Raw genomic sequence first — 110,182 nt, forward strand, 5'->3', positions numbered from 1 at the left:
GTCACGCACTCCTGCTGCTTGTCGGAGTCGGCCGGGTAGGAGGCGAGGTCGCAGTCGGGTGTCGTCTGCTCGGACTTCTTCTCGGGGATCGTCGCGATGTCGAAGGCGGGCAGCAGGTGCACGTAGGACGTGCCGGCCTTCGCCAGCTCGCGCAGGTGCTGGGAGCCGTCGCTCATCTTGTCGGTGAAGGCGAGGTAGGTGCCCCGGTGGTCGGCGTCCGCCGTACGGTCCGCGACGGAGAAGTCGCGGATGTGCAGTTCCTGGATCTGGGCGTCCCGCAGCGGCACCGCCTCGGGCTTGTCATAGCTGTCCCAGCCGCGCGGGGCGAGGGACCGGTCGTCCAGGTCGACGACGAGGCTGCGCTCGGAGTCGGTGGTCAGGGCGAGCGAGTACGGGTCGGTGACCTTGTTGGTGACCACCTGACCCGCGGTGGGCGCCCACACCTTCACGGCGTACCGGTAGGGCTCGCCCTTCCAGGACTTCGGCCCGGTGACGGACCAGACGCCGGTGGCGTCGTCGCGGCGCATCCGGACGGTGTCGCCGCCGATCTCCAGCCGCACGGACTGCGCGGTCGGCGCCCACACGGAGAGGGTGGGGCGGCCGTGGCGGAAGACCGGACCGAGATCCGCCTGCGTCGCCCGGTCCGCGTACAGGTCGTCGAGGGCGCCGGCGATCTGCACCCCCGTCGCCGCGAGTACGGCCCCGGTGGCGGTGCGCTGGGAGGCGACGACCTGGCCGCGCAGGGCCTCGCGGACCCGGTCGCGGTCGCGCGGGTCGACCGACCAGGCGGTGTAGTCCTTCAGGTGCGGGAACTTCGCCTTCTGGGCGTCGGTGAGGGTGGTCTTCCCCAGCCGGAGCCACGTGGTCTCGTCGTCGGCGGTCAGCGTGCCGTCCGCCGTCTCGACCGAGCCGGTGCGGGAGGCGAGGAGCTGGGTGGAGGCGGCGCCCTGTGAGCCGTTCCAGGCGACGGTGTTCCGGTCGATCCAGACGGCCTTGGAGGTGGCGAGGTCGACGGCCGCCGCCGAGCCCGCGGGCTGCGGCAGCAGGTACTGCTCCTGCCCGCTCACCAGCCACACCTCGTGGCCGTTCGCCTTGAGGTCCAGGGCCTGGTCGGTGGGCAGGTCCTTCTCGTCGCCCTTGTGGAGGATGTAGCTGAGGCTGCTCGCGCCCTCGGTGAGGGGCACCTCGAAGACCGCGCCGTACGGGTCGGTCTTCACCGGCATCAGCGGCTTCGCCCAGTCGGTGGGGTTCGCGGCGTCGCCCCAGACGTGCAGGCCCCAGCCGTCGTAGTTGCCGTCGGCGCGCTGGTAGTGGAGCACGGCCTTGGTGGTGTCCTGGGCGGGGTACTCGGGCCGCTCCGTGGCGACCTGCTCCTTGCCCTGCTCGATCCACACCTCGCCGGTCTGTGTGACGTCGATGGTGCGGTCGGCGGCGACGTCCTTGTTGCCGTCCTTGTCGATGACGAGGAAGCCCACGTCGGAGGCGCCGGGCTTGAGCTTGACGTAGGCGAAGGCGCCGTAGGCGTCGCGGCCCACGAAGGGGTGGGTCTCGGGCCAGGTGGTCGCCTCGCCGTCGGCGAGGTCGCCCCAGGCGTACAGGCCCCAGTCCTGGTAGTTCCCGTCCTCGCGGTTGTAGTGGACGATCGCGTAGTCCCGGGAGGCGGCGGTGGGGACTTCCTCGACGGGCGGGGTGCCGGTCGTCGACGCGGCCGTGGTGCTCGCGGTGCGGCCCGCCGAGTCCACGACGACCGCCTTGTAGCGCAGGGCGGTGCCGGCGGGGGTGTCCTCGCCGATGGTGTGGGTGACCTTGTACGGGGCGTGGTCGGCGGTGCCGAGGGTGCGCCACTTGCCGTTGCCGGTCTGGGCGGCGAAGACGACGCGGTTGAGCTGTCCGCCGGCGACGTCGGCGGTCAGCTCGACGGTGCCGGTGGCGCCGGGCGCGGGGGCCGTCAGGGCGATCGTGGGCTTGGCGGCGGGCTGGGCGAGCCGGCCCGCGGCCTTGAGGACGACGGCCGACTGGGCAGGGACCGTGACGGTGACCTTCTTGTCGGCGCCCGACTTCACGTCGTCGTCGGTGCCGTAGAGGCCGCGGAAGGTCATGTTCGCCGAGCCGGTGGCGAAGATGGCCGTCTTCGCGGCCTCGGCATTGTTGAAGGCGACGACGTACTCGGTGCCGCTCCCGGCGTCGGTGCGGGAGACGGCGTAGACGCCGGCGCCGTCGGCCGCGTAGCGCTCGGTCTGGACGCCGTCGGCGAGGGCGGGGTGGGCCTTGCGGAGCCCCGCGAGGGCGCTGATCTGCCGGTAGAGCGGCGCTCGCGTGTCGTAGGCCGCCTCGGCATGGGTGCGGTCGGTGCCGAGCTGGTCGTCGTCCAGGTAGTCGGCGGTGCGGGAGGCGAACATCGGCTGGCGGGCGTCCTTGTCGCCGCCGGCACCGGTGAAGCCCTGCTCGTCGCCGTAGTAGATCACCGGGTTGCCGCGGCTGAGGAACATCAGCTCGTTGGCGAGCCGGTCCTTCTTCAGCAGCTCGGCGTCGGTGGCCTTCGGGTCGTCCTGCTTCAGGAAGGTGCCGATGCGGCCCATGTCGTGGTTGCCGAGGAAGGTGACCTGTTCGTAGGCGTTGGCCTTGTCCGTCGTGTACTTGTAGTCGTCGCCGAAGACGGAGGCGAGCTTCTGCGCGCTGCCGCCCTGGGAGGCGTACGCGCGGGCCGCGTCCTGGAAGGGGAAGTCCAGGGTGGAGTCCAGGCGGCCCTGGGTGACGTAGGGCGCGGTGACGGAGGTGTCGGCGGAGTAGACCTCACCGAACATGAAGAAGTCGTCGCGGCCCTTCTTCGCGGCGTAGGCGTCCAGTGCGGTCGCCCACCGGGTCCAGAACTCCATGTCGACGTGCTTCACGGTGTCGATCCGGAAGCCGTCGATGGCGAAGTCCTTCACCCACCGCTGGTAGATCTTCTCCATGCCGCGGACGACCTCGGGCCGTTCGGTCCACAGGTCGTCGAGGCCGTTGAAGTCGCCGTAGGTCGCCGACTCGCCGGCCCAGGTGGAGTCGCCCCGGTTGTGGTACATCGCCGGGTCGTTGAGCCAGGACGGCACCTTGAGGTTCTTCTTCGCGGCCGGGACCGTCGGGGTGCGCGGGAAGGAGCCGTTGTCCACCCGGGGGAACCCGCGGTCGCCGTCGGCGTAGTCGGCGTCGTCGAAGGGCTCACCGTCCTTGGTCAGGTACGGGAAGGCGCCCTTGGAGAGGTAGTCGTAGGACTTCTCCTCGTAGTCGACGACGTCGGCGGTGTGGTTGGTGATGACGTCGAAGAAGACCTTCATGCCCTTGGCGTGCGCCTTGGAGATGAGGTTCTTGAGGTCCTTGTTGGTGCCGAAGTGCGGGTCGACCTGCGTGAAGTCGGTGATCCAGTAGCCGTGGTAGCCGGCGGACGCGTCCTTGCCGGTGCCCTGGACGGGCTGGTTCTTGAAGATGGGCGCCATCCAGATGGACGTGGTGCCCAGGCCCTTGATGTAGTCGAGCCGGTCGGTGAGGCCCTTGAGGTCGCCGCCCTGGTAGAAGCCCTTGTCGGTGGGGTCGTAGCCGGTGCTGAGCCGAGAGCCGGTCAGACCGCCCTTGTCGTTGCGGGCATCGCCGTTGGCGAAACGGTCCGGCAGGACGAAGTAGAACTGCTCACGGGTGAGGTCGTGGCGTGCGGCGCTCTTCGCCAGCTTCGCGTCGGACGGAGGCGCGGGCGGGGTGCCGGCCCGCGCGACGGGGGCTGTCAGGAGTGTCGCCGCGAGGGCGGCGACGGTGACGGCCGCGACCCGTGGGACAGCGGCGGTTCGGCGCTTCACAGGCGCCGGCCATCTCGGTATCACCGGTGTGAACTCCTTGCGATTACGGCTCTGTCGGGTCCGACCCCGGCGAGACCGTAGCGCTGTCGCAAGACTTGCGGCAAGGGTCTTGCAAGGAGCAGAAAGAAGTTTCACGAGCCTTGCCCACCCCCCTTGCTTGGCGCGACCGTTCGGCAGCCGTGTCTGGTCCCGGCGGTAGGGTCGTGGCTGATCAGTCCTGCTGAGGAGGGGGTTGCGAGGTATGAGTGCAAGAGTGACGGCCGTCAGCAGCAACGGCGAGTACTCGTTCACCAAACCGAACCGGGACAGCATCACGCTGCTCGCCGGGCTGGGCGTGGAGGGCGACGTACACGCCGGTGTGACGGTCAAGCACCGCTCGCGCGTCGCACAGGACCCCACCCAGCCGAACCTCCGTCAGGTCCACCTCATCCACGCGGAGCTCTTCGCGGAAGTCGGCGACGCGGGGTTCCCGGTGGCACCCGGTGAGCTCGGTGAGAACATCACCACCCGCGGCATCGACCTGCTCGCCCTGCCCGTCGGCACCCTGCTGCGCATCGGCGACGAGGCGGTCCTCGAAGTGACCGGCCTGCGCAATCCCTGCCTGCAGATCGACCATTTCCAGGGCGGGCTCCTGAAACAGGTCGTCGGCCGTGACGAGGCCGGGAACGTCGTGCGCAAGGCCGGGATCATGAGCGTCGTGAAGGAAGGCGGCACGGTGCGTCCCGGGGACCCGGTCGAGGCGGAACTTCCCAGCGGGCCGCACCGGGCCCTGGACCGGGTCTGACCCTGCCCCGGGCTTCGGCCCCCGAGCCTGCGGCGGGCCGTGCAGGGCGAGGGCCCGCCGCCTCCGGTGAGGAGGTGGCGGGCCCTGCGAGGTGCCGAGCCGTCAGGCCCGGATCCACCACACCGTCGTGTCCGTCGGTACCTTCGCCTCGCCGGATGCCTCGGTGATCTCGCCGCTGGCCAGCAGCACCCGGCCGTAGGCGGGCATCGACACCGACTCGCCGGTGGTGTTGGCGACGCACACGAACCCCCCGCGCCGGAAGGCGACGACGCCCTCGGGGGCGCGCAGCCACTCGACGGCGTCGCCCGCGCCCAAGTCGGCGGTGGAGCGTCGGAGTGCCAGGGCCTCGCGGTACAGCTCCAGGGTCGAGCCGGGCTCGCCGGTCTGCGCCTCGACGCTCAGCTCGCCCCAGCCCGCCGGCTGCGGCAGCCAGCTGCCGCCGTCGCCGAAGCCGTACGAGGAACCCTCGCGGGTCCAGGGGATCGGGACGCGGCAGCCGTCGCGGAAGCCGTCCTGGCCCGCGCCCCGGAAGTAGGCCGGGTCCTGGCGCACCTCGTCGGGGAGGTCGACGACGTCCGGCAGGCCCAGCTCCTCGCCCTGGTAGACGTAGGCCGAGCCGGGCAGGGCCAGCATGAGGAGGGTGGCGGCGCGGGCCCTTCTGAGCCCGAGTTCGCGGTCGCCGGCCAGGCGGATCTGGGTGCCGAGGCCCGGCGGGTTGGCGAAGCGGGTGGCGTGGCGGGTGACGTCGTGGTTGGACAGGACCCAGGTGGCCGGGGCGCCGACGGGGCGCATGGCGTCCAGGGTGCGGTCGATGACGGTGCGCAGCTCGTCCGCGTCCCAGTGGGTGCCCAGGTACTGGAAGTTGAAAGCCTGGTGCAGTTCGTCGGGGCGGACGTAGTTCGCGGTGCGCTCGACGGTCGGGGTCCACGCCTCGGCGACGAAGATGCGCTCGCCGCTGTACTCGTCGAGGATGAGCCGCCACTGCCGGTAGATGTCGTGGACGCCGTCCTGGTCGAAGAACGGCATGACATCGTTGCCCAGCAGTTTCAGCTGCTCGTGGGATCCCAGGTCGGGCAGGCCCGCGGCCTTCACCATGCCGTGGGCGACGTCGATGCGGAAGCCGTCCACGCCCATGTCCAGCCAGAACCGCAGGATGGAGCGGAACTCGTCGCCGACGGCCGGGTGCTCCCAGTTGAAGTCGGGCTGTTCGGGGGCGAACAGGTGCAGGTACCACTCCCCCGGCGTGCCGTCGGGCTCGGTGACCCGGGTCCAGGCGGGCCCGCCGAAGATGGACTCCCAGTCGTTGGGCGGCAGTTCGCCGTTCTTCCCCTTGCCGGGGCGGAAGTGGTAGCGGTCCCGGGAGGGGGAGCCGGGGCCCTCCGCCAGGGCGCGCCTGAACCACTCGTACTGGTCGGAGGAGTGGTTGGGGACCAGGTCGACGATGACGCGCAGGTCCAGCGCGTGGGCGTCGCGGATCAGCGCGTCGGCGTCCAGGAGGGTGCCGAACATGGGGTCGACGGCCCGGTAGTCGGCGACGTCGTAACCGGCGTCGGCCTGCGGCGAGGCGTAGAAGGGGCTGAGCCACACGGCGTCCACGCCCAGGTCGCGCAGGTACGGCAGGCGGGTGCGGACACCCTCCAGGTCGCCCATGCCGTCGCCGTTGCTGTCGGCGAAGCTGCGCGGATAGACCTGGTAGATGACCGCGTCCCGCCACCAGTCACGGCGCCCCGGGACGGTGGCGACGGCGGAGGTGGGGGCCGGTGCGGCGGAGTGCTGCTGGCTCATGTCGTCCTTGGTACGTAACGGAGTGGGAGGCATGGTGGGGGCCGAGGCGGCCGGCCGCGGTGCAGCGGGGTCGGATGGCACCGCGGCCGGACGTTTTCCGGGGCGGGCACTCAGCCCTTCGTGCCGCCGGCGGTGAGGCCGGTCACCAGGTTCTTCTGTACGAGGTAGAAGAACGCGGAGACGGGTATCGCGACGAGCACGGCGGTGGCCGCCATCAGGTTGCGCTGCGCGTCGTGCTCGCTGACGAAGCTCTGGAGTCCGACGGCGAAGGTGTACTTCGTGTCGCTCAGCATGAACGTCGAGGCGAAGGCGACCTCGCCGAAGGCCGTGATGAAGCTGTAGAAGCCGGCGACCGCGAGGCCCGGCTTGGCCAGCGGGAGGATCAGCCGGAAGAACGTGCCGAAGGGGCTGAGCCCGTCCACCCGCCCGGCCTCGTCGATCTCGAACGGGATGGTGTCGAAGTAGCCCTTGAGCAGCCAGGCGCAGTACGGCACCGCGGTCGAGCAGTAGACGAGGATCAGGCCGAAGTAGTTGTCGATGAGCTGGAGCTCGGACAGGATCTGGTACATCGGCACGATCAGTACCGCGATGGGGAACATCTGGGTGACCAGCAGGACCCACATGAGCTTCTTGTAGCCGGGAAAGCGCATCCGCGAGACCGCGTAGCCGGTGGTGGCGGCGACCATGACGCCGATGACCGTGGTGCCAAGCGAGACGATCAGCGAACTCTTCAGCCAGTCGAAGAAGTTCGTGTCCTGGAGCACGAACGCGTAGTTGTCGAAGGTCATCTTCGACCAGATGCGCCCGGGGTGCAGGTAGTCGTCCTTGTCCGGGCCGAGGGACAGGAAGACCAGCCAGGCGATCGGGAAGAGCGCGACGAGGCTCGCGACGGTCAGGATGCCGTGGGAGGCGAGGGAGGCGGCGCGGCTCTGCTCGCCGCGGGACCGTGGCTTGTTACGCCGGGGGGCTGTCGGCTCAGCCGACGGAACCTCCGCCGAGGAAGACGACGACCGGTAGAGGGTGCTCATCGGGGCTCCTGCCTCAGTTCGCGAGCTGCTGCTCATTGCGGTTCAGCCAGCGGCGGTAGAAGGAGGTGAAGACGATCAGGATGGCCAGCAGCAGGATGCCGTAGGCCGCCGACTGCGCGAAGTCGCGCGGCTGCTGTCCGAAGCCCAGCTGGTAGGCCCAGGTGACGAGGATCTGGGCCTCCGGGGCGGTGTTGCCGAACAGCAGGAAGATCACGGCGAACTGGTTGAAGGTCCAGATGATGCCGAGCAGGACGACGGTGGAGCTGACCGACCTGAGCCCGGGCAGGGTGACGTGGCGGAAGCGCTGCCAGGCGTTCGCGCCGTCCATCTCGGAGGCCTCGTACAGGGTCGCGTCGATGGACTGGAGGCCGCCCAGGAGCGAGACCATCATGAACGGCACACCGCACCAGGTGTTGACCATGATCGCGGCGAACCGCTGCCAGAAGGTGTCCTCCAGCCACAGCGGCGTCGGCAGGTGCAGCCAGTCCAGGCCGGCGTTGATGATGCCGCTGTCGGCGAGCATGAAGCGCCAGCCGAAGACGGTGACGAAGGTGGGCACGGCCCACGGCAGGACCAGGATCAGCCGGTAGAAGGTGCGGCCGCGCAGCTTCTGGTTGAGCAGCAGGGCGAGGCCGAGCCCGATGAAGTAGTGCAGGCCGACGCAGACCGCCGTCCACACGATCGTCCAGATGAAGTGCGACCAGAAGCGGTCGTACGCCGTCGGGCCCCACAGGATGTCGGCGTAGTTGTCCAGGCCGACGAACTTGTAGGTGGCCTCGATCTCGTTGACGCCGATCGTGCGCCCCGTGTTGAGGCTGTTGGCGTCGGTGAGGGTGAGGTAGAGGCCGTACCCCAGCGGATACAGCACGAGGACGCCGAGCACGACGGCCACCGGCGCGATCATCGCGTAGGCGTACCAGTGCTTCTGGTATCCGTCCTTCAGACGCCGGCCGAGGCCGGGCCGCGGGGTGTGGTCACCGCGGCGCTTGCCGGTAGCGCGGTCGATGGCGACTGTCATGGTTCGACACCTTCGGGAGCATCGGGAAGATCAGGTGGTACGGGATCGAGGGGTGCGGCGCACGGCCGGTGACCGCCGGGTCCCCTCCCCCGGGGCGGGGGACCCGGCGGTCACGCGGGCTCACTTGGAGAAGTCCGGCACCAGCTTGGCGATCGCGGTCTCGGCGTCGCCCAGGCCCTCGTCCAGGGACTTCTTGCCGCCGGCGATCTGGGGCAGCTCGTCGTCGAGGGGGCCCCACAGGGAGCTGTACTCGGGCAGGGCGGGGCGCGGCTGGGCGGCGGGCAGCACCGTCTGGTAGCCGGCGATGCCCGGGTCGGCCTTGACCTCGGCGGTGTAGGCGTCGTCGCGGGTCGGCAGCGTGGAGTTCTTGAGGGCGACGGTCTCCTGGGACTTCGCCGAGGTCATGAACTTCACGAACTTGAGCGACGCCTCCTGGTGCGCCTTGTCCGAACCGGCGTAGACCGACAGGTTGTGGCCGCCGGTCGGGGCGCCCGCCTTGCCGGTGGTGCCGGCCGGGACGGTGGCGATGCCGAGGTTGTTCTTGTCCTTGAACGCCGAGCCCTTGTAGAAGTTGGTGATCTCCCACGGGCCCTGGATGGTCGAGGCCACCTTGCCGCCCACGAAGGCGTCCTGGATGTGGGCGTAGGCGTCCGCGGTGGTGTCGGCCTTGTGCAGGCCCTTGCCGTCGAACAGGCTCAGCCAGGTGCCGTAGGCCTTCTCGGCGGCGGGCGACTTGACGGTGACCTTCTTGGCGTCGGCGTCGACCGTGTCGGTGCCCTCGCCGTAGAGGAACGGCTGGGCGTAGTAGCCCGCGGTGGAGCCCCAGAAGCCGTCGACGCCGGTCTTGTCCTTGAGGGTGGCGGCGGCCTTCTTCAGGTCGTCCCAGGTCCCCGGGGCCTCGACGCCGGCCTTCTTGAACAGTTCCTTGTTGTAGACGAAGGCGAGGGTGTCGGTGACCAGCGGCACGCCGTAGGTCTTGTCCTCGTACTTGGCCTGCTCGATCAGGTTGGGCTGGAACTTGTCCTGCTCGGCGAGGGCCTCGGTGCCGTCCAGCGGCAGGAAGAAGCCCTTCTTGGCGAAGGCGGGGGTCCAGCCGACCTCGGCGCGCAGCACGTCCGGGGCGCCCTTCGAACCGGCGGCGGTGTCGAACTTGTTCTGCGCCTGGTCGAAGGGGACGTTGACGTAGTTGACCTTGACGTCCTTGTTGGCGGCCTCGAACTCCTTGACCAGGGCCTTGTAGGTCGGCGCCTCGTTGGTCGCGTTCGAGGTGTCCCAGTACGTGATGGTGACCGGTCCGCCCGACTCGCTGTCGCTGTCGCCGTCTCCGCCGCACGCCGTCGCCGCCAGGGCGAGGGACGCCACCAGCGCGGTGGCCGCTATGCCACGCCGCATGAGTTCTCCTTGAGGGTGAAAGCCCGTGTGGTGCAGGGTGCGGGCCCGTCCGCCGCTCCTGCCGCTGCCGACCGCGTCGTTGCTGCCGTCGGGCGACGTGAACGTAACAGCGTTGAAAGCCCGGCGAAAGGTCTTGCAGCAAAAATGTGCAAGAGATCTTCGAAGTTATCCGGGCGTGACCTCTCGGCGACCGTCATGAGACGCTTGTTTACGGGGCTCGAGCGGTATCGGGCCGGTTGTGCAAGACTCTGCAAGCTCTTGCCGCCACTTTCTTGAGGGAGCGCGATGACGCAGCAGCCCGCGCAGGGCCGTCCAACAGGCCGCCCACGGCGCCCGATCGGTGTGCAAGGCGGCGGCCGACAGGTACAGTCCACCCCTGTGACCACACGGCTTGCCGACATCGCCGCCCAGGCGGGGGTGAGCGAAGCGACCGTCAGCCGCGTCCTCAACGGGAAGCCGGGCGTCGCCGCCACCACCCGCCAGTCCGTACTCGCCGCGCTCGACGTGCTGGGCTACGAGCGGCCCGTGCGGCTGCGGCAGCGCAGCGAGGGCCTGGTGGGCCTGATCACGCCGGAGCTGGAGAACCCGATATTCCCGGCGCTGGCCCAGGTCATCGGCCAGGCGCTGACCCGCCAGGGCTACACACCGGTCCTCGCCACCCAGACCCCGGGCGGTTCCACGGAGGACGAGCTGACCGAGATGCTGGTCGACCGCGGGGTCGCCGGCATCATCTACGTCTCCGGTCTGCACGCGGACACCACCGCCGACATGCAGCGCTACGAGCGGCTGCGCGCGCAGGGCGTGCCGTTCGTCCTGGTCGACGGTTTCTCGTCGAAGGTGCAGGCGCCGTTCATCTCCCCCGACGACCGGGCCGCGATGAGCCTGGCGGTCACGCACCTCGTCTCGCTCGGACACACCCGCATCGGGCTGGCGCTCGGGCCGAAGCGGTTCGTGCCGGTGCAGCGCAAGATCGAGGGCTTCGTCCGCACCGTCCAGGACCAGCTGGAGCTGAGCGCCGAGACCGTGGAGAAGGAACTGGTCCAGCACTCGCTCTACACCCTGGAGGGCGGCCAGGCGGCGGCCACCGCGCTCATCGGGCGCGACTGCACGGCGGTGGTCTGCGCCAGCGACATGATGGCGCTGGGCGCGATACGCGCCGCCCGGCAGCTGGGTCTGGACGTGCCCAAGGACATCTCGGTCGTCGGCTTCGACGACTCGCCGCTGATCGCGTTCACCGACCCGCCGCTGACGACCGTCCGCAAGCCGGTCCCGGCGATGGGGCAGGCGGCGGTGCGCACGCTCCTCGAGGAGATCGGCGGGACCCCCGCGCCGCACAGCGAGTTCGTGTTCATGCCGGAGCTGGTGGTACGCGGCTCGACGGCGTCGGCACCGGGCGAACGCAAGCGCTCCTGACCTCCCCCTGCGGCCGGCGGATGCGGGCCGGAACAGACCGGAGGATCATCGGTACAAGAAGGCTTTTCTGGCAGACTTGATGCCTATGGGTGACGCGATCGTGAGGACTCGGGAACGCCTGGAGGACCGCGTTCCGCACCCCGTCCCCGAGCGGACGGGGCGGGGGCGTCTGCGTCGGCTCCGCACCCCGCGCCGGCCCCGTCTGTGGTTCGAGATCCTGCTGATCGGGCTCAGTTACTGGACGTACTCCCTGGTCCGCAACGCGGTACCGGAACAGCGGACGGCGGCGCTGCGCAACGCCGACTGGATCTGGCGCGTCGAGCAGCAACTCGGCATCGCCGTGGAGGAGTCGGTCAACCATGCCGTGAACTCGGTGACTTGGCTCGTCGTCGGCATGAACTACTACTACGCCACGCTGCACTTCGTGATGACGCTCGGTGTGCTGGTGTGGCTCTACCGCAGCCATCCCGGCCGCTACGCGGCGACCCGGCTGGTCCTCTTCGCGACCACGGGCGTCGCCCTGGCCGGCTACTACCTGTATCCGCTCGCCCCGCCCCGGCTGATGAACGGCGGCCACTTCGTCGACACCGTCATGGTGCACCAGACGTGGGGCTCGATGGCGTCCGGGGACCTGAAGAACATGTCCAACCAGTACGCGGCGATGCCGTCGATGCACATCGGGTGGTCGGTGTGGTGCGGGCTGACCATCTTCGCGCTGGCCTCGGTGCCGTGGGTGCGGGTGCTGGGTCTGGTGTACCCGGTGCTCACGCTGGTGGTGATCGTGGCGACCGCCAACCACTTCTGGCTGGACGCGGTGGGGGGCGTGATGTGTCTGGCGTTCGGTTACGGCGTGGCTCTGGTCTGGTACGGCAGCCTGCCCTACGCCTTGCCCCGGGTGGTGCCCGGCGCCGGGCGGCGGAGGGTGTGGTCGCCCACGCGGGCTTGAGGGTGCGCAGTTCCGCTAGGCGTAGAACAGGTCCTCCACCACCGCACGGGCCCGGCGGGCCGTGCGGCGGTATTCGTCGAGCATGTCGCCCGCGTGGCCGGGGCCGTGGCCCAGGTAGCGGCCCACGGCCGCCAGCTCGCGCGGGTCGCTGGGGAAGGTGTCGCCGGCCCGGCCGCGGACCAGCATCACGGCGTTGCGGACGCGCGTCGCCAGGACCCACGCCTCGTCGAGGGTGTCGGTGTGCTCCTCGGAGATGAGGCCGGCCTCGCGTGCGGCGGTCAGGGCCGCGCGCGTCCGGGTGGTCCGCAGCCCGGCCTCCCTGTGCCCGTGCCGCAGCTGGAGCAGCTGCACGGTCCACTCCACGTCGGAGAGGCCGCCGGGACCCAGTTTGGCGTGCAGCTTGGGGTCCGCGCCGCGCGGCAGCCGCTCGGACTCCATCCGGGCCTTGAGCCGCCGGATCTCCCGTACGGCGTCCTCGCCGAGCCCGTCCGCCGGGTACCGCAGCGGATCGACCAGCTCGATGAACCGCCGCCCCAGATCCTGGTCGCCGGCGACGAACTCGGCCCGCAGCAGCGCGTGCGACTCCCACCCCAGCGACCAACGCCGGTAGTAGGCCTCGTACGACTTCAGGGTGCGCACCAGCGGCCCGGACCTGCCCTCGGGGCGCAGGTCGGCGTCGATCAGCAGCGGCGGGTCGGCGCTGGACACCTGGAGCAGGCGCCGCATCTCGGAGACGACCTTGTTGGCGGCGTCCCCCGCCTCCCGCTCGCCCACGCCGTCGCGGGGCTCGTGCACGAACAGCACGTCGGCGTCCGAGCCGTAGCCCAGCTCGTGTCCGCCGAAGCGGCCCATGCCGATGATCGCGAACCGGGTCGGCAGGGTGTCGCCCCACCTTTCCCGCACGACCGCCCGCAGCGTCCCCGCCAGCGTCGCCGCCGTCAGGTCGGACACCGCGCCGCCGACCATGTCGACCAGGGCGCCCTGGTCGGCCTCGACGGGCTGCGCCTCGGTGCCGTAGGAGCCGACGATGTCCGCGGCGGCCGTACGGAACAGCTCACGGCGCCGTACGCCGCGCGCCGCGGTGACCGCCTGTTCGGCGCCGTCGGCGCGACGGACCGCGGCGAGTATCTCCTGCTCCAGCTGGACCCGTCCGCGGGGTGCCAGTCCCCCGGCGGCGCCGTCCCCGAGCAGGGCGACGGCCTCGGGGGCCCGCATCAGCAGGTCGGGGGCGAGCCGCCCGGCGGAGAGCACGCGGGCCAGGTTCTCGGCCGCCGCGCCCTCGTCGCGCAGCAGCCTGAGGTACCAGGGGGTCTTGCCGAGCGCGTCGGAGACCTTGCGAAAGCCCAGCAGCCCGGCGTCCGGGTCGGCGGAGTCGGCGAACCAGCCCAGCAGCACGGGCAGCAGGGTGCGCTGGATGGCCGCCTTGCGGGTGACGCCGGACGCCAGCGCCTCCAGGTGCCGCAGGGCGGCGGCCGGGTCGGCATAGCCGAGGGCGACCATCCGCTCCCGCGCCGCCTCGGGGCTCAGCCGGGCCTCGCCGGGCGCGAGCTGGGCGACGGCGTCGAGCAGCGGCCGGTAGAAGATCTTCTCGTGCAGTCTGCGGACGACGGCGGCGTGCCGCTTCCATGCGCGCAGCAGTCCGGTGACCGGGTCGGTGCGCATGCCCAGGGAGCGCCCCATGCGGCGCAGGTCGGCCTCCTCCTCGGGCACGAGGTGGGTGCGGCGCAGCCGGTGCAGCTGGATGCGGTGCTCCATGGAGCGCAGGAAGCGGTACGCGTCGTCGAGCTGGGCGGCGTCGGTCCGGCCGACGTAGCCGCCCGCGGCGAGGGCCTCCAGCGCGTCCAGCGTCGTGGCGCTGTGCAGGGAGGTGTCCGCCCGCCCGTGCACCAGCTGGAGCAGCTGCACGGCGAACTCGACGTCCCTGAGGCCGCCGGGGCCCAGCTTGAGCTGCCGGTCCACCTCGGTGACGGGGATGTTCTCCACCACCCGGCGGCGCATCTTCTGCACGTCCGGGACGAAGTTCTCCCGGTCGGCGGCCTGCCACACCAGGGGCTGGAGGGCGGCGACGTACTCGGCGCCGAGGCCGGGGTCGCCGGCCACCGGACGGGCCTTGAGCAGCGCCTGGAACTCCCAGGTCTTGGCCCAGCGCTGGTAGTAGGCGACGTGGCTGCTGAGGGTGCGCACCAGCGGGCCGTTGCGCCCCTCGGGGCGGAGGTTGGCGTCGACGGGCCAGATGGAGCCCTCGACGGTGGTCTCGGAGCAGATCCGCATCATGTGCGAGGCGAGCGAGGTCGCGGCCCGCAGCGCCTTCGTCTCGTCCCCGTCCGTGCCCTCCGCGGACTCGCCCACGAAGATGACGTCGACGTCGGAGACGTAGTTCAGCTCGTGTCCGCCGCACTTGCCCATCGCGATCACCGCCAGCCGGCACCGCGCCGCGTCCTCGGGCGCGGCGGCCTCGGCGAGGGCCAGCGCGGCGCGCAGGGTCGCGGTGGCGAGGTCGGCCAGCTCGGCGGCGGTCTCGGCGACGTCGATCGTGCCGCACACGTCGCGGGCGGCGATGGACAGCAGGCACCGCCGGTAGGCGACGCGCAGGGACACCGGGTCGGTGGCCTCGGCGAGCCCCCGCTCGAACTCCTCGACGCCGCGGTGCAGGTCCCGCGGCTCGTACGTCACCAGGGCCTGCCAGTCGCCGGAGTGCCGGGCGAGGTGGTCGGCGAGCGCCTCGGAGGCGCCGAGCACCCCGAGGAGGCGGTCGCGCAGCGGCTTGGCCGCTATCAGCGTGTCCAGCAGCTCCTGCCGGGCGGTCGGGTCGGGCTGCGCCTCCAGGAGCCGCACCAGTCCGAACAGGGCGAGGTCCGGGTCGGCGGTGGCGCCCAGCGCCTCCAGCAGGACGGGGTCGGCGCGCAGCTCCGCCAGCTCCGGGCCGTCCAGCAGCCGTTCGGCGGCCGAGGGAGCGGTGAAGCCGTGCCGCAGCAGCCGCGTGAAGGTACTGCTCCTGCGCCCCGGCGCCGTCATCTCGGCCTCCTGTCGGACTCGCGTGACATGCGGGATCAAGGTCTACGGCCTGAGCGTAGCCGGGGAGCCGCGCTCGGGCGCCGGGGCGTACCGGTCCCGGCCTCCGGTGGACCGCTCCGGACTCGTACGATATCTTGTACAAGCCGAGGAAGGGAGGCTCCGGTATGTCCATTACCGCCAGCGAAGCCCGTCAGAACCTGTTCCCCCTGATAGAGCAGGTCAACGAGGACCACGCCCCGGTGCACATCACCTCCCGCAAGGGGAACGCCGTGCTCATGTCCGAGGAGGACTTCACGGCGTGGACGGAGACGGTGCATCTCCTGCGCTCGCCCAAGAACGCCCGCCGTCTGCTCGACTCCATCGCGGAGGCCGAGGCCGGCGGGGCGCGGCGGCGCGAGCTGATCGACCCGGACGCGGAGCGGGCGTGAAGATCACTTTCACGTCCCACGGCTGGGAGGACTACGTCCACTGGGCCGAGAGCGACCGGAAGGTGACCAAGCGGATCAACAGACTGATCACCGACATCACCCGTGACCCGTTCAAGGGCATCGGCAAGCCGGAGCCGCTCAAGGGCGACCTGTCGGGCTACTGGTCACGGCGCATCGACGACACGCACCGTCTTGTGTACAAGCCCGCCGACGGCGTACTGGTCATCGTGCAGGCCCGCTATCACTACTGACAGCCCACATCGTGCTCGACAAGGACGTCGAAGGAGTCATGCCATGGACTTCACTCTCGAAGTGATCCCGCTGCCCGTCACCGACATCGACCGCGCCCGGGACTTCTACCGCGACAAGGTCGGTTTCCACGTCGACATCGACCAGGAGGTCATGCCGGGGATGCGGATCGTCCAGCTGACGCCTCCGGGCTCCGGCTGTTCGATCGCGCTCGGCGACGCCATCTGGGACATGGCGCAGGGCCAGACGCGCCCGGAATCCGGTTCGTACCAGGGCCTGCAGCTGTGCGTCGCCGACATCAAGGCCGCCCACGCGGAGCTGACCGCGCGCGGCCTCGACGTCTCGGAGCCGGTCCAGTACGCGCCGGACGACGGCGCCACCTTCATGTACTTCAAGGACCCGGACGGCAACGGCTGGTCGGTCCAGGAGTACCGGCGCCGCGAGGCGGAGCCGCTGCACAAGGCACTGGCGGACCTGAAGCGGCAGCGCTAGCCCCCGCTCCCGCGGGGCACCGGCCGCCGCCTCAGCCGGTCTCCCGCCAGCGGTTGGTGACCGGCAGGCGGCGGTCCTTGCCGAAGCCCTTGGCCGAGATCTTGGTGCCCGGCGGGTACTGCCGCCGCTTGTACTCCGCGGTGTCGACCATGCGCAGCGTCTTCGTCACCAGCTCCCGGTCGTACCCGGCGGCCACGATCTCGTCCGCGCCCCGGTCCCGGTCGACGTACAGGGCGAGGATCGCGTCCAGTACGGGATAGTCCGGCAGCGAGTCCGTGTCGACCTGTCCGGGCCGCAGTTCGGCGCTCGGCGGCTTGGTGATCGAGTTCTCGGGGATCGGCGGGGTACGGCCCCGGTCCCGGGCCGCGCGGTTGCGCCATTCGGCGAGGCGGAAGACGGAGGTCTTGTACACGTCCTTGATGGGCCCGTACGCGCCCACCGAGTCGCCGTACAGCGTCGAGTACCCGACCGCCAGCTCCGACTTGTTGCCGGGGGCCAGCACGAGGTGGCCCTCCTGGTTGGAGATCGCCATCAGCAGCGTCCCGCGCAGCCGCGACTGGAGGTTCTCCTCCGCCAGGCCGGTCAGGTCCAGCGCGCCCATGTACGCGTCGAACATCGGCTCGATGGCCACGGTGCGGTAGTTCAGGCCGGTGCGCCGGGCCATCTCGGCCGCGTCGCCCTTGGAGTGCTCGGAGGAGTACTTGGACGGCATGGAGACGCCGTACACGTTCTCCGCGCCGAGCGCGTCGCAGGCGATGGCCGCGACCAGCGCGGAGTCGATGCCGCCGGACAGCCCGATCAGCACCGAGCGGAAGCCGTTCTTCGCGACGTACGCGCGCAGGCCGACGACCAGGGCCGAGTAGACCTCCTCGTCGTCGTCCAGCGGCTCGGCGTGCCCGCCGGACAGCGGGGGGCCGTCCTCGGGCACCGGCTCCTCGGACAGCACCACCCGGTCGATGCGCAGTCCGTCGTCCACCACGCCGGTCGGCGCCCCGGCCCCGGCGGCGGGCAGGTCCAGGTCGAGCACCACGCAGCCCTCGGTGAACTGCGGCGCCCGCGCCACGACCTTCCCGTCCCGGTCGACCACGATCGAGTCGCCGTCGAAGACCAGCTCGTCCTGCCCGCCGGTCATCGCGAGGTAGGCGGTCGTGCACCCGGCCTCCTGGGCGCGCCTGCGCACCAGCTCCAGCCGGGTGTCGTCCTTGTCGCGCTCGTACGGGGAGGCGTTGACGGAGAGCAGCAGCCCGGCCCGGGCCGAGCGGGCGGCCGGCACCCGGCCGCCGTCCTGCCACAGGTCCTCGCAGACGGCCAGCGCCACGTCGACGCCGCGCACGCGCACGACGGGCATGGTGTCGCCGGGCACGAAGTAGCGGAACTCGTCGAAGACGCCGTAGTTCGGCAGGTGGTGCTTGGCGAAGCTCAGGGCCACCTCGCCGCCGTGGAGCACGGCCGCCGCGTTCTGCGGGGCGCCGGCCGGCTGGCCGTACCTCGGCTGGGCGGTCGCGGAGCGGTCGAGGTATCCGACGACCACCGGCAGGCCGCCCAGGCCCTCCTCGGCGAGCCGCGCGGCGAGGGCGCGCAGGGCGGCTCGGGAGGCCTCCACGAAGGACGACCTGAGGGCCAGGTCCTCGACGGGATACCCGGTCAGCATCATCTCCGGGAACGCCACCAGGTGCGCTCCCTGCCCGGCCGAGTGCCGGGTCCAGCGGAGGACCGACTCCGCGTTGTGGTCGATGTCGCCGACGGTGGAGTCGATCTGGTTCAGGGCGAGTCGTAGTCGAGGCACGCGCCCAGTGTAATCGTCAGAACGACGCAATGGGGTGACGTGGCGATTGCCGCCTCATGTCCGGCCGCTCACGCCCGGCGGCGGCCTGTGCGTGCGCGGCTCACGTGCGCGGCTTCGCGCCCCGCTCGTCCAGCAGGTCGGCCATCAGCCGGATCTCCGACTCCTGCGACTCGACCATGCCCCGGGCCAGCCGCTTCTCCACGCCGACCGAGCACTTCTCGGCGCACCCCTCGGCCATGTGGACGCCGCCCTTGTGGTGCTCGGTCATCAGCTGGAGGTAGTAGACCTCGGCCTGCTCGCCGTTCAGCGTCCCGAGCTTCTTCATCTCCGCGTCGGTGGCCATCCCCGGCATCAGCGAGCCCTCGCCCGCGGAGGGCGCGCCGCCCATGCCCATCCAGGTCATCGGCGGGTCGGACGACACCTTCGGCAGCGCCCACAGGTCGAGCCAGCCGATCATCATGCCGCGCTGGTTGGCCTGGGTCTGCGCGATGTCGTACGCGAGCCGCCGCACCTCCTCGTCGTCGGTGCGGTCGCGCACGATGTACGACATCTCCACGGCCTGCTGGTGGTGGACCGACATGTCGCGGGCGAACCCGGCGTCCGCCGAGTCGGCGGCCGGGGTCCTGCTTCCGCCGTCGTCCCCGGCGACCGCGTAGGTGATCGCGCCGGCCGCGACGAGCACGGCGGCCGCGCCCCCCGCGATCCAGCCGGCCCGCTTCGTGGTCACTGGGACAGCCCGTTGGTGCACGCGGCCCCCGGCTCGGGGGTCTGCTCGCCCTGGACGAACTTCTCGAAGAACTCGTCCACGTTCGGGTCGTCGGCGCCGGTCACCGTGCGCTGGTGCCCCCAGGCGGACAGCACGATCGGGTCCTTCTGCTTGTCGTCGGGGCTCATCAGCGAGTACGGCGTCTTCTTGACCTTGTCGGCCAGCTTCTCGACGTCGGCCTTCGGCGCCTTGTCGGTGTACGTCACCCAGACGGCGCCGTGCTCGAGCGAGTGCACGGCGTTCTCGTTGTTCAGCGGCTTGGTGTAGACGTCACCGTTGCAGTTCATCCAGACCTGGTTGTGGTCGCCGCCGACCGGGGGCTCGACCGGGTAGGTCACCTTCTTGGTGACGTGGTTGCGGCCCAGGTCTCCCTTCCAGGTCCGCACTCCGTCCGCGTCGGTGACGAACTTGCCGGAGGTCTTGCCGTCGGACGCCGTGTCGTCGGCGGAGTCGTCGGACTGCGACCGGACGAGGAGGACACCGCCGACGACGAGGCCGGCGACGACCACGGTGCTGACCGCGATCGTGAGGATCCGGTTCCGGCGCTCGCGGGCCTCCTCGGCACGCCGCATCTCGGCTATGCGGGCCTGTCGCGCGGCATTGGTGCTCTTCTTGGCGGAACCCATGGGGTGTTGCCCTTCTGGGAAAACGTCTGGGGAGACTGGTGAGCAAAGGGGCGGTGAGTGAGCTGATCGTAGTCGCGCGGGGCCGCTCCTTCGTAGGGAGGTCACAGGATCTGTCCCGGCCGGATCCCAGGAATGGCCCGATCGAACAGGTGGCCTCTACGCTGCGGTCACGGGGTGGGCCGGCCGACCGGGGTCCGCAACGCGTACGTAACGGCGCTGTGGTGTGATGCTGAGGTGCAGGGTCACCTCGCGCCTTACCGGAGACGGGCGGCCTGACCAGCAAGGATGGGGAAGCGGAAGATGGACAAGCAGCAGGAGTTCGTGATCCGGACGCTGGAGGAGCGCGACATCCGGTTCGTACGCCTGTGGTTCACGGACGTTCTGGGCTTCCTCAAGTCCGTCGCCGTGGCCCCGGCCGAGCTGGAGCAGGCCTTCGACGAGGGCATCGGCTTCGACGGCTCGGCGATCGAGGGCTTCGCCCGGGTCTACGAGTCCGACATGATCGCCAAGCCGGACCCGTCGACCTTCCAGGTCCTGCCCTGGCGCGCGGAGGCACCCGGCACGGCCCGCATGTTCTGCGACATCCTCATGCCGGACGGCTCGCCGTCCTTCGCCGACCCGCGCTACGTCCTCAAGCGCGCCCTGGCCCGCACCTCCGACCTGGGCTTCACCTTCTACACCCACCCGGAGATCGAGTTCTTCCTGCTGAAGGACAAGCCGGTCGACGGCACGGTGCCCACCCCCGCCGACAACTCCGGCTACTTCGACCACACCCCGCAGAACATCGGCATGGACTTCCGCCGCCAGGCGATCACCATGCTGGAGTCGATGGGCATCTCGGTGGAGTTCTCCCACCACGAGGGCGCCCCCGGCCAGCAGGAGATCGACCTGCGCTACGCGGACGCGCTCTCCACCGCCGACAACATCATGACCTTCCGCCTGGTCATGAAGCAGGTCGCGCTGGAGCAGGGCCTCCAGGCCACCTTCATGCCGAAGCCGTTCTCGGAGTACCCGGGCTCCGGCATGCACACCCACCTCTCCCTCTTCGAGGGCGACCGCAACGCGTTCTACGAGTCCGGCTCGGAGTACCAGCTCTCCAAGGTGGGCCGCTCCTTCATCGCGGGCCTGCTGCGGCACGCCGCCGAGATCTCCGCGGTCACCAACCAGTGGGTGAACTCCTACAAGCGCATCTGGGGCGGCACCGAGCGCACGGCCGGCGCCGGCGGCGAGGCCCCCTCCTACATCTGCTGGGGCCACAACAACCGCTCGGCCCTGGTCCGCGTCCCCATGTACAAGCCCGGCAAGACCGGCTCGGCCCGCGTGGAGGTCCGCTCCATCGACTCCGGCGCCAACCCGTACCTCACCTACGCCGTCCTGCTGGCCGCCGGCCTCAAGGGCATCGAGGAGGGCTACGAACTCCCGCCGGGCGCCGAGGACGACGTCTGGGCCCTCTCCGACGCGGAACGCCGCGCCCTGGGCATCGAGCCCCTCCCCCAGAACCTCGGCGAGGCCCTCGCCCTCATGGAACGCAGCGACCTGGTCGCCGAGACCCTCGGCGAACACGTCTTCGACTTCTTCCTGCGCAACAAGCGTCAGGAGTGGGAGGAGTACCGCTCCCAGGTGACGGCGTTCGAGCTGCGCAAGTCCCTGCCGGTGCTGTAGCGCGGGTCCCGGTCCCGGCCGCCGCTGAAAATCCCACGTATCCGCACACCGTTCATCTCATGGTCGCAAGGCACGGGCTCCGCGGGGGCGGGCGGGGACGAGTGGGCGCTTTTCGGCACCCGGGATTTCCCTTTCCGGCGGACGGCGTGAAGACGCGGGTCCTCACCGACGGCTCGCCGACGGTCGGCCGTCAAGCCCCGTGCTTTGATCGGTGCCTCATCGCTCCGATGTCGCTCGCACGAAGGGAATGACCCGCAATGAACCTCGTCCCCCAGGTCGAAACGGCTGAAATCTCCGACGCGGACCTGGACCAGGTGTCCGGCGGCCACGCCGGCGTCACCGCCAGCGCGGCCGTCATAGCGGCCGACGGTGCGCTCGGTGCCGGTCTCTACGTGGAGTCCGGCCCGTTCGCCGTCAGCGCGGGCGTCGGCGCCTCGGCAGGGCTCGGCACCACCGAGGCGCACACCACCTGCGTCTGACCCTCGGACCGAAGCGCACCCGGGCCCCGGATCACCGCGTCCGGGGCCCCACGAACGCCGTCCAGACATCCGGGGCCACGGCGAGGCGGGGGCCGTCGGGGCGCTTGGAGTCGCGGATGTGGATGGTGGCGGGGGTTATCGCCACCTCTACGCAGTCGTTGGGATTGCTGGTATCGCTGTAGCTGCTCTTGAACCAGGCCAGGTCGGCGAGGTGTCCGGACGTGTTCTTACGGCTCATGTCTCCCCCAGCAGTTGTTCGATGAAGGCCATTGACTCCCGGCCGGGCAGGGCCTCGGCCCGGATACTGCCATAGCGCAGTTCGAGGATGCGCAGCTGCCGAGGGTCCGTGACGGGCCTGCCACCGAATTCGTCGTCCGCCCGGCCGACCGCCGTGCCGTCGTCGAACTTGAGCACCTGAAGCCGCCCTCCTCCCGGATGGTCACCACGGGACGTCGGCATCACCTGGATCTCGACGTGCCGCAACTGCCCGACTTCCAGCAGGTGTTCGAGCTGGCGCCGGAGAACCATCATGCCTCCCACAGGACGCCTGAGGGTCGCCTCTTCCTGGACAAAGCAGAGTTCCGGTGCCGGGTCCCGTTCGAGCATCGCCTTGCGACCCATACGTGCGGCGACGGCGCTCTCCACCTCGTCGTCCGTGAGGGCTGGTCGCCTCCTGCCGAGCAGTGCGCGCGCGTACTCCTCGGTCTGGAGAAGCCCGTGCAGGCTGTAGCTGCCGTACGAAAGAGACTCGACGGCTCGCGACTCCAGCTTCGTCAAGTCCCGCACCTGCTTGGGATACCGGACCTTCTTCACGTCCTCCCACGTGGCCGCGAGCAGCCCGCCCGCGTCCAGCACCTGGTCCGCCTTCTCCAGGTACTCCCGGCGGGGAATCCGCTTGCCGCCCTCGACCTTGTAGACCAGGTCCTCCCCGTATCCGACGGCCACACCGAAGTCGGCCGCCCGCATCCCCACCGCCTCGCGGCGCAGCTTCAGCTGCCTCCCCACGGTGGCGATGACGGCCACACCCCACTCGTCGTCCGGGTCGACTTCCCAACCCGCCTCGTCCACCTCGCCGTTCACCGACATCCGCACCCCTCCCTCGTACGCGTCGTATCGCGATGGGCGTCACGCTAGAGGGAGAGGGAACGCCGGGTGACGGGATACGGTCGCGCTGTCACTCGGACGTGCGGCACAGCTCGGGAGGTCGCCGTCGGGAGGCCCGGGGGAAGGGGACCTCATGGTGCGGGAGTGCTGGTTCTGCCGGGAGGCCACACCGGCGTCGTGGCACGACCACGTCGCCTCCGAACCGTCCCCGTCGGCTGATCGGGGGCTCCCTCGAACTGGTCGCAGTGGCCTGCGCCCTCGCCATCCCCATCGCCTACTTCCAGGGCTACGACGAACTGGCCGGAGGTTTCATCGCGGCTACGGCAGGACTGTTGTTCGTGGCCTCGAAGATCAAGCCCGAGGACTGATCGCGTGGGACCAGGGTCAGGCGCACACGGCCATGGCCTGAGTCGCGCACGCCTGGCGCGAGCACGACTGCTGTGTCCGGGGCTCGCTCCTTGCCGGTGACCGCCCAGTCCACGAGGAGCACCACCGCCCGATGGCCGACCGCACCGCCCGCGTCCGCGAGCTCAACCTCTGCCGTCAGTATTTCGAGCTCGTCACCGCGGGCACCAAAGCGATCGAGGTACGGGTCAAGTACCCACACCTCGCCGACCTGGCCATCGAGATCCAGGCCGTGGTCTGACCGATTGCCAGCCGGTGCTCCCGACACTACGGACACAACCCCCGCTCCACCGCGTCCATCACCCGGCGCTCCGCCTCCTCCACCTGCGACCGGGTGAGGCCGCGCAGGGGGCCGGTGGTCAGGAGTACGGCCATGCCGTGGACGGTGGACCAGACGAAGTACTCGGCGTCCGGGCGGTGTTCGCAGGGCAGGACGCCCGAGGCGGCCAGGTCGTCCAAGACCTCGGTGAGGAGACGGTAGGCGGTCCGGCCCTCAGCCCCGGTCGCTTCCTCCGTGTCGGTGTCCGCCATGCCCGTCGTCGCGAACGCGGCGCGGAACAGGCCCGGTTCGACCAGGGCGAAGGCGAGGTAGCCGCGGGCCAGGGCGCGAAGGCGGGCGCGGGGCGGGGAACTCGTCGTCGACTCGCGTTCCATCGTGCGGGCCAGCTCCGCCAGGCCCGCCTGGGAGACCGCGGCCAGCAGGGCACGGCGGTCGGCGAAGTGGCGGTAGGCGGCGTTTGGGGCGACGCCCACCCGTCGGGTCGCCTCACGCAGGACCACCGCGTCCGGGCCGCCCTCGCGGGCCAGTTCGACGCCTGCCGCGATGAGCGCGTGGCGCAGGTTGCCGTGCCGGTAGGTGTCCCGTGGGGCCATCGGTGCTCCTCTGTCCGCTGTTCTCCCGCCCCCTCGATGTGGACGGCGTCCACATCGAGGGCTAGTCTACGACGCATCGAGGAAGTGGACGGTGTCCACATGTGCGCGAGGGGGACGGCATGAGGGACGACGCGGTGCGTCTGGAGGCGCTGACCAGGCGCTACGGCTCGGGGAGGACCGAGGTGACCGTGCTGGGACCGGTCGACCTGGGGTTCGAGCGGGGGTGTTTCACCGCCGTGATGGGGCCCTCGGGGTCCGGCAAGTCGACCCTGTTGCAGTGTGCCGCCGGGCTCGACGGGCCCAGTTCCGGACGCGTCCTGCTGGACGGGACGGACCTGACCTCCCTGAGCGAGACTCAACGGACCCGGTTCCGCCGGACCGCCACCGGGTTCGTCTTCCAGGCGTACAACCTGCTGCCCTCCCTCACCGCCGGGCAAAACGTGGCGCTGCCCCTGCGGCTCGCCGGCCGGCGCCCGGCGCGCGGGGAGGTGCGGCGGGCGCTGGAGCAGGTGGGGCTCGGCGACCGGGCCGGGAGCCGTCCGCATCACCTCTCCGGGGGCCAGCAGCAGCGAGTGGCCGTCGCCCGCGCGCTGGTGACCCGCCCGGCGGTCCTCTTCGCCGACGAGCCCACCGGGGCGCTCGACCTCACGACGGGGCACGAACTGCTGCGTGTCCTGCGGGACCTCGTGCACTCCCCCGGTGAGCGGGAGGCGGGGACCGTCGTGATGGTCACGCATGATCCGCAGGTCGCCGCGTTCGCCGACCGCGTGGTCTTCCTCGCCGACGGGCTCCTCGCGGGAGAGCTGCGCTCGCCCACTCCGGAAGCGGTCGCCGAGCGGATGACGGCGCTGGGCCGGCCCGCGGCGCAAGAGGCGGCGGGTGCCCCGTGCTGAGAGTCGCGCTGGGCACGCTTCGGCTCCGCTGGGTGTCGTTCCTCGGGACGGTCGTCGCGCTCGTCCTCGCGGTGGGACAACTGACCGCTCTGGGTGTCGTGCTGATGACGGCCGCCGAGCCGCCCGAGCGGCCCCCGCACCGGTTCGCCCGCGCGCCGGCCGTCGTCCTGCCCGCCGACCCGCGCTGGGACTCCGCACAGCACGATCTGGGCGTACGGTCGCCCGCCGCGGCCCGCGGACTGTCCCCACGCTTGATACGGGACGTGTCCGCGACCGGGACCACGGTCGTCGACCGGGCCTTCTACGCACAGCTCGCAGACGGCGGAACGAAGAAGCAGGTCGGGCACCCGTGGCCGGTGGCCGAGTTCGGCGGGTACGCGCTGCGGGACGGGCGGGCGCCGCGTGCGGGAGACGAGATCGTCGTCCCCTCCGGCCGAGCGCGCACCGGGGAGTCGGTGACCGTGCTGACGGCCGCCGACGGACCGGGGCGCTACACCGTCGTCGGCACCGTCGCGCCGGTCGGCTGGGAGGACGCCGTCTTCTTCAGCGCGCAGGAGGCGGAACAGCTGTCGCCCCGCGTCGACGCCCTGGTCGCGCTGGGGCCGGTGGAACGGGTGCGCGCCGCGGTCCCCGACACGGCCGAGGTGCTCACCGGGGCCGACCGGCACCGTGCCGACGCGGAGGCCGCGAACGACCGGGAGGCCCTGGACAACACCCTCACCCTGCTGCCGGTCATGGCCGCGGTCGCCGGTACCACGGCCGTGTTCGTGGTGGCCTCCACGTTCGCCTTCGCGGTGGTGCAGCGGCGCCGGGAGATCGCCCTCCTACGGACCGTCGGCGCGACCGGACGGCAGGTGCGCCGCATGGTCCGCGTCGAGGCTCTGCTGGTCGGCGCCCTCTCCTCGGCCGGGGGCGGGGTGCTCGGGCTCCTCGGCACCCGGTCGCTGACGGGTCTGCTGGTCGGGATGGACATCGCACCGCCCTGGTTCGCGGTGGAGATCTCCGCACGCCCAGGAGTGCTCGCGCCGCTCGGGGCCGCCGTCCTGACCGGGCTGCTCGTGGCCCTCTGCGGTGCGGTGGCCGCCGCGCGCCGGGCCTCGCGCGTAAGGCCGGTGGAGGCGCTGCGGGAGGGTACGGCCGAGGACACGGCGGTGACACCCGGCCGGGCCGCCCTCGGCGTCGTGGGGCTGGTCGGCGGGGCGGGGACGGCGTGCTGGATCGGGCTCGCCGCGCCCCGGACGGTCCTCTCCCCCACCGCGTACGTGGTCTCGCTGCTGGTGCCCGTCGTCGCGGTCGCCGCGCTGGCACCGCTGCTCGTGGGCCCCGTCGTTCGGGTGCTGATGTGGCCGCTGCGGCGGTTGCCGGGGGCGGCGGCCCTGGTGGTGCGGCAGAGCGCGCTCACCTCGCGCCGGCGTACGGCGGCCACCGCGGCACCGGTGCTGCTGACGGTCGGGCTGGCGCTGTCCCTGCTCACGGCCACCGACTCGCTGGGGGCCGCCCGGGACGCCGGGTTCCGGGCGGGGGTCGGGGCGCCGTACGCCGTCGTGCCGGACGGGACGCCCGGGTTCGGCCCGAGCGTGGCGGAGCGGGTGGCCCGGGTGGCGGGGGTACGCGTCGCGGCGCCCGTGCTGACCACCGTCTACTTCCCGGACGGGGACGGGCGGCTGGAGGAGAACGACGGGCTCGCGGTGGCACCCGACGCCCTGCGCCGGTCGACCCGTCTGGAGGTGGTGCACGGGTCGCTGGACGACCTGGACGAGCGGAGCATGGCGGTCGCCGCGCGGTGGGGGATGGAGGTCGGCGACCGGGTGCGTACGAGGCTCGCGGACGGCCGCGAGGTCACCCTGCGGGTGGCCGCCACCTATGCGGCGCTGCCCGGCGAGGACGTGGCCTATCTGCCGGAACGCTTCGCCGGGACCGGCCTGTTCGCCCGCGACGGACTGGTCCGCCGGGCCGCGCTCTCCCTGGCCCCGGGCACGGACCGTCCGGCCGCCCTGGCGCGCGTACGGGCGGTGCTCGCGGGCAGCGGGGCGCGGCTCACCACCCGGGACGGGCTGGTCGCCGCCGAGGCCGCGCAGGCGCGCCGGCTCACCGAGACCCGGCAGCGGTCCACCGCCGTGATCGTCGTGCTCTTCTGCTTCGTGGCGATCCTGAACACCCTGCTGATGGCGACCGCGGACCGGCGCCGCGACCTGGCCGTCCTCGGCCTGACCGGGGCCACGCCGCGCCAGGTCCTGCACTTCTTCGTCGCCGAGGCACTGCTGGTCACGGCGGTCGGGGTGACCCTGGCGCTGCTCGCCGCCGGGGTCAACATCCTCGGCCTCGGCGCCGCCCTCCACCAGCTCTTCGGCACGGCGCCGGTCGTCGTGCCGTGGGCCGCCGTCGGCGCGGTGACGGCGGCCTCGGCGTTCCTCGCCGTACTCGGCACGGTGGTGCCGGTGGCGTCGGCGCTGCGACGCCGCGCCGCCTGACCGTCCCGTCGGTCCGCACCCACGGGTCCCTCGGTACGGTCAGGTGGTGGCCACCAGCATCTCCTCGCCGCTCGACGTGCCGAGGCCGTCGGTCCGGTGGGCGAAGTACCGCTCGTCGAGCATCGCGGCCGTCACGTGCCGGGCGTCCTTGAAGCCGGCGTCGCGGGCCATGGTCAGCATCTCGGGTGGGGTGAAGAAGCTGAGGAAGGGGGTGCCGGCCGCTCCGGCGCCCTTGCGTGCGGCCCGGAGTTGGGCCTGGCGCTCCGGTTCGAGGCGCTCCGGGGGCAGTTGGAAGGTCATGGCCAGTGTGGAGCCCGGGGCCAGTGACGCGATCCCCCGCAGCGTGGCGGCGTTCGCCTCCTTGGTGAGGTACATGGCGACGCCGGTGGACGCGACCACCGTCGGCCGGCCCGCGTCGAAACCGGCGGCCGCGAGCCGGTCCCACCAGGACTCGCCCGCCTCGAAGTCGACCGGGACGAGGCTGAGCCGGTCCGGGACGCCGAAGCCCAGCTCGTTCAGGCGGCGGCGCTTGAAGGCCTGAGGGCCGGGCCGGTCGACCTCGAAGATGCGGAGCCGGGCGGCAATGTCCGGTCTGCGCTGGGCGAAGGTGTCCAGTCCCGCGCCCAGGACGACGTACTGGGCGGCTCCCCGTGCGGCCTGCTCGACGACCAGGTCCTCGACGAAGCGGGCCCGGGCCACGATCGCGGCCCTGAACCAGCTGGTCGTGGCCGGGTCCATGTCCGGGCGGCCGCGCCAGTCGTCGCCGGGGTCGGCCAGTCGCAGGCCGACCTCGTCCTCGATCACATGAGGCGGCGCGTCCACCTGGACGTGCAGGGCCCGCCACAGGGCCACCCGCACCGCGGTGTCGTCCGGTTCCGCTGTCCGCTCGTCGGGCATGGGGCGCTCCCTTCGCGTCGGGTGATCAGTTCCGTGCCGGGGCCTGGAGACTCCACAGGCGCCCGTCGGGGTCGCGGACGGTCATCTCCCGGGTCCCGAAGTGGGTGTCCTCGAACGGGGAGACCACCTCGACTCCGGGGGCGGGGCTGAAGGCGTCGGCGTCCGGCACCTTCAGCACGAGCCGGACCTCGGGCTCCTTGTGCTCGGGGACCTCGGCGACGAAGAGGTAGGGGCCGTCGCCGTTGCGCAGTAGGCCGGAGGCGTGGTCCGTCGCGAACTCCAGCTCGTAGCCGAGCCCCTGCCAGAACTTGGCCGCCCTGCCCCAGTTGTGGGTCTCCAGGAACACGGCCTCGATGCCTTCGGTCGTCATGTCAGCTCTCCTTGTCGGACGGTCGGTCGGACTCCGTGCGGGGGCCGTCGAGATAGGCGCGCAGCGCGTCGGCCACCAGCGCCGACAGTGACAGCTCCGACTCGATGGCGCGGTACTTGACCTGCTTGATCAACCCGATCGGCAGGTACACGTTGAACTGCTTCACACTCTCGTCGTCGGCCACATGGCAATGCTAGCAAACTAGCCAGCTAGCAACGCAGAGATGAGTATGCGCGGAGCGGAGGCGCCGAAACGCCCCCGCCCGCCGTCACCGCCGTGCCGGCTCGGCCGCCTCCGGCACGTGCCCCGCGACCACGCGCTCGCGCCCGCGCACCGGGGCGGCGACCGCGCGACGCCGGTCCACCGCGTACGCCGTGCCCGCGACCGCCAGGCCGAGGACGGCCAGGGCCGCGCCCGCCGTGGCCGGGGAGGTGGTGCCGAGGCCCGCCGCGAGGGCGAGGCCGCCGATCCAGGCGCCGCCCGCGTTGGCGAGGTTGAAGGCGGCCTGGTTGGCGGAGGAGGCCAGGGAAGGGGCCGCCGCGGCCTTCTCCATGACCATCAGCTGGAGCGGGGAGCCGGTGACGAAGGCCGCCATGCCGAGGAGGGCCACCGACACGGCCGCCGTGACCGGCGTACGCATCAGCAGGGGGAACAGGGCCAGCACCACGACCAGCGAGGCGAGGCCCCCGAAGAGGGTGCCGCGCAGGGAGTGGTCGGCCAGGCGGCCGCCCAGCAGGTTGCCCGCGGTGGCGCCGACGCCGAACAGGGCGAGCAGCAGCGTCACGCTGGTCTCGGCGAAGCCGGCGGCGTCGGTGAGCATCGGCGTGATGTAGCTGTACGCCGCGAAGAGCGCGCCGAAGCCGGCGACCGTCGTGCCGAGCGCCAGCCAGACGGGCAGGGAGCGCAGGGCGGCCAGTTCGCCGCGCAGGCCCGTGGTGGGGGCGGGGGCGTGGTCGCGCGGGATCAGGGCGGCCAGGGCCGCTATCGCCGCCACGCCGATCGCGCTCACGCCGAGGAAGGTGGCCCGCCAGCCGAGCTGCTGGCCCATGGCGGTGGCCGCGGGGACGCCCACGATGTTGGCGACGGTGAGGCCGAGGAACATCAGGGAGACGGAGCGGGCCTTGCGTTCCGGCGCGACCATGCCGGTGGCGACGACCGCGCCGACGCCGAAGAAGGCGCCGTGCGGCAGGCCGCTGACGAAGCGGGCGGCCAGCAGGGAGATCTCGCCGGGCGCGACGGCCGACAGGGCGTTGCCGACCACGAAGAGCGCCATCAGGGCGATGAGGACGGCGCGGCGGGACATCCGCGTGGTCGCCGCCGCGAGCAGCGGGGCGCCGATGACGACGCCGAGCGCGTAGGCGGAGACGAGGTGTCCCGCGGTGGGGATGGAGATGTTCAGGTCGTCCGCGACGTCGGGCAGCAGGCCCATCATCACGAACTCGGTGGTACCGATGCCGAAGGCGCCCACGGCAAGGGCGAGCAGGGCCAGGGGCATGAAGGGTCTCGCCTTTCGAGAGCGGAGTGCGTACGGGAGGGACGACTGTATGTTCCCGTACGGAACAAAGCCTCTCAGGGCAGGTATTCCGCAGACGAATTTCAGGAAGCCGTTGTGTCGACCTTCACACGCGCGGCGATCGGAAGGTGGTCGCTGCCGGTCGCCGGGAGGGTCCAGCTGGTCATCGGCTCGACGCCGTCGACCAGGATCTGGTCGATGCGGGCCATCGGGAAGGACGCGGGCCAGCTGAAGCCGAAGCCGCTGCCCACGGCGCCCTGCGGGGAGCGCAGCTGGGAGGTGATCGCGGTGAGCGCGCGGTCGTTCATGGTGCCGTTGAGGTCGCCGAGCAGGATCTTGCGGGGCAGTTTCTCGTCGGCGATGGCCTCGCCGAGGGCGTCGGCGCTCTTGTCCCGCTGCCGGGCGGTGAAACCGGCCTCCAGCTTCACCCGTACGGAGGGCAGGTGGGCGACGTACACCGCGACCGGTCCGGACGGGGTGGCGACGGTGGCGCGCATCGCGCGCTTCCAGCCCAGTTCGATGTCGACCGCCTTCACGCCGCTGACCGGGTACTTGCTCCACAGCCCGACGGTGCCGACGACCGCGTGGTGGGGGTACTTCGCCGCGAGCGCCTTCTCGTACGTCGGTACGGCGGACGACTTCAGTTCCTCCAGGGCCATCACGTCCGCGCCGGCGGCGGCCACGGCGCGGGCGGTGCCGGCGGGGTCGGCGTTGTCGGCGTTGACGTTGTGCGTGGCCACCGTGAGGTCGCCGCCGGGGCCGGTCTTGTCGAAGAGCAGCCCGCCGAAGAGGTTGAGCCACACGCTCACCGGCACCACCAGCGCGATCAGCGCCGTGGCCGACTTGCGGACGAGGGCGATCACCAGCAGGACCGGGATCAGCAGGCCGAACCACGGCAAGAAGGTGTCGGTGAGGCTGCCGAGGTTGCCGATGGCGTTCGGGATGCGCGAGTGGGCCGCCATGACGGCCGCCAGGAGCAGCGCGACCGCGGCGGTGACCAGGCCCCGGGTCCAGATCCGCCGGTCGCCGCGCCAGCCGGTGACCACCCGGTCGAACAGGCGCCGAATCCGGGTCTCCCGGCGCTCGGGATCCGAGCCTCCGTTGTCCGTCTCCGTCATGTACGCCTGCTGCGCCATACCGTTGCCTCACTGCCTGCCGTGCCCACCGTCGCCCCCCGTGCCTCAGCACCATAGGGGATGATCGGTTCCGATCCCGCCGTCCCTCGACGGCCGTACGGGCACGAGGACGTACGAGTCACCGTGCGGAGTTCCGCGCACCGCCGGGACGGGCCCCTCTGTGACACAACGGGCATATTTCACCCCATGAGTCGTACGACGACACGTGACGAGGAGCCTCTAGGGGGTGTCGTTTGGATCATGCCGGGGTCGCGGGGCTCGGGTCGGCAACAACGCAACGTTCGCTGGAGCCGACCTGATCCAAACGACACCCCCTAGCCGTCAGGAGGCGGAAGGTGCCACCATGGAAGGGATCCGGGGACGCCGTGAGGGTGCCTCGAGATGACATGAAGGAGCCGTTGCCATGACGCAGCTTTCGGCTGCCCAGACGCCGCAGCGCACGCCCTCCGACGGGAGCAGGGCGCTGTACGGGGGCAAGATCAACCGTCGTATCACCGCCCGGGACATCGCCGCCGCCAAGGAGCGCGGCGAGAAGTGGCCCATGCTCACCGCGTACGACGCGATGACCGCGTCCGTCTTCGACGAGTCCGGCATCCCGGTCATGCTCGTCGGCGACTCCGCGGGCAACTGCCACCTCGGCTACGAGACCACCGTGCCCGTCACGCTGGACGAGATGACGATGCTCTCGGCCGCCGTCGTACGGGGCACCAGCCGCGCCCTGATCGTGGGCGACCTGCCCTTCGGCTCCTACCAGGAGGGTCCGGTGCAGGCGCTGCGCTCGGCGACCCGGCTGGTGAAGGAGGCGGGGGTCGGGGCGGTCAAGCTGGAGGGCGGCGAGCGCTCGCACCGGCAGGTCGAGCTGCTGGTGGAGTCCGGCATCCCCGTGATGGCGCACATCGGCCTCACCCCGCAGTCCGTCAACGCCATGGGCTACCGGGTGCAGGGCCGGGGCGAGGAGGCGGCCCAGCAGCTGCTGCGCGACGCCAAGGCGGTGCAGGACGCGGGCGCCTTCGCGGTCGTCCTGGAGCTGGTGCCGGCCGAGCTGGCCGCCGAGGTGACCCGGACGCTGCACATCCCGACGGTCGGCATCGGGGCGGGTCCGGACACGGACGCTCAGGTGCTGGTGTGGACCGACATGCTCGGGCTGACCGGCGGGCGGATGCCGAAGTTCGTCAAGCAGTACGCCGACCTGCGCAAGGTGATGGGCGACGCGGCGAAGGCGTACGCCGAGGACGTCGTCGGCGGAACGTTCCCGCAGGAGGAGCACTCCGTCCACTGAGCCACCGCGGTACGATCCCCGGCCCCGCCGATCTTCCCCCGTCGGCGGGGCCGGCGGTTTTGCGTGCCCGGTCTTTCGCCGTTGTCGTCCTTGTTGCCCTTGTCGTCCTTGTCGTCCTTGTCGTCAGACCACGGGCCGATACGCACTGGACCTGAGTCGAACCGCCCCTTCGCCCTTGGTCCAGGACGTCTCCGGCCGCGGGGCCGACGTGCCCGACGCGCCGCGCGGACAGACTCGTTCACCAGGTCGACGGGGCGGCGGGCCGCCCCTTCATCAGAAGGAGCACGTGCATGCGAAAGTACGCCGTTGCCGCTCTCGCCACCGTCATGGTGGCGCTTCTCACCTGGCAGGGAGCCGCCGCGGAGACGGTGCCGCGCGCGTCGCCCGAGCGGGTGAGCTGGGGCGAGTGCCCGGACGGCACCTCACTGCCGGGACTGGAGTGCGGCACGCTCGAGGTGCCGCTGGACTACCGCGAGCCCGAAGGCGAGAAGATCGACATCGCGATCTCGCGGATGGCCGCCGCCGACCCGCACAAGCGCCGCGGCGTGCTGCTGACGAACGCCGGCGGGCCGGGCGAACCGGGCCTGAACTACCCGTTGGTGCTGAAGTACTACGGCGTGCCGCAGAGCGTCCTTGACACCTACGACGTGATCGGTTTCGATCCCCGCGGGGTCGGCCACAGCTCTCCGGTGACCTGCGGCCTGGAGGGTGAGGCGACGGCGACGGCGAACATCCCCGAGTACGCGCTGGACCCGGCCGACGTCGCCGAGCAGGCCGAGTACGCGGCCGGGGTCGCGAAGAAGTGCGGCTCGGCGGCGACGGCGCCGATGCTGCCGCACATCAGCACGGCGAACACCGCGCGTGACATGGACCGGATCCGCGCGGCGCTGGGCGAGCCGAGGATCTCCTACCTCGGCATCTCGTACGGCACCTATCTCGGCGCGGTCTACTCCACGCTGTTCCCGCGCCGCGGCGACCGGATCGTCCTCGACAGTGCGATGGGCCCGCAGGGCAGCGGCCCGTCGGCCTCGCGCGGCTTCGGCGAGGGTGTCGAGGACAGGTTCCCGGACTTCGCGAAGTACCTCTCCGAGCATCCCGAGTACGGCTTCGGCACCTCGGTGGAGAAGATCAGGCGCAAGTACTTCGAGATCGCCGCCCGGCTGGACGCGGAGCCGAGGCCGGACGGCTTCGACGGCAAGCGGTTCCGCAAGGCCACGTTCGAGAAGCTCTACCTGGACCAGTGGCTGCCCGAACTGGCCTCGATCTGGCGTGCCGTCGCGACCGGAGGGCCCCTCCCGCCGGCCTCCCCGCCGGCGCCGCCCCGGGAGCCGGCCGACAACGCCGTCGCCTCTCAGCTCGCCGTGCTCTGCAACGACCGCGACTGGCCTGAGTCGGTCGCCACGTACCAGCGCAACGTCGAGATCGACCGTGCCCGCCATCCGATGTTCGGCGCGGCCGCCGCGAACATCTGGCCCTGCGCGTTCTGGCCGACCGAGCCGCTCGAGCCCCCGGTGAGGATCACCGACCGAGGACCGTCGAACGTGCTGATCGTGCAGAACCTGCGCGACCCGTCGACGCCGCTGTCCGGCGCCCGTGCGCTGCGCCGCGCCTTCGGCGAGCGGGCCCGGATGATCACCGCGGATCAGGGCGGACACCTTGCCTACCTCTTCCTGAAGAACCGGTGCCTCAACGACGCCACGACGCACTCCCTGGTCACCGGGGAGCGTCCGCGCACCGACCTGGCCTGCGCGGCGGAGTCGCACCCGAGCTGATGTCGGCGGGATGTCGGCGGTTTGTCGGTGGGGGGTGACAACGTCTTGCCCATGAAGCGAATCGACGACAACCCCCCGGCCGCGGACAGCGCGGTCACCGTGCGGGGGCTGGTCAAGCACTACGGCGAGACCAAGGCACTGGACGGCGTCGACCTGGATGTGCGCGAGGGCACCGTGATGGGCGTGCTCGGGCCGAACGGCGCCGGCAAGACCACCCTCGTCCGCATCCTGTCCACCCTCATCACACCGGACTCCGGTCAGGCGCACGTCGCCGGCTACGACGTCGTACGGCAGCCGCGGCAGCTGCGGCGGGTGATCGGGCTCACCGGCCAGTACGCGTCCGTGGACGAGAAGCTCCCCGGCTGGGAGAACCTCTACATGATCGGCCGGCTGCTCGACCTGCCCCGCCGGGCCGCGCGGACCCGCGCCGACGAACTCCTGGAGCGGTTCTCGCTCACCGAGGCCGGCAAGCGGCCCACGTCCACCTACTCCGGCGGCATGCGGCGCCGTCTCGACCTGGCCGCCTCCATGATCGGGCATCCGGCCGTGCTGTATCTGGACGAGCCCACCACCGGCCTGGACCCGCGCACCCGCAACGAGGTGTGGGACGAGGTCAAGCGCATGGTCGGCGACGGCGTCACCGTGCTGCTCACCACCCAGTACATGGAGGAGGCCGAGCAGCTCGCCTCCGAGCTGACCGTCGTGGACCGCGGCAAGGTCATCGCGAACGGCGGCATCGAGGAGCTGAAGTCCAAGGTCGGCGGCCGCACCCTGCGGGTCCGCCCGGCCGACCCGCTCCAGCTGCGCCCGCTCGCCGCCTTCCTGGACGAGCTGGGCATCACCGGGCTCGCCAGCTCCACGGTGGACACGCAGCGCGACGCGGTGCTGGTGCCGATCCTCAGCGACGAGCAGCTGACCGCCGTGGTCGGCGCGGTCACCGCGCGCGGCATCACGATCGCCTCCATCACCACCGAACTGCCCAGCCTGGACGAGGTCTTCCTGTCGCTCACCGGCCACCGCGCCAGTGCCCCGCAGGACCCCGCGCCGGCCACCGACGACGCCCGCGAGGAGGTCGCCGTATGAGCGCCGCCACCACCGCCCCCGCCCCCTCCCCCGCCGTGACTCCCACACCCGACGCCCGGATCACGCCGCGCGCGCACGTGCGGCACACCGGCGCCCTGATCCGCCGCAACCTGCTGTGGATCCGGCAGGACCCGGAGTCGATGTTCGACGCGCTGCTGATGCCGGTCGTCTTCACCCTGCTGTTCGTGTACGTCTTCGGCGGGTCGATCGGCCAGGCCCTGGGCGGCGGGCAGGACGGCTATGTGCAGTACGTGATCCCCGGCATGATCGCGATGATGAGCATGACGCTGTCCCAGAGCGTCGGCACCGGGTTCAGCCAGGACTTCAACTCCGGTGTCATGGACCGCTTCCGGTCGCTGCCGATCGGGCGCGGCTCGGTGCTCTTCGCGAAGATCGCGGTCGAGATGGCACGGATGCTGTTCGCCACCACCGTGCTGATGATCGTCGCCGTACTGGTCGGCTTCGACATCAACCACTGGCCCGGGCTGTTCGCGGCGGTGGGTCTGTCCGCGGTGTTCGCCTCGTCGATCATGTGGGTGTTCCTCACCCTGGGTGTGATCCTGAAGAACGCGCAGACCGTGCAGGCGATGGGCTTCATGGTGCTGTTCCCGCTGCAGTTCGGCTCCTCGATCTTCGCGCCGACGCAGTCGATGCCCGGCTGGCTGCAGTCCTTCACCGACTACAACCCGCTGTCCACGCTCGCCGACGCCGCGCGCGGACTGATGGTGGGCGGCCCGGTCGCGCACGACCTGTGGATCACGCTCGGCTGGTCGGTGGCGATCACGGCGGTGATGGCGCCGGTGGCCATCCACAAGTTCCGTACGAAGACCTGACGGGGTCAGACGAGGGCGGCGGCCTCCTGGGAAGAGAGGCGGCCGCCCTCGGCGTACGCGGCGTCGTACGCCTCGGCGCCGAGCACCTCGCGGATCCGGTCGACGGCCCGCTGGAGCACGTCCCGTTCCATGCCCGTCGGCACGTGGCCCGGCGGCAGCATCGTTTCGGCGACGCCGAGGCACCGGGCGGCGTCCGCGGCCCGGCGCCCGCCGTCCACCCGGGCCAGCGCCATCGCGGCGATGGTCAGGTACGCGGAGCCCATGTGCGGGGCGATGGCCTTGGACAGCGGGTCCTCGGACCGCTCGATCGAGTTGCGGACTTTGGCCAGGCACTCCTCGTGCCGGCCCTCCAGCGTGGCGAGCCAGGCCTCCGAGGCGAGGATGAAGGCGTCGAAGACGACGAAGTGGGCGATGGAGAACTCCTCGCGCAGCAGCCGCAGTTGCTCGCTCGCCTCGACGGTGCGGCCGGTCATGCCGAGCCGGCCGGCGAGGAACAGCCGGGCGGCCGGCATCGCGCCGTTGTGGCCCGTGCCCGCGGTGCGCTCAATCACGTCGCGCAGCATGCGTTCGCCCTCCTCGGCGTCGCCGGCCTCCAGCAGCACGCTGCCGAGCCGGGCGTCGAGCACGTCCACCTGGGCGTGCGCGCCGATCCACGCGGCGTGCTCCGCGGCGGCCCGGTAGTCGGCGGCCGCGAGCCGGTACTCGCCCCTGCGTTCATGGGCCTCGGCGCGCCCGGAGAGGGCCTCGGCGGTGCCCCAGGCGTCACCGAGGCGGTGGTAGATCTCCAGCGACTCGTCGGCGTCCCGGATCGCGTCGCCCGCCCAGTCGGCGCGGTTGGCGAGCATGTTGGCGCGCATCTGAAGGGCTCCGGCCAGCTCCCACTCGTACCCCGGGGTGCGACGGCAGGTGCGCACGGTGGCTTCCATGATCTCGCGCATCCGCTCCATGTCGCCGGTGAGCATCACGGCGAAGAACCAGAGCAGGCCGGGGCTGGCGCAGGTCTGCGGCAGGCCGGGCTCGTAGGTCGCGGCGATGACCCGCAGTTTCTGCTGGGCCGCCGGTTTCTGCCAGGCGTCCAGCTCCGTGTCCATGCAGGCGAGGTGGGCCAGGTGCACGCCGCGCCGGGCCTCGGCGAGGACCTCGCCTGTCATGGGGGGCGGGGCGGCCGTGCACCGCTCCCACACGGGCCGGGCGGGGCGGACCGGTTCGGCGAAGGGGTCCGGGCCGAGCGCCATGACCTCGCTGAACCAGCCGCGGGCCTCCACCCGCAGGTCGCGCATCTGCCAGTACCAGACCAGCGACAGCGCCAGGCACAGCGCCTCCTGCTCGTCGCGCTCGAAGACGGCGTGGCGCAGGGCGGTGCGCAGGTTCTCGTACTCGCGCTCCAGTCGTTCGATGGCGACGAGCTGCCGTGGTCCGCGCAGCAACGGGTCGCTCGTGCGGGCGAGTTCGCGGTAGTACGTCAGATGCGCGCGCTCGGCGCCGGCCCGGCCGCCGGACGCGTCGAGGCGCTCCCCCGCGTACTCGGCGACGGTCTCCAGGAGCCGGTAGCGCATGGCCTCGCCGCCGTTCCCGTCCGGCACGGGGGCGGCCACGACGAGGGACTTGTCGACGAGGGAGCCGACGGCGTCCAGGGCCGCGGGCCCGCACACGGCCTCGGCGGCGGCGACGTCGCAGCCGCCCGCGAAGACGGACAGCCGCCCCAGCACGTCGCGTTCGTCCTCGTCGAGCAGGTCCCAGGACCAGTCGACGACGGCGCGCAGCGTCTGCTGGCGCGGCAGGACGGTGCGGCTGCCGGAGGTGAGCAGGCGGAAGCGGTCGTCGAGGCGGTCGGCGATCTGGCGCGGGGTGAGCATGCGCAGCCGGGCGGCGGCCAGTTCGATGGCCAGCGGCAGGCCGTCGAGGCGGCGGCAGATCTCGGCGCAGGCGGCGGCCGTCTCCTCGTCGGCGTCGACGCGGAAGCCGGGGCGGGCGGCGGCGCCCCGGTCGGCGAGCAGCCGGAGCGCGGCGGGCTCGGGCAGCGGCTCCACCGGGCGCAGCGACTCCCCCGGCACGCCGAGGGGTTCGCGGCTGGTGGCGAGGACGGTCAGATGGGGGCAGCGGGCGAGGAGTTCCTCGGTGAGGCGGGCGGCGGCGTCGACGACGTGTTCGCAGTTGTCGAGGACGATCAGCATGCGGCGCCGGCCGCAGTGCTCGACGAGCCGCTCGACGGCGGTGGCCTGCCGGTCGGCGCCGACGGCCCGCATCTCCTCGGCGCCGGCGCCGTACAGCACGGTCTCGCGGGCGCCGACAGCCGTCAGCACGGCCTCCGGGACGGCGCCGGGGTCGTCGACGGGGGCGAGTTCGGCCAGCCACACGCCGTCGTGTGCCGTGTCCCCGGCGCCCTCGGCGGCCTCCTGCGACAGCCGGGTCTTGCCCGCGCCGCCGGGTCCGAGCAGGGTGACGAGACGCGCGCTCGCCAGGTCGGCGCGCAGGGTCTCCAGGTCGGTGTCCCGGCCGACGAAGGAGGTGAGCCGGGCGCGGAGGTTGCCCCGGGGTCGCGACGCCGGGGCGGACGCGGGCACCGCGGCTGCGGCCGGTGCCGTGGCGGGCTCGGGTGCCGCGGCGGGCACTGGAGCCGTTGGCCCGAGCAACTGCCCGTGCAGCGCCCGCAGTTCGGGTCCCGGGTCGGCGCCGAGCCGGTCCGCGAGCAGCAGTCGTACGGCCTCGTAGGCGGCCAGTGCCTCGGCGGTGCGGCCGGTGTCGCGCAGGGCGCGCAGCCGCAGGGCCTGGAGGGGCTCGTCCAGGGGGTGGCCGTCGCACAGGGCGGTCAGCTCGGGCAGGGAGTGCTCGGCCTGCCCGAGGTCCAGGGCGGCGCTGTGGCGGGCGCGCAGGGCGTCCAGGTGCCGGGTCTCCCAGCGGGCCGCCTCGGCGGTGTGGTCGGGCAGGTCGGCGAGGGCGGGGCCGCGCCACAGGGTCAGGGCGTCGTCGAGCACGACGGCCGCCTTGGCGGGGTCGCCGTCGGCGAGGGCGCGGGCACCCTCGCCGGCCAGCCGGTCGAAGCGGTGCAGGTCGATGTCGTCCGGGGCGGCGGTGAGCCGGTAGCCGCCGTCGGCCGAGGCGACCGAGCCGGCGCCGAGCGTCCGGCGCAGCCGCCCGACCAGTGCCTGTAGAGCGCCCGTCGCGTCGGCGGGCGGATCGCCGCCCCACACCTCCTCCACCAGCAGCCCCGCGGGCACGGCGCGGCCGGCGCGGAGGGCGAGCACGGTCAGCAGCGCGCGCAGCCGCGCCCCGCCGAGCGGGACGGCCGTGCCGTCGGGACGGGATACCTGTGTGGTGCCGAGAATGCGATAGCGCACGGGGTCCATTGTCCCCGCTGCCGTCGGAGCCGGTCACGGGGTTTTGACGGAGCGGCGCCACAAACCGCGGGAGAGAGCCGTCACCACGAGGCCGACGTCTCCCCCTCGCCTCCCGGGGAACCGGTCACCGCCCCGAGACGTTCCCCCCGTGCGCCCGGTACGGTCGGGCAGTCCCGCAGGTGCCCGCGCGTGTCCGACAGCCAGGGAGTTCCATGACCACCGCCACCGCCCGCCCCAGTGACCGGCGGATCAGTCCCGTCTTCCTCGGGATCGTCGCCGTCGCCGCGGTCACGGGCTGGGCCACCTGGACCGGGTTCGCCGAGCAGCCGGGGCTCGCCCTGTTCCTGTTCGTGACGGCGGCGTGGGTCGTTTCGCTGTGCCTGCACGAGTACGCGCACGCCCGTACCGCGCTGCACAGCGGCGACATCTCGGTCGGCGCCAAGGGCTATCTCACGCTGAACCCGGTCAAGTACACCCACGCCCTGCTGAGCATCGTGCTGCCGGTGCTGTTCGTGATCATGGGCGGGATCGGTCTGCCCGGTGGTGCCGTCTTCATCGAGCGCGGCCGGATCCGGGGCCGCTGGCGGCACAGCCTGATCTCGGCGGCGGGCCCGCTGACGAACGTCCTGTTCGCCGTGGTGTGCACGGCGCCGTTCTGGCTGGACGCGCTGGACGGCGTGCCGCGCGACTTCCGGCTCGCGCTGGCCTTCCTCGCGCTGCTCCAGGTCACGGCGGCGATCCTGAACTTCCTGCCGGTGCCGGGCCTGGACGGCTACGGGGTGATAGAGCCCTGGCTGTCGTACAACGTGCGGCGGCAGGTGGAGCCGCTCGCGCCGTTCGGGCTGCTGATCGTGTTCGCGCTGCTGTGGATCCCGGCGCTCAACGGCGTGTTCTTCGACGTGATCGACGCGCTCCTGCGCGGGCTGGGGATCGGCGAGGTCGACACGTACTGCGGCTTCGAGCTGTACCGCTTCTGGCAGACCGACGAGCTGTGCACGGTCGGTGGCTGACGCCGTTCAGCCCGTGAGGGACGTGGAGCGGCGGGTGTCGCGGCCGCGCTTGACGTAGTACCAGCACATGTTGGACGACAGCCCCGACAGCAGCACCCACACGACGCCGATCAGCACGCTGCCCCGCACGAAGGAGACGACGGCGGCGGCCACGGCGAGTACGCAGACGGCCAGGGCGTAGAGGGCGAGGCGGGGCATGATGCGGGCTCCTGTCGGGGGACACGTGCGGGGGCCGCGAGTACTACGGGTGCGTACCGCGGGCACCCACCAGTGTCCCCCATCGCCTCATACGTCCGTGACGCGGAGCCCGGCGTGTGCCTTGTAGCGACGGTTGACGGAGATCAGGTTGGCGACCAGGGACTCGACCTGGTGGGCGTTGCGGAGCCGGCCGGAGAAGACGCCGCGCATGCCGGGGATGCGTCCGGCGAGGGCCTGCACGATCTCCACGTCGGCGCGTTCCTCGCCGAGCACCATCACGTCGGTGTCGATCTCGTCGATCTCCGGGTCCCGGAGGAGGACCGCGGAGAGGTGGTGGAAGGCGGCGGCGACCCGGCTGTCCGGCAGCAGTGCGGCGGCCTGCTCGGCGGCGCTGCCCTCCTCGGGCTTGAGCGCGTAGGCGCCCTTCTTGTCGAAGCCGAGCGGGTTGACGCAGTCGACGACGAGCTTGCCGGCCAGTTCCCCGCGCAGGGATTCGAGGGTCTTGCCGTGGCCCTCCCAGGGCACGGCGACGATCACGACGTCGCTGCGGCGGGCGGTCTCGGCGTTGTCGGCACCCTCGACGCCGTGGCCGAGTTCCCCGGCGGCGGCCTCGGCGCGCTCGGCGGCGCGTGAGCCGACGATCACCTTCTGGCCGGCCTTGGCGAGGCGGTACGCGAGGCCCTTGCCCTGGGGGCCGGTGCCGCCGAGCACGCCGACGACCAGCCCGGATACGTCGGGCAGGTCCCACGGGTCCTTGGCGGGGGCCTTCTGTGCGGCACTGTCGGTAGAGGTCATGGGCCGACCCTACGTCCGCCCCGGCCGCCGCAGAAGTACGGGTCGCAGCGGGGCGCGGGCGTCCCCGGGTCGGGGGAATCGGCGGCGAACACCGGACCGGGAGGGCCGGGTTGCGGCAGGATGCGGCCCCATGGACGCCGTACGGGTGGCACTGCTGCGGGAAGTGCTCGCCGGGACCGAGTGGCTGGGCGCCACCCGGCGCTTCGCGGGGGCGCTGCGGGGGTCGGTCGTCCCGCACGGGGGCGGTCTGCTGCTGGTGGGCACCGCCGAGCACGAGCCCTGGCATCTGGCCGCGCACCTGGTGGACGAGGCCGCCTGGTCGGGGACGCCGGAGCTGGCGCCCAGGCTGGTACGGCACGACGCGCGCCCGTCCGACCCGGCGCATCTGGCGGTGGGCCTGGGGCGGCTTGCGGCGGCCAGGCGCGGGGAGACGCTGCTCGTGGTGACGCCCGACGACCCCGGCGCCCACCTCCTGGAGCGGGTGCACGACGCCCGCCGGGCCGGGGCGACGGTGCTGGCGCTGGGCACCGACCGGGAGCCGGGCGAGCGGGAGCTGAGGGTCATGGCGCACGAGACGCTGACCGTGCCGGACGGCGCCGAGCTGGACCTGGACACGGTGCAGCACCTGGTCAGCGCGGCGGCCGGGGAGAACGCGGGGCCGCCGCCCCGGCACCGCAGGCGCTTCAGGGACCGCCTGTCCCGCCTGGCCGACCATCTGACGGCGCCGCCTCCGTCCGGCTGGTGACGGCCACCGGGAAAACCTGTTGCCCGTGCCCCGGCCGCCGTCCGACGATGACCCCTCGTGACCGACACCGTCCCCGCGGACTCCGCCCCGCCGGCTTCCGAAGACCCCTCCACCACGCCCACCGGCTGGCGCGCGCTGCTGCCCGACCTCTCCCCCTGGCGGGCCTCCCCGGACTTCCGCCGGCTGTGGCTGGCCGGTCTGATCACGAACTTCGGGAGCTTTCTGACGTTCGTCGCGCTGCCGGTGCAGCTCAAGGAGCTGACGGGCTCGGCGGCGGCGGTGGGCGCGATCGGTGCGGTGGAGCTGGTCCCGATGGTGGTCTTCGGGCTGTACGGCGGTGCGCTGGCCGACGCCTGGGACAAGCGGAAGCTGATCGTGTGGACGGAGGCCGGTCAGGGGGTGCTGTGCGCGGCCCTGCTGGCCAACGCGCTGATGCCGAGCCCCGCCGTGTGGCCGCTGTACGTGATCGCCGCGTTCACCTCGGCGCTCGGCGCGGTCCAGCGACCGGCCCTGGACTCGCTGATCCCGCGGATCGTGGCCCACGAGCACCTGCCGGCCGCCGCCTCGCTGAACTCGCTGCGCTGGCAGGTCGGCGGGGTCGCCGGGCCGGCGCTGGCGGGCGTGGTGGTGGCCTACGCGGGGCTGGGCTGGGCGTACGCGGTGGACCTGGTCACCTTCGCCGTCTCGGTGGCGCTGGGGATCGGTCTGGCCGCCTCGCCGGCGTCGAACGAGGCGCGGAAGCCGTCGTGGGCGGCGATCGCCGAGGGCGCCCGGTACGCGTGGAGCCGCAAGGAGCTGCTGGGCACGTACGCGGTGGACATCGCGGCGATGTTCCTGGCGATGCCGCTCGCGGTGCTGCCGTTCCTGGCGGACGAGCTGGACGCCGAGTGGTCGCTCGGGCTGATGTACGCGGCGATTCCGGCGGGCTCGCTGCTGGTGAGCGTGAGCAGCGGGTGGACGTCGCGGGTGCACCGGCACGGGCGGCTGGTGGTGCTCGCGGCGGCCGGCTGGGGACTCGCGATCGCCGCCGCGGGGATCGCCGGGAACGTGTGGCTGGTGCTGCTGTGCTTCGTCCTCGCCGGTGCCTTCGACATGGTCAGCGGCATCTTCCGCGGGGCGATGTGGAACCAGACCATCCCGGACGAGCTGCGCGGCCGGCTCGCCGGGATCGAGCTGCTGTCGTACTCGGTGGGCCCGCAGCTCGGCCAGGTCCGGGCGGGCGGCACGGCCGCGCTCGCCGGGGTGCGGGCGTCGGTGTGGTCGGGCGGGCTGCTGTGCGCGGGCGCGGTGGGGCTGCTGGCGCTGTGCCTGCCGACGATGATGACGTACGACGTGCGGACGAACGAGCACGCGGTGCGGCTGCGCGAGAAGCGCGCGGCCGCCGCGAGTGAGTGAGTGAGAGTAAGTGAGTGAGTGAGGTCAAGTGAGCGGCCGGGGCGATCAGTCCTCGTCCGTGCCCTCGGCGGCTCGCTTCGTCGAGGCGTCGTGCCACTTGGGGTCGTTCTCCCACTCGAGGTTGCGCTCCCGGGCGGTCTGCATCGCGTGCTCGGCCTCCGCGCGGGAGGCGTACGGCCCGAAGCGGTCCTTGCCCGGACAGTCCGGGCCCTCCTCGACCTTCTGGTGCTCCAGGCAGTAGTACCACTCGCCCGGCTTTCCGACCGTGCGCTTCTTGAACAGGGCCATGGACAGCTCCTCTCGCCACCGACATGTTCCCCCATGCCCGCTGGTTAGACTCGCTTGCATGTCTGGCCAGTCGCTGCTCGTTCCAGGGGAGCTGTCTCCCACCCGTCCCGTGCCCGGAAACATCCGTCGGCCCGAGTACGTCGGCAAACCCGCGCCGACGCCGTACACCGGGCCGGAGGTGCAGACGCCCGAGACCATCGAGGCGATGCGCGTGGCCGGGCGGATCGCGGCGCGGGCGATGGAGGAGGCCGCGAAGCTCATCGCGCCCGGTGTGACGACGGACGAGCTGGACCGGGTGGCGCACGCGTACATGTGCGACCACGGCGCCTACCCCTCGACGCTCGGCTACCGCGGTTTCCCCAAGTCCCTGTGCAGCTCGGTCAACGAGGTCATCTGCCACGGCATCCCCGACTCCACGGTGCTGCGCGACGGCGACATCGTGAACCTCGACGTGACCGCGTACATCGGCGGTGTGCACGGCGACAACAACGCGACCTACCTGGTCGGCGACGTGGACGAGGAGAGCCGGCTGCTGGTCGAGCGCACCCGGGAGTCCCTGGCCCGCGCGATCAAGGCGGTCCGGCCGGGCCGCCAGATCAACATCATCGGCCGGGTCATCGAGTCGTACGCGAAGCGGTTCGGGTACGGGGTGGTGCGGGACTTCACCGGTCACGGGATCAACAGCTCGTTCCACTCCGGGCTGATCGTCCCGCACTACGACAGTCCGCACGCGACGACCGTCATCCAGCCCGGGATGACCTTCACGATCGAGCCGATGCTGACGCTCGGGACCCATGAGTACGACATGTGGGACGACGGCTGGACGGTCGTGACGAAGGACCGCAGGCGGACGGCGCAGTTCGAGCACACGCTGGTGGTGACGGACTCCGGGGCCGAGATCCTGACCCTGCCGTAGCCGCGTCGCACGCACCTTTCGGGGCCCGCTCTCCACATGGAGGGCGGGCCCTTTCGTGTCCGGGTACGCTTTTACCGACAGGACGTCGGAAAGCTATTGACTTAGGTAAGCCTAACCACAGAAAATCGGGCTCATGGACTCCTTCTCGACCCTCATCCGCACGGCGTCGCACGAGCAGCACGTGGAGGCGGAGACCTCCACCTTCATGAGCGACCTGCTCGGCGGCCGGCTCGGCGTGGACGCGTACGCGCGCTACACCGAGCAGCTGTGGTTCGTCTACGAAGCCCTGGAGGCGCCCGCCGGGCGGCTGGCGTCGGACCCGGTGGCCGGGCCGTTCGTCCGGCCGGAGCTGCTGCGGCTGGCCTCCCTGGAGCGGGACCTGGCGCATCTGCGGGGCGCCGGATGGCGCACGGGGCTGACCGCCCTGCCCGCGACCGAGGCGTACGCGGCCCGCGTGCGCGAGTGCGCCGAGCAGTGGCCGGCGGGATACGTCGCCCACCACTACACGCGCTACCTCGGCGACCTTTCGGGCGGGCAGATCATCCGCGACAAGGCCGAGCGGACGTGGGGCTTCGCCAGGAAGGGCGACGGGGTCCGCTTCTACGTCTTCGAGGAGATCTCCAACCCCGCCGCCTTCAAGCGGGAGTACCGCGAGCTGCTGGACGGCGTCCGCGCCGACGACCTGGAGAAGCAGCGGATCGTCGCCGAGTGCAAGCGCGCCTTCGCGCTCAACACTGCGGTCTTCCGGGCGCTGGGCGAGGAATTCCCGCTCTCCGCCTGACCGGACGGCGGTGCGGGTCTTCCTCGGGTGCGGGAGCGGTGGCGGACGTCGTCACCGCTCCAGCCGCACCCGGCCGCCGATCTCGACCCAGCCCCCGGGCTGCGGCGCCGTGAGGATCTGCGAACCGGCCCCCTGCGTGATGTTGAGGGCGCGGCCCAGCCGGTCGGTCAGCAGCAGCGCCGCCGCGCCGGTCGCCTCGTCCTCGTCGATCCCGTCGTCGCGGCCGGGGAAGGCGCGGGCCCTGATCCGCCCCGCCGCCTCGTCCTCCCACGCCCAGGCATAGATCCACTCCCCCTTCACGGGTACCGCGAGATGGTCGACCTCGGCGACGGAGGCGTACTGACGCAGGGTGCGCGGCGGGGCCCACTCGGGGCGGGCCTCGATCCAGCTGAACTCCCCGTCCAGCCGGGTGCCCACCACCCCGGCCGGCGTGACGAGTTCGGGCACGTCGAGCAGCCAGGCGGTGCCGACGCAGGGGTGGCCGGCGAACGGCAGGCGCAGGGTGGGCGTGTAGATGTCGACGACGCCGCGCTCGGGGTCGTCGACGAACACGGTCTCGCTGAAGCCGAGTTTGGCCGCCAGCTCCTGTCGCCGCGCGGGCTCCGGCAGCACGGAGCCGTCCCGGACGACGCCCAGTTCGTTGCCGTATCCGCCGTTCGGCGCGCAGAAGACGCGCAGTACGTCGTAGTCAGTCACGGAGGCATTCAAGCATCGCCCACCGACGGGGGTTCGGTGACCGACCGACGTCCGTCGTGCAGCGGGCCGTACGGGGTGTCCGCAGCGAGCAGGAATGGGCCCGAAACCCACTCCTGCTCACTGAGTAGGAACGGTTACTCGGCGGGCTGTGCCTGGGGCCGCCGCCTGCGCGCCGCGAACACCGCGCCCGCGCCGATCGCGACCGCGACGCCGGCCGCCGCGCCCAGGGCCGGCCCCGGAAGGTCCGAGCCGGTGGAGGCGAGGCTGCCGCCGCCGATCGTGCCGCCCGTGGTCGTGCCGGTGCCGCCGACGGTCGACCCCGTGCCGCCGCTGCCACCGGTGGTGCCCGTGCCGCCGCCGGCGGAGCCGGTCGTGCCCGTGCCGCCGCCGTCCGGCAGTTGCGCGTCCTCGGTCAGCGCCACCGACAGGTCGACGGCGTCGAGCGCGGTGCCGGCCGGGTAGAAGTCGCCGAAGGCCTTCGCGCCGGCGTCGGTGAGGGTGGCGGCCACGTCGTCGACCGTGATGACGTTCTCGGCGGCGCCCAGGTCGGCGGACTTGGCCTTGAGGTCGGCCAGGACCACGCCCTTGGTCTGCTCGCCGAGGCTGTTCACGTCGGCGGTGAGCTTGCCGGTGCCGCCGTCGAGGGTGGCCTTGAGACTGCTCAGGGTCAGGTCGAGACCGTACGTGCCGCCCGACGCGTGGCCCTTGAAGTTGACGGCGCCCTGGAAGGAGGCGGTGAGCTTGCCGGCGTCCGTGTCGTAGGTGCCGGTGGCGTCCTTGAAGGTGAACGCGCCGTTGCCGGCCGCCTGGGTCGCTCCGCCGGAGACGGTGACCGCGCCCTTGGCTATGGGACCGACGACGTATGCGCGGAAGGACTCCTTCACGCCCCAGCCGAGGGCGCCGTCGGCGATCTCGCCCCGGGCGGCGGCCTCGGTGGGCGAGGAGGAGGCCGAGGTGGACGGGGAGGTGGACGGGGAGGCGGACGGGGAGGTGCCGGTGCTCGCCGTCGGGCTCGGGTCCTGGGTCCCCGGCGCCGTGCCGGGCGTGGTCTCCGTGCCGGTCGGGTCCGGGGAGCCCGGCTGCGTCGGCGCGTCGGTGGTGGGCTCCGTGGTCGGCGGGGTCTTCTGCACGACCGTCAGCGGGTCGCCGGCCGCGCCCGCGTAGCCCGCGCTGCCGAGGTACTCCCCGGCCTCCGCGGTGAGGGTGGTCGCCATGTCCGTCATCTCGCGGGTCACGGCGACCGTGGCGAGCGGTACGTCGTCGCCCTCCTTGGTGGGGGTGGCCCCCGAGGTGTCGACCGTCGTCACGTCGGCGGTGATCTCGCCGGCCCCGCTGTCGAACCGCACGTCGGTGAGCGTGACCTCGAAGTGGTGCGCGGCGGAGGCGCTCACCAGCGTGCCCTGGAAGGCGAGGTCGGCGGTGTTGTCCGCGGGGTCGTAGGTGCCGGTGCCGTCGGTGAAGGTGAACGCGCCGTTGCCGGCGGCCTGCGTGGCCCCGTCCGACGCGGTGAAGCTGCCGAACATGCCGACGTAGGAGCGGTACGACTGCTTGATGCCCCAGGTCAGTTCGTAGTCCTTGAGCGGGACCTCGGCGGCCGAGGCGCTGGAGGCGGCGGAGGCGCCGACCGTGGCGAGGGCGGTCGCGCCGAGCGCGGCGGCCGTGGCCACGGCGGCGGCGAGTGCGGTGGAGCGGCGTCGTCTGACGGGCATGGCTCGGTTCTCCTTGGGTGGTGGGGCCGCGCGGCGGCGGCCCGGTGTCGTGGGTTCAGCCCTGGTCCGCCGCGGACGCGGACTCGGGCCCGGTGGGCCGGGCGCGGCGCCTGCGCAGGGCGACGGCCACGAGGGCCGCGGCCGCCAGCAGCAGGGCGCCGGCCGCGAGGGAGACGGGCAGTGCGGGGAAGTCGCCGTCGTCGGTGGCGCTCGCGACGGGCGCGGCGGAGGTGTCGGACCCGGCCTTCGTGGGCCGCGGGTTCGGGCTCGGGCTCGCCGTGGGCGTGCTGCCGAGGTCGGGGAGGGCGGGCAGTTCGGCGTCGGCGGTGAGGGCGACGGCCAGGGACACCGGGTCCATCTCGGTGCCCGCCGGGTACATGCCGCCGAAGGCCTTCGCGCCGCGCGCGGTGAGCTTGGCGGGGGCCTCGGTGACCTTCACCAGGCCGTCGGAGGGCTTCAGGTCCTTGGCGGTGAAGGTGACCAGGGGCACCTTCTCGCTCTTGAGGTCCGGGCTCGCCACATCGGCGTACAGCGTGCCCTTGCCGTCCTCGACGGTGGCCCGTACCGCGCCGAGGCTCAGGTCGAGCCCGTGGGCGCCGGTGAAGCGCACCGTGCCCTCGAAGGCCGCGGTGAGGTCGCCGTCCTCGTACGTCCCCTCGCCGCCGGGGAAGCGGTAGAGGGCGCCGCCGTCCTGGGCGCCCGCGGTCAGGGTCCACCTGCCGTCGGCGATGTCGCCGGTGACGTACTCGCGGAAGGTGCGGCGCACACCCCAGTCGACGGCGCCGTCCTTGATCGCGCCGCCCGAAGTCTTCGTGGGCTTGGTCGACTTGTCGGCCTTGGTGGGCGTGCTGGACGGCTGCTTCTGCTGCTTCCCCTGCGGCTGCGCCGCGGCCCGGACGTCCGCCGACAGGCTCACCGGGTCGAGCGCGGTTCCGGCGGTGTAGTACCCGGCGAAGGACTGGGCGCCCTGGGCGGTGAGGGTGGCGGGCAGGTTGTCGAGGGCCACGGTGCTGCCGCCGCCCCGCATGTCGATGCCGGCGAGGGAGAGGGTGGCGAAGGGCACCTGACGGGACGTCGTGACCGCCCCGGTGTCCTTCGCCCGGCTGACGACGTCCACGTGGAGCGTGCCGGTGGAACCGGAGATGCTCACGGTGGGACGGCTGAGGGTGAGGTCGAGCTGGTAGGACCCGGCACTCGTGCGGTGGCCGAGGAAGTGCACGCCGCCCGAGAAGGCGGCGCGGAAGGAGCCGGTGCCGCCGTCGTAGGTGCCGGTCGCCGAGTGGAAGCGGAAGGCGCTGCCGCCGACGGTGGCCGCTCCCCCGGTGAGCGAGTAACCGCCCTTCGCGATGGGGCCGGTGACGTAGCTCTGGAACGACGACTTGATGCCCCAGTCGAGCCGTCCGCCCTGCACGGTCCGGCTCTCGGCGTGTGCGGCGGACGCGGGGAGCAGGGCTCCGAGGACCGCCGCACACAGCACGGTGACCAGGGCGCGAAGGCGGGCGGGCATGCGAAGTCCTCCGGATCGGGGGGCCGGTAGCGAACGAAGGTAAGGCTAACCTAAGCTCTAGCCGACTGATACTGGCGGTCGACGAAAGGACCGGGCACACCGTGCGACGCTTGCGAAACCGACTGGCGGGAGCAGCGCTGTCCGTGCTGGCCCTCACCCTCACCGCGACCGGATGCCAGGGCTCCTCCGAGGCCGCGTCCGGCGGCGAGACGGACTCGGCGGCCGCCGCGGCGGCGTCGCCCGTCGCGAACCGGGTCGAGCCGCTCGCGCAGCGCCCCGAGCCCGAACTCCCGGTGACCGTCCGCTCCGCCGACGGCGAGCAGGTGACGGTCGAGGGGGCCCGGCGCGTCGTACCCCTGTCCGGCAGCCTCAGCGAGATCGTCTTCACCCTCGGGCTCGGCGACCGGGTCGTCGCCAGGGACGTCACGGCCACCTTCGAACAGGCGGCGAAGCTCCCCGTGGTCACCCGGGGCCACGACGTCTCCGCCGAGAGCGTGCTGTCGCTGAAGCCCGACCTGGTGATCGCCGAGACCACCACCGGGCCCGAGGAGGCGGTGGACCAGATCCGCGCCGCCGGGGTCCCGGTGCTCTTCGTCGAGGCGGCCAAGGGCCTCGACGACGTGGGCCCGCGCATCCGGGCGGTCGCCGACGCCCTCGGCGTACCGGCGGCCGGGAAGGAGCTGACCCGGCGTTCGGAGCAGCGGATCGAGGCCGCGCGCAAGGACGTTCCGCACGGCGGGAAGCCCCGGGTCGCCTTCCTGTACCTGCGCGGCTCGGCCTCCGTCTACCTGATCGGCGGCAAGGATTCCGGTGCCGGTTCGCTGATCGAGGCGGCCGGGGCGGTGGACGCCGGGGCCGCCTCGGGCCTGGACAAGGACTTCACCGCGATCACCAGCGAGGCCCTCGTCAAGGCCGCGCCCGACGCGATCCTGGTGATGAGCAAGGGACTTGAATCGGTCGGCGGCGTCGACGGACTGGTGAAGATCCCCGGTGTCGCCCAGACCCCGGCGGGGATGGACCGCCGGATCGTCTCCGTCGAGGACGGCGTGCTCCTCAACTACGGCCCGCGCACCGACCAGGTGCTGAAGTCGGTCGTGGCGCAGCTGTACGGCGAGGACGGCGCGCGGTGACCGTCCTGGACGACAAGCCGGTCCGCCCCCAGGCGCCCGCCGGGGCCGCCCCGCCCCGCGCCCGGCGCACCACCGCCTGGCTGCTGACCGCGGCCCTCACCGCCGGCCTCCTGGTCCTCGTCCCGGTCGCGGCCGGCACCGGCGCCTACCCGGTCCCGGTCGGCGACGTGCTCGGCTCGCTGCTGCACCGCACCGGGCTCGGCGGCACCGAACTGGACCGGGTGGCCGAGTCGGTGCTGTGGAACGTGCGGTTCCCGAGGATCGTCCTCGCGCTGCTCGTCGGCGCCTCGCTGGGCTGCGCGGGCGCGCTGATGCAGGGCGTGTTCGGCAACCCGCTCGCCGAGCCGGGGGTCATCGGCGTCTCCTCGGGCGCGGCGGTCGGCGCGGTGGCCGCCATCGCGTTCGGCCTGAACTTCCTCGGCAACTGGACGGTGTCCGTCTTCGCGTTCGTCTCCGGCCTCGTCACGGTCCTGGTGGTGTACGCGATGTCCCGCTCGGGCGGCCGTACGGAGGTCGTCACGCTGATTCTCACGGGCATCGCGGTGAACGCCTTCGCGGGCGCGCTGATCGGGCTGTTCCTGTTCTTCGCGGACACGGCGGCGGTCAACCAGATCACCTTCTGGCAGCTGGGCTCGCTGGCCCAGGCGACCTGGCCGAAGGTGCTGGCGGTGCTGCCGTGCGCGGCGCTCGGACTCGGGCTCGCCCCGCTGTACGCCCGCCGCCTCGACCTGCTCGCGCTCGGCGAACGTCCGGCCCGGCACCTGGGCGTGGACGTGGAGCGGCTGCGGATCGTGCTGGTGCTGGTGATCGCGCTGCTGACCGCGGCGGCGGTGAGCGTGGCCGGTGTCATCGGCTTCGTCGGCCTGGTCGTCCCGCATCTGCTGCGGATGGTGGCGGGCCCGGGGCACCGGTTCCTGGTCCCGGGCAGCGCGCTGCTCGGCGCGCTGGTGCTGCTCGCCGCCGACCTGGCGGCCCGCACGGTCGCCGAGCCCGCCGAGCTGCCGCTCGGGGTGCTGACGGCGCTGCTGGGCAGCCCGTTCTTCTTCTGGCTGCTGCGCCGCACCCGGCGCAGGCAGGGAGGCTGGGCGTGAGGGCCGCGAAGGACACGAAGGGCATGAAGGGCATGAGGGGCAGGAGGGACAGGAGGGACAGGAGGGACAGGAGAGTCGTGAGGCTGTCGCGGCTCGTGCCGTCCCGTCCGGTGCCGCCGCCCCCGGCCGCGCCGGGCGACGTCCTCGCCGAGGCCGAGGGGCTGTGCGTCCACCTGGGCGGGCGGCCGGTCCTCGACGGTGTGGACGTCACCGTCCGCGCGGGCGAGGTGCTTGCCCTGGTCGGCCCCAACGGGGCGGGCAAGTCCACCCTGTTGGGCGCTCTGGCCGCCGATGTCCCCGCCGCGGAGGGCGTCGTACGCGTCCACGGCCGCCCGGTGACCGAGTGGTCGGCGCCCGAACTCGCGCTGCGCCGGGCGGTGCTGCCACAGTCGGCGTCGCTGTCCTTCCCGTTCGCGGTTCAGGAGGTCGTCCGGATGGGCCGGGCGCCCTGGGCGGGCGGCGACCTGGAGGGCGAGGACGACGCGGCGGTGGCCGAGGCGATGGCGCGCACGGAGGTGACCGGCTTCGCCGGGCGGCCGTACTCCGCGCTCAGCGGCGGTGAGCGGGCCCGGGTCGCGCTCGCCCGGGTGCTCGCGCAGCGCGCGCCCCTGCTGCTCCTCGACGAGCCGACCGCGGCCCTGGACCTCAGGCACCAGGAGCTCGTGCTGCGGCTGTGCCGGGAGCGGGCCCGGGCCGGGGACGCGGTGGTCGTCGTCCTGCACGATCTCGCGCTGGCGGCGGCGTACGCGGACCGGGTGGCGATCCTGCGGTCGGGCCGGATCGCGGCCGAGGGCGCTCCGGCGCAGGTGTTCGCCGAGGGGCTGCTGTCCGAGGTCTACGACCAGCCGGTGGAGGTGTTCGCGCACCCGCGCACCGGCGCGCCGCTGGTCGTCCCGAGGCGGGAGGCGTGACGTGAGGTCACGGTGTGGCCGCTGTACCCGGTCCCGGCGTCCGGGCGCCGTCCCGTCCCGGTAGGGTTCGCCTCCGGGAAGGGGAAGGTGAAGGAACCTGATGAGCAGGGATCGCGGCCCTCGAAGGCCCCGCAGGCTTCAGAAGTGCGCGCTCATATCCGCCTCGGCGACCGCTTTGTCGTTGACGGCGAGCGGATGCGTGGTGGTGCACGGTGAGCGCGAGGTGCTCCCCTCGGCCACCCGGGCCGAGGCCGCGAAGGCGCTGGAGCAGTTCACCTCCTCGTACAACGCGGCCGACAAGGCGTACGACGCCTCGCTGGACGCCGACCACACCACGGGCGCCCTCGCCGCCATCGACTCGGCGCGGCTGAAGGCGGGTTCGGCCAACAACCCGGACGGCAATCCGGCGCACGAGCCGCTGGAGCTGTCCGACGCGAAGTTCACGATCCCGAAGAAGGCGGGCTGGCCGCGCTGGTTCGTCGCGGACGCCAAGGCCAACAAGGGCGGGAACTCCCGCTGGTTGCTGGTCTTCACCCGGGACGGCCTGGAGGAGACCTGGGAGGCGGCGTACCTGACGCTGGTCGCCCCCGGCAAGGTGCCCGAGTTCAAGACCGACGAGGACGGCTGGGCCGAGGCCGTGCCGGCGAACTCCACCGACGTGGCCGTCCCGCCGGCCGATCTGAGCAAGGGCTACACGACGTATCTGCAGGACGGCGGGAAGTCCTTCGCGGACGGCGTCCACACCAGTTCCTGGCGGGAACTGCGCAAGAAGCGGTCGACCCGTCCAGGACTGGTCACGCAGTACATCGACGAGCCGCTGACGAACGGCGACTACGCGCCGCTGGCGCTGCGTACGGAGGACGGCGGGGCGCTGGTCTTCTTCACCTCGCGGCACTTCGAGAAGCAGACCGCCGCGCGGGGCGCGTCCGTGCCCACGCCGAACAAGGACGTGCTGGCGCTGACGGACGGCGAGATCAAGCAGTCGCTGACGATGGAGTTCGTCTCCAACGAGGTCGCGCTCGACCCGGCGGACGGCTCGGGGAGCGGGCAGGTGTCGGTGCTGGGACGGGTCCAGGGGCTGACGTCCGGGAAGGGCGAGTAGCTCAGCGGCGCAGCGGCCAGGCCGTGCCCGCGTGGTCGCTCTCCTCACCGGCGTGCCGGGCGCAGGAGTCGGTGAGGGTCTCCAGCAGGGTCAGCGGGTCGGGCAGCGGGTGCTCGAGGCCGCGCACCCAGTGCACGGAGCGGTGCTCGCCGGGCAGTCGGGCCGGCGGTACCAGGACGTAGGAACCACGGCAGTGCCAGCGCAGTCCGGGGTGCTCGTCCATCGTCTCGGGGTGGCAGTCCAGCTCGCAGGGCCACCACTCGTCCTCGTCCTCGGGGGTGCCGCGGGTGAGGGTGAACAGCAGCATGCGTCCGTCGTCGCTCTCGGCGACCGGGCCGACCTCGATACCGGCGTCCAGCAGCCGCTGGAGTGCCTCGCGACCGGCCTGAAGGGGCACGTCCAGGACGTCGTGCACCATGCCGGTCGCGGTGATGAAGTTGGCCTCGGGCTGGTGCCGGGCCCAGCGCTCGATCTGCCCGCGGTCGGTGGTGGACTGCGTCTGCCAGGCGAACGAGACCGGGTGCCGGGCGGGGGTGGGACAGCCGACGCGGTCGCAGGAGCAACGGTATCCGGCGGGGTGCGCGGCGGGCGCCAGGGGCAGTCCCGCGCCGGCGGCGGCGAGCAGCAGGTCCTCCCGGCCACCGTCTCCGGCGGCCTCCTTGGGGCGGCGTCCGCGCAGCCACGAGGAGAGTTTGCCCTGCAGACCGCTCCGACCGCCGAACTCCGCGCTCATCTATCCCCTTGCCTCGCCGTCGTGCGCACCAGCATGCCCTATGGTCGCACCATTGCGCGCTTCGGGGTCGCGAAGGGACAAACTTCCCTGGTCAGGCGTCTTCGGTCACCGCGGGGCGAGCCCGTGGAGCGCGTAGTCGACGAGTGTGTCGGTGTACTCGTAAGAGATCGGGGCCGTGTGCTGCAGCCAGCGCTGGGCGAGCGGCGAGACGAAGAGTTCGAGTGCGATGCGCGGGTCGATCTCCGGCCGCACCTGGCCGGCCTCCTGGGCGGCGCGCAGCCGGTCGGCGTGGAGTTGGAGCGACGGCTCCAGGAGCTTGGCCACGAACTCCCGGCCGAGCTGCTCGTTGACCAGGCCCTCCGCGGCCAGGGCCCGGGAGGGTGCCTCGAACTTCGGGTCGTACAGCTGGTCGACGGTGGCACGCAGTACGGCCTTGACGTCGGCGGCGAAGTCGCCGGTGTCCGGGATGACGTACGTCGCCTCCTGTCCCTGGGCCCGGACGGCCTGCTCGCCGAGGTCGACGAAGGCCTCGAGCAGGACCTCCGCCTTCGAGGACCACCAGCGGTAGATCGTCTGCTTGCCGACGCCGGCGCGGGCGGCGATGCCCTCGATGGTGGTCTTCGGGTACCCGACCTCGCCGATGAGGGCGAGGGCGGCGTCGTAGATGGCCTGGCGGGACCGCTGACTGCGCCGGGTGGCGTCGGGGTGCGGCCTCTCGGAGGCGGGAGTGGGGACGTGGGTGGATTTCTGGGCGGCCATGGTCCGAATCTAACAGGTTGACAAGACGGTACGTCTCGCCGACAGTGGAACCACTGAAGCGAGACGAACCGTCTCGTTCCTCAATCACAGGGAGAAGACCCATGACCCGAGGTGGAAGCGGAAACATGCTGGGCGTCGGCGGCACGCGCCAGAAGCTCGGCCGCGACGCCCTGCGCGGCGGCGACCGGGCCGGCCGCGTCGGCGGCGGACTGTCCCCGCAGGCCCAGAAGCGGGAGCTGCTGCGCACACTCCAGGAACGACGCCAGGAGCAGGACCGGCGGGGAACGGACGCGGCCGAAGACGCGTCATGAGCGCACGGACTCGGGGGCCGGCTCGTAGCCGAGCCGGCCCCGGGTGGCGATCAGCAGGATCGCGGCCACGACGACGGAGGCGGCCAGGAACGTGTGCGCGGCGTAGCCGGAGGACAGCTCCGGGAACATGTCCGACCAGGCGATGGAGATGTAGTTGTTGACGCCGACGTGCAGCAGCATCGCCAGCGGCAGGCTCTCGCCGGTGCGGTTGAACACCCAGGTCATCACGAAGCTGAAGGCGATCGTGGTGGCGATGAACTCCACCGGCTCCCACCAGGCCACGTCCGGATAGCCGCCCCAGTCGGACAGGAACAGCGGCAGATGCCACCCGCCCCACAGCGGACCGAGGATCAGGGTGCCGAGCAGGGCACCGTGGCGGCGCTGGAGGATCGGCATGGCGAAGTCCCGCCAGCCCGGCTCCTCGGCGAGACCGGTGGTGACCATCTGCAGGATCAGACCGGGTACGAACGCGGCCAGCACGGCGGCGCCGGGCAGCACCGGCGCGCTGCCGCCGAGCACCGCCGACGTCACGGTGAGCACGGCGGGCACCGCGACGATCACCGCGGCGTACCACCGCCAGTCGACGCGCCACTTGGCCATCCGTCCCACCCAGGCCCGCAGTCCCGCCCGGCCCTGGGAGGCCGCGGTGACCAGGAACGCCGACAGGATGGGGCCGAGGTAGGCGCCGGGCAGCACGCCGAGGAGCTGCCCCCCGGCCTCGCCGCCCGGGAAGGTCAAGCCCAGGACGCCCAGGCCGTTCCCGCCCAGGATGTACGGCGTCCACGCCACCCAGCTCAGCCCGAAGGCCAGGGCGAAGAACTAGGTCAGCGGGTGCCGGCGGAGGCTGCCCCGCAGGCCGCCCCGGCCCTTGTCCGAGCCGTCGTCCGAGCCGGTGCCCCCGCTCGGCCGGTGCGTCGGGCCGATGTGCGACTCCGGAGCGGAGCCGGTGCCGATCTGCGCGTGCGTACTCACCGCGATGTCCCTTCGGGATGCCTGAACCGGCCTGCTGAACCGGCCTGTTCAGCACACCAGTCGTGGCCCCGGGACACATTGCCGCGCACGCCCCGACCCGCGGTACAGCAGGCTGTACCGCGCCGGTCGGCCAAAGGTCAGTGGGGCTGCGCCCGCGCGTTCTCCAGGTAGTGCAGTACGGCGGCCACCCGCCGGTCGACCTGGTCGGCCGGAGACAGGTCGAGCTTCGCGAAGATGCTGCGGATGTGCTTGTGGACCGCGCCGTCCGTGACGACGAGCCGTCCGGCGATGGCGCTGTTGCCCAGACCCTCGGCCATCAGGGCGAGCACCTCGCGCTCCCGGGGGCTGAGGCGTTCCAGGCGGGTGTCCTGACGGGTGCGGGTGAACAGCTGGGCGACGACCTCGGGGTCGATGGCGGTGCCGCCGGCCGCGACCCGGCGCAGCGCGTCCATGAACTCCTCGACCCGTCCGACGCGTTCCTTGAGCAGATAGCCGAGGCCGCCCACCCCGCCGGTGAGCAGGTCGGTGGCGAAGGACTGCTCGACGTACGCGGACAGCACCAGGACGGCGAGCGCGGGGCGGCGCCTGCGCGCCTCGACGGCCGCGCGGACGCCTTCGTCGGTGTGCGTGGGCGGCATGCGTACGTCCAGGATGGCCACGTCGGGCTCGTGCGCGTCGATGGCCTCGAGCACCGCCTCGGCGGTGTCCGCGGTGGCGACCACGTCCAGGCCCTCGGCGCGCAGCAGCAGGGCGAGGCCCTCGCGCAGCAGCGAGTCGTCCTCGGCGATCACGATCCGCAGGGCGGGGTGCGCTTCACGTTCCACGGGAGAGGTTCACTTCCAGGTCGTCGGGCCGCCAACGACCCTACTAGGCAGGCGGGTTGTCACCGCTCGTCGGTGGGCCACGGGTCGCCCCAGGCCGCGTCGCGGGCCGCCTTGTACAGGTCGCCGTGGCGCTTGGTGACCGTGCGGCGGCGGAGCTGCTCGTCGGGCTCGCAGAGGTCGAGCAGGACCTGGCCCTTGCGGATCTGCGGGCGCCGGACCACGCGGGTGGGGGCCGGGGAGACGGGGAGGCGGGTGGCGGCGACGTAGCTGAACTTCTCGTCCTCATAGGCGAGGGAACCGCTCTTGACCTGCCGGTGCAGGGAGGAACGGCTGACCCGCGCCGCGAAGTGGCACCAGTCGGTGCCCGGCACGATGGGGCAGGCGGCACTGTGCGGACAGGGCGCGGCGACCTGGAACCCGGCGGCGATCAGCCGGTCGCGGGCCTCGATGACGCGGGCGTAACCGGCGGGGGTGCCGGCCTCCACGATCACGACGGCCCGCCCGGCACCGGCGGCGGCGTCGACGAGGGCGGCACGGTCGGCCGCGGTCAGCTCGTTGAGTACGTAGGAGACGGTGACGAGGTCGGCGCTCTCGACGGTGAGCGCGGTTCCGATCCGGGAGCGCTGCCAGCGGACGTCCCGCAGGGCCGGGAGCCGGGCGGCGATCTCCCGGCCGAGGGCGAGCGCGGGCTCGGCCCAGTCGAGCACGGTCACCGGACGCTCCCCGCCCCAGGTGTCGCTGACGGCCCAGGTCGCGGCGCCGGTCCCGCCGCCCACGTCCACGTGGCTGCCGGGCACCCACCCCGGCACGGCCTCGGCGAAGGCGGCCAGCGCCGACCGCACCGCGGCGAAGGTGGCCGGCATGCGGTACGCGGCGTAGGCGACGACGTCGGCACGGTCCCGCAGGATCGGGGCGTCGGTCGGGGTGTCCCCGCGGTAGTTGGCGATCAGCCGCTCCACGGCCTGCGCGGCCTGCCGGGGCGGCAGCCCGTCGACGAGGTCGGCAAGGGCGGCACGCAGCGCGTCGGCGGGGTCGGCGGGCTCGTTCACCCACCGATTGTACGAGGCGACACCCCTGGCCCCCTACGCCGTCCCGCCCCGCTCAGGACCGCACCGCCCGTGCCACCCGCGTGCCCGGCCGACGCTGGGACGGCTGTCCCCGGCGCGGCAGCGGGGGGTGGGCTATCGCACCACACCGCACCGCCCCTTCCCGCCCGCCCCGGCCAGGACCGCACCACCCGGGCCACCCCCGTGGCCGGCCGACGCTGGGACGGCTATCCCGGGCGCAGCGGCGGGGGGTGGGGTATCGCACCACACCGTGCCGCCCCTTCCCGTCCGCCCCGGCCAGGACCGCACCGCCCGGGCCACCCGCGTGCCCGGCCGACGCTGGGACGGCTATCCCGGGCGCAGCGGCGGGGGGTGGGGTATCGCACCACACCGCACCGCACCACACCGCACCGCACCGCGCCGTCCCTCACCGCCCCGTACCGTCCCGTCCCGTCCCGCTCAGGACCGCACCGCCCGGGCCACCCGCGTGGCCAGCGCGGCGCGGGGGCGGCTGTCCGGGGGGCGGCGGCGGGGGTGGACCGTGTTGGCGAGGAGGATGGCGAAGGTGTCGGTCGCGCGGTCGAGGACCAGCATCGTGCCGGTGAAGCCGGTGTGTCCGGCGGCGCCGCGACCCGCCAGCTCGCCCATGAACCACGGCTGGTCGAGAGCGAAGCCGAGCCCCGGTTCGGCCAGGAGCAGTTCCACGAAGTCGGGGCCGAGGATGCGCGCGGGACCGTGGGAGCCGCCCGCGAGCAGCGTCCGGCAGAAGACCGCGAGGTCCCGGCCGGTCGAGAACAGCCCCGCGTGACCGGCCACCCCGCCGAGCGCCCACGCGTTCTCGTCGTGGACGACCCCGCGCAGCATCCCCCGGTCCGCCTTGGCCCACGGCCGCCGCTGGTCCTCCGTGGCGGCCGCACCCGGGCACGGTCCGAAGCACGTCGCCGTCATGCCCAGCGGCCGGGTGATCCCGTCGCGGACGAGGACGTCGAGCGTGCGGCCGGTGATGCGTTCCAGGACCTGCTGGAGGAGCAGCATGTTCAGGTCCGAGTAGCAGTACGTGCCGGGCACCCCCACCGGTGGCTCCGCACGCAGCCGCCGCAGCCGTTCCTCTTTGTCGGCGCAGTCGTACAGCGGCAGTTCGGGCCGCAGCCCTGAGGTGTGGGTGAGCAGCTGCCGTACGGTGACGCGGTGCTCGGCGGCGGCCCGGAAGTCCGGCAGGTAGGCGCCGGCCTCCGCGTCGATGCCGAGTGTGCCGCGTTCGATCTGCTGCACGGCGGCGACCGCCGTGAACAGTTTCGTCAGGGACGCGAGGTCGAAGGGCGTGTCCACGGTCATCGGCACCCGTGCGCGCGCCGGCAGCTCCACGCCCGTGTCGGTGTGCGGGTCGTAGGAGGCGTAGCGCACGGCCCAGCCCGCCGCCTCCTCGACGGCGAGCACGGGTCCGCGTCCGACGGCCACGACGGCGCCCGCCGCCCAGGGCCGTTCGCCGGTGGTGAGGTCGTGGGCCTGAGCGACGACACGGCGGAGCTGCCCGGGGTCGAGTCCGGCCCGCTCCGGGGTGTCGCTGCGCAGTCTCGGAGCGCTCAGTTTCCCGCTCCCTCTCTTCGGTCGGCGGTGCGCCCGGCCGAGGGGCGGCACAGGGTCACGAGGAAGCCGAGCGCGACGACCGCCGCCACCAGCTGGACCACGGCCATCGGAACGGCCGTGCCCTCCCCCGCGATCCCGACCAGCGGGGAGGCGACGGCGCCGATGAGGAAGGAGGACGTACCGAGCAGCGCGGAGGCGGAGCCGGCGGACTTCTTGACCCGCATCAGGGCGAGTGCCTGGGTGTTGGGCAGGCTGATGCCCATCGCGGACATCAGCACGAACAGCCCGGCGGCGACCGGCGCGAGGCCGACCTCGCCGAAGACGCCCAGGGTCATCAGCAGCAGGGCGGTCGCCGCGGCGATGACGATCAGGAGGCCGAGGCCCAGCACCCGGTCCAGCCTGACCCGTCCGACCAGGATCTTGCCGTTGATCTGCCCGACGACGATCAGGCCGATCGAGTTGAGGCCGAACAGCAGGCTGAACGTCTGCGGGGAGGCGCCGTAGATCTCCTGGACGACGAACGGGGACGCCGAGACGTAGGCGAACAGCGAGGCGAAGGTGAAGCCGCCCGCGAGCATGTACCCGGTGAAGGCGCGGTCGGCGAGCAGGCCGCGCATCGCGCGGAGGGTGTCGCCGACGCCACCGGCGTGCCGCTCCTCGACGGGCAGCGTCTCGGGCAGCTTGGCCCACACGACCGCGCCCAGCACCACGCCGACCACGACGAGGACGACGAACACGCCCCGCCAGTCCGTCACCCGCAGGATCTGCCCGCCGATGAGCGGCGCGACGACGGGGGCGACGCCGGAGATCAGCATGAGGGTGGAGAAGAAGCGGGCCATGGCCACGCCGTCGTACAGGTCGCGGACGACGGCCCGCGCGATGACGATCGCGGCGGCGCCCGCGAGTCCCTGGACCAGCCGGAAGGCGATGAGGGTCTCGACGGTGGGCGCGAGCGCGCACAGGACGGTGGCGACGACGTAGACGGCGAGACCGGCCAGCAGCGGACGCCGGCGGCCCCACTTGTCGCTCATCGGTCCGACCACGAGCTGCCCGAGGGCCATGCCGGCCAGGCAGGCGGTGAGCGTGAGCTGGACGGTCGCGGCGGGCGCGCTCAGGGACCGGGTGACCTCCGGGAGCGAGGGGAGGTACATGTCCATCGCCAGCGGCGGCGTGGCGGTCAGGCTGCCGAGGATGAGGGTGACGAGCAGCCCGGTGCGCCGGTCGGCACGCGAGGCGCGGACGGCCGGTCCCGTTCCCGGTCCGGCCGCCCGCGCGGGCTGCGAAGCCTTCAGAGTCTTCAGTGTCGTGTCCGGTGTGCTGTCCGGTGTGGTGTTCATGTCCGGTGCTTGCTGCGGTATGGCCGGCCCGCGCTCGGGCATGTGCCCCTCCCTCTCATACAGATCCGCCACCTATGCTCTCAGCTCGTACGCGGTTGTACGAACAGACTCGAACGAACCTGAGTGAGGGTGGGGCAGGGTGTCAGCGGTGACCGGGCAGAAGGTGCGCTGGGGGATTCTCGCGACCGGCGGGATGGCGGCGACGTTCACGGCGGATCTGGTCGATCTGCCGGACGCGGAGGTCGTGGCGGTGGCCTCGCGGACTCAGGCGTCGGCGAAGGCGTTCGCGGAGCGGTTCGGGATACCGCGCGCGTACGGCGACTGGGAGACGCTGGCGCGGGACGAGGACGTCGACGTGGTGTACGTCGCGACCCCGCACTCGGCGCACCGGACGGCCGCCGGCCTGTGCCTGGAGGCGGGCCGCAACGTCCTGTGCGAGAAGCCGTTCACGCTGAACGTGCGCGAGGCGGAGGAGCTGGTCGGTCTCGCCCGCGACAAGGGCCGCTTCCTGATGGAAGCGATGTGGATGTACTGCAACCCGCTGGTGCGGCGGTTGAAGGCGCTGGTCGACGACGGTGCGATCGGCGAGGTCCGCAGTCTCCAGGCGGACTTCGGCCTCGCGGGCCCCTTCCCGCCCGCGCACCGGCTGCGGGACCCGGCGCAGGGCGGCGGCGCGCTGCTCGATCTGGGGGTGTACCCGGTGTCGTTCGCGCAGCTGCTGCTCGGTGAGCCGTCGGACGTCGCGGCGCGGGCGGTGCTCTCGGAGGAGGGCGTCGATCTCCAGACGGGTGCGCTGCTCTCCTACGGCAGCGGCGCTCTCGCGTCGGTGCACTGCTCCATCACGGGTGGTACGCCCAACTCCGCGTCGGTCACCGGCTCCAAGGGCCGTATCGACGTCCCGTACGGCTTCTTCTTCCCGGACCACTTCGTGCTGCACCGCGACGGCCAGGAGGCGCAGGAGTTCCGGGCCGACCCGGAGGACGGCCCCCGGGCCAGCCTCAAGCACGAGGCCCGGGAGGTGATGCGGGCCCTGCGTGCCGGGGAGAGCGAGTCGCCGCTGGTCCCGCTGGAGGGCACGCTGGCCGTGATGCGGACGCTCGACGCGATCCGGGACCGCGTCGGCGTCCGCTACCCGGGAGAAACGGGGGAGCCGGTCGTCACGCCGGCTTGAGCCCCTGCTCCCCCACCTCCGTCACGAAGGACCCGGCGGTGGTGAGCGGGGCGCCCTCGGTGCTCACGTGGGAGACGGTCTTGAAGTCGGCGCGCGCCGACTCGCGGCCCAGTGACACGGTCGCGTAGCCGCGCCGCCCGTTGAAGAACTTCAGGTGCGGGTTGGCGGCCATGAGGGTGTCCCAGCTGGACGGCTTCTCCGTACCGTCCCCCCCGCTGGTGACGGAGGTGGTGACGATCTCGGTGCCCAGGGTCCGGGAGCCGGGGTCGTCGAAGTCGCGCTTGATGTCGAAGCCGTAGGAGACGTGCACGTCGCCGGTGAGGACCATGAGGTTCTCGATCCCGGCGGCCCGCGCGCCGGCCAGCACCCGCTCGCGGGAGGCCGGGTAGCCGTCCCAGGAGTCCATGGAGACCTTGGACGGCAGGGTGGTGGAGTTGTACCGCTGCGAGAAGGTGACCTGCTGGGGCACCACGTTCCACAGGGCGTTCGACCGGTGCCAGCCGTTGATCAGCCAGCGTTCCTGGGCGTCGCCGGTCAGCGTGCGGCTCGGGTCCTCGGACTCGGGGCCGGCGAACTGCCAGCCGTCGCCGTACGCCTGGTTGGAGCGGTACTGGCGGGTGTCGAGCACGTCGAACTGGGCGAGCCGGCCCCAGTGCAGGCGGCGGTAGAGCTTGAGGTCGGCGCCGTCGGGCAGCTGGGGCCGGCGCAGCGGCATGTTCTCCCAGTACGCCCGGTAGGCGGCGGCCCGGCGGATGAGGAACTCCTCCGGCGGGACGCTGTTCTCCGGCGTCTCGTCGGCGTAGTTGTTCTCGGTCTCGTGGTCGTCCCAGGTGACGACGAAGGGGTGCGCGGCGTGCGCGGCGCGCAGGTCGGGGTCGGACTTGTAGAGGGCGTACCGCAGGCGGTAGTCCTCCAGCGTCGCCGTCTCGCGGTTGAAGAGGTCCGGGAGGGTGCCCGCGGGGTAGGCGCGCGAGCCGCCCGTGGCGTTCACGGCGTACTCGTAGAGGTAGTCGCCGAGGTGGAAGACGACGTCCACGTCCTCCTGGGCGAGGTGCTTGTACGCGGTGTAGTAGCCCTGGTCGTACTTCTGGCAGGAGACGAGGCCGAAGGTGAGGTCGGAGACCCGGCTGTGCTCGGCGGGCGCGGTGCGGGTGCGGCCGGCCGGGCTGACCCAGCGGCCGGCGCGGAAGCGGTAGTAGTAGACGTGGCCGGGCGCGAGGTGGTCGACCTCGACGTGCACGGTGTGGTGGAACTCGGGGTGGGCGGTGGCCTTGCCCCTTCTCACGACGCGGCGGAACCGTTCGTCGAGGGCCAGTTCCCAGCTCACGTCGACGCGTTTGGGGGGCAGGCCGCTGTCGGCCTGGTACGGGGCCGGGGCCAGGCGCGTCCACAGCAGGACGGAGCCGGGCTGCGGGTCGCCGGAGGCGACGCCGAGCGTGAAGGGGTCGTCGGAGAGCTGCGCGGCGTCCAGTTCGGCGGCGCTCGCGGTGCCGGCGGCCGGCAGGTTCACGGAGAAGGCGAGCGCGGCGGCGGCGCCGGTGACGGTCAGGAAGCGGCGGCGGCCCAGGCTGCGGGCGGCGGCGCGGAGTTCGGGCGCGTGCGAGGACTGCGACTGGCTGTGCTGGTTCGCGGGTGTCATCCGTTCCTCCCCTTGCGGTGGTTGCAAGGGGCATTCGACGGGCCGGGAACGACCCGCTCTTGGCGCGAACATGGCGACGTCATGTCGGAAGGATGAGTTCCGCATGTTCCGCGACCCGTACGCTGCCGACTCATGAACACCGTGAGAACCACCGACGAGGAACGCTCCGGCGCACGGAAGACCGCCGTCGTCACGGGCGCCGGATCCGGCATCGGCCGGGCGGTCGCCCTCGAACTGCTCGCCGCCGGCTGGTCGGTGGCCCTGGCCGGCCGCCGCCCCGAGCCCCTGGCGGAAACGGCCGCGGCGGCGCCGGCGGGCGGCGGCGCGACGCTCACCGTACGCGCCGACGTCTCACGCCCGGAGGATGTGGCGGCCCTGTTCGCCGCCGTGCGCGACCGCTTCGGGCGCCTTGACCTGCTGTTCAACAACGCCGGGACGTTCGGCCCCGGCGGCGTGCCGGTTGAGGAACTGCCCTACGAGGCGTGGCGGCACGTGGTGGACACCAACCTCAACGGGGCGTTCCTGTGCGCGCAGGCGGCGTACCGGCAGATGAAGGAGCAGGACCCTCGGGGCGGCCGGATCATCAACAACGGCTCGATCTCGGCGCACACGCCCCGTCCGCACTCGGTGGCGTACACGGCGACCAAGCACGCGCTGACGGGCCTGACCAAGTCACTGTCGCTGGACGGCCGTCCCTACGGCATCGCGGTCGGGCAGATCGACATCGGCAACGCGGCGACCGACATGACGGCCGGGATGCAGACCGGCGCGCTCCAGGCCGACGGGGAGACCGCACCCGAGCCCGTGATGGACGTCGCCGACGTGGCGCGGACGGTACGGCACATGGCCGAGCTGCCCCTGGAGGCCAACGTGCAGTTCGCGACGGTCATGGCGACGGCGATGCCGTACGTGGGGCGCGGCTGAGCGCGGCGTGCGCGAGCAGCCCATGATTCACACAATCGGAATTTAGACGTCCACGGTATTGCAGCCGGTGGCGGGCATATGCTCAACTCTCCTTCACCAGAGCTTCACACTTGGAGCGTTGGCCTTCCGTGACGCTCCGCAGGCCATGGCGAGGGGGGAGGCGGCAGCCGTTGTGCCGCACCGGCAGGGGGTGGATCCCGCGTGGCACCGCGGGATGCACGCCGGTGGGTGGAACGGCTGCCGCGTAGTTCTTCCGGCGGGTGCCGGGGAATGGCGGGTGCCGGGGGGTTACGCCTGGCCGGTCTCGAAGCGGGCGATCCGGCCGTCCTCGTCCACGGTGAAGTCCCACCGGGTCCGCATCTCGCCCCAGGTGTCGTTGCTGTAACGGGCGATGAGGGCGCGACCGCCGTTCGACTCGTTGTCGACCTCCAGGTGGCCGTGGGAGGAGAAGATCTCCTGGTCGATCCACTGGGCGAGGTCTCGGTCGGCCCCGTCGTCGGCCATGGTGGCCTCCGGCGCGAGCAGCGCGAGGAAGGCCTCGCGGTCGTGGGCGTTGACGGCGGCGACGAAGGCGCGGACGGCCGGGTCGCTGAGTCGCGTGGTCTGAATCGTCATGGCGGCAGCGTCACACCGGCTCCGCACCCCCGCCACCCGGTCCACCGGTCGGCCCGCCATCCGGCCCACCGCCACGCGCGCGCCACCGGGCCCACCACCCGAACGGCGCCCGCGGCGGGCTCGGAGGCCGCGCGCGGGCGACGGTGGGGGGACGAGCCGCCGCCGTCCGCGAAGGAGTCGACGTGAACTGTTATGACCGGCGTGATCTCGGGCTGCTGCTGCTCCGCCTGGGTACCGGCGGCGTCCTGGCCGCACACGGTGCGCAGAAGCTGCTCGGCTGGTTCGGCGGCGGGGGCATCGAGGGGACCGGCCAGGCCATGGAAGCCATGGGCTACGCGCCGGGCAGGGCCAGCGCCACCGCGGCGGGCCTCGCGGAGGCGGGCGGCGGGACCCTGCTGGCGCTGGGCCTGGCCACCCCGGCCGCGGGCGCGGCGGCGGCCGGCGCGATGGCGGGCGCCGCGGCGGTACACGCCCCGAACGGCTTCTTCGCCCAGGCCGGCGGCTTCGAGTACGCGGCCTCCCTCGGCCTGACGGCCGCGGGCCTCGCGGTCGCGGGACCCGGCCGCCTCTCGCTGGACCACGCGATCGGGCACGCGGTCAACCGGAACTGGATGGTCCCCGCCGCCCTCGCGGCGACGGCGGCGGCCACGACGGTGGTCGTGGGGGCACGGAACAAGCGGCTGCGGAGGGCCGCCGAGGGGCAGCAGGAGCCCCTGTTCGACTGACGTACCGGTCCGGGCGGTCCCGGCGGTCCGGCCGCCGTGGCAGGCTGCCCGGCATGAAGGACAACCCCGGCGGCGCGCCCGCCGACCCCTGGGACACCGTCGACGACCTGTGGAAGTGGCTGGAGGCGGACCAGCCCGTCGGCGGCAGGGAGGGCCTGCTGCTGCGCATGCTGAAGCTGTCGGAGGAGGTCGGCGAGGTCGCCGAGGCGGTGATCGGCGCGACCGGCCAGAACCCGCGCAAGGGCGTCACGCACACCTGGGAGGACGTGGAGGCGGAGCTGTGCGACGTCGTGATCACCGCGATGGTGGCCCTGCGGACGCTGACGCCCGAGGCCCGGGAGGTGTTCGGGCGGCAGCTGGCGCGGGTGGCGGGGCGGGACCGCCGGGCAACGGGCTGAGGTCCGCACCCGTGGACGGGTCTTGGTCACGGGTGCGGACCGGGGGGCGAGGCGGTCAGCCGGCGGCGCAGGACACCGAGGGCCAGGTCCAGTTGCCGTTGGCCTGGATGGTGGCGCCCCAGTTGTTGCCGCTGCCGTTCGACTTGGCGGTCAGCGTCTGCGCACTGGGATAACTCGCGTTGATGTTCCAGGTCGACAGAACCTTCGCCGGAGACGGCACGTTCATCGTCACCGTCCAGTCGTTGGACCCGCTGACCGAGACGTTCAGGTTGTACCGATCACCCCACTTCTGCCCGGCGGACAGCGTCGCGGTACAGGCCCCGCCACCGCCACCACCGCCGCCCCCGCCCCCGCCCCCGCCGTCGGGGGCGACCGCGCGGCCGGTCTGCGGCGAGATCATGCCGGAGCACAGTCCCTTGCCCGCCAGGGTCTGCGCGATGCGAGGGATGGCCGCGAGCGTGTTGGCCGGCCAGTCGTGCATGAGGATGACCTGGCCGTTGCCCAGCCGCGACACGGCCTGCACGATCGCGTCGGTACTGGCGTTGTTCCAGTCCTGCGAGTCGACGTCCCAGATCACCTCGGTCAGCCCGTACTTGGCCTCGACCGACCGGAGCGTCGCGTTGGTCTCGCCGTACGGCGGCCGGAACAGCTTGGGCGTCCCGCCACCGGCGTTGGCGACGGCCTGCTGGGTCCGGGAGATCTCGGAGTCCATCTGGGCCTGGCTGAGCTGGGTCATGTGCGGGTGGGTGTAGCTGTGGTTGGCGACCCACATGCCGGCGTCGACCTGGGCCCGTACCAGCGACGGGTTCTGAGCGGCGTACTGGCCCTGGTTGAACATGGTGGCCCGCAGCCCGTTCTGCTTGAGCGCGTTGAGCAGGGACTGGGTGGTGCCGGAGGGGCCGTCGTCGAAGGTGAGCCCGACGTAGCCGTTGCAGGCGGCGGCCTGCGAGGGGGCGGCGCCGGCGACGACGGTGCCCGCGGCGGCCAGCGCGGCGACGGCCACGCCGGTGACCAGGTTACGCAGGGGGCGCGATGACGTACGTGGTCTGGTGCGCATACGAGTGTTTCCTCCTCACTCCTGGTTCCTCGTTCCTCGTCACCGGGTGCGGTCAGCCGGCGGCGCAGGAGACCGAGGGCCAGGTCCAGTTGCCGTTGGCCTGGATGGTGGCGCCCCAGTTGTTGCCGCTGCCGTTCGACTTGGCGGTCAGCGTCTGCGCACTGGGATAACTCGCGTTGATGTTCCAGGTCGACAGAACCTTCGCGGGAGACGGCACGTTCATCGTCACCGTCCAGTCGTTGGACCCGCTGACGGAGACGTTGAGGTTGTACCGGTCGCCCCACTTCTGCCCGGCGGACACCGTGGCGGTGCAGCCCCCGCCACCGCCACCACCGCCACCGCCGTTGTCGCCGCCGCCACCCGTGCCACCGACGTTGATGTTGGAGTTGCCGCTGCTCTGGTAGCCCTCGGTGGCCATGATCATGTAGTAGCTGAAGCTGCCGAGCGGCATCCCGGCCCGCGCCCAGGCGTCGAAGTGGTTGCCGGTGGTGATGGTGCCGCCGGTCCGCTTCTGCTGCCGCACGCTCCAGTACTGGTCGAAGGTGCGGGTGCCCTCGACGGAGGGCTTGTTGACGCGGGTCGTCTTGTAGATGTCGTAGGTGCCGCCGTCGCTGGTGACGGTGCCCTTGTACTCGCCCGTGGGCCGGTAGGTGCCCCAGTTGTCGACGATGTAGTACTCGACGAGCGGGTTCGCCGTCCACCCGTAGAGGGTCAGGTAGGCGTTGCCGGACGGGTTGAAGCTGCCCGAGTACTGCACGGTCCTGCGCCCGCCGTTGCTCCAGCCCTTGCCCGCGACGAAGTTGCCGGTGTTGCTCCACGAGGTGCTGTACTGACCGCCGGACCCCATGTTCATGGAGACGGTGCCCTGGCTGTCGGTCCAGAACGAGTAGTAGTAGCCGTTGTTGGTGCCCTCCTGGTTGGTCGTGACGACCGTGTCGGCCTGGGCGGTGCCCGGCAGCATCAGCGCGGCCAGCGCGGCGAGCGCGACGGCCCACGCACCCCGGATGAGCAGCGTGACGGGACCGCGTCTGGGGCGCCCCGGTTGAACGAGCAGGTTCATGGGAGGTGTTCCTCTCCTGCGGGGTTCGGACAACGGCGCCAGTGTTGGCCTGTACCCGTCAAGCGTCAACACTTTCGGTAAATATTTCGAAACCTTCGAGATCGCACAGGATCCGGTACGGAGGGGTGAGTCGCAGCTCAGTAAGCAGGTCACCGGCAATCGCGCACACCGAACAAGGGCCGTTCGTCCACTGCACTGGAAAGGTAGGTACCTGCGTCCGAAAATTTCGAAGTCCCACTCCCTGGACAGCCGCAGCGTGGACTCACCTCCTCGGTACAGGCAGAGCACGACCGCACGACCGGGCACAGCCGCTCTCCGACGGCCGCGCCGAAGGCGTCGTGTCCAGCGGCAACTTCGGCCTGCCGGCCCAGTACCGCATCGACTGGGCCAGCACCAGGCCGCTCTCCCGCGTGAAGGAGGCCCTGCACGTGATGCGCACGTTCCTCGCACGTTCGCCAGGCCCGTCCAGGAGCGGCTGCCGCTGAAGCTCGGCGCGATGGGCGGCCCGAAGTCCTTCGAGGCGGCGGGCGAGTTGTCGGACGGCTGCCACCACGCCCTGAGTTACACCCGCGAGGCGTACGACTACGCGGTGCGGCACATCAGGGCGGGCGCGGAGCGGGCCGGCAAGGACTGGCGCGCGCTGGACATCGGGGCCTGGGTGGTCTTCGCAACGGGCCCCGACTCGGCGACGGCGAAGGAGGCGGCGCGCAGCATGGTCGGCATCTACGCCTCCTCCATGCCGGAGGAGCAACTGCGCCGCAACGGCGTCGACCCGGCGGAACTGAAGCCGGTCATCGACGCGATCGGCGCCGGCGACCTGGCCCGCGGCATCGAACTGACCTCCCCCGAGATCGCCGACCGCCGCTCCGTCGCGGGCACACCCGAGGAATGCCGCGAGAAGATCGAGCGCGACATCGCCCCCAGCGGCGTCAACCACATGATCTGCGCGATCACCGACCGCGCCCTGGTGAAGGCGTTCACGGGCCGGGACCTGCCGGACGCGGCCGACGTGAACACGCAGCTGCGGCTGATCGCGGAGCGGGTGATGCCGACCTTCGGATGACGGGGGGGGGCCGCGCCACTCTACGGCTGAGGTCCGACAACCCCGCCGGGTTCGGCGGGATCAGGGCCCGAGGTCGATGAGACGGACGGCTGCGGTCACCTCGTTCCGGCCTCACTCAGCCGCCGGTCCAGCTCCGGGTCGAGATCCGCCTGTTCGCTCGCGTTCGGGTCGTAGCCATTCCACTCGCGCAGGGCGGTGCGGGTCTGTTCGGCCCGCAGCGCTCGCTCCTCGGGGGTGAGCAATGTCTCGGCGAGGTGCGAGAGCTATCCCCGCAGGGACATACCTTCGGAGGAAGCTGTCCGGGCGAGCCTGTCTCGGGCCTCGAGGGGGATACGGACGTCGGCGTCGGACATGATGCCTCCTCGTTCCGGGCCGCCAGGCACCCCGGCCGCCAGGGCAGCCATCTCTTCGAGCGAAACGGATCCTTCGACGCCCTCGGACTCGGCCTCGTCGGCCAACTGGTTGAGCCAGGCATCGTGCTCGATCTCGTACACAGCCCAGACGGTCTTGCCCGGACCGTCGGGGCGCGGGTGCCAGCCCCAGCGGGTGGCGAGGCCGGCGACCAGGAGGAGGCCCCGGCCGGTTTCGGCGGCGCCGGGGGCGGGGTCGACGGCCACCGCTCCCGGCCGGGGCGGGACGCGTTCGGCACGCGTGTCGGTGACCTCCGCCAGGACGGTCGTGGAGCGGGCGTCGGCGTGCAGGTGGAGGCGGAAGTGGAAGTCCCGGCCGGGGACGTGGCCGTGTACGACGGCGTTCGCGGTCAGCTCCGCGACGATCAGCACGATCGCGTCGTGCGCGTCGGTGCCGTACGGGACGCCCCAGGCGTCGAGGCGGACGGCTGCCAGGCGGCGGGCGAGGCGGGCACCGCGCGGCGTGGAGGTGAAGCGCATCTCGAAGGTGCGCTGCGCCGTCGCTGCCGCCGATGCGCCCGGGCTGTCGATCAAGTGGTGCCTGAGGGCGATGTGTTGGGTGGGGCCGGGGGTGTCGGTGGGCTTGCTCGTCATGACTCCCACGGTCCCGTCGGTCGCGTAGCGTGACCAGTGGTGACGCACCGACGCGGGCCGCTGTACGCGCGGTGCCTCCCCGAGTACGAGGTGCGGGGCGTGACGGCGTTCCCTGCGGGGGCGTTGGGCCAGGGAGGCGGTGTTCGATGACGGAGCGTACGGGTTCGGGCGGCGAGGACGGCAACGGTGACGGGCGGCGCCCCGAGGACGGCGCCGGGAAGGGCGTCGTCGCCGCGTTCGGGCAGACCATGAAGACACTGCGGCTGCGGGAAGGCCTGGACCGGGGGGAGTTCGGCAGCCGGATCGGGTATTCGGCGTCCACGGTCGCGTCGTTCGAGCAGGGGCGGAGGATTCCGTCGCCGGGGACGATCGACCGGGCGGACGAGGTGTTGGGGGCGGGCGGGTTGCTGCGTTTGTGGAAGGAGGAGGTGGAGCGGGCTCAGTATCCGGTGTTCTTCCAGGGGATGGCGACGCTGGAGAAGGAGGCGGTTGAGCTCCTCTCTTACGACACCCTCGTGGTCAAGGGCCTGCTTCAGACCGAGGAGTACATGAGGGCGCTGCTGGGGATGCGACGACCGGTCCTGGACGCGGAGACCATCGAGCAGCGCGTGACGGCACGGTTGGCCCGTCAGGACATCTTCAACCGCTGGCCCGCACCACTGCTGAGCTTCGTGATGGATGAGTCGGTGTTGCGGCGTCCGTACGGTGGAGAGGCGGTCCTGCGCGGGCAGTTGGAGCACCTGCTGCTGATGGGGCAGAAGCCGAACGTGGTCATCCAGGTCATGCCGCTCTCCTGCGAGGAAAGCGCGGGTGTGGACGGGCCGTTCACGATCGTCACGCGCAAGGACGGAATGAGGTTCGTCTACGCCGAGGCCCAGGGCACCAGCGCTCTTCAGACCGACCCGGAACAGACCACTCTCGCCGCCGCCCGCTATGGGATCATCCGATCACAGACTCTCACCTCGCGAGAGTCACTGGAGTTCGTCGAAGGGTTGCTGGGATCGCTATGAACAACGCTGAGTCCTCGACCGCCGCGTCCGGCTTCGCCTGGTTCAAGAGCAGCTACAGCGGAGCCGAGGGCGGCGATTGTGTAGAGGTCGCGGCCGGTACGGCAGTTGTGCACGTCCGGGACTCCAAAGCCGCTGCCGGGCCCGTCGTCGCGGTGTCGCGTGACGCGTGGGCCGGGTTCGTCGGCTTGGCCTCCTCGGAGCGGCGCGTCTGATCCTCGTACGGTCACGAGAGCCCTGCCACTTCCCTTCGGACGGCGGGGCTCTCCCTTGTCACCAGCAGCACGGGTACGGCCAGTCCAAGGAGGCGTGGAAGCAGCTAGACAATGTTGCAGCTCACTGTGGTGCCCAGGGCTTCATCGGCAGGGTTGCCCGCAACTGCCATCGCGTCCTTCGCCACTTGTTGCCTGTACCCATGTGATGGATTGTCGGCCGGTGTTGGAGGAAATATGGCGAGAAGGATGCGTGAAGAGGCTTTCCGGGTGGAGCAGGAGCAGGGGCGCTATGCCCCCCATGTCCGTCCGATCAACGAGATGGTCGACGCCTTGCGCGATCAGGACGGGCGTGGCTGGATGCCGCAGGTCGCACCCTGGCACGGGGGAGCGGAGGCTCGCGTCTTGTCCATCCTTCGGGACCCGGGCCCCAAGACGCAGGAAGGCGCAGGCTCGGGATTCCTGTGTGTGGAAAACGATGACCCGACGGCGGAGCTCCAGGCCCAGATCTTCGAGGAGGCCGGGATAGCGCCGCGTGACGTCACTCCCTGGAACGCCTATCCCTGGTACATCAACCGCTCACCGAACGCGGCTGAGCTCCAGGCCGGTGCCGAGGTCCTGAAAGAGTTGCTGGGGCTGATGCCGAAGGCACAGGTCGTGCTCCTCCAGGGCAACGAAGCCCAAGACGTTTGGCGCCGCCTGCTCAAGGCACACCCCGAAGCCGTCCGTGACAGGACCCTGGAGGTGGTCAGCACCTACCACCCCGGACGGCAGGCTCTCTTCGTGCGAGACCCGGAGGAACGCGCCCGCCGCGCGCAGCATCGTATCGACTCCTACCAGAAGGTCGGTGATGCCCTCCGCAGCACAGGCGTGCTGCCGTAGAGGCCCTTCTTGGGGTCGCGGTCGCGGCGAGTGCCGACGTTACGACGCGCCACAACGTCGCAGGTCACCACCCGACCCCCTACGGAAGGGCAGCTGATCCGTCACTGAAAGCAACCCTCTGGACACTCACATTGTCCATACTATGGTTCACTTGAGTATGCTCAATCCGAGCAACTTCGAAAGGTGACCATGCCAGGCTTCGTAGGACGCACATCCGAGCTGGCCGCCCTCGACCGCCACCTCGACTGGGTGCGCAAGGGCCGGGGCGACCAGCGCGGCCGTGCTCTGCTCCTGCGCGGCCGGCGCCGTGTCGGGAAGTCACGGCTCGTGGACCTCTTCTGCGAGCGCGCCCAGGTGCCGTACGTCGTCCACCAGGCCACCCGAGGTGAGGACGCCCAGCGGGAACGGGCCCGCTTCCTCGACGAGGTCCGCCACTCCTCGCTGCCCGACACCGCTCTCCTCACCGGCGTCACCACGGTCGCCGAATGGGACACCGCTCTGCGCCAGCTCGCAGCCGTGCTTCCGAACGACTCCCCCAGTGTCGTCGTACTCGACGAGCTGCCATGGATGCTCGAAGGCGACCCGGTCCTGGAAGGCACCCTGCAGACCGTGTGGGACCGGGTGCTGAGCCGGAAGCCCGTGCTGCTCGTCCTCATCGGCAGCGACCTGGCGATGATGGAGCAGCTCTCCGCCTACGGCCGCCCCTTCCACCAGCGCGGGGTCGAGATGGTCCTCGCGCCCCTCTCCCCCGCCGAGGTCATGGCCATGACCGGACTGCCCGCCGCCGACGCCTTCGACGCGCACCTGATCACCGGTGGTCTGCCCCTCGTCTGCCAGGAGTGGCGGGAGGGCGAGAGCCGGACCGACTTCCTCTCCCGGGCCCTCGCCGACCCCACCTCGCCCCTCCTCGTGTCCGCCGAGCGGGCGCTGGCCGCCGAGTTCCCGGCTGCCCTCCAGGCCAGGCACGTGCTCTCCGTGATCGGTAGTGGCGAGCGGACCTTCGGGACGATCGCCGCGAAGGCCGGGGCAGCCGACCGGCCCCTCCCGCCCGGTTCCCTCACCCCGGCCCTGCGCACCCTCTTGGACAAGCGGCTGATCGCCGTCGACACCCCGCTCTCCGCCCGCCCCGGTGACCGTGACCGCCGTTACCGCGTCGCCGACCCCTACCTGCGTTTCTGGCTCGCCTTTCTGGAACAGGGGATCCCGGAGATCGAGCGCGGGCGCAGCCGGATCGTGGTCGAGACGGTCGAGCGCGGCTGGACCTCGTGGCGGGGGCGGGCGATCGAACCCGTCGTACGGGAGTCCCTGGCCCGGCTGCTGCCAGACGACACGTGGCCGCAGGTGAGAGAAGTGGGCGGCTGGTGGCCTCGTACGAACAATCCAGAGGTCGATCTCGTGGGCGCGGACCGGTATCCGGCGCGCGAGATCGGGTTCGTCGGCTCGGTCAAGTGGCACGAGCGCGGCTCCTTCGACCGCCGCGCCCTGGCCTCGCTGGCACGGGACGCCCTGGCCGTCCCCGGGGCCGACGAGGACACTCCCCTGGTCGCGGTGTCCCGCTCGGGGTTCACCGTGGACGGCCTGGCGGCGACGTACGGGCCCGGGCGGCTGATGGAGGCCTGGGCTTCCGCAACGTGAGTTTCCTCCCCGTGCCGGATCCGGCCGCTGGGAATCTCCCGTCCGTCAGGGCTGGTGGGTGACCTCGACGACCACGCTGATCTCGCCCGTGTTGTCGTCGAGGCAGCCCTCGGCGTCGTTGATCCGGAGCTGGACCAGGCCGTCGCCGCCCGCCTTGAAGGTCTTCGCCTCCCCGATGGCGAGGGCCGGTGCGTCCTCGGTGTCCGCCAGGCGGGTCACGAGGGTGCCGAAGGGGGCCTCGGGGACGACCTTGCACTGGGTAGCGAAGTCCAGCGTCCGGTCGGTCTGTGTGTCGTAGCCGGCCGGTCCGGTCATGGGCATGCTCTGCTGGTCGACCGTCCACGCGCCCTGCTGGAAGCTCACGGTGACGGTGTCGCCCTCGCGGACCACCGCGTTCTCGACCGGCTGCCAGCCCTCGTGGGCGCTCACGACCAGCTCGTAGGACGTCACCTGGGGCGCCCCGACGGGGGAGGCCAGGGGTGTCGCCGCCGGAGCGGGGGCCTCGGTCCTGCCCTGGGCCGCTCCCTGGGCCGACCCCTGCTCGTCGCCCTGGAAGGGGGCCACGCCCGCGAGGAGCAGCCCGCCGCCCACGAGGGCGACGAGCGCGGCTGCTCCGGTGAGTGTCCACGCCAGCCAGCGGGCGGCGCCTCCCTGGCGTGCCGGGGGCGGGGTGTACGTGGTGTCGGCGGTGTGCTCCCCCGTGCCCCCGAATCCGCCCGGGGGCGCGATTCTCGTGTCCCCCGCCCGGTCCGACGGCCCGGGAGCATGGCTGACGACAACGGTGACGGCGTCGGGCGCGACGCCGCTGCCGTCGGCCACGGGCAACGGGGCGAGGTCCGTCGTCTCCCCCGCCGCGACGTCCCGCAGGGCCTCCGCCACCTCGTCGGCGGTGGGGCGCTCGCCCGGCTCCTTGCGCAGCAGGGCCTCGACGACGGGGCGGAGCGCGCCGAGCCCTTCCGGAAGCGCCGGGTCCCCGTACACGACGGCGTGCATGGTCGCGGCGTACGCGGACCTGCGGAAGGGCGACTGCCCTCCGCAGACGGTGACCAGCGTGGCGCCGAGCGACCAGAGGTCGGACTCCGGCCCGCCCTCGTGTGCCAAGGCCCGTTCAGGTGCCATGTACTCGACGGAGCCGACGAGTTGGCCGGTGGACGTGAGCGGCTCGCCGTCGTCGAGGGCCGCGATGCCGAAGTCGGTCAGCACCGCGCTGCCGTCGGGGCGCAGCAGCACGTTGGCGGGTTTCACGTCGCGGTGCAGGGTCCCGGCGAGGTGGACGGCCTTGAGGGCGTCGAGGAGTTGGAGGCCGAGGCGTGCGGTGTGCGCCGGGGTGAGCGGCCCGGAACGGGCGACCCGAGCCGCGAGCGAGGGGCCCTGCACGAGCTCCATGACGATCCAGAGCCGGTCCTCGTACTCGACCAGGTCGTGCACGCCGACCACATGGGGATGCGGCACCCGGGCGACGGCGCGTGCCTCACGGACCGCGCGACGCATCCGTACCCGGTGGTCCTCGTCGGCCTCGGTGGCGAAGTGCAGTTCCTTGGCGGCGACCTGCCGGTCGAGGAGCTGGTCGTGAGCACGCCAGACGGTGCCCATGCCGCCCTTGCCGAGCACGTCGTGCAGCAGATAGCGGCCGGCGATCAGCCGCTCGGAGCCCTCGTCGGCCTGCTGATCAGGAACACCGGTCAGCACCGGTCTCTCACATCCCTCTCGCTACCACCAGCACCCGCAAAGACAGTGGCAACCATACCGACACCCGAGGGCACCGATTCCCAACCACCCCTGATGTGGGCGGCGTTGATCGGCGCCTCTCACGGCACGGAAAAGGGGCTGAGGAGCGTGGCCCGGCCGTGCTTCCATGGGCGCCATGGTGTCCTCCGACCGCTTGCTCGCCTTCGCGGCCATGTCGTTCCTGCTGATCGTGATCCCCGGACCCAGCGTGCTGTTCGTGATCGGCCGGGCGCTGGCCCAGGGGCGCCCGGCCGCGCTGACCACGGTCGTGGGGAACACGGTGGGCGCGTATGTGCTCGTCGTGGCCGTGGCGCTCGGGGTCGGGTCGATCGTGGAACGGTCCGTCCTCGTCTTCACGGCACTGAAGTTCGCCGGTGCCGCGTACCTGGTGTACCTGGGTGTCAGGGCGTGGCGGCAGCGCGGCTCACTGCGCGCCGCGGTCACGGCGGACACGGCGGACACGGCCACGCGGAACGGGGGCCTGCGCACGCTGTGGGAGGGGTTCGCTGTCGGTGTGGCCAACCCCAAGACCATGGTGTTCTTCGCCGCCGTACTGCCGCAGTTCGTGGACCGCGCCCAAGGACACGTGATGGTGCAGATGCTGGCGTTGGGGCTGGTCTTCAACCTCATCGCGGTGGCCTGCGACAGCGTGTGGGGACTGGCCGCGGCGACCGGACGCGACTGGTTCGCCCGCTCACCCCGGCGGCTCTCGCTGGTCGGCGGAGTCGGCGGGCTCACGATGATCGGTCTCGGCGTCACCGTCGCCGCCACGGGGCGCAAGGACTGAGCCGGTCAGCGGACGACTCCCTCAGGCGAGATCCCTCGTGGGGCTTCGGTCACCCGTTGGGCACCGGCACCGCTGGAGGCGGCAGACGAGTCGGGCTGTACGCCGGGTCTATCCGAGGCACCTTTCTGACCTACGCTTTCGTGGGCCGGATCGGTTGTGACCTGTTAGGTCGGGTTGCAGAGGCGATCGGAGGCAGTCTGAGGAAAACGCTCTCTGGTTTGGTCCGAGTCGGCTCAGGTCGGACGGTGTTGATGAGGAGATGAATCCTCTGAAGGTACTCGGAATCGACCTTGGTCGAGCCGCGACGGGGACGCCTGCCTCCAACAGCGGAGCCAGGCATACGAAGGGCTCCAGGATGTCCATCCTGGAGGCTTCGCTGGCACCGATTGGAGGTCGGTACCGGACACCACCCGCGGTTTTAGCGGGCCTGGGTGGCGTCTCTGTCCTTGCGGGACGGCTCCACAGTGCCATACAGCACTCACCAGACAGGTTCCCCCGGCGGCCATTTCACCCGAGCAAGCGGCTGGGCCTTCACCAGCTGCCTACGGCTGCAGCTGAGCTCATTCTGCTTGAGGACCTCACCGGCCGTTATGCGGCAGGCAGTTACAGCAGACCGAGTTCCAACGGCCGGACCGTGGTCCGGCTCGAGGACCGCCACGGTGTGGCTCGCTGCCCGGCGCAGGGCGCTGCATGTGGCTGAGCGTGCGGCGTACCGGGAGGCGCTGGAACGACTAGGACTTTCGCCATCAGGGACCACATCACCGGCATCGCCGGCCTGCCCGCAACAGCCTGACCCAGGCCGACGCCCGGGCCGGTCACACTCCAGCACGCTGTCAGGCACTCACGCACCCAACAACGTGACAGCGCCTGTCGAGAAGCTCCGACCGCAGCCACTGGCCGTAGGTGATGATCAAGCACGGCAGTAGCCTCATGGCGGGCAGCGAGCCAGCCGTTCTCCAGGACCACGTCCTCGTGGTCCCGTCAGCTGCTCCCAGGCCGGACGCAAGCCAAGGCCCACTTTTGGCACGACAAACGGAAGGAGCGCAGAATCCTGCTGCGGCGCTGCCGACCCGCATCGTTTCGGCAGACGGCGGCAGGGCGCCACTTCACAGAGGTTATGACCGCGGCGCGCTCCTACCTGCAGGGCGATCCGTGAGCAACGACCCGGGACATCGCCAGGCCTCGGGGCGGAAGGCGATCGGCTTGGACTCAGCCTTGCGGCGTCGCCGGGAGCCTTCCTTGCAGGGGTTCCCGGACCGGGTGCCGGTCCTGTGTATGGCGGACGCCGCCGACATCCGTGACAGCGACCCGACCGACCACCTCCCGGGCAATGAACATCTTGCGAGTCAGCGCCATCATGGCTATTCCCTCACGCGCAAGCGAACCTCATCACCGCGAAAACGTCGCCCACCGGTACCAGATGTCATGCTGGCCGGGAGTCCCAGAATCGGTTGAGTACCTCCGCGCCCCGATCAGGATCCTGGAGCATCCAGTAGTGGGTGAGGTTGTCCAGTTCCACTGCCTGTGCCCCGATTCGCATGGCCATATCCAGGTCCATCGCGGGCTGTGCCATCGGATCGCCGGTCGGGATCAGGACGAGCCCCGGCACCTGAGTGGGGCGGTCGAAGTCCTTGCCCCAGTCGGTGTAGAAGTTGGGCCAGGCCGAGCGGTAGAGCGTGAGGATGGCCGTGCTCATCTCTTCGTCGTGGACGGTGTCGACTTCCGTCGCCAGTTCGGCGCTCATCCCCCGGGGGCGGAGGAAGTCCCCGAAGCTGGGGCTGCCGGGGGTCTGGGTGCGCAGCGACGCGAGCAGCTCCTCGCCCTCCGGGGTCTTCTGGAAGAGGGTGGCAGCCTCATGCCACTGATAGTCGGGGTGCCAGCCGTGTGCGACGTCGGACACCCAGCTGCGTACCGGAACGTCGTAGGCGGAGACGATCCGCATCACCAGGTGTGCACCCCAGTCGTGGCCCACGAGGTCGACGGGCTCGCCGAAGGCGCGCAGTTCGTTCGCCAGCCAGTCGGCGTACGCCCCCTTGCCGTCCAGGTGAGCCGGGCGAGGGCTGCCGAATCCGGGCAGCCGCAGGGCCGTGGTGGGGCGGTCGATCCGCCCCCGGAGGTCGTTCCAGACGGAGGGCGTCTCCGGTACTCCATGGATGAACACAACGGCCATGACCGCTCCTGACGAAGTGAAGTGGATTGGTTATCGACTTAACCGTAGCATCAACCTGATAGGTTATCCGCATAGGTGTGCGAGGGAGGGGTCATGAGGTCGGATGCCGCACGCAACAGGCAGAGGATCTTCGATGAGGCCCGCGGCGCCGTCATCGGCGGGGAGATCGCGCTCACCCTCAACGAGCTCGCGCGCAGGGCGGGCGTGGGGGTCGGGACGGTCTACCGGGTCTTCCCCACGCAGCGGGCCATGCTGGAGTCCGTCCTGGAAGAGGCGGTCCGAGAGCTCATCGATGCGGCGGCCGCAGCCGGCGGAGACCCCGATCCCGCCAAGGCGCTCGTTGACTTCCTCCGCACGGCGCTCCTGACGGCCCTGGCGCAACCGGGCCTCACCGACGTTCTGATCACCGGGTCCGACGAGACGGACTCTCTGCACCAGGCCAAGGGAGAGCTGGTCGAAGTCACCTCCCACCTGCTCGCACGCATCCGCCCTGCCCCTGTCCTCACCGGCGAAAACCTGCTCAAGCTCCTGTGCGGCCTGATCCACGCCGTCAGCGAGCACCCGGCGGAGCGGCAGGGAGACGCGATCGACAACTACCTCGACATCCTCCGGGTCGGCCTCGCACCCACCCTCTGACGACAGGGGCTCTGGCGCGCGCTGGGCCCGAACTCGGACGTTGGGCCGCAGACCGCATCGTGCCGCTCGTCATGCAGCCCTCCTTGACGTGGACGCGAAGGCGCTTCGGAGCACGGCGGGCGTATCAGATGCCCGCTGGTCGCCGGTTGCCGCTCGGGCGCACGGACCGTTGGCACGCGCGCGAGCGGGGAAGATGGCGACTGTTCGTGAACATTGGCAACCGCGACCGCAAGGTGTGAGAGCCCGCTGTGGTGTCGCGTCCGTCCGGAACCGTGTCGCGGCCAGGCGTCTTCGCCGGTGGTTTCGATCAGCTCGATAGCCGGCCCATGGGCCAGACCGTCCAGGTACACGAAGCGTGTCTGCCCTGCGATGGTTGCCTCGAAGGTGACACGACCTGCCTCTCCCGTCGCTCGCAGCGCTTCGAGGAACTGGTCGATGCTTCCCACCACGTAGGCGAGGTGGTGGACGCCTTCACCGTGGAGGTCGAGGAACTCCGTGTACGGCGAGCGGCCATCGAGCGGCTGGATCAGTTCATCTCCGAAGATCCCGTCCTGATGAAGCCGTAACGGGCAGAGAAGCCAACCTTTTCCCCGTGAAGTTCGGCTGTGGAGAATGTCAGATCCGTTATCTGCTCTGTGTTGCCCCCCACCGTTTCTCGCAATCGGCGACGGCGCGGTCGAAGTCTTCCACGATGATGCCGACGTGAAAGAGAGGCAGAAGGCTGATGGGGCACGGGTATTCCCTCGGTTCGATGAACTGATCTGTTTCCGACCTGTCGTTCGCGCTGGTCGGTGGGGGGTCGGTGGCGGTGCTCCGCCCCGTGAGCCAACGCGACGAGGTTGTTCAGCGGTGTGGCGGCCTCAGCGCCGCGCACGGGCCGGGGGCACCGTGAACGCGGCTGGGCCGGGCTTCAGCTGCGCAGCGTTGATCTGCGTGAAGGTGTCGAGCCACGGCGCCCGGTCGCCACCGGTCGCGATGTCTTCAGCCGGGTTGTCCAGGGGCAGCTGGAGACGGGCGTTACTGATCCGGATTATTTGCTTGGAGGGGGTGTCGAGCCAATCGCCGGTCCGCACCGAGCCGATCTCCACGGCGAGGCGGTGGCCGGCCCGCAGGGTCCAGTCGGTCGACTTCAGGCCGATGTCCAGCCGGTCCCGGTCCAGCCGGGAGACTCGCTCGTCGAATGCGACAGCGTTGCCGTCCTCGTCCACGTCGTACAGCTTGACCATGACGTTCCCCTCACCCTTGGCCGTCATGGTGATTCGGGGCGTGCCGGTGACCCGGGTGGCCGTCTCAAGAGGTCCGGACCAGACGATGAAGCTCGCAGCGTCACGACCGGCTTCCTGTTCCGGGGGTGTCGGCTGCGAACCCGCTCCGCTGTCCATGTACGAGCCGTTGCCGAGACGGAGGTTCGCGGAGCGGTTCGCTGTGGGCCAGGACTTCTCCGCGCGCCAGTTGCCCAGGTTGTCCTGGACGGCGTAGTTCGAGTACTGGATCTTCGGGTCGATGCCCTTGAGGTGTTCGTCGAAGAAGGACAGTGTCTCCTTGAACCAGGTCGCGCGGCCCATCGCGAGCTTCCCGTCCTGTGTGCGCTCATTGCCGCGTACGTGGTCCCAGGGGCCGATCCAGGCCCGCTGGGGGCCGCGGTGATTGTCGAGGAACTCCTCCATCCCCACGGGCAGGGTGTTGGTCTCGGCGGTGCCTTGGGTGAAGAGAAGGGGAGTGGCGGTGTCCTTCGCGTTCCTGGCCGGGCTGCGGTCCTTCCAGTACGGGTCGGCCGGGTCACCGATGGAGGGACCGAAGGAGTTGAGCACCAGGCACTCGGGGTGCTTCTTCTCATACGCGGCGTTGGTCCGGTACCGCTTGTCCTCGTCCGGCAACTGGGCCAGGCCGGCAATGCGGTTGTAGCTGGTGGGCAACTGGACGCTGTTCGGGCGGGGCACGCCGTTGGAGTGGAGCTGCTGATACAGATCCCAGATGGGCTCCTGGGCGACGACGGCTTTCAGTGCGTCGTGTTTGACGTTGTTGCCGAGGAGACCGGTGTAGGCGTCGAAGGATTTTCCGTACATTCCCACCGCGCCTGTGGACCAGGGCTGTTTCGCGCTCCAGTCGATCGCGGCCTTGACGTCGGCCTGGTCTCCGGGCCCGCCGAGGTCGAGACAGCCGGTGGAGCCGCCGAAGCCGCGCGTGTCCACCATGACGAAGGCGTACCCCTTGTCGAACAGGTCGGTCCCCTCCAGGAGGTCCTGAAAGCGCTCCGAGGGGCCGGCGTGCTCCTCCTCGACCTCCATCTCCCCCGAGTGACCGAAGTACGCGCTGGCCGACATGATGACGGGCACCTTCGCACCCTCGGGGAGCTTCTCAGGAAGCAGAACGTCGGCGTGCAGCTCGGTCTTGGAGCCGTCCGAGGAGGGGAAGTAGTGCTGGGTCCAGCGCGCCCCCTCCGGCACCCGCTCGTTCTCCTCGTGCGTGACCGAATCGGTAGCAGTGGCGACGGTCGTCCTCCCGGTTCGGCCGCCGTCGGTTGCCGGGTCCGGCGCGGCGACGGTTGCCCCTGTGAGGCCGCAGGTCAGAGCGCAGGCCATGAGCAAGGCTGCGGCGGTGGCGGCTGGTCGTTTCCTCATGCGGCACTCCGGAGCTCGGGTAGGGGGGTGGGCTTGGAAAGGGATCACTGCGCTGCGCAGGTCGGCCTTGCACAGCGAGCGGCAAGGCCACCGCGCGGCGGGATCCTTCTGTCACTTAGTGACAATGTCACTAAGTGACAGACATTGCAAGTGGATGCACTCGAGTCCGGACCGAGGCGCGCACACTAGCTGGCACGCGACGTCACTTAATGTCAATATGGCACTGAGTGAGCGTGCTGGTGGAAGGGTGGCGAAAAGATGGCCGACGACGTGGTATCGACCGAACGCAGCCGTGGCGGGATGAGTGAGCAGCGCCGCCGTCGTGTACGTCTGGAGATCTCGCGGGAGGCGGCACGCCTGTTCTGGGCGCAGGGCGTCGACGGCACGAGCGGTGACCAGATCGCCGAGGCGGTGGGCCTGTCGACCCGCACCATCTGGCGTCATTTCCGAAGCAAGGAGAGCTGCGCGGAGCCGATCGTTGCGCAGAGCGTGGAGTGGGAACTGGCCACTCTGCGCAGTTGGCCGCTGCGCCGCTCTTTGGAGGAGCACTTCGCCACGGAGGCGAAACGGTTGGTCAGCGAGATCAGCCCTTCGGAGCAGGCCGATGCCGGGCTGGGCGTCAAGATGATTCGATTGGCCGAGACCGAACCGGCCCTGCGCACGGCCTGGCTGATGGCCTGCGACCAGGTGGAACACGAACTGGCCGCGGTCATCGCGACTCGCCTCGGACTCAAGCTCGACGACCTACAGGTACGTCTGCACGCCGCTGCCGCCGCGGCCGCCCTGCGAGTCATCAACGAGTATGTCGGAGCCGGCCTTCTGGACGGCACCGATCCGCGGAAGCTCGGTGACGAGAGCTTCGCCTTCATTGCGGACGCTGTCCGCACGGCCACCGGGGGCGCCGTGGGCGACCCGGTCCAGGTCGACGAGGCGCCCGCCGCGCCGGACGAGGGCGCCGCCGATCGACAGGAGTAAACGGTGCCCCCTGAGCGGCACACTCCGATGGGCTCAGCCACGGAGGCAGGAGGGGGCACGGCCGCTGCTGCACGTACTGTGTACGCCGCTCAACCGCCGATCTCCCAGGGCACGACAACGCCGTAGCGCCCATATGAACTCTGTGGCCCAGGGCGCTATTTCGGCCCATCCTCGCCGGAACCGTGGTGGCCAACGCGCTGCCCCGGAATACCGCCGAACTGGGGGCGAGCCAATCCCCGTACACCTGGGTGATCATCGCGGAGCTGCTGGCCATGACGGCCACCGTTCCGTCGTGGGGCAAGCTGTCAGAACCTGGTCCTCGCCGCGCAGAACGAGGTGCCCGGCCGACACTCTGGGCGCGACCTCCGTCCTGGCCTTCTCGCGCAGCATGGGCGGGACCGTGGGCACCAGCGTCCTGGGGGCGGTCCTCGCCCACCGCGTCGCCGCCGAACTGGCCGCCGGCCGCACGGCGGCAGGTGAGACGCCGGGAGGTGGGGCCGGGCATGATGTCCCCGACGCGACGACCCTGCCCGCCCCCGTGCGTGCGCTCGTGGAGAACGCCTATGGCATCGCCACCGCCGAACTCTTCCTCTGGGCCACCCCGTTCGCCCTGCTGGCGCTGATCGCCGTCCTGTTCATCGAGGAGAAGCCACTCAAGACGACCACCAGCATGGAGCGACTCGCCGAGGAGAGCGCCATCGCCGCCGGCGGCCGCGCCCTCCCGCCCCCTACAGACACACCCCGTGCCGACCTCGCCGAGGCGTCGACCAAAGGCAGTGGAGAGTGCCCAGGCGCCACCCGCCTGCTTGGTCGGCGACCGTCGCGACGCGCGTCGGGTCGGCCGTGATCGCGACGAGGTCGACCAGCGAGCCGGAGCCGCAGTGTCGAGTGTCAGGTCGACGCAGTGCGGAGCGGGAGCGGTGAGGCGCTGTGCGAGGCCGGGGCCGTAGGTGGTGGGAACGGCGCCGAGAGAGGTGGGGAGTGGTTGGGTTCGCTAGCTGTCCCTATCACGGTGGCACCTTGTGCTACAGCGATCTCGACTGCCGCGCTCCCCACGCCTCCCTCGATACCCTCGACGCCCTCGACGCCCTCGACGCCCTCGACGCCCTCGACGCCCTCGACGCCCTCGACGCCCTCGACGCCCTCGACGAGAAGGGTGCGCCCCGCAGATCGAGGTCGCGCAGTCCGGTTAGGCCGCGACGCACGAGGATGCGGTGGCCGGCGCCACGGTGACGGCGTGCAGCCGCTCAAGTTCTGCGGCGAGCCGGGCAGGCCCGTACTTGATCTGCCGCCGCAGCGCTTCCACCAGGTCGTCGATGCCCTCGCTGGTGCGCGTAGGGCTGGCAGGCGGTCGGGAGGAGGGGTCGAGCAGGCCGCCCTCGCCGTGTGTCCGCCATCGGGCATAGCATTTCGCCAGGCAGCGACGCGAGATCCCGGCTTCCGACGCGATGTGCGCGATGGGGCGTCCAGCGTCGACGCGTAGGAACAACCGGAGCCGCCCTTCCGGGGGGAGGGGCGCGTTCGCGTGCACAGTCATGACCCACCGCGCGCCGCAGCTCGTGCTGCGGCACACGGGCCTCCGTTCGTATCGAGCAGGATCATCGAGCAGCCCCGGAGTGGGACGGGCACGACGCGATCGGGCATCCAGACCTTGGACGTGCCCGCCTGGGATCAGGCCCCGGACAGCGCCTCCGTCGGGGGCAGCCGGGACGCCCGTACGGCGGGGTACAGGCCGGCCAGGGCCCCGATGGCGAGGGTGGCGAGCAGGCCGCCCGCCATCGCCCAGGCCGGGACGACTGCCGGCCAGCCCTGCGCGACGGCGTACGCGGTGGTGACGCCCACCCCGATGACGACTCCGGCGATCCCGCCGAGTCCTGCCAACAGCTGGGATTCCGCGAGGAATTGGGTGCGGATGTCGCCTCGCCGTGCGCCGAGGGCCCGGCGCAGGCCGATCTCGGCGCGGCGTTCCAGGACGGAGATGACCATGGTGTTGGCCACGCCGACCCCGCCGACAAGGAGCGCAACGCCGCCGAGGCCGAGCATCAGGCCCGTGAAGGCTTTGTCGGTGGCGCCCTTGGCGGCGAGGGCGTCCGAGGGGCGGCTGATGGTCACTTCGGTGGGAGCCTCGGGGTTGACGGTGGCGGCGAGGACGTCGCGTACGGACGTGACCGCGCTGTCTGTGGTGCGGACGTAGATTGTCGTGGGGTGTCCGTCGAAGTCCAGGTACCGCTTGGCGGCGTCCCAGCCGACGAGCGCGCTGTCGTTCAGCTCGGGTGCCAGGAGCGCCTCGTCGAGGATGCCGACCACACTGAACCACTGACCGCCGAGCCAGACCCGGGTGTCCGGGCCGACTTCCCCGATACCCAGGCGGTCGGCGGCGCCGCTGCCGAGTACGACGGCCGGGTATTTGGCGGTGGCGGCGTTGAGCCAGTTGCCGCGGGAGAGAGCGCCGCCGACGGTGTCCAGGAGGTCGAGGCGGGCGGCCTTGACGTTGATGCTGCCGGTCTCGGCGGCCGGGATGTGGTCGTTGCGATAGACGTACGCCGTCACCTTGCCGGTGCCGGTTGCGGACTCGACCGGGGCGATCCGGCCCGCCATGTCGATGGAACGCTCGGGGAGTTTGGCCTCGCCGCCGGTGAAGGTTCGGCCGGGGGACGCGGTGAGGAGGTTGGTGCCCAGGCGGTCGAGAGTGCGCTGCAGTTCGGCGTGGCTGGAGGTGGAGATGCCCACCACGCCGATCATCGCCGCGATGCCGATGGCGATGCCAAGCGCGGAGAGGAAGACCCGCAGCGGGCGGGCGCGCAGCCCAGAGGCGCCGACGCGTACGACGTCGCGGGTGCTCATGCGGGAGACCTTCAGCACGCGGACACCGCCTGAACGTCGCCCTGGGCGTTCTGGGCGGAGTCGTGCACGATGCGCCCGTCGCGAACGTGGACCTGGCGGGGCAGCGAGGCCGCGATCTCCCGGTCATGGGTGATGATCACGACGGTGGTGCCGTCGGCGTTCAGGGCGCGCAGCAGGTTCATCACGGTGGTGCCGGAGTGGGAGTCCAGGGCGCCGGTCGGCTCGTCCGCGAGGAGCAGGCTCGGCCCGCCGACCAGGGCGCGGGCGATCGCGACGCGCTGCTTCTCCCCGCCGGACAGCTCGTGCGGCCGGTGGTACACCCGGTGGCCCAGGCCGACTCGCTCCAGGGCGTTGCGGGCCGCGCGGCGGCGTTCCGCGAGCGGGATGCCCGCGTACAGCAGGCCCTCGGCGACGTTGTCGAGGGCCCGTACGCCCGCGGTGAGGTGGAAGTGCTGGAAGATGAAGCCGATGCTGAGCGCGCGCAGCGCGGACAGCTCCCGGTCGCCCAGGCCGGCGATGTCGTGGCCGTCGACGGTGACGGTGCCGCTGCTGGGCCGGTCCAGGCTGCCGATCATGTTGAGCAGGGTCGACTTGCCCGACCCGGAGGGCCCGACGATGGCGACCAGCTCGCCGCGGCGGATGTCGAGCGAGACGCCGTCGAGGGCGGTGACGCCGCCGGCGTACGAGCGGGTGATGTGGTCGAGGCGTACGACGTTGTGGTTCATCGCGGCACCCCGACCTTGTCGCCCGCCTTCAAGCCGGCGCCGGTGATCTCGACCCGGCCGTTCGCGAACATGCCGGTCTCCACCGCGACCGTGCTGCTGACGGAGCCCTTGACGACCTGGACGCCGTATCCGCCCTCCGACAGCGCGAGGAGCGCGGAGATGGGCACGGTCAGCACGTTCTTCTTCTCCGCGGAGGTGATCTCCACATCGACGGGCGCGCCGTCGTAGCTGCCGAGCTTTCCCCTGTCCTTCTTGTCGATCTGGACCGTGACCTTGATGACGGTCTTGCCGTCGCCCTCTCCCGGAGCGCCGTCCCCGCCTTCGGTGCTGGCGACCTTGCCGACGGAGGTGATGGTCCCGGCCGCGTGTGCACCGTCGGGCAGGACGACGGTGACCTTGTCGCCACGGCGGACGAGTTTCTGCTTCTTCGCGTCGAGGTCGATGGCGACAAGCCGGCTGGTGCCGGTGTACGTCAGCACGGGTGAGCCGGGCTGGAGTATCTGGCCCTTCTTCACCTCCTGGCCGGTGACGCGTATCTCACCGTCGGCAACGACCAGGTCCGCGGGCTTGACCGTGCCCGTCTGTGGCACTCCGAGGTGCTTCTGCCAGCGCTTGACGGCCGCCGCGGTCTGGTCAGAGTACTCCTCGTCGGCGGTGAAGCCGGTGTAACCGAGGGCGGCCAGGACCCGTTCCACCTCGGCGACGTCGGGGCCTTTCGTGCCGGCGCGTAGTTCGCGGTAGAGAGGTGTGTCGCCGTAGATGAGGGGGATGGGCCGACCGTCGGCCTTGAGCGCGTTCTGGCCCTGCTTGATGGTGGCACCGAGCTTCGGCAGCCAGATCACGGTGCCCGACGCGCCGCTGGTCAGGGGCTGCTTGTCGCCGTAGCCGAGGCTGCCGGTGACGGTGTCCTGCTGGGCGAGGTCGGAGCGGGTCACCAGTGCGGTCGCCGGCGGCAGACCGCTGCCCTTTTCGGACTTCTTGCCGTTGCCGCCGCCGAAGCCGTACGCCGCCACGCCGGCCCCGCTGAGGACGACCGCGAGGGCGATCAGCGCGGCGGTGGTACGGGCACGGCGGCGACGCGGTGGGGCGTACCGCGGGCCGTCTGGTGACCTGCCCGCCGAGGCCCCTGACGGATCCTTTACCGGGTCCGGTTGAGAGGGAAACCGGTGCATCCGGGTCGTCTCGTCGCCGGTGGATTCGGGTGTGTGCGTCATGTCGGTCTCGCCTGTCACCGCTGGGCCGCGGGGTTGACGTCCTTGCACTTCTCGGCGGCCGCCTGCAGCTTGTCCATGTTCGCGTCCTGGTCGAGCGGCATGCCGCCTGTCTCCGGGTCGGGATCCGGGGCGTCATAGCCGTTGGCCCGCAGGCACTTGACGTATTCGCGCGCCTGCTCAAGCTGCTTCGCGTCAGGTTTCGGTGCCTGCTGCATGTCCTGCGCGGTGGGCGCGAACTCCTTGCACGCCGCGAGCGCGGCCTGCACCTCCTCCGGCGACGCGGTCTGCGTGGGCGCGTCCTCGCCGGCCTTCCCGCTCCCCGGCGCCACGCCCCGCTCGGCCAGGCAGGCGTTGTACTTCTTGGTCTTCTCCGCGGGCGTGAGTTGCTGCCCGCCCCACTTCTTGTCGCCGCCGGCCGACGCGACGTCGTCGTTCCCGCCGGTGCCGCCCCCGCAGGCGGCCAGGCTCAGGCTCAGCAGCGGTATGGCTGCCAGCAGCCCCCAGTTGGTGCGTGAAACGGTACGCATGCGCTCGGCAGTCCCTTCTGTGCCGGGTCTCTCCCGGCGTCGGGGACCAGTAGAGGCGGGGCCCGGTATCCCCTCCGTAACCGCGGGCGGTTACGTCCTGGTTATCCCGGCCTCTGGCACTCTGGGGATCATGAGAGTGCTGATCGCCGAGGACGAGCGGATGCTGGCCGACGCCGTCGCCGAGGGGCTGCGTGAGGAGGCGTTCGCCGTCGACGTCGTGCACGACGGGGATTCCGCTCTGGAACGCCTTTCCGTGAACGACTACGACGTGCTCCTCCTGGACCGCGATCTGCCCGTCGTACACGGCGACGAGGTGTGCCGGGCCGTCGTCGAATCCGGCGGCCGCACCCGCGTCCTCATGGTCACCGCCGCCTCCGATGTGCCCTCCCGCATCGAGGGCCTCGCCATCGGAGCCGACGACTACCTCACCAAACCCTTCGCCTTCGAGGAACTCGTCGCCCGCGTCCACGCCCTGGCCCGCCGCACCCAGCCCGCGGGCCCGCCCACCTACGAACGGGCCGGCCTGCGGGTGGAGACGGCCCGCCGCGAGGTCTACCGCGACGGCCACTACGTATCCCTCGCACGCAAGGAGTTCGCCGTCCTGCTGGAACTGCTGCGGGCGGACGGCGCGGTCGTCTCGGCCGAGGAACTCCTGGAGCGGGCCTGGGACGAGCACATCGATCCGTTCACCAACGTCGTCCGCGTGACCGTGATGAAACTGCGCAAGAAACTCGGGCTGCCGCAGGTCATCCAGACCGTCCCGGGCTCGGGGTACCAGATCCCATGAGGCTCACCTCGCGGCTGCCGCGTCTCCCCATCCGCGTCCGGCTCACGCTCCTGTACGGCGCCCTGTTCATGGCCTGCGGCGTGATCCTGCTCGGCGTGACCTATCTGCTGCTCGACGCGGGACTGACCGACCGGTTCGACGGCGTGGCCCTGCAGATCACCAAGGAGGGCGGGATCGCCCCGGTACCCGAAGCGTCCGCCCACACCCTCCTGTCGGAGCCCGCCGCCGGACTGGCCGGCAGTCCCGAGCTACGCGAACTGCAGGACCGCTACCGGGCCGCGACCCTGCAGTCCCTGCTCCGCCAAGGCGCTCTGGCCCTGGGCGTGCTCACCGTCGTCGCCACGCTGTTCGGCTACCTGATGGCCGGCCGCGTGCTGCGTCCCCTCAACCGCATCTCCCAGACCGCGCGCCGCATCACCTCCCGCGGCGACCTCAGCGAGCGGCTGGCCTTCACCGGCCCCCGCGACGAGGTCACCGAGCTCGCCGACACCTTCGACTCGATGATGGGGCGCCTGGAGAAGTCCTTCCAGGACCAGCAGCGCTTCATCGCGGACGCCTCCCACGAACTGCGCACGCCCCTCGCCATCAACCGGACCCTCGTCGAGGTGGCCCTGCGCCGCAAGACCGCAACCGAAGACACCAAACGCCTCGGCACCTCACTGCTCGCCGTCAACGAACGCAACGAAAGACTGATCAACGGCCTCCTCGCGCTGGCCAAGGGCGAGACAGAGGTCGCCAACCGGACACCCGTCGACCTCACCGAACTCGCCCGTCATACCGTCGAGTTGCACCAGTCACAGGCAGCCGAAGCAGGTATCGGCCTCCGGCTCGACACCAGGCCCGCCACCACCTCGGGCAACGCCGTGATGCTGGAGCGCATCATCCACAACCTGCTCGAGAACGCCATCCGCTACAACGAACCGAACGGCTGGGTCCGCCTCACCACCCGCACCACCCCGCACGGCGCCGCAACCCTCACGGTCGAGAACACCGGTCCCGTGGTCGCCTGCCAGGACATCGAGGCGCTGTTCCAGCCCTTCCGCCGCCTGGGAGCGGACCGCACCGACTCCGAGCGGGGCTCGGGCCTCGGCCTGGCGATCGTTCGAGCCATCGCGCGCTCCCACGACGGCGATGTGACCGCGGCCCCCCGGGAACGCGGCGGGCTCATGGTCACCGCCACCCTCCCAGGGTGAGAGGCCCCTGCGTGAAGGGCTCTTCCTCCGGTGCCTCGGGCGCACCCCCGACGAGCTCAAGTGCTTTGCGCTGCACCGGAGTCGGAGGCGAAGCCCTTGTCCGCGATGATCAGCGGTCCGGGCCGGTCGGCGACCAGGTCTTCATCGACGTCGAGCGTGGCCCTGGAGCACTTCGCGTTCGTCGAGTTTCGGGTTCGCCAACGCCCACAGGATCGGCATCCCGGGCGGCGTGCGTCCGGCGCGTAAGACCGGAGGAGCCGCGAGGAGGCGGCGGTCCAAGGAGCGGACGGGGGCTCGGCGACGATGGCCGTCGAGCCCCCGTCGGTCTCAGTGGAAGACCCGCTCCACGAACGCGTCGAGGTTGCCGCGCAGGCGCTCGATCTGCTGCTCGACAGTGAGGGACTCCTCCATGCGCCCGCCCGGTGCCGCCTTCTTCCTGCCCCGTACGTACAACGAGCAGTCCAGGTCGGCGCAAATGTAGAGGCCCACCGAGTTGCCTTCGCGGCCTGCCGGGCCTGCCTTGGGGGCAGTCGTGAGGGAGACGCCGCTGCCGGGATGCGTGGTCAGGCACAGCGAGCACAGGCTGCGGCGCTGGAAGCCGCGGTTGCCGGAAGCGGAGCGCAGGGACAGGCCGACGAGTTCATTGGCGCGTTCGACGACGAGATACCTGCGATCGGGCGCGGACAGATCGAACCAGCCCAGGAAGTCCAGGTCGTCCCAGTGGTCGAGGTCCGCCAGGTTCTTGGGCAGGGGGAGGCGTTTGGCCTCGCCCTTCGAACAGTTGACGAACGAGGTACGGATGTCGTGCTCGGTCAGGGGTTTCATGGAGGGATCCTTCGAGGGGTGAGGTGGACGGCGGCGGGACACGACCCCGGCTCGCTAGGCCGGTGCGTCGTTTCCGGCGTGCTTCGGCGTCTTGTGCCGTACGGTGACGCCCGCGACGAGGGCGGCGAGCAGCAGGACGCCCGCCGAGCACCAGTAGGCGACGGAGAAGCCGTGCACCATGCCTTCGTCGAGGGTCGCGCCGCCGTCGGCCGGATCGTGCACGTGCGAGTGGACGTAACGGCTGGTGGCGCCGGTGGCGATGGTGTTGAGCAGCACGGTGCCCAGCGAAGCGCCCATCTGCTGAACGGTGTTGAGGACAGCCGAGGCCACACCGGCGTCCTGCGCGGGCACGCCGGCGGTGGCCGTCGCGTAGACCGGCATGAAGGTCAGGCCCATGCCCAGACCGAGCAGCAGCAGGGCGGGCAGCACGTGCGGGAGGTACTGCGCATGCACGGTCAGGCGGCTGAGCAGCACCATGCCGGCGGCGGCAAGCACCATGCCGGACGACATCAAGGTGCGCGGCGCCGTGCGTGGCAGCAGGCGGGGCGCGATCTGGGCCGCGGCGATGGCGATACCGGCCGAAATCGGCACGAAGGCCAGGCCCGTCCGCACCGGCGGGTAGCCGAGGACGACCTGCAGGTAGTACGTCAGGAACAGGAAGACGCCGAACATGCCGATGGTGGCCAAGCCCATCGTCGCGAGCGATCCGGCCCGGACCCGGTCCTTGACGATGCGCAACGGCAGCAGCGGGCTCGCCGCGCGGCTCTGCCACCACACGAAGGCGGCGAGCAAGGTCACGCCGGCCACGAGCAGCGTGAGCACCGACGGGCTGGTCCAGCCGCGAGGTTCGGCCTCGCTGAAGCCGTACACGAGGGCGACGAGCCCGCCGCAGCCCAGCAGCGCGCCCGGCACGTCCAGGTGCCCGCCCCGGCGGCCGGAGCGGTCGCGCAGGAAGGCTGGTGCGCCGAGCAGGGCGGCCAGCGCGATGGGCACGTTGACGTACAGGGACCAGCGCCAGTTCAGGTACTCGGTCAGCAGACCGCCCACGATCAGCCCGACCGCGCTGCCGCCGCCGGCCAGCGCACCGTAGACCCCGAACGCCCTGGCCCGCTCCTTGGGGTCGGTGAACGTCGTCGTCAGCAGCGACAGGGCCGAGGGCGCCAGGACCGCCGCGAACGCACCTTGCAGGGCCCGCGCCGCGAACAGCATCCCGGGACCGGCCGCCGCGCCGCCCAGCGCGGAGGCCGCTGCGAACCCGGCCAGGCCGATGATGAAGGTGCGCTTGCGGCCCACCAGATCGGCGATCCGGCCGCCTAGCAGCAGCAGCCCGCCGAAGGCCAGCGTGTAGGCGGTGATCACCCACTGCCGGTCGGCGTCCGACATGCCGAGAGCGTGCTGGGCGGAGGGCAGCGCGATGTTCACGATGGTGCCGTCAAGGATCACCATCAGCTGGGCGAGGGAGATGACGGCCAGCGCCCACCAGCGCTTCGGATCCGGTGCCGGTGCCGATGGCGGAGTCGCGGCGGGAACCTCGCGGTCCGGGGAACGGTCGGCGGCCGTGGAAGGGGCGAACGGGAGGGATTCCTCTCCGGGACGTTTCTTGCTCATGGCGATCACGCGTTTCGTGTCGAAGTGCTGTCGAGACAGCCGGCCAGGGACGGTCGCAGTGGTGACGACGGGCCGGGGTACGCAGCACGGGGACACGGCATGGCGGTGGGGCAGCGGGAACCGCGGACAGCACCCGGGGCCTGCCTCACCAGCCGCGTGTCAGCTACGCCGGCGCTCTTGCTGGTCGTGAGGCGGAGAGCGCCGAGTTCACGGTGACCAGCAAAAGAAGGGCCCGTCTTCGGGCGCGCGCCCCCGCGGCCCGCACGGCGACGAACCGCGCAGGCCAGGACATCTCGTGACGCGGCATCTCAGGAAGATGCCGAGAACAAGAAACAAGAAGGGGGAAGAGTTACCGCGCGCCGCAGAGGAGGGAGGGCACACGGCCGGAGGCAACTATGGCCGCAACGCATTCAGCACGGTCCATGTCTCTCGCCTCCTTCCGGGTAGGGCACGCGGTGCGTGTCGACGCCGAGCGCGTCGAGCGGGGCGGCAGAGAACCTGCCGCGCGAAATCCCGAACACCTTATCCCATCGATGCCACCGCGCCGACCGGACTTGAGGGTGGAAGTCTCTGGGAGAAGAGGTGGTGCCAACCCCGAGCCGTATGCGGCCTGGCCGCCACGGGGCTTGATGTCCAGCACGACCCAGGTGCCGAGTAGTCCTGCTGCTCTCGCTCGACCAGAGCGCGGCGTTCCACTGGGTCGACGTCGTCAGACAGGACGTCGACGAACGCGAAATGCTCCAGGCCATGCTCGACGTCGATGAAGACCTGGTCGCCGACCGGCCCGGACCGCGGTTCCGGTGACGGCGGCCAGACGGCCAGGAAGGCTCGCTGCGGCGTGATGGGTTCCCGCTCACCGGTGGCGAATTCACCGGTCGCGGACGATATTTGGGGGGTGTACGGGACACGGTCCGGGTACGGCGGTGTTCCCTTGCGGCGTTTGTCTTGCCGTGGCACGGTTTTTCTCCGTCGTCGCTCGTCACAACGACTGTGACGAGCGACGGTGATCAGCAGGAGCCACGGGGTGGACGTGAGCTCGGCACTTGGCTCCATCAGCCACCTTGTGGCGAACGCGGCGACCGGAGTCTCCAGCACCGGACTTGATGTCGCTCGATTCTACTTAGGGTCGCATTCTGCGAACGTGCGCATTTTCAGGTTTGTCCTGCTCAGCTCCATCCGCCGCCGACAGACCGACTGGAAAGCGCCGAGTTTGACAGGGCTTTGCGCAGGCCCGGAATTTCTCGATCGAATTTCTTGGCGAGTTCCTCAAGCATATCCTTGTGTTTGCGGCGCTCGGAACGGTTCAGTACGACCCCCATGGTCGCGTCGCTCTCCAGGGCGATCACCGGCAGTGCCACTTGCGCCAGGGGCAGAGTGGACGGCTCGGCAGTGGCGGTGACTCGCGTGCGCAACACTTGCTGCACAGTTCGGGCCTCCTCTTCCCGCCGCAAGACAACCTTGCTCCCTCCCAGCAGACTCACGGTGCGGCCGGTCTTCTTTTCGATAATCCCAGCAGCCGTCAGCTGGTTTTCCACCGGTTTCTCCGCCTTGTGCGCGGTGTTGTGCACCAGTGCCATCCACTTTTTCGGCCTCGCGTGCAGTTCTTCCCACACAGAGGCAAGAAACGGATCCGCCGGTGATTGGTCCCCAAGTACTCGAACCCGGCGCCCGTCGGTCTCAGCCTGCCCCGCAAGGATCAGCCCGGTCAGGGCGGCAGCGCGCAGCCGCTGCCCGCGGAACTGCAGAAGAGTAGCCGGAAACTTGTTCTTCTTGAAGGCGTAGGCACACAGGTAGATCTGCTGCGGAAGCGTGAGATCCATTTGAACTCCTCGAATACGTGGCCACCGGCGAGCTCATCGGAGTTCGCTACCTCGGGGAACGAATGGTGATCAACGCACTGGACCCGCACTTCGCCGAGGTCTTGGAGAACCTGAGGAATCTGTCCGATGGCGACCTGGCCCACATCTCGTCCGACGAGAGCGAGCAGCGGTGGGTCGTCAGCTTCACCCACGACCGCGATCCCGGGACCACATACTTCTACGACCACTCCTCGGGCGAGAGTCGCCTACTGTTCCGGCCCCTTGGCCACCTGGATCCCGAGCAGCTGGCACCGATGACACCGGTGACGATCACCGCTCGGGACGGTCTCGCGCTCCCTCCCACCTGACACTGCCAATCGGGACAGAGCCGCACCGGCTGCCGCTGGTCCTGCTTGTGCACGGCGGCCCCTGGGACCGAGACAGCTGGGGGTTCAACCCTCTCGTCCAACTGCTGGCCAACCGGGGCTACGCAGTGCTTCAGGTGAACTTCCGCAGCTCCACGGGGTACGGCAAGTCGTTCATGAAGGCCGGAATCGGAGAGTTGGCCGGCAAAATGCACGACGACCTGATCGACGGTGTGAACTGGGCCATCCAGCAGGGATACGCGGACCCGGACCGGGTGGCGATCGTGGGCGGCTCCTACGGGGGCTATGCGGCACTGGTCGGAGTCACCTTCACACCCGATGTCTTCGCCGCTGCTGTGGACATCTTCGGGGTCTGTGACCTCGCCAACTTCCTGCGCAACCAGCCGGAATTCGTCCGACCGGCCTTGGCCGCCAACTGGTTCCGCTGGGTCGGCGACCCCGCGGATCCGCAGCAGGAGGCCGACATGCTGGCCCGCTCACCGATCAGCCGGTGGACCACGTCCGTACACCGCTACTCATCGCCCAAGGCGCCAACGACGCCCGGGTGGCGCAGGCAGAATCCGACAACATGGTCCAGGCTCTGCGGGCACGTGGGGTCCCCGTCGAGTACATACTCATGGCGGACGAAGGGCACTCCATCGAGAACCCGGAGAACTTGATCGCCGTGTACCACGCAGTGGAGCACTTCTTGGACGAGCATCTCGGACACGGCCGGGACGCTACGTAGCCGTCGTCCGGGCCGTGGCGGTAGGCGATCAGCGTAAGGAATTCCGTGAGGCCCCGCAGCCCGGAGGCCGCATTCTCCGCGGCCGCCATTAGCGGATGCTCTGTCCAGCCGCTGCGGAGGTGTTACGGGAAGCGGCGGGGAAGCGCGAGGCGCGAGCGCCTGAGGGAAACACAGCGAACCGGAACGGAGCCCTCGCCCCGGCGACAGTGGCAGTTCGTGACTCACGACTGTTCCGCGCCGGTGACGCAGGCGTCGCCAGTCGAACAGATTCACAGATCACAAACCCGTGACGCCGTCCCGCGTCATTGGCGAGCTGACCTGGCCCGATTCTTGATCGCGAGGATGACGTCGTTCTTGGCGTCGGCGTAGTCGTTCATGTCGTTCCACTGCTGGCTGAGCAGAGATCGTTTGACACTCTCGTACAGGGCGCGATCGTCTGCATTGGTGCGCAAGTGGTCGCGGAAGAGAAGGTACTCGTGCACCGCTACGTCCCCTCGTTCATATACGTGCACATGAACGTCGCGAGTCGGCGTACGCACGAGCCGATGTCCTGGTTCGCGAACCCGCAGTTCGTAACCTGTGGCCAACAACCCGTCGAGGTAGTCCTCCTCTGCTGTGATGTCGGCCACCGCAACGACGATGTCAACAATCGGTTTGGCTGCAAGGCCTGGAACCGAAGTCGATCCAATGTGCTCGACATCGACGTCCACTGCCGCCAATGCGTCAAGGATCCGACGCCGGTGTTGCAGGTAGACCTCCCCCCACCGGGCGTCATAGCCGCCAAGGCCGACCTCGAGCGCTTCTGGACCACCGATGATCTCGACCGTCGTGACGTCCGGCCGACGAGACTTGCTGCTGTTCATCACCAACACATCCTTTACGTCTTACGCCAGTTCACCACCTCGATCGACGGGGCTGCGGTTGGCGGCTTTGTCGAGCCTCGCCGTCGTCACGCGGGCTCGGCGGATCGGGACCTGCGTCGCGCCGAGAGCGGCGACACGTTCCTGCTCGACCCGGAAAAGGCCGATACTACGTGCAGCGCGACATGTTCGGCCCAAGCACAGGTACCCTCGCTCAGCGGCATGGATTGCGGCGCGCGAACCAACAGGATCCCGAGGCGGGCCAGAGGACTGTTGGCCCCTCGGATGAGCGACTGCCCCTGCGTCATCACTTCGGACACTTTGTCGGCCACGGGCCAACGGTGTCGGCGTCCCTCCTGTGAGTGCGGTACACAAGAACCCGATCCGCGAGCGGTCCCTGAGTCTGCCGCCGCTATCCCGGGTCCTCACTCAAGCGGCTCTCGGCAGACAACGCTTGCACTGAAGTCTGGCCTGAGTCACGTTGCCGGGCTGACCATTTCAGCCCGGCCAGGCTGTCGAGGTGCCCGGCAAGGTGGGCAAGACCCGCCGGGTGTTGGCGGCGCAGCCCGCGCCGCGGGCTCTACACGATCTGGAGCCAGTAATGACCGACACCGGCAGCATCTCCGACGGGTTCCACACCTTCGACGAGCTGTACGAATTCAGGGTGATCTACCACGCACACGCAGTCCGGGCGCGGAGGGCATCCCCGGCGCCGCCCTCGCCCGCCTCCCACGCGAGCGCCGCGTCCACCTCTTCACCACGGAGCATCAGCGAGAAGCTGAGCACGGTCCGACAACCAGCCCACTGCACTCGCCCAAACCGTCCCTGAACTGGGAAGACGTCAAATTGCTGCTGGAGTATTAGTGCTCCAGTTGTGCTTCTCCATTTGTCCTGGTCAGGGTGCCTGCTTCGAGCCTAGTGAGCTGACGCTTCATCACGGCGGTGGTGCTTCGTGACCCACCCGATCGGGGTGCGTTGCCCGTCATGGAGCCGGATATCGAAGCGGGGCTGTGGGCCACCGAGTTGGAGTCGCCGCTGCTGCTGCGGGTAGGCCAACGGTTCGGGCGCATCGAGCCGCGGCGTCGGATGCAGGACTACGTGCGCCGGCTACTCGGCCCAGTGGGCCGGAACAACAGTGGCAGCTCGCCGAGCATGTCGGCCATGCCACCCCCTACGGCCTGCAGCTGCTGCTGTCGTGGTGCCAGTGGGATCCAGACGAGAGATTCGACCCAGGCAGTTTGTTCAGCGAGTAAACATGCGCTCTGACCTGCGGAAATAAAGAGCGGCAGACGAGTCGGGCTGTACGCCGGGTTCTGTTCCGGAAGGTCCTCGCGGGCCTTCCGGCGACGGCCATCCATCTAGGACCGGCGTTGCCACCGGTCTCCAGCGGTCTACCCGCGGACTCGGGCGGGCAGCCCTCGAACGTCCGCGCAGAGCGCTTTTCACGGCGCTCCTCTTGACCTTGCTCCGGGTGGGGTTTACCTAGCTGCCCAGGTCGCCCTGGGCACTGGTGGTCTCTTACACCACCGTTTCACCCTTACCGGGGGCCGAAGCCTCCGGCGGTCTGCTTTCTGTGGCACTGTCCCGCGGGTCACCCCGGGTGGCCGTTAGCCATCACCCTGCCCTGTGGAGCCCGGACGTTCCTCGGGAAGTCCCGTGAGGGACTCCACGCGGCCGCCCGCCCGGCTCGTCTGCCGTGTGGACCATGGTACCGGGCGCGGGGGCGGCTTCCGGACGGGCTCAGAGGAAGTCGGTGGTGTCCAGGTCGAAGGAGAAGGGGGTGGGGAGGGTGAGTGGCTTGCCGAAGGCGACGGTGCAGTGCTGTCGGTAGTCGTCGTGGCCCGGATCGCTGAACAACGTGATCGACGACTCCTGACGGTCGATGAGCAGGTAGAACGGAATACCGCCGCGCGCGTACGCGTGACGTTTGGCCTCGCGGTCGGCCTTGGGCTTGGTGGAGGTCACCTCCAGCACCAGCGAGACACCGTCGCAAGGCATCCAGGGCTCGGCTCCGCGATAGAGCCGGGACCTCTTGGGCGCGAAGGTGCCGTCGGGGATCACGTGGTCCGCCAAGAGGCCGTCAGCGTTCTTCAGCGTGAGGCCCTTGTTGCCGGAGAACTGCATGCGGGTCATGGAACCCCGGTACATCTGCTCCACGATCAGCTCGATGTAGTCCTCATGGTCCCCATCCGGCGGCGGCGTCACGACGATCTCCCCTTCGATCAGCTCCGCCCGGAACCCCTCCGGGGTGTCCAGGGCGAGAAACCACTCCAGCAAGAGGTCCTGCGTGATCGGTTCGTGTGCCATGGCAGTCATGTCACGCCCCTCCTTCGGTCGCTCGCCAGACTGGGGCATCGGCTGATCACCTGTCCGAGAGATCGGAAACCGTTCCCTCGATCGTGGCACACGATCACGCTCCGCGTCACAAGTCGGACCGCCTGCGCTTGACCCTGTCGCAACGTCAACGTTTCTACTGGGGGCATGCGGATCGGAGAACTCGCCGACGCCGTCGGCGTCACCACGCGGACCGTGCGGCACTACCACCATCAGGGCCTGCTGCCCGAGCCGGAGCGGCTGGCCAACGGATACCGGGCGTACACCCTGCGGCACGTCGTCGTGCTGGCGAGGATCAGGCGGCTGACCGAGTTGGGGCTCGGTCTTGCCGAGGTGCGGGACGTGCTGGCGGACGAGGCCGGGAAGGATCTGGCCGAGGTGCTGGCGGAGCTGGACGCGGATCTGGCGCGGCAGGAGGCGGCGATCCGGGACCGCCGGGCGCGGCTGCGGGCGCTGCTGGAGGCGGAGGGCGGGCTGCCACCCGAGGGGCCCGTCTCGCCGGAGCTGGCCGCGCTGTTCGCCGGGATGGGGGACGTCTCGGGCTCGCCGATGGCCGTCCGGGACCGGGAGATGCTGGCGATGATGGAGAGCACCGTGGCGCCGGAGGCGCGGGAGGGGCTGCTGGCGGCGCTGCGCGGTGCCCTCGACTCACCGGAGGCGGTGGCGCGGGCCCACCGGGCGTACGCCCTGCTCGACGAGCTGGCGGACGCCGGGGCCGACGATCCCCGCGTGGCCGGGGCCGCGCGGACGCTCGCCGACTGCATCCCCGCGGAGCTGCTGCCCGCGGAGGGCGTCGACCTCGCTTCCGGGCACGGGGTCCTGCGCGCCCTGTACGCCGACTTCGCGCCGGGGCAGGCCGAGGCGATCCGGCAGGCCATGGAGATGGTCTCGCGGGAGCGGCGGTCATGAAGGGCCCGTCGTCCTTCCTCACGGTCCCCTACCTTCTGGTGCGGCACGAGCTGCGGCTGTTGGTGAGCCTGTGGCTCTGGGCGGCCCGGCGGACCCACGGGGCGGTGGCCGGCGGGTCGGCCTTCGGGTACGCGCGGGGGCAGGGCGCGATGATGTTCGGGTTCGCCTTCGTGTGCGTGGTCGAGTCGGTGGGGATGTCCGTGCTGCTGGGCGACTGGCCCACCGTGCACCACGTGGTGCTGTTCCTGGACGTGTACACGGTCGTGATCGTGGTCGGGTTGCACGCCGCGTCCGTGGTCCGGCCGCACGTCCTGGACCCGGCCGCCGGGACGCTGCGGATCCGCCGGGCCGTGCACGTCGACGTACGGATACCGCTGGAGCGGATCGCCTCCGTCCGGCGTGAGCTGCACGCGACGCACGAGCGGGCCGAGGGCGCGTTGGATCTCGCCGTGGGCGCGCAGACCTCCGTCACCGTCGAGCTCGCCGAGCCCGTCACCCACGTCACCTTCTTCGGGCGGCGGCGCGAGGTCCGCGTGGTGCGCTGTCACGCCGACGACGCCGACGGTCTCGTACGGGCCGTCAAGCAGGCGCGGGAAGGGTACGCCGTACCCTGACCAGGAGCCCTGGAGCCTGGGAGCTCGGAGTGAAGGAGTACGTGTGCTTGTCCTGCTGCCGCCGTCCGAGGGGAAGGCCGCGTCCGGCCGGGGTGCCCCGCTGAAGACCGGGTCGCTGTCCCTGCCGGGGCTCACCGCGGCCCGGGAGGCCGTCCTCGGCGAGCTGGTCGAGCTGTGCGCCGGCGACGAGGAGAAGGCGCGCGAGGTGCTCGGGCTGAGCGAGGGACTGCGCGGCGAGGTCGCCAAGAACGTGGAGCTGCTGACGGCGGGAGCGCGTCCGGCCGGGGAGGTCTACACCGGCGTGCTGTACGACGCGCTGGACCTGGCCTCCCTCGACGCGGCCGCCAAGAGGCGGGCCGCCCGTTCGCTGCTGGTGTTCTCCGGGCTGTGGGGTGCCGTGCGGGTGACCGACCGGATTCCCTCCTACCGGTGCTCGATGGGCGTGAAGCTGCCCGGGCTCGGGGCGCTGGGCGCGCACTGGCGGGCGCCGATGGCCGAGGTGCTGCCCGAGGCGGCCGGGGAGCGGCTGGTGCTGGACCTGCGTTCGTCGGCGTACGCGGCGGCCTGGAAGCCGAAGGGCGAGGTCGCCTCGCGGACGGCGACCGTGCGGGTGCTGCACGCGCCGACCCGGAAGGTGGTCAGCCACTTCAACAAGGCGACCAAGGGCCGGATCGTACGGAGTCTGCTGACGTCGGGGAGTGCCCCCGGGGGGCCTGCGGAGCTGGTGGAGGCGCTGCGGGACCTCGGGTACGAGGTGGAGGCGGAGGCGCCCGCGAGGGCGGGGCGGCCGTGGTCGCTTGACGTGCTCGTGGACGAGGTCCACTGACGCCGACGAGAGCCACCCGGCCCTGACCCGCGTCCGCCGTCGTTGCATTCCTTGCAACCGCGATTGCAGAGAGTGCGTTGCGGCGGCACGATGACGTCATGAGTTCTCCGCTGCCCTCCTCCCCCGCCGCCTCGGTGCTGGATCTCGCGCCCGTCGTGCCCGTCGTGGTCGTCGACGACCTCGCCGACGCCGTGCCGCTCGCCAGGGCGCTCGTCGCCGGCGGGCTGCCCGCGATCGAGGTGACGCTGCGGACGCCCGTCGCGCTCGACGCGATCCGCGCGATCGCCGGTGAGGTGCCGGGCGCGGTGGTCGGCGCGGGCACGGTCATCACGCCGGAACAGGTCGGGGAGGTCGTGGCGGCCGGGGCGCGGTTCCTGGTCAGCCCGGGGTGGACGGACGTGCTGCTGGAGGCGATGCGGGCGTCCGGGGTGCCGTTCCTGCCGGGGGTGTCGACCACGTCGGAGGTGGTGGCGCTGCTGGAGCGCGGGGTGCGGGAGATGAAGTTCTTCCCGGCCGAGGCCGCGGGCGGCACCGCCTACCTCAAGGCGCTCGCCGCACCGCTGCCGCAGGCCCGTTTCTGCCCGACCGGTGGTATCGGTCCGGCCTCCGCTCCGGAGTATCTGGCGCTGCCCAACGTCGGGTGCGTCGGGGGCAGTTGGATGCTGCCGAAGGACGCGGTGGCCGGCCGGGACTGGGGGCGGGTGGAGGCACTGGCCCGCGAGGCGGCGGCGCTCAGCGCAGGTGGGACGTCTCGTTGAACAGGCGGACGCTCGCGTTGCCGTCCGCGTAGTACGCCACCGCCGACAGCGACGCCGCCGACAGTTCCATCCGGAACAGCGACTCGGGCGGGGCGCCCAGGGCGAGTCGCAGGAACGTCTTGATCGGCGTGACGTGGGAGACCAGCAGCACCGTGCGGCCCGCGTAGGCCGCGACCAGCTTGTCGCGGGTGGCGGCGATCCGGGCGCCGGTGGCCGCGAAGCTCTCGCCGCCGCCGGTCGGTTCCGCGTCCGGGGAGGCCAGCCAGGCGTCCAGGTCGTCGGGGTAGCGCTCGCGCACCTCGCCGAAGCTGAGCCCCTCCCACGCGCCGAAGTCGGTCTCCCGCAGCCCTTCCTCGATGGTCACCCTCAGACCGAGGCGCGCGGCGACGATGCCGGCGGTCTCCCGGGTACGGGCCAGGGGCGAGGCGACGACCGCCTGGATCGTGCCGCGCCGGGCCAGGCTCGCGGCGACCTTCTCGGCCTGCTCCCGGCCGACGGACGACAGGGACGGATCGCTGCCGCCGCTCCCGGAGAACCGCTTCTGGGGCGTGAGCGGCGTCTCGCCGTGCCGCAGCAGGACGAAGGTGGCGGGGGCGCCCATGTCGGGGGGTCCCCAGCCGGACGAGGCCACGGTCTTCGCGGCCCGCACGTCGGCGTCGGCGGCGGTGTCTCGCACCGTACCGGCGGCGGTCTCCCGCGCATCCGTGCCGGGCGGCGCCGTCTCGGCACCGGTCCGGGCCGCCCGCGCGACACGCTCGCCCCCGGCAGCACCGCCGCGGTCACCGAGGCCGGCGAGGTCGACGGACCCCGCATCGGCACTCGCGTCGGCTACGGCGTCGGCGTCTCGCGCCGTGCCGGGCGGCGCCGTCTCGGCACCGGTCCGGGCCGCCCGCGCGACACGCTCGCCCCCGGCGGCACCGGCACCGCCGCGGTCACCTAGCCCGGCGAGGTCGACGGACCCCGCATCGGCACTCGCGTCGGCTACGGCGTCGGCGTCTCGCGCCGTGCCGGGCGGCGCCGTCTCGGCACCGGCGGCACCGGCACCGCCGCGGTCACCTAGCCCGGCGGGGTCGACGGACCCCGCGTCGGGGGCGGCCTCCGCGTCGGCGCTGTCTCCGGCCCCGGCGGGAGCCACGGTCGCCTCAACACCCGTACGGCGGGCCCGGATCGCGTGTCCGGCGGAGCCGCCCGTGTCCAGTTCCGCCGTCGACTCCGAAGCCGACCACTGCTCGCCGCGCGCCCCCGCGTCCATCGCCTCGTTGGCCAGGCGGTCGGCGTGCTTGTTGTTCGCGCGGGGGATCCACTCGTACGTCACGCGCCCCGGCGGGAAGACGCGCGCCGCCTCGGCCGCCAGCGGCTTCATGTCCGGGTGCTTGATCTTCCAGCGGCCCGACATCTGCTCGACGACGAGCTTGGAGTCCATCCGCACGTGCACGGTCGCCTCCGGGTCCAGCTCCTTCGCGGCGCGCAGGCCCGCCAGCAGACCCCGGTACTCGGCCACGTTGTTGGTGACGACCCCGAGGTACTCGGCGGCCTCGACGAGGGCCTCCCCCGTCGCCGCGTCCAGCACCACCGCCCCGTAGCCCGCGGGCCCCGGGTTGCCCCGTGACCCGCCGTCGGCCTCGACGACGAACTCCCGCGCGGGACCGGTCACAGCCCTGAGTCGGCCGTACGCACCAGGATGCGGCGGCAGTTCTCGCAGCGTACGACCGTGTCGGGCGCCGCCGAACGGATCTCGCTCAGCTCGGTGATGGCCAGCTCCTGGCGGCACCCCTGGCAGCTGCGCTGGTACAGCTTGGCCGCACCGACGCCGCCCTGCTGCTCGCGCAGCTTGCCGTAGAGCTTCAGCAGGTCGTCGGGGACGGAGCCCGCGATGACCTCGCGCTCCTTGGTCACCGAGGTGGCCTCGGCGTCCAGCTCCTCCACGGCCGAGTCGCGGCGCGCGGCGGCGTCGTCGATCTTCCCCTGGACGGAGCCGACCCGCTCGGTCAGCTCGGCGACCCGCTCCTGCGCTGACTCACGGCGCTCCATCACCTCCAGGACGACGTCCTCGAGGTCGCCCTGCCGCTTGGCGAGGGAGGCGATCTCGCGCTGGAGGTTCTCCAGGTCCTTCGGGGAGGTGACGGCGCCGGAGTCCAGCCGCTGCTGGTCGCGGCCGGCGCGGGTGCGCACCTGGTCCACGTCCTGCTCGGCCTTGGTCTGCTCGCGGGCGCAGTCGCTCTCCTCGGTCTGCGCGGCCACGAGCAGGTCGCGCAGCTGGGTGAGGTCCTTGGTCAGCGACTCGATCTCGGCGTGCTCGGGCAGGGACCGGCGCTTGTGCTCGAGCTGCTGGAGGCGCGTGTCGAGGCCCTGCACGTCGAGGAGTCGGATCTGGTCGGCGGGCGCGGCTTTCAGTTGGGGGCTCCCATTGCGTTAGAGGTCGGGGTGGACGCCGCGTGGGCGGTCCAGGGGTCGGTGACCGTCTTGGAGACATGGACCCTGAGGTCCCAGCCGTTGCGGTCGGAGACTTCGTCGAGCTGGGCCGCGCCCAGCTCGCACCAGGGCCACTCGGTGGCCCAGTGCGCCGCGTCGAGCAGCGCGAGGGGACTGTGGGCGCGGTCGCGGTCCGCGGTGAACTCCGAGACGGGGTGGTGGCGCAGGTCCGCCGTGAGGAAGGCGTCGACGCCGGCCGCCCGTACGGGGGCGAAGAGGCTGTCGCCGGAGCCGCCGCTGACGGCGACCGTGCGGAGGGTCGCCTCCGGGTCACCGGCGACGCGGATGCCCTGCGCGGTGGCGGGGAGCCGCTCGGCGGCGCGGGCGGCGAACTCGCGGACGGTCAGCGGATGCTCCAGCTCGCACACCCTGCCGAGGCCCCGACGTCCGTCCGGATCGGTCGGGTCCGGCACCAGGGGCCGTACGACGCGCAGGTCGAGGGCGCCGGCCAGCGCGTCGGAGACGCCCGGGTCGGCGGAGTCGGCGTTGGTGTGGGCGACGTGCAGGGCGATGTCGTTCTTGATGAGCGTGTGCACCACGCGGCCCTTGAAGGTGGAGGCGGCGACCGTCGTCGTCCCCCGCAGATACAGCGGGTGGTGGGTGACGAGCAGGTCGGCGCCCAGCTTCACCGCCTCGTCGGCGATCTCCTGCACGGGGTCCACGGCGAACAGGACCCGGGAGACCTCCTGGTCGGGGTCGCCCACGACGGTGCCGACCGCGTCCCAGGACTCGGCCCGCTCGGCGGGCCACAGGTTGTCCAGCGCGGCGATGACTTCTGACAGACGGGGCACGCCTGCAAGGCTACCTGGAGGTTCTGTGCCGTTGTACCGGCAGCGCGCACCCGCCGTCCGCCCCCGGGGCCGCCCCGGTCCGCACAGCACACGGCCCGCCCTCCCCTCAGGCGAATCGTTCCTGTGCCACACGTATGTGTGATGGGGTCCGCTGTCGGTCCCCGCCCGTGCGTACGAAAACTAGCTTCGTGGCCGGAGGTGACCGAACGATGACGGCCTGTGCGATCGAGCCTTCGGCGGACCCCGGGAACGACGGGTCCCCGCGGGCGGGCTGCAGCATCACGGCGGAGGGCGCCTACGCCGCGCGCCTCGCCCGGAGCGGAGAGAGCGGGGACGCCTGGTACCCGGAGCGCTGGACCCTGGACGGCCCCGAGCCGTACGCGGTGCCGCTGCCCGGCAACCAGCCCGAGGAGCCCGGCACCGAGGTGCAGCCGATGGGCGACGGGCGGGTCCTGGTCCACCGCGTCGCGGCCGGCCGGCACGTCTTCTCGCTGCTCTACCCGACCGGACCCGACACCGGCGAACTGCCGCTCGGCGCGGTCGAGTGCCCGGCGGACACCACCGGGCTGCGGCTGCTGCCGCCGGCCCCGGACGGCGAGCGGGCGTACGCCCTCGCGGTCGGCCCGCGCTCCACGGTGCTGTGGCAGGTCGCGGGCGGCGCCTTGGGGCCCGAGCGGCTCACCGAGATCCCGGGCCGCTGCTCGGGCGGGGCCTGGCTGGACCGCACGGGCCGGATACTGGCCGTGGACCGGGAGACCGGCGGGCGCACCAAGGCGGTCGTGGTGGACCTGGAGCGGGGCGGCGAGGTGTCGCCGCTGCTCCAGATCGCCGCGGACAGTGACGACCGGATACTGCTGGCCGACCCCGACAGCGGGCTGGTGTTGATCCGCTCGGACGCCCCCTCGCCGGGGCACGAACGGCTCGGCTGGGGGGTGCTGGGCAGCACGCTGCCGGTGCGCTTCCCGGAGTGCCTGCGGCTGCCGGACTGCGTCGTGACGCCGTTCGCCATCCAGCCGGGGCAGGTGCTGACCCCCGAACGCTGCGCGGTGGCGCTGCGGGTGGACGGCGCGTTCGGCAGCTGGGTCGGGGTGTGGCGGCCCGCCGAGCGGCAGGTGCGTCATCTTCCGGCGCCCGAGGGGTGGTTGACGGGCGCCGGGCTGTGGACCCCGGAGGGGGAGCTGCGGCTGCCGTGCTCCACACCGCACTTGCCGTGCGGGGTGGCGCGGCTGGCCGCACCCGGCGCGGGTGACGAGCGTGTGCGGGATGCGGAGGATGCGGGGTATACGGATGCGGAGGAATCGGCTCCGGGCGAGTCCGGCGAACCCGGCACGGCGGACACCCCGGCACCCGCTCCGCCGCGCCCCGTACCGCTGCAACAGGCCCCGCTGGCGCGGCTTGTAACGAAGTAGTGCCGGTTGGCGTGGCCGCCTGGATTCGGCCCGAGGTGTGCCGGTTAGACTCGCCCGGCTGTAGGAAAGATCATGTTGACGGGGTGAATTCCTTCCGATGAACGACGCCAGCACGAACCAGCCGATCCAGGCCGCCGGTGCCGACGTTTCCGAGACCGACACCGGCCACGGCAAGCACCGCGGACCGGTCTCCAGCCAGGAGGGCGTGGCGACTCCACAGGGCCGCCACCGCAGGCCGGCCGAGGAGTCCGAAACGGCCGCCTGACGGCCCGGACAAGGCACGGAAACACACGAAGCAAGCGGCTCCGGCCCCGTTCGTCGCATCCGGCGGACGGGGCCGTTGTCGTCACTCGTACCGGACGAAGGTGTCGGCGAGGACGGGCGCGTCGTCCCGCTCGACGGCGCTCACGGCCACCCGCGCCTCCCCGGTCTCCCCGGCCTCCCCGGCCTCCCCGGCCGCGCTGCCGCGGGATCCGGGCGGCCGCCACATCCGCATCCGCAGCGTCTCCCCCGGGTACAGCACCCCGGCGAACCGCGTGCGGTACTCGCGCACCCGGGTCACGTCACCGTCCAGCAGCGTGTCGACGACCGCCTTGAGCGTGGCGCCGTAGGTGCACAGCCCGTGCAGGACGGGCCGCTCGAAGCCGGCGCGGGCGGCGAACTCCGGGTCGGCGTGCAGGGGGTTCCAGTCGCCGGAGAGCCGGTAGAGCAGTGCCTGGTCCTCGCGTACGGCCCGTTCGACGACGTGGTCCGGCGGCTCGGCGGGTGGTGGCGCCGGGCGTCCGGACGGGCCCCGCTCGCCGCCCCAGCCGCCCTCCCCGCGTACGAAGACCTCGGCCTCGTCGGTCCACAGCGGCCCGTCCGCGTCGGTGACCTCGGTGCGCAGGACGAGGACGGCCGCCGTGCCCTTGTCGTACGCGGCGACGACGCGCGAGGCCGCGCTCGCCCGGCCGCGCACCGGAACGGGCCGGTGCAGGCGCAGTCGCTGCCCGCCGTGCAGGACGCGGGCGAGGTCGACGTCCACGCCGGGCATGGACAGGGCGCCGATGACGCCCGGGCGGCCACCGCCTGCCACCGTCGCGAAGCTCGGCAGGACATGCAGCCGGGACTCCAGGGTGTAGCGCAGTTCGCGCGGGTCGGTGGCGGGCCGGCCTGCGCCGATGCCGAGGTGGTAGAGCTGGACGTCCCTGTGGTCCCAGGCGATCTCACGGACCCGTGGCACGGCGGCGAGCGCTCCGGCTGCGTCGATGGGCATGGCCCTCCTGCTCCTCCCGGTCGAGACGACCCGATCACGACGACCGGTCACGGCGACCCGATCACGACGACCGGTCACGGCGACCCGATCACGACGACCGGTCACAACAGCCCGACCACAGCAGCCCGACCACGACAACCCGGCCACAACAGCCCGGCCACGACGACCCGATCACAGCAGCCCGGCCACAACAGCCCGATCACGACGACCGGGTCACGGCAGCCCGACCACGACGACCCGGCCACAACAGCCCGGCCACGACGACCCGATCACAGCAGCCCGGCCACAACAGCCCGACCACAGCACCCCAGCCACGACGACCCGGCCACAACAGCCCGACCACGACAACCCGATCACAGCAGCCCGATCACGACGACCGGGTCACGGCAGCCCGGCCACAGCACCCCAGCCACGACAACCCGATCACAGCAGCCCGGCCACAGCACCCCGGTAGCCCGATCACCGTGACGATCGCGGACAGCCACGACCGTACGGGACGTCGGCCACCGTGACATTTGTCCTGCCGAACTCTGGACAACCGCATCTGCCGCTCACCCCCGCCCGCTCCGTAGCGTCGCCGGTATGGGATCAACAGAGGGCACCGAGGGCACCACCCCGGCCGTCTCCTTCGCGGGAGCGGTCAAGGCCTACGGCGACGTCCGCGCCGTCGACGGCGTGGACCTGAGTATCGGGCGCGGCGAGACCGTCGCGCTGCTCGGCCGCAACGGCGCGGGCAAGTCGACGGCGATCGCGCTGCTGCTCGGCCTGTGCCCGCCCGACTCGGGCACGGTGGAGCTGTTCGGCGGGCCTCCCGAGCGCGCCGTGCGCGACGGCCGGGTGGGGGCGATGCTCCAGGAGGCACGGGCGGTGCCCCGGGTCACCGTGGGCGAGCTGGTCGCCTTCGTGGCCGGCCGCTATCCGGCGCCGATGCCGGTGGGGCAGGCCCTGGAGCTGGCCGGGATCGCCGAGTTGGCCGGGCGGCGCGTGGACCGGCTGTCGGGCGGGCAGACCCAGCGGGTGCGGTTCGCCCTCGCGCTGGCCGGCCACCCGGACCTGCTCGTCCTGGACGAACCCACGGCGGCCCTGGACGTGGAGGCCCGGCACACCTTCTGGGCGTCGATGCGGGCCTACGCGCGGCACGGCAGCACGGTCCTCTTCTCCACCCACTACCTGGAGGAGGCCGAGGCGCACGCCGACCGGATCCTGGTCGTCGACCGGGGGCGGATCGTCGCGGACGGCACCGGCGACGAGCTGCGCCGGGCGGCGGGCGGCAGCCGCGTCTCCTTCGACCTGGCCGGCCGGCCCACCGGGGACCTGACACTGCTGCCCGGGGTGCGCGCGCTGGAGATACGGGGAGACCGCGCGCTGCTGCGCACCGAGGACTCCGACGCGACCGTGGTCGCCCTCGCGAAACTCGGCGCGATCCGCGGCCTGGAGGTCGCCCCCGCCTCCCTGGACGACGCGTTCTTGGCTCTGACGGCGACGGCGGACGGGATGGACGGGG

The 110,182-nt window shown here is 71.5% G+C and carries 104 protein-coding genes, 1 other RNA gene and 5 pseudogenes (2 of these 110 running past the window's edge); 52 read left to right on the plus strand and 58 right to left on the minus strand.

Annotated elements, in window-relative coordinates; all coding sequences use genetic code 11:
* Window positions 1-3,851, minus strand: the 5' portion of a protein-coding gene (gene pulA, locus ACGH7X_RS11275; RefSeq protein ID WP_399884245.1) for a pullulanase-type alpha-1,6-glucosidase. 1,567 nt of this gene lie to the left of the window's left edge; 3,851 of the gene's 5,418 nt are visible here — the first part of the coding sequence; the start codon lies at window positions 3,849-3,851; its stop codon lies off the left edge, out of view.
* A gap of 217 nt (window positions 3,852-4,068) precedes the next feature.
* Between pulA and ACGH7X_RS11280 the strand changes: the two genes are divergently transcribed.
* Window positions 4,069-4,611, plus strand: a complete 543-nt coding sequence (locus tag ACGH7X_RS11280; protein WP_399884247.1) for an MOSC domain-containing protein — start codon at window positions 4,069-4,071, stop codon at window positions 4,609-4,611.
* Between the two features lie 102 nt (window positions 4,612-4,713).
* Here ACGH7X_RS11280 and ACGH7X_RS11285 read toward each other — a convergent pair whose 3' ends face one another.
* From ACGH7X_RS11285 to ACGH7X_RS11300, 4 genes are all read right to left on the minus strand, one after another.
* A complete protein-coding gene (locus tag ACGH7X_RS11285) occupies window positions 4,714-6,396 on the minus strand; it encodes a glycoside hydrolase family 13 protein (protein WP_399884249.1) in 1,683 nt (560 codons plus the stop codon).
* A gap of 110 nt (window positions 6,397-6,506) precedes the next feature.
* A complete protein-coding gene (locus tag ACGH7X_RS11290) occupies window positions 6,507-7,424 on the minus strand; it encodes a sugar ABC transporter permease (RefSeq protein WP_399884251.1) in 918 nt (305 codons plus the stop codon).
* Window positions 7,425-7,437: 13 nt separating this feature from the next.
* On the minus strand, window positions 7,438-8,442 hold the full coding sequence (locus ACGH7X_RS11295; protein ID WP_399884254.1) for a carbohydrate ABC transporter permease: 1,005 nt from the start codon (window positions 8,440-8,442) through the stop codon (window positions 7,438-7,440).
* A 120-nt stretch (window positions 8,443-8,562) separates the two neighbouring features.
* Window positions 8,563-9,834: an extracellular solute-binding protein gene (locus ACGH7X_RS11300; protein ID WP_399884255.1), complete on the minus strand. Its 1,272-nt coding sequence runs from the start codon at window positions 9,832-9,834 to the stop codon at window positions 8,563-8,565.
* Window positions 9,835-10,212: 378 nt separating this feature from the next.
* Here ACGH7X_RS11300 and ACGH7X_RS11305 point away from each other — a divergent pair, with 378 nt between their 5' ends.
* Window positions 10,213-11,247 (plus strand): LacI family DNA-binding transcriptional regulator, encoded by a 1,035-nt coding sequence (locus ACGH7X_RS11305; RefSeq protein ID WP_399884257.1) that lies wholly within the window; start codon window positions 10,213-10,215, stop codon window positions 11,245-11,247.
* An 85-nt stretch (window positions 11,248-11,332) separates the two neighbouring features.
* On the plus strand, window positions 11,333-12,193 hold the full coding sequence (locus tag ACGH7X_RS11310; protein ID WP_399884259.1) for a phosphatase PAP2 family protein: 861 nt from the start codon (window positions 11,333-11,335) through the stop codon (window positions 12,191-12,193).
* A 15-nt stretch (window positions 12,194-12,208) separates the two neighbouring features.
* Here ACGH7X_RS11310 and ACGH7X_RS11315 read toward each other — a convergent pair whose 3' ends face one another.
* Entirely contained in the window at window positions 12,209-15,208 is a 3,000-nt protein-coding gene (locus tag ACGH7X_RS11315) for a bifunctional [glutamine synthetase] adenylyltransferase/[glutamine synthetase]-adenylyl-L-tyrosine phosphorylase (RefSeq protein ID WP_399884261.1), read from the minus strand.
* A gap of 164 nt (window positions 15,209-15,372) precedes the next feature.
* Here ACGH7X_RS11315 and ACGH7X_RS11320 point away from each other — a divergent pair, with 164 nt between their 5' ends.
* From ACGH7X_RS11320 to ACGH7X_RS11330, 3 genes are read left to right on the plus strand one after another with little or no spacing between them, the layout of a single operon-like run.
* A complete protein-coding gene (locus tag ACGH7X_RS11320) occupies window positions 15,373-15,636 on the plus strand; it encodes a type II toxin-antitoxin system Phd/YefM family antitoxin (protein ID WP_399884263.1) in 264 nt (87 codons plus the stop codon).
* A complete protein-coding gene (locus tag ACGH7X_RS11325) occupies window positions 15,633-15,887 on the plus strand; it encodes a Txe/YoeB family addiction module toxin (RefSeq protein WP_121746670.1) in 255 nt (84 codons plus the stop codon). Before ACGH7X_RS11320 ends, ACGH7X_RS11325 begins: the two co-directional genes overlap by 4 nt.
* Before the next feature lie 43 nt (window positions 15,888-15,930).
* Window positions 15,931-16,377 (plus strand): VOC family protein, encoded by a 447-nt coding sequence (locus tag ACGH7X_RS11330; protein WP_399884266.1) that lies wholly within the window; start codon window positions 15,931-15,933, stop codon window positions 16,375-16,377.
* Window positions 16,378-16,408: 31 nt separating this feature from the next.
* Here the strand turns inward: ACGH7X_RS11330 and ACGH7X_RS11335 are convergent, their stop codons facing one another.
* The 3 genes from ACGH7X_RS11335 to ACGH7X_RS11345 form a co-directional block, all read right to left on the minus strand.
* Complete coding sequence (locus tag ACGH7X_RS11335; protein ID WP_399884268.1) at window positions 16,409-18,163, minus strand: NAD+ synthase; 1,755 nt, start codon at window positions 18,161-18,163, stop codon at window positions 16,409-16,411.
* Window positions 18,164-18,263: 100 nt separating this feature from the next.
* Complete coding sequence (locus ACGH7X_RS11340) at window positions 18,264-18,890, minus strand: DUF305 domain-containing protein (RefSeq protein WP_399884270.1); 627 nt, start codon at window positions 18,888-18,890, stop codon at window positions 18,264-18,266.
* Window positions 18,887-19,555: a DUF3105 domain-containing protein gene (locus tag ACGH7X_RS11345; protein WP_399884272.1), complete on the minus strand. Its 669-nt coding sequence runs from the start codon at window positions 19,553-19,555 to the stop codon at window positions 18,887-18,889. Before ACGH7X_RS11345 ends, ACGH7X_RS11340 begins: the two co-directional genes overlap by 4 nt.
* 300 nt (window positions 19,556-19,855) lie before the next feature.
* On the opposite strand from ACGH7X_RS11345, the gene glnA reads away from it, so the two are divergent.
* Together glnA and ACGH7X_RS11355 are read left to right on the plus strand one after the other, a co-directional pair.
* Window positions 19,856-21,217 (plus strand): type I glutamate--ammonia ligase, encoded by a 1,362-nt coding sequence (gene glnA / locus ACGH7X_RS11350; protein ID WP_399884274.1) that lies wholly within the window; start codon window positions 19,856-19,858, stop codon window positions 21,215-21,217.
* A gap of 257 nt (window positions 21,218-21,474) precedes the next feature.
* Window positions 21,475-21,696 (plus strand): hypothetical protein, encoded by a 222-nt coding sequence (locus ACGH7X_RS11355; protein WP_399884276.1) that lies wholly within the window; start codon window positions 21,475-21,477, stop codon window positions 21,694-21,696.
* A gap of 31 nt (window positions 21,697-21,727) precedes the next feature.
* On the opposite strand, the gene ACGH7X_RS11360 is transcribed toward ACGH7X_RS11355, so the two are convergent.
* Both ACGH7X_RS11360 and ACGH7X_RS11365 read right to left on the minus strand, forming a co-directional pair.
* On the minus strand, window positions 21,728-21,934 hold the full coding sequence (locus ACGH7X_RS11360; RefSeq protein ID WP_399884277.1) for a DUF397 domain-containing protein: 207 nt from the start codon (window positions 21,932-21,934) through the stop codon (window positions 21,728-21,730).
* Window positions 21,931-22,782: a helix-turn-helix domain-containing protein gene (locus tag ACGH7X_RS11365; RefSeq protein ID WP_399884279.1), complete on the minus strand. Its 852-nt coding sequence runs from the start codon at window positions 22,780-22,782 to the stop codon at window positions 21,931-21,933. The genes ACGH7X_RS11360 and ACGH7X_RS11365 overlap by 4 nt, the downstream gene beginning before the upstream one ends.
* Before the next feature lie 263 nt (window positions 22,783-23,045).
* Between ACGH7X_RS11365 and ACGH7X_RS11370 the strand changes: the two genes are divergently transcribed.
* On the plus strand, window positions 23,046-23,168 hold the full coding sequence (locus ACGH7X_RS11370) for a hypothetical protein (protein WP_399884281.1): 123 nt from the start codon (window positions 23,046-23,048) through the stop codon (window positions 23,166-23,168).
* Window positions 23,169-23,299: 131 nt separating this feature from the next.
* A pseudogene (locus tag ACGH7X_RS11375) lies at window positions 23,300-23,422 on the plus strand (RNA-binding protein); the annotation flags it as partial.
* A 50-nt stretch (window positions 23,423-23,472) separates the two neighbouring features.
* On the opposite strand, the gene ACGH7X_RS11380 reads toward ACGH7X_RS11375, so the two are convergent.
* On the minus strand, window positions 23,473-24,078 hold the full coding sequence (locus ACGH7X_RS11380) for a TetR/AcrR family transcriptional regulator (RefSeq protein ID WP_399884283.1): 606 nt from the start codon (window positions 24,076-24,078) through the stop codon (window positions 23,473-23,475).
* Window positions 24,079-24,197: 119 nt separating this feature from the next.
* Between ACGH7X_RS11380 and ACGH7X_RS11385 the strand changes: the two genes are divergently transcribed.
* Both ACGH7X_RS11385 and ACGH7X_RS11390 read left to right on the plus strand, forming a co-directional pair.
* A complete protein-coding gene (locus tag ACGH7X_RS11385) occupies window positions 24,198-24,971 on the plus strand; it encodes an ABC transporter ATP-binding protein (protein ID WP_399884285.1) in 774 nt (257 codons plus the stop codon).
* Window positions 24,965-27,442, plus strand: a complete 2,478-nt coding sequence (locus ACGH7X_RS11390; RefSeq protein WP_399884287.1) for an ABC transporter permease — start codon at window positions 24,965-24,967, stop codon at window positions 27,440-27,442. The genes ACGH7X_RS11385 and ACGH7X_RS11390 overlap by 7 nt, the downstream gene beginning before the upstream one ends.
* 39 nt (window positions 27,443-27,481) lie before the next feature.
* Here the strand turns inward: ACGH7X_RS11390 and ACGH7X_RS11395 are convergent, their stop codons facing one another.
* The 5 genes from ACGH7X_RS11395 to ACGH7X_RS11415 form a co-directional block, all read right to left on the minus strand.
* Window positions 27,482-28,339, minus strand: a complete 858-nt coding sequence (locus ACGH7X_RS11395; RefSeq protein ID WP_399884289.1) for a class I SAM-dependent methyltransferase — start codon at window positions 28,337-28,339, stop codon at window positions 27,482-27,484.
* Between the two features lie 25 nt (window positions 28,340-28,364).
* Window positions 28,365-28,709, minus strand: coding sequence for a VOC family protein (locus ACGH7X_RS11400; RefSeq protein WP_399884291.1), 345 nt, complete (start codon window positions 28,707-28,709; stop codon window positions 28,365-28,367).
* A 1-nt stretch (window position 28,710) separates the two neighbouring features.
* Window positions 28,711-28,893: a CopG family transcriptional regulator gene (locus tag ACGH7X_RS11405; protein WP_399884293.1), complete on the minus strand. Its 183-nt coding sequence runs from the start codon at window positions 28,891-28,893 to the stop codon at window positions 28,711-28,713.
* 84 nt (window positions 28,894-28,977) lie between these two features.
* Window positions 28,978-30,204: an MFS transporter gene (locus ACGH7X_RS11410; RefSeq protein ID WP_399884295.1), complete on the minus strand. Its 1,227-nt coding sequence runs from the start codon at window positions 30,202-30,204 to the stop codon at window positions 28,978-28,980.
* A 101-nt stretch (window positions 30,205-30,305) separates the two neighbouring features.
* A complete protein-coding gene (locus ACGH7X_RS11415; protein ID WP_399884297.1) occupies window positions 30,306-31,358 on the minus strand; it encodes an endonuclease/exonuclease/phosphatase family protein in 1,053 nt (350 codons plus the stop codon).
* A gap of 403 nt (window positions 31,359-31,761) precedes the next feature.
* On the opposite strand from ACGH7X_RS11415, the gene panB reads away from it, so the two are divergent.
* The 4 genes from panB (at window position 31,762) to ACGH7X_RS11435 (ending at window position 36,325) form a co-directional block, all read left to right on the plus strand.
* Entirely contained in the window at window positions 31,762-32,637 is an 876-nt protein-coding gene (panB, locus tag ACGH7X_RS11420; protein ID WP_399884299.1) for a 3-methyl-2-oxobutanoate hydroxymethyltransferase, read from the plus strand.
* Between the two features lie 290 nt (window positions 32,638-32,927).
* Window positions 32,928-34,409: an alpha/beta hydrolase gene (locus ACGH7X_RS11425; protein WP_399884301.1), complete on the plus strand. Its 1,482-nt coding sequence runs from the start codon at window positions 32,928-32,930 to the stop codon at window positions 34,407-34,409.
* 51 nt (window positions 34,410-34,460) lie between these two features.
* Entirely contained in the window at window positions 34,461-35,492 is a 1,032-nt protein-coding gene (locus ACGH7X_RS11430; protein WP_399884303.1) for an ATP-binding cassette domain-containing protein, read from the plus strand.
* Window positions 35,489-36,325: an ABC transporter permease gene (locus ACGH7X_RS11435; protein WP_399884305.1), complete on the plus strand. Its 837-nt coding sequence runs from the start codon at window positions 35,489-35,491 to the stop codon at window positions 36,323-36,325. The genes ACGH7X_RS11430 and ACGH7X_RS11435 overlap by 4 nt, the downstream gene beginning before the upstream one ends.
* 5 nt (window positions 36,326-36,330) lie before the next feature.
* Here ACGH7X_RS11435 and ACGH7X_RS11440 read toward each other — a convergent pair whose 3' ends face one another.
* On the minus strand, window positions 36,331-39,672 hold the full coding sequence (locus ACGH7X_RS11440) for a BTAD domain-containing putative transcriptional regulator (protein ID WP_399884307.1): 3,342 nt from the start codon (window positions 39,670-39,672) through the stop codon (window positions 36,331-36,333).
* A 203-nt stretch (window positions 39,673-39,875) separates the two neighbouring features.
* On the opposite strand from ACGH7X_RS11440, the gene ACGH7X_RS11445 reads away from it, so the two are divergent.
* Window positions 39,876-40,673, plus strand: a complete 798-nt coding sequence (locus ACGH7X_RS11445) for a site-2 protease family protein (RefSeq protein WP_399884309.1) — start codon at window positions 39,876-39,878, stop codon at window positions 40,671-40,673.
* Between the two features lie 6 nt (window positions 40,674-40,679).
* On the opposite strand, the gene ACGH7X_RS11450 is transcribed toward ACGH7X_RS11445, so the two are convergent.
* Together ACGH7X_RS11450 and npdG are read right to left on the minus strand one after the other, a co-directional pair.
* The gene (locus ACGH7X_RS11450; protein WP_399884311.1) at window positions 40,680-40,871 is read right to left on the minus strand and encodes a hypothetical protein; all 192 of its coding nucleotides are present in this window, start codon (window positions 40,869-40,871) and stop codon (window positions 40,680-40,682) included.
* A gap of 87 nt (window positions 40,872-40,958) precedes the next feature.
* The gene (gene npdG / locus ACGH7X_RS11455; protein ID WP_399884313.1) at window positions 40,959-41,666 is read right to left on the minus strand and encodes an NADPH-dependent F420 reductase; all 708 of its coding nucleotides are present in this window, start codon (window positions 41,664-41,666) and stop codon (window positions 40,959-40,961) included.
* Window positions 41,667-41,796: 130 nt separating this feature from the next.
* Here npdG and ACGH7X_RS11460 point away from each other — a divergent pair, with 130 nt between their 5' ends.
* Together ACGH7X_RS11460 and ACGH7X_RS11465 are read left to right on the plus strand one after the other, a co-directional pair.
* On the plus strand, window positions 41,797-42,411 hold the full coding sequence (locus tag ACGH7X_RS11460; RefSeq protein ID WP_399884315.1) for a hypothetical protein: 615 nt from the start codon (window positions 41,797-41,799) through the stop codon (window positions 42,409-42,411).
* A gap of 57 nt (window positions 42,412-42,468) precedes the next feature.
* On the plus strand, window positions 42,469-43,806 hold the full coding sequence (locus ACGH7X_RS11465; RefSeq protein ID WP_399884317.1) for an MFS transporter: 1,338 nt from the start codon (window positions 42,469-42,471) through the stop codon (window positions 43,804-43,806).
* A 45-nt stretch (window positions 43,807-43,851) separates the two neighbouring features.
* On the opposite strand, the gene ACGH7X_RS11470 is transcribed toward ACGH7X_RS11465, so the two are convergent.
* On the minus strand, window positions 43,852-44,094 hold the full coding sequence (locus ACGH7X_RS11470) for a hypothetical protein (RefSeq protein ID WP_399884319.1): 243 nt from the start codon (window positions 44,092-44,094) through the stop codon (window positions 43,852-43,854).
* A 58-nt stretch (window positions 44,095-44,152) separates the two neighbouring features.
* Between ACGH7X_RS11470 and map the strand changes: the two genes are divergently transcribed.
* A complete protein-coding gene (map, locus tag ACGH7X_RS11475; RefSeq protein WP_399884321.1) occupies window positions 44,153-45,010 on the plus strand; it encodes a type I methionyl aminopeptidase in 858 nt (285 codons plus the stop codon).
* A gap of 133 nt (window positions 45,011-45,143) precedes the next feature.
* Window positions 45,144-45,791, plus strand: coding sequence for a heme oxygenase (biliverdin-producing) (locus tag ACGH7X_RS11480; RefSeq protein WP_399884323.1), 648 nt, complete (start codon window positions 45,144-45,146; stop codon window positions 45,789-45,791).
* A 51-nt stretch (window positions 45,792-45,842) separates the two neighbouring features.
* On the opposite strand, the gene ACGH7X_RS11485 is transcribed toward ACGH7X_RS11480, so the two are convergent.
* The 3 genes from ACGH7X_RS11485 to ACGH7X_RS11495 form a co-directional block, all read right to left on the minus strand.
* Complete coding sequence (locus ACGH7X_RS11485) at window positions 45,843-46,487, minus strand: PhzF family phenazine biosynthesis protein (protein WP_399884325.1); 645 nt, start codon at window positions 46,485-46,487, stop codon at window positions 45,843-45,845.
* 134 nt (window positions 46,488-46,621) lie between these two features.
* The gene (locus tag ACGH7X_RS11490; protein ID WP_399884327.1) at window positions 46,622-48,196 is read right to left on the minus strand and encodes an HtaA domain-containing protein; all 1,575 of its coding nucleotides are present in this window, start codon (window positions 48,194-48,196) and stop codon (window positions 46,622-46,624) included.
* Between the two features lie 55 nt (window positions 48,197-48,251).
* The gene (locus ACGH7X_RS11495) at window positions 48,252-49,703 is read right to left on the minus strand and encodes an HtaA domain-containing protein (protein WP_399884329.1); all 1,452 of its coding nucleotides are present in this window, start codon (window positions 49,701-49,703) and stop codon (window positions 48,252-48,254) included.
* Between the two features lie 101 nt (window positions 49,704-49,804).
* On the opposite strand from ACGH7X_RS11495, the gene ACGH7X_RS11500 reads away from it, so the two are divergent.
* The 5 genes and pseudogenes from ACGH7X_RS11500 to ACGH7X_RS11520 all read left to right on the plus strand — a co-directional run bounded on the left by ACGH7X_RS11500 (window position 49,805) and on the right by ACGH7X_RS11520 (window position 53,937).
* Complete coding sequence (locus ACGH7X_RS11500) at window positions 49,805-50,833, plus strand: hemin ABC transporter substrate-binding protein (protein ID WP_399884331.1); 1,029 nt, start codon at window positions 49,805-49,807, stop codon at window positions 50,831-50,833.
* Window positions 50,830-51,924, plus strand: a complete 1,095-nt coding sequence (locus ACGH7X_RS11505) for a FecCD family ABC transporter permease (protein ID WP_399884333.1) — start codon at window positions 50,830-50,832, stop codon at window positions 51,922-51,924. Before ACGH7X_RS11500 ends, ACGH7X_RS11505 begins: the two co-directional genes overlap by 4 nt.
* 32 nt (window positions 51,925-51,956) lie before the next feature.
* Window positions 51,957-52,835, plus strand: coding sequence for a heme ABC transporter ATP-binding protein (locus tag ACGH7X_RS11510; protein WP_399896939.1), 879 nt, complete (start codon window positions 51,957-51,959; stop codon window positions 52,833-52,835).
* Window positions 52,836-52,838: 3 nt separating this feature from the next.
* Window positions 52,839-52,973, plus strand: a pseudogene (locus tag ACGH7X_RS11515) (iron transporter); the annotation flags it as partial.
* Window positions 52,936-53,937, plus strand: coding sequence for a hypothetical protein (locus ACGH7X_RS11520; RefSeq protein ID WP_399884335.1), 1,002 nt, complete (start codon window positions 52,936-52,938; stop codon window positions 53,935-53,937). The pseudogene ACGH7X_RS11515 and the gene ACGH7X_RS11520, both read left to right, overlap by 38 nt.
* Window position 53,938: 1 nt before the next feature.
* Here the strand turns inward: ACGH7X_RS11520 and ACGH7X_RS11525 are convergent, their stop codons facing one another.
* On the minus strand, window positions 53,939-54,670 hold the full coding sequence (locus ACGH7X_RS11525) for a bifunctional DNA primase/polymerase (protein WP_399884337.1): 732 nt from the start codon (window positions 54,668-54,670) through the stop codon (window positions 53,939-53,941).
* A gap of 105 nt (window positions 54,671-54,775) precedes the next feature.
* A complete protein-coding gene (locus tag ACGH7X_RS11530) occupies window positions 54,776-55,429 on the minus strand; it encodes a TetR/AcrR family transcriptional regulator (protein ID WP_399884339.1) in 654 nt (217 codons plus the stop codon).
* A gap of 101 nt (window positions 55,430-55,530) precedes the next feature.
* On the opposite strand from ACGH7X_RS11530, the gene ACGH7X_RS11535 reads away from it, so the two are divergent.
* Window positions 55,531-55,740, plus strand: a complete 210-nt coding sequence (locus ACGH7X_RS11535; RefSeq protein WP_399884341.1) for a DUF6243 family protein — start codon at window positions 55,531-55,533, stop codon at window positions 55,738-55,740.
* Here the strand turns inward: ACGH7X_RS11535 and ACGH7X_RS11540 are convergent.
* From ACGH7X_RS11540 to ACGH7X_RS11565, 6 genes are all read right to left on the minus strand, one after another.
* Window positions 55,735-56,529: a CPBP family intramembrane glutamic endopeptidase gene (locus ACGH7X_RS11540; protein ID WP_399884343.1), complete on the minus strand. Its 795-nt coding sequence runs from the start codon at window positions 56,527-56,529 to the stop codon at window positions 55,735-55,737. The genes ACGH7X_RS11535 and ACGH7X_RS11540 overlap by 6 nt on opposite strands.
* 30 nt (window positions 56,530-56,559) lie before the next feature.
* Window positions 56,560-56,712, minus strand: a complete 153-nt coding sequence (locus ACGH7X_RS11545) for a hypothetical protein (protein WP_399884345.1) — start codon at window positions 56,710-56,712, stop codon at window positions 56,560-56,562.
* Window positions 56,713-56,849: 137 nt separating this feature from the next.
* The gene (locus tag ACGH7X_RS11550; RefSeq protein ID WP_399896941.1) at window positions 56,850-57,512 is read right to left on the minus strand and encodes a response regulator transcription factor; all 663 of its coding nucleotides are present in this window, start codon (window positions 57,510-57,512) and stop codon (window positions 56,850-56,852) included.
* Window positions 57,513-57,595: 83 nt separating this feature from the next.
* Window positions 57,596-58,585, minus strand: coding sequence for a small ribosomal subunit Rsm22 family protein (locus ACGH7X_RS11555; RefSeq protein ID WP_399884347.1), 990 nt, complete (start codon window positions 58,583-58,585; stop codon window positions 57,596-57,598).
* Window positions 58,586-59,041: 456 nt separating this feature from the next.
* Window positions 59,042-60,220 (minus strand): serine hydrolase domain-containing protein, encoded by a 1,179-nt coding sequence (locus ACGH7X_RS11560; protein ID WP_399884349.1) that lies wholly within the window; start codon window positions 60,218-60,220, stop codon window positions 59,042-59,044.
* The gene (locus ACGH7X_RS11565; RefSeq protein ID WP_399884351.1) at window positions 60,166-61,548 is read right to left on the minus strand and encodes a multidrug effflux MFS transporter; all 1,383 of its coding nucleotides are present in this window, start codon (window positions 61,546-61,548) and stop codon (window positions 60,166-60,168) included. Before ACGH7X_RS11565 ends, ACGH7X_RS11560 begins: the two co-directional genes overlap by 55 nt.
* Window positions 61,549-61,654: 106 nt before the next feature.
* Here ACGH7X_RS11565 and ACGH7X_RS11570 point away from each other — a divergent pair, with 106 nt between their 5' ends.
* Window positions 61,655-62,677, plus strand: a complete 1,023-nt coding sequence (locus ACGH7X_RS11570) for a Gfo/Idh/MocA family protein (protein ID WP_399884353.1) — start codon at window positions 61,655-61,657, stop codon at window positions 62,675-62,677.
* On the opposite strand, the gene ACGH7X_RS11575 is transcribed toward ACGH7X_RS11570, so the two are convergent.
* The gene (locus ACGH7X_RS11575; RefSeq protein ID WP_399884355.1) at window positions 62,664-64,316 is read right to left on the minus strand and encodes an alkaline phosphatase D family protein; all 1,653 of its coding nucleotides are present in this window, start codon (window positions 64,314-64,316) and stop codon (window positions 62,664-62,666) included. The genes ACGH7X_RS11570 and ACGH7X_RS11575 overlap by 14 nt on opposite strands.
* 132 nt (window positions 64,317-64,448) lie before the next feature.
* On the opposite strand from ACGH7X_RS11575, the gene ACGH7X_RS11580 reads away from it, so the two are divergent.
* Window positions 64,449-65,240: an SDR family oxidoreductase gene (locus tag ACGH7X_RS11580; RefSeq protein WP_399884357.1), complete on the plus strand. Its 792-nt coding sequence runs from the start codon at window positions 64,449-64,451 to the stop codon at window positions 65,238-65,240.
* Window positions 65,241-65,528: 288 nt separating this feature from the next.
* On the opposite strand, the gene ACGH7X_RS11585 is transcribed toward ACGH7X_RS11580, so the two are convergent.
* Entirely contained in the window at window positions 65,529-65,855 is a 327-nt protein-coding gene (locus ACGH7X_RS11585) for a nuclear transport factor 2 family protein (RefSeq protein WP_399884359.1), read from the minus strand.
* A 182-nt stretch (window positions 65,856-66,037) separates the two neighbouring features.
* Between ACGH7X_RS11585 and ACGH7X_RS11590 the strand changes: the two genes are divergently transcribed.
* Window positions 66,038-66,580, plus strand: coding sequence for a DoxX family protein (locus ACGH7X_RS11590; RefSeq protein WP_399884360.1), 543 nt, complete (start codon window positions 66,038-66,040; stop codon window positions 66,578-66,580).
* Window positions 66,581-66,633: 53 nt separating this feature from the next.
* A complete protein-coding gene (locus tag ACGH7X_RS11595) occupies window positions 66,634-66,978 on the plus strand; it encodes a MazG-like family protein (RefSeq protein WP_399884362.1) in 345 nt (114 codons plus the stop codon).
* 55 nt (window positions 66,979-67,033) lie between these two features.
* On the opposite strand, the gene ACGH7X_RS11600 is transcribed toward ACGH7X_RS11595, so the two are convergent.
* Together ACGH7X_RS11600 and ACGH7X_RS11605 are read right to left on the minus strand one after the other, a co-directional pair.
* On the minus strand, window positions 67,034-68,035 hold the full coding sequence (locus ACGH7X_RS11600; protein WP_399884364.1) for a polysaccharide deacetylase family protein: 1,002 nt from the start codon (window positions 68,033-68,035) through the stop codon (window positions 67,034-67,036).
* A 52-nt stretch (window positions 68,036-68,087) separates the two neighbouring features.
* On the minus strand, window positions 68,088-69,095 hold the full coding sequence (locus ACGH7X_RS11605; protein WP_399884366.1) for a glycoside hydrolase family 11 protein: 1,008 nt from the start codon (window positions 69,093-69,095) through the stop codon (window positions 68,088-68,090).
* 311 nt (window positions 69,096-69,406) lie between these two features.
* On the opposite strand from ACGH7X_RS11605, the pseudogene ACGH7X_RS11610 reads away from it, so the two are divergent.
* Window positions 69,407-70,158: pseudogene (locus tag ACGH7X_RS11610) on the plus strand (LLM class flavin-dependent oxidoreductase); the annotation flags it as partial.
* A 95-nt stretch (window positions 70,159-70,253) separates the two neighbouring features.
* Here the strand turns inward: ACGH7X_RS11610 and ACGH7X_RS11615 are convergent.
* A complete protein-coding gene (locus tag ACGH7X_RS11615; RefSeq protein ID WP_399884368.1) occupies window positions 70,254-70,400 on the minus strand; it encodes a hypothetical protein in 147 nt (48 codons plus the stop codon).
* 21 nt (window positions 70,401-70,421) lie between these two features.
* A complete protein-coding gene (locus ACGH7X_RS11620; RefSeq protein ID WP_399884370.1) occupies window positions 70,422-71,162 on the minus strand; it encodes an ATP-binding protein in 741 nt (246 codons plus the stop codon).
* Between the two features lie 146 nt (window positions 71,163-71,308).
* Between ACGH7X_RS11620 and ACGH7X_RS11625 the strand changes: the two genes are divergently transcribed.
* The 4 genes from ACGH7X_RS11625 to ACGH7X_RS11640 all read left to right on the plus strand — a co-directional run bounded on the left by ACGH7X_RS11625 (window position 71,309) and on the right by ACGH7X_RS11640 (window position 74,898).
* Entirely contained in the window at window positions 71,309-72,172 is an 864-nt protein-coding gene (locus ACGH7X_RS11625; protein WP_399884372.1) for a helix-turn-helix domain-containing protein, read from the plus strand.
* Entirely contained in the window at window positions 72,169-72,384 is a 216-nt protein-coding gene (locus ACGH7X_RS11630; RefSeq protein WP_399884374.1) for a DUF397 domain-containing protein, read from the plus strand. The genes ACGH7X_RS11625 and ACGH7X_RS11630 overlap by 4 nt, the downstream gene beginning before the upstream one ends.
* A gap of 267 nt (window positions 72,385-72,651) precedes the next feature.
* On the plus strand, window positions 72,652-73,263 hold the full coding sequence (locus ACGH7X_RS11635; RefSeq protein WP_399884376.1) for a uracil-DNA glycosylase: 612 nt from the start codon (window positions 72,652-72,654) through the stop codon (window positions 73,261-73,263).
* 189 nt (window positions 73,264-73,452) lie between these two features.
* On the plus strand, window positions 73,453-74,898 hold the full coding sequence (locus ACGH7X_RS11640) for an ATP-binding protein (protein WP_399884378.1): 1,446 nt from the start codon (window positions 73,453-73,455) through the stop codon (window positions 74,896-74,898).
* 45 nt (window positions 74,899-74,943) lie between these two features.
* On the opposite strand, the gene ACGH7X_RS11645 is transcribed toward ACGH7X_RS11640, so the two are convergent.
* Window positions 74,944-76,587: a serine/threonine-protein kinase gene (locus tag ACGH7X_RS11645; RefSeq protein WP_399884380.1), complete on the minus strand. Its 1,644-nt coding sequence runs from the start codon at window positions 76,585-76,587 to the stop codon at window positions 74,944-74,946.
* Between the two features lie 175 nt (window positions 76,588-76,762).
* Between ACGH7X_RS11645 and ACGH7X_RS11650 the strand changes: the two genes are divergently transcribed.
* On the plus strand, window positions 76,763-77,413 hold the full coding sequence (locus ACGH7X_RS11650; RefSeq protein WP_399884382.1) for a LysE family translocator: 651 nt from the start codon (window positions 76,763-76,765) through the stop codon (window positions 77,411-77,413).
* A gap of 1,423 nt (window positions 77,414-78,836) precedes the next feature.
* On the opposite strand, the gene ACGH7X_RS11655 is transcribed toward ACGH7X_RS11650, so the two are convergent.
* Window positions 78,837-79,583 carry an alpha/beta fold hydrolase gene (locus ACGH7X_RS11655; protein ID WP_399884384.1) on the minus strand — a complete coding sequence of 249 codons (747 nt, stop codon included), beginning with the start codon at window positions 79,581-79,583 and terminating at the stop codon, window positions 78,837-78,839.
* A 93-nt stretch (window positions 79,584-79,676) separates the two neighbouring features.
* Here ACGH7X_RS11655 and ACGH7X_RS11660 point away from each other — a divergent pair, with 93 nt between their 5' ends.
* On the plus strand, window positions 79,677-80,219 hold the full coding sequence (locus ACGH7X_RS11660) for a TetR/AcrR family transcriptional regulator (RefSeq protein WP_399884386.1): 543 nt from the start codon (window positions 79,677-79,679) through the stop codon (window positions 80,217-80,219).
* On the opposite strand, the gene ACGH7X_RS11665 is transcribed toward ACGH7X_RS11660, so the two are convergent.
* Window positions 80,177-80,980, minus strand: coding sequence for a VOC family protein (locus ACGH7X_RS11665; protein WP_399896944.1), 804 nt, complete (start codon window positions 80,978-80,980; stop codon window positions 80,177-80,179). The genes ACGH7X_RS11660 and ACGH7X_RS11665 overlap by 43 nt on opposite strands.
* Window positions 80,981-81,079: 99 nt before the next feature.
* Complete coding sequence (locus ACGH7X_RS11670; protein WP_399884388.1) at window positions 81,080-82,840, minus strand: CocE/NonD family hydrolase; 1,761 nt, start codon at window positions 82,838-82,840, stop codon at window positions 81,080-81,082.
* Window positions 82,841-83,098: 258 nt separating this feature from the next.
* Here ACGH7X_RS11670 and ACGH7X_RS11675 point away from each other — a divergent pair, with 258 nt between their 5' ends.
* The gene (locus ACGH7X_RS11675; protein ID WP_399884390.1) at window positions 83,099-83,815 is read left to right on the plus strand and encodes a TetR/AcrR family transcriptional regulator; all 717 of its coding nucleotides are present in this window, start codon (window positions 83,099-83,101) and stop codon (window positions 83,813-83,815) included.
* Window positions 83,816-84,109: 294 nt separating this feature from the next.
* Window positions 84,110-84,662, plus strand: a pseudogene (locus ACGH7X_RS11680) (MFS transporter); the annotation flags it as partial.
* On the opposite strand, the pseudogene ACGH7X_RS11685 reads toward ACGH7X_RS11680, so the two are convergent.
* Window positions 84,601-84,892 (minus strand): annotated as a pseudogene (locus ACGH7X_RS11685) (NADP-dependent oxidoreductase); the annotation flags it as partial. The pseudogenes ACGH7X_RS11680 and ACGH7X_RS11685 sit on opposite strands and share 62 nt — an antisense overlap.
* Here ACGH7X_RS11685 and ACGH7X_RS11690 point away from each other — a divergent pair.
* Entirely contained in the window at window positions 84,836-85,048 is a 213-nt protein-coding gene (locus tag ACGH7X_RS11690) for a hypothetical protein (protein WP_399897760.1), read from the plus strand. The pseudogene ACGH7X_RS11685 and the gene ACGH7X_RS11690 sit on opposite strands and share 57 nt — an antisense overlap.
* Here ACGH7X_RS11690 and ACGH7X_RS11695 read toward each other — a convergent pair.
* From ACGH7X_RS11695 to ACGH7X_RS11715, 5 genes are all read right to left on the minus strand, one after another.
* Window positions 85,005-85,352: a helix-turn-helix domain-containing protein gene (locus tag ACGH7X_RS11695; protein WP_399884392.1), complete on the minus strand. Its 348-nt coding sequence runs from the start codon at window positions 85,350-85,352 to the stop codon at window positions 85,005-85,007. The two genes, ACGH7X_RS11690 and ACGH7X_RS11695, sit on opposite strands and share 44 nt — an antisense overlap.
* A gap of 134 nt (window positions 85,353-85,486) precedes the next feature.
* Window positions 85,487-86,659 (minus strand): ABC transporter permease, encoded by a 1,173-nt coding sequence (locus tag ACGH7X_RS11700; RefSeq protein WP_031045464.1) that lies wholly within the window; start codon window positions 86,657-86,659, stop codon window positions 85,487-85,489.
* Window positions 86,660-86,670: 11 nt separating this feature from the next.
* On the minus strand, window positions 86,671-87,384 hold the full coding sequence (locus ACGH7X_RS11705) for an ABC transporter ATP-binding protein (protein ID WP_143638261.1): 714 nt from the start codon (window positions 87,382-87,384) through the stop codon (window positions 86,671-86,673).
* Window positions 87,381-88,598 (minus strand): efflux RND transporter periplasmic adaptor subunit, encoded by a 1,218-nt coding sequence (locus ACGH7X_RS11710; RefSeq protein WP_399884395.1) that lies wholly within the window; start codon window positions 88,596-88,598, stop codon window positions 87,381-87,383. The genes ACGH7X_RS11705 and ACGH7X_RS11710 overlap by 4 nt, the downstream gene beginning before the upstream one ends.
* A 14-nt stretch (window positions 88,599-88,612) precedes the next feature.
* Complete coding sequence (locus tag ACGH7X_RS11715; RefSeq protein ID WP_399884397.1) at window positions 88,613-89,125, minus strand: hypothetical protein; 513 nt, start codon at window positions 89,123-89,125, stop codon at window positions 88,613-88,615.
* 130 nt (window positions 89,126-89,255) lie between these two features.
* On the opposite strand from ACGH7X_RS11715, the gene ACGH7X_RS11720 reads away from it, so the two are divergent.
* Both ACGH7X_RS11720 and ACGH7X_RS11725 read left to right on the plus strand, forming a co-directional pair.
* Window positions 89,256-89,912: a response regulator transcription factor gene (locus tag ACGH7X_RS11720; protein WP_319061464.1), complete on the plus strand. Its 657-nt coding sequence runs from the start codon at window positions 89,256-89,258 to the stop codon at window positions 89,910-89,912.
* Window positions 89,909-91,105: a sensor histidine kinase gene (locus ACGH7X_RS11725; RefSeq protein ID WP_399884400.1), complete on the plus strand. Its 1,197-nt coding sequence runs from the start codon at window positions 89,909-89,911 to the stop codon at window positions 91,103-91,105. The genes ACGH7X_RS11720 and ACGH7X_RS11725 overlap by 4 nt, the downstream gene beginning before the upstream one ends.
* Before the next feature lie 327 nt (window positions 91,106-91,432).
* On the opposite strand, the gene ACGH7X_RS11730 is transcribed toward ACGH7X_RS11725, so the two are convergent.
* The 3 genes from ACGH7X_RS11730 to ACGH7X_RS11740 form a co-directional block, all read right to left on the minus strand.
* The gene (locus ACGH7X_RS11730; protein ID WP_399884402.1) at window positions 91,433-91,930 is read right to left on the minus strand and encodes an FBP domain-containing protein; all 498 of its coding nucleotides are present in this window, start codon (window positions 91,928-91,930) and stop codon (window positions 91,433-91,435) included.
* Window positions 91,931-91,984: 54 nt separating this feature from the next.
* Window positions 91,985-93,538: an MFS transporter gene (locus ACGH7X_RS11735; RefSeq protein ID WP_399884404.1), complete on the minus strand. Its 1,554-nt coding sequence runs from the start codon at window positions 93,536-93,538 to the stop codon at window positions 91,985-91,987.
* Window positions 93,539-94,704: 1,166 nt separating this feature from the next.
* Window positions 94,705-95,358 (minus strand): GPP34 family phosphoprotein, encoded by a 654-nt coding sequence (locus ACGH7X_RS11740; protein WP_399884406.1) that lies wholly within the window; start codon window positions 95,356-95,358, stop codon window positions 94,705-94,707.
* A 62-nt stretch (window positions 95,359-95,420) separates the two neighbouring features.
* On the opposite strand from ACGH7X_RS11740, the gene ACGH7X_RS11745 reads away from it, so the two are divergent.
* Entirely contained in the window at window positions 95,421-95,705 is a 285-nt protein-coding gene (locus ACGH7X_RS11745; RefSeq protein WP_399884408.1) for a hypothetical protein, read from the plus strand.
* Between the two features lie 47 nt (window positions 95,706-95,752).
* Window positions 95,753-96,382 carry an alpha/beta hydrolase family protein gene (locus ACGH7X_RS11750; RefSeq protein ID WP_399884409.1) on the plus strand — a complete coding sequence of 210 codons (630 nt, stop codon included), beginning with the start codon at window positions 95,753-95,755 and terminating at the stop codon, window positions 96,380-96,382.
* Between the two features lie 370 nt (window positions 96,383-96,752).
* Here ACGH7X_RS11750 and ACGH7X_RS11755 read toward each other — a convergent pair whose 3' ends face one another.
* From ACGH7X_RS11755 to ACGH7X_RS11765, 3 genes are all read right to left on the minus strand, one after another.
* Window positions 96,753-97,316 (minus strand): GrpB family protein, encoded by a 564-nt coding sequence (locus ACGH7X_RS11755; RefSeq protein WP_399884411.1) that lies wholly within the window; start codon window positions 97,314-97,316, stop codon window positions 96,753-96,755.
* 1,280 nt (window positions 97,317-98,596) lie between these two features.
* An RNA gene (gene rnpB / locus ACGH7X_RS11760) (RNase P RNA component class A) lies at window positions 98,597-99,000 on the minus strand.
* A gap of 50 nt (window positions 99,001-99,050) precedes the next feature.
* Window positions 99,051-99,617, minus strand: a complete 567-nt coding sequence (locus ACGH7X_RS11765; RefSeq protein WP_399896947.1) for a Uma2 family endonuclease — start codon at window positions 99,615-99,617, stop codon at window positions 99,051-99,053.
* Between the two features lie 174 nt (window positions 99,618-99,791).
* Here ACGH7X_RS11765 and ACGH7X_RS11770 point away from each other — a divergent pair, with 174 nt between their 5' ends.
* The 4 genes from ACGH7X_RS11770 to eda all read left to right on the plus strand — a co-directional run bounded on the left by ACGH7X_RS11770 (window position 99,792) and on the right by eda (window position 102,751).
* Window positions 99,792-100,553 (plus strand): MerR family transcriptional regulator, encoded by a 762-nt coding sequence (locus ACGH7X_RS11770; RefSeq protein WP_399884413.1) that lies wholly within the window; start codon window positions 99,792-99,794, stop codon window positions 100,551-100,553.
* Window positions 100,550-101,167: a hypothetical protein gene (locus ACGH7X_RS11775; RefSeq protein WP_399884415.1), complete on the plus strand. Its 618-nt coding sequence runs from the start codon at window positions 100,550-100,552 to the stop codon at window positions 101,165-101,167. The genes ACGH7X_RS11770 and ACGH7X_RS11775 overlap by 4 nt, the downstream gene beginning before the upstream one ends.
* 43 nt (window positions 101,168-101,210) lie before the next feature.
* Complete coding sequence (gene yaaA / locus ACGH7X_RS11780; protein WP_399884417.1) at window positions 101,211-101,993, plus strand: peroxide stress protein YaaA; 783 nt, start codon at window positions 101,211-101,213, stop codon at window positions 101,991-101,993.
* A 98-nt stretch (window positions 101,994-102,091) separates the two neighbouring features.
* Window positions 102,092-102,751, plus strand: coding sequence for a bifunctional 4-hydroxy-2-oxoglutarate aldolase/2-dehydro-3-deoxy-phosphogluconate aldolase (gene eda, locus ACGH7X_RS11785; RefSeq protein ID WP_399884419.1), 660 nt, complete (start codon window positions 102,092-102,094; stop codon window positions 102,749-102,751).
* Here eda and ACGH7X_RS11790 read toward each other — a convergent pair.
* The 3 genes from ACGH7X_RS11790 to ACGH7X_RS11800 are packed head-to-tail and all read right to left on the minus strand — an operon-like array spanning window position 102,726 to window position 106,014.
* A complete protein-coding gene (locus ACGH7X_RS11790; RefSeq protein ID WP_399884421.1) occupies window positions 102,726-104,405 on the minus strand; it encodes a bifunctional RNase H/acid phosphatase in 1,680 nt (559 codons plus the stop codon). The genes eda and ACGH7X_RS11790 overlap by 26 nt on opposite strands.
* On the minus strand, window positions 104,402-105,145 hold the full coding sequence (locus ACGH7X_RS11795) for a zinc ribbon domain-containing protein (RefSeq protein ID WP_399896949.1): 744 nt from the start codon (window positions 105,143-105,145) through the stop codon (window positions 104,402-104,404). Before ACGH7X_RS11795 ends, ACGH7X_RS11790 begins: the two co-directional genes overlap by 4 nt.
* Complete coding sequence (locus ACGH7X_RS11800; RefSeq protein WP_399884423.1) at window positions 105,142-106,014, minus strand: Nif3-like dinuclear metal center hexameric protein; 873 nt, start codon at window positions 106,012-106,014, stop codon at window positions 105,142-105,144. The genes ACGH7X_RS11795 and ACGH7X_RS11800 overlap by 4 nt, the downstream gene beginning before the upstream one ends.
* 209 nt (window positions 106,015-106,223) lie before the next feature.
* On the opposite strand from ACGH7X_RS11800, the gene ACGH7X_RS11805 reads away from it, so the two are divergent.
* On the plus strand, window positions 106,224-107,423 hold the full coding sequence (locus ACGH7X_RS11805) for a hypothetical protein (RefSeq protein WP_399884425.1): 1,200 nt from the start codon (window positions 106,224-106,226) through the stop codon (window positions 107,421-107,423).
* Between the two features lie 97 nt (window positions 107,424-107,520).
* Window positions 107,521-107,688: a hypothetical protein gene (locus ACGH7X_RS11810; RefSeq protein ID WP_399884427.1), complete on the plus strand. Its 168-nt coding sequence runs from the start codon at window positions 107,521-107,523 to the stop codon at window positions 107,686-107,688.
* A gap of 81 nt (window positions 107,689-107,769) precedes the next feature.
* On the opposite strand, the gene ACGH7X_RS11815 is transcribed toward ACGH7X_RS11810, so the two are convergent.
* Entirely contained in the window at window positions 107,770-108,678 is a 909-nt protein-coding gene (locus ACGH7X_RS11815; protein WP_399884429.1) for a MaoC/PaaZ C-terminal domain-containing protein, read from the minus strand.
* Window positions 108,679-109,260: 582 nt separating this feature from the next.
* On the opposite strand from ACGH7X_RS11815, the gene ACGH7X_RS11820 reads away from it, so the two are divergent.
* Window positions 109,261-110,182 carry the 5' portion of an ABC transporter ATP-binding protein gene (locus tag ACGH7X_RS11820; RefSeq protein WP_399884431.1) on the plus strand. It continues 50 nt past the right edge of the window, so only the first 922 of its 972 coding nucleotides appear in the window; the start codon lies at window positions 109,261-109,263; the stop codon falls past the right edge of the window.

The sequence above is a fragment of the Streptomyces sp. BBFR51 genome (assembly GCF_044591655.1).
In the GTDB taxonomy this organism is placed as follows: Bacteria; Actinomycetota; Actinomycetes; order Streptomycetales; family Streptomycetaceae; genus Streptomyces.

Excerpts from the sequence above, each read along its gene's own strand:
- ACGH7X_RS11330 (WP_399884266.1), top strand. The coding sequence starts at position 15,931 with ATGGACTTCACTCTCGAAGTGATCCCGCTGCCCGTCACCGACATCGAC.
- ACGH7X_RS11595 (WP_399884362.1), top strand. The coding sequence starts at position 66,634 with ATGAAGGACAACCCCGGCGGCGCGCCCGCCGACCCCTGGGACACCGTC.
- ACGH7X_RS11675 (WP_399884390.1), top strand. The coding sequence starts at position 83,099 with ATGGCCGACGACGTGGTATCGACCGAACGCAGCCGTGGCGGGATGAGT.
- ACGH7X_RS11385 (WP_399884285.1), top strand. The coding sequence starts at position 24,198 with ATGAGGGACGACGCGGTGCGTCTGGAGGCGCTGACCAGGCGCTACGGC.
- ACGH7X_RS11410 (WP_399884295.1), bottom strand. The coding sequence starts at position 30,204 with ATGCCCCTGGCCCTGCTCGCCCTTGCCGTGGGCGCCTTCGGCATCGGT.
- ACGH7X_RS11365 (WP_399884279.1), bottom strand. The coding sequence starts at position 22,782 with ATGTCGGTGAACGGCGAGGTGGACGAGGCGGGTTGGGAAGTCGACCCG.
- map (WP_399884321.1), top strand. The coding sequence starts at position 44,153 with ATGTCTGGCCAGTCGCTGCTCGTTCCAGGGGAGCTGTCTCCCACCCGT.
- ACGH7X_RS11625 (WP_399884372.1), top strand. The coding sequence starts at position 71,309 with ATGACGGAGCGTACGGGTTCGGGCGGCGAGGACGGCAACGGTGACGGG.
- ACGH7X_RS11640 (WP_399884378.1), top strand. The coding sequence starts at position 73,453 with ATGCCAGGCTTCGTAGGACGCACATCCGAGCTGGCCGCCCTCGACCGC.
- ACGH7X_RS11565 (WP_399884351.1), bottom strand. The coding sequence starts at position 61,548 with ATGCCCGAGCGCGGGCCGGCCATACCGCAGCAAGCACCGGACATGAAC.
- ACGH7X_RS11715 (WP_399884397.1), bottom strand. The coding sequence starts at position 89,125 with ATGCGTACCGTTTCACGCACCAACTGGGGGCTGCTGGCAGCCATACCG.
- ACGH7X_RS11630 (WP_399884374.1), top strand. The coding sequence starts at position 72,169 with ATGAACAACGCTGAGTCCTCGACCGCCGCGTCCGGCTTCGCCTGGTTC.
- ACGH7X_RS11280 (WP_399884247.1), top strand. The coding sequence starts at position 4,069 with ATGAGTGCAAGAGTGACGGCCGTCAGCAGCAACGGCGAGTACTCGTTC.
- ACGH7X_RS11670 (WP_399884388.1), bottom strand. The coding sequence starts at position 82,840 with ATGAGGAAACGACCAGCCGCCACCGCCGCAGCCTTGCTCATGGCCTGC.
- ACGH7X_RS11710 (WP_399884395.1), bottom strand. The coding sequence starts at position 88,598 with ATGACGCACACACCCGAATCCACCGGCGACGAGACGACCCGGATGCAC.
- ACGH7X_RS11425 (WP_399884301.1), top strand. The coding sequence starts at position 32,928 with ATGCGAAAGTACGCCGTTGCCGCTCTCGCCACCGTCATGGTGGCGCTT.
- ACGH7X_RS11495 (WP_399884329.1), bottom strand. The coding sequence starts at position 49,703 with ATGCCCGCCCGCCTTCGCGCCCTGGTCACCGTGCTGTGTGCGGCGGTC.
- ACGH7X_RS11660 (WP_399884386.1), top strand. The coding sequence starts at position 79,677 with ATGAGGTCGGATGCCGCACGCAACAGGCAGAGGATCTTCGATGAGGCC.
- ACGH7X_RS11810 (WP_399884427.1), top strand. The coding sequence starts at position 107,521 with ATGAACGACGCCAGCACGAACCAGCCGATCCAGGCCGCCGGTGCCGAC.
- ACGH7X_RS11470 (WP_399884319.1), bottom strand. The coding sequence starts at position 44,094 with ATGGCCCTGTTCAAGAAGCGCACGGTCGGAAAGCCGGGCGAGTGGTAC.
- ACGH7X_RS11460 (WP_399884315.1), top strand. The coding sequence starts at position 41,797 with ATGGACGCCGTACGGGTGGCACTGCTGCGGGAAGTGCTCGCCGGGACC.
- ACGH7X_RS11720 (WP_319061464.1), top strand. The coding sequence starts at position 89,256 with ATGAGAGTGCTGATCGCCGAGGACGAGCGGATGCTGGCCGACGCCGTC.
- ACGH7X_RS11805 (WP_399884425.1), top strand. The coding sequence starts at position 106,224 with ATGACGGCCTGTGCGATCGAGCCTTCGGCGGACCCCGGGAACGACGGG.
- ACGH7X_RS11695 (WP_399884392.1), bottom strand. The coding sequence starts at position 85,352 with ATGACTGTGCACGCGAACGCGCCCCTCCCCCCGGAAGGGCGGCTCCGG.
- ACGH7X_RS11765 (WP_399896947.1), bottom strand. The coding sequence starts at position 99,617 with ATGGCACACGAACCGATCACGCAGGACCTCTTGCTGGAGTGGTTTCTC.
- panB (WP_399884299.1), top strand. The coding sequence starts at position 31,762 with ATGACGCAGCTTTCGGCTGCCCAGACGCCGCAGCGCACGCCCTCCGAC.
- ACGH7X_RS11535 (WP_399884341.1), top strand. The coding sequence starts at position 55,531 with ATGACCCGAGGTGGAAGCGGAAACATGCTGGGCGTCGGCGGCACGCGC.
- ACGH7X_RS11430 (WP_399884303.1), top strand. The coding sequence starts at position 34,461 with ATGAAGCGAATCGACGACAACCCCCCGGCCGCGGACAGCGCGGTCACC.
- ACGH7X_RS11700 (WP_031045464.1), bottom strand. The coding sequence starts at position 86,659 with ATGAGCACCCGCGACGTCGTACGCGTCGGCGCCTCTGGGCTGCGCGCC.
- ACGH7X_RS11380 (WP_399884283.1), bottom strand. The coding sequence starts at position 24,078 with ATGGCCCCACGGGACACCTACCGGCACGGCAACCTGCGCCACGCGCTC.
- ACGH7X_RS11770 (WP_399884413.1), top strand. The coding sequence starts at position 99,792 with ATGCGGATCGGAGAACTCGCCGACGCCGTCGGCGTCACCACGCGGACC.
- ACGH7X_RS11585 (WP_399884359.1), bottom strand. The coding sequence starts at position 65,855 with ATGACGATTCAGACCACGCGACTCAGCGACCCGGCCGTCCGCGCCTTC.
- ACGH7X_RS11490 (WP_399884327.1), bottom strand. The coding sequence starts at position 48,196 with ATGCCCGTCAGACGACGCCGCTCCACCGCACTCGCCGCCGCCGTGGCC.
- ACGH7X_RS11600 (WP_399884364.1), bottom strand. The coding sequence starts at position 68,035 with ATGCGCACCAGACCACGTACGTCATCGCGCCCCCTGCGTAACCTGGTC.
- ACGH7X_RS11395 (WP_399884289.1), bottom strand. The coding sequence starts at position 28,339 with ATGCCCGACGAGCGGACAGCGGAACCGGACGACACCGCGGTGCGGGTG.
- ACGH7X_RS11435 (WP_399884305.1), top strand. The coding sequence starts at position 35,489 with ATGAGCGCCGCCACCACCGCCCCCGCCCCCTCCCCCGCCGTGACTCCC.
- ACGH7X_RS11300 (WP_399884255.1), bottom strand. The coding sequence starts at position 9,834 with ATGCGGCGTGGCATAGCGGCCACCGCGCTGGTGGCGTCCCTCGCCCTG.
- ACGH7X_RS11315 (WP_399884261.1), bottom strand. The coding sequence starts at position 15,208 with ATGACGGCGCCGGGGCGCAGGAGCAGTACCTTCACGCGGCTGCTGCGG.
- ACGH7X_RS11415 (WP_399884297.1), bottom strand. The coding sequence starts at position 31,358 with ATGGCGCAGCAGGCGTACATGACGGAGACGGACAACGGAGGCTCGGAT.
- ACGH7X_RS11320 (WP_399884263.1), top strand. The coding sequence starts at position 15,373 with ATGTCCATTACCGCCAGCGAAGCCCGTCAGAACCTGTTCCCCCTGATA.
- ACGH7X_RS11400 (WP_399884291.1), bottom strand. The coding sequence starts at position 28,709 with ATGACGACCGAAGGCATCGAGGCCGTGTTCCTGGAGACCCACAACTGG.
- ACGH7X_RS11510 (WP_399896939.1), top strand. The coding sequence starts at position 51,957 with ATGAGGGGCAGGAGGGACAGGAGGGACAGGAGGGACAGGAGAGTCGTG.
- ACGH7X_RS11530 (WP_399884339.1), bottom strand. The coding sequence starts at position 55,429 with ATGGCCGCCCAGAAATCCACCCACGTCCCCACTCCCGCCTCCGAGAGG.
- glnA (WP_399884274.1), top strand. The coding sequence starts at position 19,856 with ATGGACAAGCAGCAGGAGTTCGTGATCCGGACGCTGGAGGAGCGCGAC.
- ACGH7X_RS11445 (WP_399884309.1), top strand. The coding sequence starts at position 39,876 with ATGACCACCGCCACCGCCCGCCCCAGTGACCGGCGGATCAGTCCCGTC.
- ACGH7X_RS11730 (WP_399884402.1), bottom strand. The coding sequence starts at position 91,930 with ATGAAACCCCTGACCGAGCACGACATCCGTACCTCGTTCGTCAACTGT.
- ACGH7X_RS11745 (WP_399884408.1), top strand. The coding sequence starts at position 95,421 with ATGGTGATCAACGCACTGGACCCGCACTTCGCCGAGGTCTTGGAGAAC.
- ACGH7X_RS11310 (WP_399884259.1), top strand. The coding sequence starts at position 11,333 with ATGGGTGACGCGATCGTGAGGACTCGGGAACGCCTGGAGGACCGCGTT.
- ACGH7X_RS11440 (WP_399884307.1), bottom strand. The coding sequence starts at position 39,672 with ATGGACCCCGTGCGCTATCGCATTCTCGGCACCACACAGGTATCCCGT.
- ACGH7X_RS11605 (WP_399884366.1), bottom strand. The coding sequence starts at position 69,095 with ATGAACCTGCTCGTTCAACCGGGGCGCCCCAGACGCGGTCCCGTCACG.
- ACGH7X_RS11725 (WP_399884400.1), top strand. The coding sequence starts at position 89,909 with ATGAGGCTCACCTCGCGGCTGCCGCGTCTCCCCATCCGCGTCCGGCTC.
- ACGH7X_RS11650 (WP_399884382.1), top strand. The coding sequence starts at position 76,763 with ATGGTGTCCTCCGACCGCTTGCTCGCCTTCGCGGCCATGTCGTTCCTG.
- ACGH7X_RS11525 (WP_399884337.1), bottom strand. The coding sequence starts at position 54,670 with ATGAGCGCGGAGTTCGGCGGTCGGAGCGGTCTGCAGGGCAAACTCTCC.
- ACGH7X_RS11815 (WP_399884429.1), bottom strand. The coding sequence starts at position 108,678 with ATGCCCATCGACGCAGCCGGAGCGCTCGCCGCCGTGCCACGGGTCCGT.
- ACGH7X_RS11290 (WP_399884251.1), bottom strand. The coding sequence starts at position 7,424 with ATGAGCACCCTCTACCGGTCGTCGTCTTCCTCGGCGGAGGTTCCGTCG.
- ACGH7X_RS11580 (WP_399884357.1), top strand. The coding sequence starts at position 64,449 with ATGAACACCGTGAGAACCACCGACGAGGAACGCTCCGGCGCACGGAAG.
- ACGH7X_RS11775 (WP_399884415.1), top strand. The coding sequence starts at position 100,550 with ATGAAGGGCCCGTCGTCCTTCCTCACGGTCCCCTACCTTCTGGTGCGG.
- ACGH7X_RS11480 (WP_399884323.1), top strand. The coding sequence starts at position 45,144 with ATGGACTCCTTCTCGACCCTCATCCGCACGGCGTCGCACGAGCAGCAC.
- ACGH7X_RS11705 (WP_143638261.1), bottom strand. The coding sequence starts at position 87,384 with ATGAACCACAACGTCGTACGCCTCGACCACATCACCCGCTCGTACGCC.
- ACGH7X_RS11735 (WP_399884404.1), bottom strand. The coding sequence starts at position 93,538 with ATGAGCAAGAAACGTCCCGGAGAGGAATCCCTCCCGTTCGCCCCTTCC.
- ACGH7X_RS11740 (WP_399884406.1), bottom strand. The coding sequence starts at position 95,358 with ATGGATCTCACGCTTCCGCAGCAGATCTACCTGTGTGCCTACGCCTTC.
- ACGH7X_RS11450 (WP_399884311.1), bottom strand. The coding sequence starts at position 40,871 with ATGCCCCGCCTCGCCCTCTACGCCCTGGCCGTCTGCGTACTCGCCGTG.
- ACGH7X_RS11285 (WP_399884249.1), bottom strand. The coding sequence starts at position 6,396 with ATGAGCCAGCAGCACTCCGCCGCACCGGCCCCCACCTCCGCCGTCGCC.
- ACGH7X_RS11575 (WP_399884355.1), bottom strand. The coding sequence starts at position 64,316 with ATGACACCCGCGAACCAGCACAGCCAGTCGCAGTCCTCGCACGCGCCC.
- ACGH7X_RS11655 (WP_399884384.1), bottom strand. The coding sequence starts at position 79,583 with ATGGCCGTTGTGTTCATCCATGGAGTACCGGAGACGCCCTCCGTCTGG.
- ACGH7X_RS11360 (WP_399884277.1), bottom strand. The coding sequence starts at position 21,934 with ATGAGCCGTAAGAACACGTCCGGACACCTCGCCGACCTGGCCTGGTTC.
- ACGH7X_RS11355 (WP_399884276.1), top strand. The coding sequence starts at position 21,475 with ATGAACCTCGTCCCCCAGGTCGAAACGGCTGAAATCTCCGACGCGGAC.
- eda (WP_399884419.1), top strand. The coding sequence starts at position 102,092 with ATGAGTTCTCCGCTGCCCTCCTCCCCCGCCGCCTCGGTGCTGGATCTC.
- ACGH7X_RS11520 (WP_399884335.1), top strand. The coding sequence starts at position 52,936 with ATGAGCAGGGATCGCGGCCCTCGAAGGCCCCGCAGGCTTCAGAAGTGC.
- ACGH7X_RS11345 (WP_399884272.1), bottom strand. The coding sequence starts at position 19,555 with ATGGGTTCCGCCAAGAAGAGCACCAATGCCGCGCGACAGGCCCGCATA.
- npdG (WP_399884313.1), bottom strand. The coding sequence starts at position 41,666 with ATGACCTCTACCGACAGTGCCGCACAGAAGGCCCCCGCCAAGGACCCG.
- ACGH7X_RS11620 (WP_399884370.1), bottom strand. The coding sequence starts at position 71,162 with ATGACGAGCAAGCCCACCGACACCCCCGGCCCCACCCAACACATCGCC.
- ACGH7X_RS11295 (WP_399884254.1), bottom strand. The coding sequence starts at position 8,442 with ATGACAGTCGCCATCGACCGCGCTACCGGCAAGCGCCGCGGTGACCAC.